This is a genomic window from Streptomyces sp. NPDC055189 (assembly GCF_053606765.1).
Window position 1 is genome coordinate 1 of sequence record NZ_JBSGSG010000018.1, and the last position, 94,069, is coordinate 94,069.

At 70.3% G+C, this 94,069-nt stretch carries 84 protein-coding genes and 4 pseudogenes; 55 read left to right on the forward strand and 33 right to left on the reverse strand.

Annotation, left to right across the window (positions count from 1 at the left end; all coding sequences use genetic code 11):
- Positions 1-74: 74 nt before the first annotated feature.
- Positions 75-947 carry an RNA polymerase sigma factor SigF gene (locus tag ACWFR3_RS16055; RefSeq protein ID WP_453735173.1) on the reverse strand — a complete coding sequence of 291 codons (873 nt, stop codon included), beginning with the start codon at positions 945-947 and terminating at the stop codon, positions 75-77.
- A 308-nt stretch (positions 948-1,255) separates the two neighbouring features.
- Between ACWFR3_RS16055 and ACWFR3_RS16060 the strand changes: the two genes are divergently transcribed.
- Positions 1,256-2,422, forward strand: coding sequence for a PP2C family protein-serine/threonine phosphatase (locus ACWFR3_RS16060; protein WP_453735174.1), 1,167 nt, complete (start codon positions 1,256-1,258; stop codon positions 2,420-2,422).
- A 52-nt stretch (positions 2,423-2,474) separates the two neighbouring features.
- Here ACWFR3_RS16060 and ACWFR3_RS16065 read toward each other — a convergent pair whose 3' ends face one another.
- Positions 2,475-2,972, reverse strand: a complete 498-nt coding sequence (locus ACWFR3_RS16065) for a MarR family winged helix-turn-helix transcriptional regulator (RefSeq protein ID WP_453735175.1) — start codon at positions 2,970-2,972, stop codon at positions 2,475-2,477.
- A gap of 557 nt (positions 2,973-3,529) precedes the next feature.
- On the opposite strand from ACWFR3_RS16065, the gene ACWFR3_RS16070 reads away from it, so the two are divergent.
- A complete protein-coding gene (locus ACWFR3_RS16070; protein ID WP_453735176.1) occupies positions 3,530-3,928 on the forward strand; it encodes a hypothetical protein in 399 nt (132 codons plus the stop codon).
- 1 nt (position 3,929) lies between these two features.
- Here ACWFR3_RS16070 and ACWFR3_RS16075 read toward each other — a convergent pair whose 3' ends face one another.
- The 5 genes from ACWFR3_RS16075 to ACWFR3_RS16095 form a co-directional block, all read right to left on the reverse strand.
- Complete coding sequence (locus ACWFR3_RS16075) at positions 3,930-4,868, reverse strand: dihydrodipicolinate synthase family protein (protein WP_453735177.1); 939 nt, start codon at positions 4,866-4,868, stop codon at positions 3,930-3,932.
- Positions 4,865-5,872, reverse strand: a complete 1,008-nt coding sequence (locus ACWFR3_RS16080) for an oligopeptide/dipeptide ABC transporter ATP-binding protein (RefSeq protein WP_453735178.1) — start codon at positions 5,870-5,872, stop codon at positions 4,865-4,867. The genes ACWFR3_RS16075 and ACWFR3_RS16080 overlap by 4 nt, the downstream gene beginning before the upstream one ends.
- Positions 5,869-7,836 (reverse strand): dipeptide/oligopeptide/nickel ABC transporter permease/ATP-binding protein, encoded by a 1,968-nt coding sequence (locus ACWFR3_RS16085; protein WP_453735179.1) that lies wholly within the window; start codon positions 7,834-7,836, stop codon positions 5,869-5,871. Before ACWFR3_RS16085 ends, ACWFR3_RS16080 begins: the two co-directional genes overlap by 4 nt.
- Before the next feature lies 1 nt (position 7,837).
- On the reverse strand, positions 7,838-8,788 hold the full coding sequence (locus tag ACWFR3_RS16090; protein ID WP_453735180.1) for an ABC transporter permease: 951 nt from the start codon (positions 8,786-8,788) through the stop codon (positions 7,838-7,840).
- Positions 8,789-8,875: 87 nt separating this feature from the next.
- Positions 8,876-10,471, reverse strand: a complete 1,596-nt coding sequence (locus ACWFR3_RS16095) for an ABC transporter substrate-binding protein (protein ID WP_453735181.1) — start codon at positions 10,469-10,471, stop codon at positions 8,876-8,878.
- Between the two features lie 232 nt (positions 10,472-10,703).
- On the opposite strand from ACWFR3_RS16095, the gene ACWFR3_RS16100 reads away from it, so the two are divergent.
- The 4 genes and pseudogenes from ACWFR3_RS16100 to ACWFR3_RS16115 all read left to right on the forward strand — a co-directional run bounded on the left by ACWFR3_RS16100 (position 10,704) and on the right by ACWFR3_RS16115 (position 13,692).
- Positions 10,704-11,435, forward strand: a complete 732-nt coding sequence (locus ACWFR3_RS16100; RefSeq protein ID WP_453735295.1) for a FadR/GntR family transcriptional regulator — start codon at positions 10,704-10,706, stop codon at positions 11,433-11,435.
- A gap of 173 nt (positions 11,436-11,608) precedes the next feature.
- Entirely contained in the window at positions 11,609-11,896 is a 288-nt protein-coding gene (locus ACWFR3_RS16105) for an acetylxylan esterase (RefSeq protein WP_453735182.1), read from the forward strand.
- A pseudogene (locus tag ACWFR3_RS16110) lies at positions 11,794-12,201 on the forward strand (acetylxylan esterase); the annotation flags it as partial. The gene ACWFR3_RS16105 and the pseudogene ACWFR3_RS16110, both read left to right, overlap by 103 nt.
- Before the next feature lie 51 nt (positions 12,202-12,252).
- Positions 12,253-13,692: an exo-alpha-sialidase gene (locus ACWFR3_RS16115; protein ID WP_453735183.1), complete on the forward strand. Its 1,440-nt coding sequence runs from the start codon at positions 12,253-12,255 to the stop codon at positions 13,690-13,692.
- Here the strand turns inward: ACWFR3_RS16115 and ACWFR3_RS16120 are convergent.
- Positions 13,682-14,374 (reverse strand): FadR/GntR family transcriptional regulator, encoded by a 693-nt coding sequence (locus ACWFR3_RS16120; RefSeq protein WP_453735184.1) that lies wholly within the window; start codon positions 14,372-14,374, stop codon positions 13,682-13,684. The two genes, ACWFR3_RS16115 and ACWFR3_RS16120, sit on opposite strands and share 11 nt — an antisense overlap.
- Positions 14,375-14,537: 163 nt before the next feature.
- On the opposite strand from ACWFR3_RS16120, the gene ACWFR3_RS16125 reads away from it, so the two are divergent.
- From ACWFR3_RS16125 to ACWFR3_RS16160, 8 genes are all read left to right on the forward strand, one after another.
- Complete coding sequence (locus ACWFR3_RS16125; protein WP_453735185.1) at positions 14,538-15,497, forward strand: dihydrodipicolinate synthase family protein; 960 nt, start codon at positions 14,538-14,540, stop codon at positions 15,495-15,497.
- Entirely contained in the window at positions 15,494-16,441 is a 948-nt protein-coding gene (locus tag ACWFR3_RS16130; RefSeq protein ID WP_453735186.1) for an ROK family protein, read from the forward strand. The genes ACWFR3_RS16125 and ACWFR3_RS16130 overlap by 4 nt, the downstream gene beginning before the upstream one ends.
- A gap of 41 nt (positions 16,442-16,482) precedes the next feature.
- The gene (locus ACWFR3_RS16135) at positions 16,483-17,181 is read left to right on the forward strand and encodes an N-acetylmannosamine-6-phosphate 2-epimerase (RefSeq protein ID WP_453735187.1); all 699 of its coding nucleotides are present in this window, start codon (positions 16,483-16,485) and stop codon (positions 17,179-17,181) included.
- A 61-nt stretch (positions 17,182-17,242) separates the two neighbouring features.
- A complete protein-coding gene (locus ACWFR3_RS16140; protein WP_453735188.1) occupies positions 17,243-18,736 on the forward strand; it encodes a sialate:H+ symport family MFS transporter in 1,494 nt (497 codons plus the stop codon).
- Between the two features lie 67 nt (positions 18,737-18,803).
- A complete protein-coding gene (locus tag ACWFR3_RS16145; RefSeq protein ID WP_453735189.1) occupies positions 18,804-20,384 on the forward strand; it encodes an MFS transporter in 1,581 nt (526 codons plus the stop codon).
- A gap of 194 nt (positions 20,385-20,578) precedes the next feature.
- Entirely contained in the window at positions 20,579-22,990 is a 2,412-nt protein-coding gene (locus ACWFR3_RS16150; RefSeq protein WP_453735190.1) for a phosphoketolase family protein, read from the forward strand.
- Positions 22,991-23,185: 195 nt separating this feature from the next.
- A complete protein-coding gene (locus ACWFR3_RS16155; protein ID WP_453735191.1) occupies positions 23,186-23,575 on the forward strand; it encodes a hypothetical protein in 390 nt (129 codons plus the stop codon).
- 122 nt (positions 23,576-23,697) lie between these two features.
- Complete coding sequence (locus tag ACWFR3_RS16160; protein ID WP_453735192.1) at positions 23,698-24,357, forward strand: class F sortase; 660 nt, start codon at positions 23,698-23,700, stop codon at positions 24,355-24,357.
- A gap of 107 nt (positions 24,358-24,464) precedes the next feature.
- Here the strand turns inward: ACWFR3_RS16160 and ACWFR3_RS16165 are convergent, their stop codons facing one another.
- Positions 24,465-24,827, reverse strand: coding sequence for a DoxX family protein (locus tag ACWFR3_RS16165; protein ID WP_453735193.1), 363 nt, complete (start codon positions 24,825-24,827; stop codon positions 24,465-24,467).
- Positions 24,824-25,333 carry a cupin domain-containing protein gene (locus tag ACWFR3_RS16170; protein ID WP_453735194.1) on the reverse strand — a complete coding sequence of 170 codons (510 nt, stop codon included), beginning with the start codon at positions 25,331-25,333 and terminating at the stop codon, positions 24,824-24,826. The genes ACWFR3_RS16165 and ACWFR3_RS16170 overlap by 4 nt, the downstream gene beginning before the upstream one ends.
- A gap of 80 nt (positions 25,334-25,413) precedes the next feature.
- Between ACWFR3_RS16170 and ACWFR3_RS16175 the strand changes: the two genes are divergently transcribed.
- The 3 genes from ACWFR3_RS16175 (at position 25,414) to ACWFR3_RS16185 (ending at position 27,396) form a co-directional block, all read left to right on the forward strand.
- Positions 25,414-26,265: a LysR family transcriptional regulator gene (locus ACWFR3_RS16175; protein WP_453735195.1), complete on the forward strand. Its 852-nt coding sequence runs from the start codon at positions 25,414-25,416 to the stop codon at positions 26,263-26,265.
- Positions 26,266-26,347: 82 nt separating this feature from the next.
- Complete coding sequence (locus ACWFR3_RS16180) at positions 26,348-26,965, forward strand: TOPRIM nucleotidyl transferase/hydrolase domain-containing protein (RefSeq protein ID WP_453735196.1); 618 nt, start codon at positions 26,348-26,350, stop codon at positions 26,963-26,965.
- Between the two features lie 104 nt (positions 26,966-27,069).
- Positions 27,070-27,396 (forward strand): STAS domain-containing protein, encoded by a 327-nt coding sequence (locus ACWFR3_RS16185; RefSeq protein WP_453735197.1) that lies wholly within the window; start codon positions 27,070-27,072, stop codon positions 27,394-27,396.
- A 33-nt stretch (positions 27,397-27,429) separates the two neighbouring features.
- On the opposite strand, the gene ACWFR3_RS16190 is transcribed toward ACWFR3_RS16185, so the two are convergent.
- Positions 27,430-28,635, reverse strand: coding sequence for a cytochrome P450 family protein (locus ACWFR3_RS16190; RefSeq protein ID WP_453735198.1), 1,206 nt, complete (start codon positions 28,633-28,635; stop codon positions 27,430-27,432).
- Positions 28,636-28,738: 103 nt separating this feature from the next.
- Here ACWFR3_RS16190 and ACWFR3_RS16195 point away from each other — a divergent pair, with 103 nt between their 5' ends.
- Positions 28,739-28,960: a hypothetical protein gene (locus tag ACWFR3_RS16195; RefSeq protein ID WP_453735199.1), complete on the forward strand. Its 222-nt coding sequence runs from the start codon at positions 28,739-28,741 to the stop codon at positions 28,958-28,960.
- Between the two features lie 56 nt (positions 28,961-29,016).
- On the opposite strand, the gene ACWFR3_RS16200 is transcribed toward ACWFR3_RS16195, so the two are convergent.
- Entirely contained in the window at positions 29,017-30,510 is a 1,494-nt protein-coding gene (locus tag ACWFR3_RS16200; RefSeq protein WP_453735200.1) for an FAD-dependent monooxygenase, read from the reverse strand.
- Between the two features lie 58 nt (positions 30,511-30,568).
- Between ACWFR3_RS16200 and ACWFR3_RS16205 the strand changes: the two genes are divergently transcribed.
- Positions 30,569-31,309: a TetR/AcrR family transcriptional regulator C-terminal domain-containing protein gene (locus tag ACWFR3_RS16205; RefSeq protein ID WP_453735201.1), complete on the forward strand. Its 741-nt coding sequence runs from the start codon at positions 30,569-30,571 to the stop codon at positions 31,307-31,309.
- 53 nt (positions 31,310-31,362) lie between these two features.
- Here the strand turns inward: ACWFR3_RS16205 and ACWFR3_RS16210 are convergent, their stop codons facing one another.
- Both ACWFR3_RS16210 and ACWFR3_RS16215 read right to left on the reverse strand, forming a co-directional pair.
- The gene (locus ACWFR3_RS16210; RefSeq protein ID WP_453735202.1) at positions 31,363-31,605 is read right to left on the reverse strand and encodes a DUF6411 family protein; all 243 of its coding nucleotides are present in this window, start codon (positions 31,603-31,605) and stop codon (positions 31,363-31,365) included.
- Positions 31,606-31,690: 85 nt separating this feature from the next.
- Positions 31,691-32,311, reverse strand: a complete 621-nt coding sequence (locus tag ACWFR3_RS16215) for a hypothetical protein (RefSeq protein ID WP_453735203.1) — start codon at positions 32,309-32,311, stop codon at positions 31,691-31,693.
- Between the two features lie 255 nt (positions 32,312-32,566).
- On the opposite strand from ACWFR3_RS16215, the gene ACWFR3_RS16220 reads away from it, so the two are divergent.
- From ACWFR3_RS16220 to ACWFR3_RS16240, 5 genes are all read left to right on the forward strand, one after another.
- Positions 32,567-33,559 carry a GlxA family transcriptional regulator gene (locus ACWFR3_RS16220; RefSeq protein ID WP_453735204.1) on the forward strand — a complete coding sequence of 331 codons (993 nt, stop codon included), beginning with the start codon at positions 32,567-32,569 and terminating at the stop codon, positions 33,557-33,559.
- Positions 33,560-33,654: 95 nt separating this feature from the next.
- Positions 33,655-34,290 carry a cysteine hydrolase family protein gene (locus tag ACWFR3_RS16225; RefSeq protein ID WP_453735205.1) on the forward strand — a complete coding sequence of 212 codons (636 nt, stop codon included), beginning with the start codon at positions 33,655-33,657 and terminating at the stop codon, positions 34,288-34,290.
- A gap of 142 nt (positions 34,291-34,432) precedes the next feature.
- Positions 34,433-34,510: a 50S ribosomal protein bL37 gene (locus ACWFR3_RS16230; RefSeq protein ID WP_370443954.1), complete on the forward strand. Its 78-nt coding sequence runs from the start codon at positions 34,433-34,435 to the stop codon at positions 34,508-34,510.
- A 188-nt stretch (positions 34,511-34,698) separates the two neighbouring features.
- Positions 34,699-35,109: a VOC family protein gene (locus ACWFR3_RS16235; protein WP_453735206.1), complete on the forward strand. Its 411-nt coding sequence runs from the start codon at positions 34,699-34,701 to the stop codon at positions 35,107-35,109.
- A 170-nt stretch (positions 35,110-35,279) separates the two neighbouring features.
- Positions 35,280-37,673 (forward strand): ATP-binding cassette domain-containing protein, encoded by a 2,394-nt coding sequence (locus ACWFR3_RS16240; RefSeq protein ID WP_453735207.1) that lies wholly within the window; start codon positions 35,280-35,282, stop codon positions 37,671-37,673.
- A gap of 462 nt (positions 37,674-38,135) precedes the next feature.
- Here ACWFR3_RS16240 and ACWFR3_RS16245 read toward each other — a convergent pair whose 3' ends face one another.
- Positions 38,136-38,426: a hypothetical protein gene (locus ACWFR3_RS16245; RefSeq protein ID WP_453735208.1), complete on the reverse strand. Its 291-nt coding sequence runs from the start codon at positions 38,424-38,426 to the stop codon at positions 38,136-38,138.
- Between the two features lie 426 nt (positions 38,427-38,852).
- Between ACWFR3_RS16245 and ACWFR3_RS16250 the strand changes: the two genes are divergently transcribed.
- From ACWFR3_RS16250 to ACWFR3_RS16260, 3 genes are all read left to right on the forward strand, one after another.
- Entirely contained in the window at positions 38,853-40,391 is a 1,539-nt protein-coding gene (locus tag ACWFR3_RS16250) for an alpha/beta hydrolase (RefSeq protein ID WP_453735209.1), read from the forward strand.
- A 298-nt stretch (positions 40,392-40,689) separates the two neighbouring features.
- Positions 40,690-42,168: an esterase gene (locus tag ACWFR3_RS16255; RefSeq protein WP_453735210.1), complete on the forward strand. Its 1,479-nt coding sequence runs from the start codon at positions 40,690-40,692 to the stop codon at positions 42,166-42,168.
- A 143-nt stretch (positions 42,169-42,311) separates the two neighbouring features.
- A complete protein-coding gene (locus tag ACWFR3_RS16260; RefSeq protein WP_453735211.1) occupies positions 42,312-43,121 on the forward strand; it encodes an SDR family NAD(P)-dependent oxidoreductase in 810 nt (269 codons plus the stop codon).
- 21 nt (positions 43,122-43,142) lie between these two features.
- On the opposite strand, the gene ACWFR3_RS16265 is transcribed toward ACWFR3_RS16260, so the two are convergent.
- Entirely contained in the window at positions 43,143-44,159 is a 1,017-nt protein-coding gene (locus ACWFR3_RS16265; RefSeq protein ID WP_453735212.1) for a hypothetical protein, read from the reverse strand.
- A 302-nt stretch (positions 44,160-44,461) separates the two neighbouring features.
- On the opposite strand from ACWFR3_RS16265, the gene ACWFR3_RS16270 reads away from it, so the two are divergent.
- Entirely contained in the window at positions 44,462-45,328 is an 867-nt protein-coding gene (locus ACWFR3_RS16270; protein WP_453735213.1) for an aldo/keto reductase, read from the forward strand.
- Between the two features lie 2 nt (positions 45,329-45,330).
- Here the strand turns inward: ACWFR3_RS16270 and ACWFR3_RS16275 are convergent, their stop codons facing one another.
- Positions 45,331-45,873 carry a GNAT family N-acetyltransferase gene (locus ACWFR3_RS16275; RefSeq protein WP_453735214.1) on the reverse strand — a complete coding sequence of 181 codons (543 nt, stop codon included), beginning with the start codon at positions 45,871-45,873 and terminating at the stop codon, positions 45,331-45,333.
- 71 nt (positions 45,874-45,944) lie between these two features.
- Positions 45,945-47,264, reverse strand: a complete 1,320-nt coding sequence (locus ACWFR3_RS16280; protein WP_453735215.1) for an aminotransferase class I/II-fold pyridoxal phosphate-dependent enzyme — start codon at positions 47,262-47,264, stop codon at positions 45,945-45,947.
- A gap of 153 nt (positions 47,265-47,417) precedes the next feature.
- Here ACWFR3_RS16280 and ACWFR3_RS16285 point away from each other — a divergent pair, with 153 nt between their 5' ends.
- Positions 47,418-48,641: an MFS transporter gene (locus tag ACWFR3_RS16285; protein ID WP_453735216.1), complete on the forward strand. Its 1,224-nt coding sequence runs from the start codon at positions 47,418-47,420 to the stop codon at positions 48,639-48,641.
- Positions 48,642-48,704: 63 nt separating this feature from the next.
- Here ACWFR3_RS16285 and ACWFR3_RS16290 read toward each other — a convergent pair whose 3' ends face one another.
- Entirely contained in the window at positions 48,705-49,772 is a 1,068-nt protein-coding gene (locus tag ACWFR3_RS16290) for a YncE family protein (protein WP_453735217.1), read from the reverse strand.
- Between the two features lie 211 nt (positions 49,773-49,983).
- On the opposite strand from ACWFR3_RS16290, the gene ACWFR3_RS16295 reads away from it, so the two are divergent.
- On the forward strand, positions 49,984-51,486 hold the full coding sequence (locus tag ACWFR3_RS16295) for an alpha/beta hydrolase (protein WP_453735218.1): 1,503 nt from the start codon (positions 49,984-49,986) through the stop codon (positions 51,484-51,486).
- A gap of 55 nt (positions 51,487-51,541) precedes the next feature.
- On the opposite strand, the gene ACWFR3_RS16300 is transcribed toward ACWFR3_RS16295, so the two are convergent.
- Positions 51,542-52,489: an aminoglycoside phosphotransferase family protein gene (locus ACWFR3_RS16300; protein WP_453735219.1), complete on the reverse strand. Its 948-nt coding sequence runs from the start codon at positions 52,487-52,489 to the stop codon at positions 51,542-51,544.
- 72 nt (positions 52,490-52,561) lie between these two features.
- Between ACWFR3_RS16300 and ACWFR3_RS16305 the strand changes: the two genes are divergently transcribed.
- The gene (locus ACWFR3_RS16305) at positions 52,562-53,665 is read left to right on the forward strand and encodes a hypothetical protein (protein WP_453735220.1); all 1,104 of its coding nucleotides are present in this window, start codon (positions 52,562-52,564) and stop codon (positions 53,663-53,665) included.
- A gap of 6 nt (positions 53,666-53,671) precedes the next feature.
- Here ACWFR3_RS16305 and ACWFR3_RS16310 read toward each other — a convergent pair whose 3' ends face one another.
- The 3 genes from ACWFR3_RS16310 to ACWFR3_RS16320 are packed head-to-tail and all read right to left on the reverse strand — an operon-like array spanning position 53,672 to position 56,644.
- Positions 53,672-54,625 (reverse strand): aldo/keto reductase, encoded by a 954-nt coding sequence (locus ACWFR3_RS16310; protein WP_453735221.1) that lies wholly within the window; start codon positions 54,623-54,625, stop codon positions 53,672-53,674.
- Between the two features lie 45 nt (positions 54,626-54,670).
- A complete protein-coding gene (locus ACWFR3_RS16315; protein WP_453735222.1) occupies positions 54,671-55,588 on the reverse strand; it encodes an adenosine kinase in 918 nt (305 codons plus the stop codon).
- Positions 55,589-55,609: 21 nt separating this feature from the next.
- The gene (locus tag ACWFR3_RS16320) at positions 55,610-56,644 is read right to left on the reverse strand and encodes a LacI family DNA-binding transcriptional regulator (protein ID WP_453735223.1); all 1,035 of its coding nucleotides are present in this window, start codon (positions 56,642-56,644) and stop codon (positions 55,610-55,612) included.
- 335 nt (positions 56,645-56,979) lie between these two features.
- Here ACWFR3_RS16320 and ACWFR3_RS16325 point away from each other — a divergent pair, with 335 nt between their 5' ends.
- The 9 genes and pseudogenes from ACWFR3_RS16325 to ACWFR3_RS16365 all read left to right on the forward strand — a co-directional run bounded on the left by ACWFR3_RS16325 (position 56,980) and on the right by ACWFR3_RS16365 (position 70,492).
- On the forward strand, positions 56,980-58,251 hold the full coding sequence (locus ACWFR3_RS16325) for an extracellular solute-binding protein (protein ID WP_453735224.1): 1,272 nt from the start codon (positions 56,980-56,982) through the stop codon (positions 58,249-58,251).
- Entirely contained in the window at positions 58,252-59,262 is a 1,011-nt protein-coding gene (locus tag ACWFR3_RS16330; RefSeq protein ID WP_453735225.1) for a carbohydrate ABC transporter permease, read from the forward strand. It begins immediately after the preceding gene.
- Between the two features lie 5 nt (positions 59,263-59,267).
- Positions 59,268-60,161 (forward strand): sugar ABC transporter permease, encoded by an 894-nt coding sequence (locus ACWFR3_RS16335; protein ID WP_453735296.1) that lies wholly within the window; start codon positions 59,268-59,270, stop codon positions 60,159-60,161.
- Between the two features lie 48 nt (positions 60,162-60,209).
- Complete coding sequence (locus tag ACWFR3_RS16340) at positions 60,210-61,859, forward strand: glycoside hydrolase family 13 protein (protein ID WP_453735226.1); 1,650 nt, start codon at positions 60,210-60,212, stop codon at positions 61,857-61,859.
- On the forward strand, positions 61,847-62,932 hold the full coding sequence (locus ACWFR3_RS16345; RefSeq protein WP_453735227.1) for a LacI family DNA-binding transcriptional regulator: 1,086 nt from the start codon (positions 61,847-61,849) through the stop codon (positions 62,930-62,932). The genes ACWFR3_RS16340 and ACWFR3_RS16345 overlap by 13 nt, the downstream gene beginning before the upstream one ends.
- Positions 62,933-63,357: 425 nt before the next feature.
- Positions 63,358-64,755, forward strand: a pseudogene (locus ACWFR3_RS16350) (alpha-amylase family glycosyl hydrolase); the annotation flags it as partial.
- 158 nt (positions 64,756-64,913) lie between these two features.
- On the forward strand, positions 64,914-67,619 hold the full coding sequence (gene pulA / locus ACWFR3_RS16355) for a pullulanase-type alpha-1,6-glucosidase (protein WP_453735228.1): 2,706 nt from the start codon (positions 64,914-64,916) through the stop codon (positions 67,617-67,619).
- Positions 67,620-67,857: 238 nt separating this feature from the next.
- Positions 67,858-69,780 (forward strand): annotated as a pseudogene (locus ACWFR3_RS16360) (alpha-amylase family glycosyl hydrolase); the annotation flags it as partial.
- Positions 69,781-69,970: 190 nt separating this feature from the next.
- On the forward strand, positions 69,971-70,492 hold the full coding sequence (locus tag ACWFR3_RS16365) for a GNAT family N-acetyltransferase (RefSeq protein WP_453735229.1): 522 nt from the start codon (positions 69,971-69,973) through the stop codon (positions 70,490-70,492).
- A gap of 326 nt (positions 70,493-70,818) precedes the next feature.
- Here ACWFR3_RS16365 and ACWFR3_RS16370 read toward each other — a convergent pair whose 3' ends face one another.
- A complete protein-coding gene (locus ACWFR3_RS16370; RefSeq protein ID WP_453735230.1) occupies positions 70,819-71,742 on the reverse strand; it encodes an MBL fold metallo-hydrolase in 924 nt (307 codons plus the stop codon).
- Between the two features lie 172 nt (positions 71,743-71,914).
- Here ACWFR3_RS16370 and ACWFR3_RS16375 point away from each other — a divergent pair, with 172 nt between their 5' ends.
- The 5 genes and pseudogenes from ACWFR3_RS16375 (at position 71,915) to ACWFR3_RS16395 (ending at position 75,655) form a co-directional block, all read left to right on the forward strand.
- A complete protein-coding gene (locus tag ACWFR3_RS16375; protein WP_453735231.1) occupies positions 71,915-72,142 on the forward strand; it encodes a hypothetical protein in 228 nt (75 codons plus the stop codon).
- Positions 72,129-73,525, forward strand: a pseudogene (locus ACWFR3_RS16380) (amidase). The gene ACWFR3_RS16375 and the pseudogene ACWFR3_RS16380 overlap by 14 nt, the downstream one beginning before the upstream one ends.
- A 74-nt stretch (positions 73,526-73,599) precedes the next feature.
- The gene (locus ACWFR3_RS16385) at positions 73,600-74,160 is read left to right on the forward strand and encodes a TetR/AcrR family transcriptional regulator (protein ID WP_453735232.1); all 561 of its coding nucleotides are present in this window, start codon (positions 73,600-73,602) and stop codon (positions 74,158-74,160) included.
- Positions 74,161-74,357: 197 nt separating this feature from the next.
- Positions 74,358-75,236, forward strand: a complete 879-nt coding sequence (locus ACWFR3_RS16390) for an MEDS domain-containing protein (RefSeq protein ID WP_453735233.1) — start codon at positions 74,358-74,360, stop codon at positions 75,234-75,236.
- Positions 75,236-75,655 carry an ATP-binding protein gene (locus ACWFR3_RS16395; protein ID WP_453735234.1) on the forward strand — a complete coding sequence of 140 codons (420 nt, stop codon included), beginning with the start codon at positions 75,236-75,238 and terminating at the stop codon, positions 75,653-75,655. Before ACWFR3_RS16390 ends, ACWFR3_RS16395 begins: the two co-directional genes overlap by 1 nt.
- Before the next feature lie 25 nt (positions 75,656-75,680).
- Here ACWFR3_RS16395 and ACWFR3_RS16400 read toward each other — a convergent pair whose 3' ends face one another.
- Positions 75,681-76,367 (reverse strand): class I SAM-dependent methyltransferase, encoded by a 687-nt coding sequence (locus tag ACWFR3_RS16400; RefSeq protein ID WP_453735235.1) that lies wholly within the window; start codon positions 76,365-76,367, stop codon positions 75,681-75,683.
- Between the two features lie 83 nt (positions 76,368-76,450).
- Here ACWFR3_RS16400 and ACWFR3_RS16405 point away from each other — a divergent pair, with 83 nt between their 5' ends.
- A complete protein-coding gene (locus ACWFR3_RS16405; RefSeq protein WP_453735236.1) occupies positions 76,451-77,071 on the forward strand; it encodes a helix-turn-helix domain-containing protein in 621 nt (206 codons plus the stop codon).
- A 5-nt stretch (positions 77,072-77,076) separates the two neighbouring features.
- On the opposite strand, the gene ACWFR3_RS16410 is transcribed toward ACWFR3_RS16405, so the two are convergent.
- Complete coding sequence (locus ACWFR3_RS16410; RefSeq protein WP_453735237.1) at positions 77,077-79,134, reverse strand: phosphocholine-specific phospholipase C; 2,058 nt, start codon at positions 79,132-79,134, stop codon at positions 77,077-77,079.
- A 90-nt stretch (positions 79,135-79,224) separates the two neighbouring features.
- Here ACWFR3_RS16410 and ACWFR3_RS16415 point away from each other — a divergent pair, with 90 nt between their 5' ends.
- Complete coding sequence (locus tag ACWFR3_RS16415; RefSeq protein ID WP_453735238.1) at positions 79,225-80,394, forward strand: damage-control phosphatase ARMT1 family protein; 1,170 nt, start codon at positions 79,225-79,227, stop codon at positions 80,392-80,394.
- 314 nt (positions 80,395-80,708) lie between these two features.
- Positions 80,709-82,370 (forward strand): ABC-F family ATP-binding cassette domain-containing protein, encoded by a 1,662-nt coding sequence (locus ACWFR3_RS16420; RefSeq protein ID WP_453735239.1) that lies wholly within the window; start codon positions 80,709-80,711, stop codon positions 82,368-82,370.
- 75 nt (positions 82,371-82,445) lie between these two features.
- Here the strand turns inward: ACWFR3_RS16420 and ACWFR3_RS16425 are convergent, their stop codons facing one another.
- Together ACWFR3_RS16425 and ACWFR3_RS16430 are read right to left on the reverse strand one after the other, a co-directional pair.
- Complete coding sequence (locus ACWFR3_RS16425; RefSeq protein WP_453735240.1) at positions 82,446-83,687, reverse strand: hypothetical protein; 1,242 nt, start codon at positions 83,685-83,687, stop codon at positions 82,446-82,448.
- Between the two features lie 58 nt (positions 83,688-83,745).
- Entirely contained in the window at positions 83,746-84,204 is a 459-nt protein-coding gene (locus tag ACWFR3_RS16430; RefSeq protein ID WP_453735241.1) for an RDD family protein, read from the reverse strand.
- Positions 84,205-84,363: 159 nt separating this feature from the next.
- Between ACWFR3_RS16430 and ACWFR3_RS16435 the strand changes: the two genes are divergently transcribed.
- The gene (locus ACWFR3_RS16435) at positions 84,364-84,528 is read left to right on the forward strand and encodes a hypothetical protein (RefSeq protein ID WP_453735242.1); all 165 of its coding nucleotides are present in this window, start codon (positions 84,364-84,366) and stop codon (positions 84,526-84,528) included.
- A 144-nt stretch (positions 84,529-84,672) separates the two neighbouring features.
- Here ACWFR3_RS16435 and ACWFR3_RS16440 read toward each other — a convergent pair whose 3' ends face one another.
- Both ACWFR3_RS16440 and ACWFR3_RS16445 read right to left on the reverse strand, forming a co-directional pair.
- Positions 84,673-85,203, reverse strand: a complete 531-nt coding sequence (locus ACWFR3_RS16440) for a DoxX family protein (protein WP_453735297.1) — start codon at positions 85,201-85,203, stop codon at positions 84,673-84,675.
- Positions 85,204-85,334: 131 nt separating this feature from the next.
- On the reverse strand, positions 85,335-85,739 hold the full coding sequence (locus ACWFR3_RS16445) for a hypothetical protein (RefSeq protein WP_453735243.1): 405 nt from the start codon (positions 85,737-85,739) through the stop codon (positions 85,335-85,337).
- Positions 85,740-85,830: 91 nt separating this feature from the next.
- Between ACWFR3_RS16445 and ACWFR3_RS16450 the strand changes: the two genes are divergently transcribed.
- Positions 85,831-86,202 (forward strand): hypothetical protein, encoded by a 372-nt coding sequence (locus tag ACWFR3_RS16450; protein ID WP_453735244.1) that lies wholly within the window; start codon positions 85,831-85,833, stop codon positions 86,200-86,202.
- A 19-nt stretch (positions 86,203-86,221) separates the two neighbouring features.
- On the opposite strand, the gene ACWFR3_RS16455 is transcribed toward ACWFR3_RS16450, so the two are convergent.
- The gene (locus ACWFR3_RS16455) at positions 86,222-87,031 is read right to left on the reverse strand and encodes an AraC family transcriptional regulator (protein WP_453735245.1); all 810 of its coding nucleotides are present in this window, start codon (positions 87,029-87,031) and stop codon (positions 86,222-86,224) included.
- Between the two features lie 119 nt (positions 87,032-87,150).
- Between ACWFR3_RS16455 and ACWFR3_RS16460 the strand changes: the two genes are divergently transcribed.
- Complete coding sequence (locus ACWFR3_RS16460; protein ID WP_453735246.1) at positions 87,151-87,522, forward strand: cupin domain-containing protein; 372 nt, start codon at positions 87,151-87,153, stop codon at positions 87,520-87,522.
- A gap of 460 nt (positions 87,523-87,982) precedes the next feature.
- Positions 87,983-89,251, forward strand: a complete 1,269-nt coding sequence (locus ACWFR3_RS16465; protein ID WP_453735247.1) for an aminotransferase — start codon at positions 87,983-87,985, stop codon at positions 89,249-89,251.
- A gap of 319 nt (positions 89,252-89,570) precedes the next feature.
- Here the strand turns inward: ACWFR3_RS16465 and ACWFR3_RS16470 are convergent, their stop codons facing one another.
- Complete coding sequence (locus tag ACWFR3_RS16470; RefSeq protein ID WP_453735248.1) at positions 89,571-90,152, reverse strand: GNAT family N-acetyltransferase; 582 nt, start codon at positions 90,150-90,152, stop codon at positions 89,571-89,573.
- Positions 90,153-90,241: 89 nt separating this feature from the next.
- On the reverse strand, positions 90,242-90,559 hold the full coding sequence (locus tag ACWFR3_RS16475; RefSeq protein WP_453735249.1) for an ArsR/SmtB family transcription factor: 318 nt from the start codon (positions 90,557-90,559) through the stop codon (positions 90,242-90,244).
- Between the two features lie 118 nt (positions 90,560-90,677).
- Here ACWFR3_RS16475 and ACWFR3_RS16480 point away from each other — a divergent pair, with 118 nt between their 5' ends.
- The 3 genes from ACWFR3_RS16480 (at position 90,678) to ACWFR3_RS16490 (ending at position 93,908) form a co-directional block, all read left to right on the forward strand.
- Positions 90,678-91,010: a putative quinol monooxygenase gene (locus ACWFR3_RS16480; protein ID WP_453735250.1), complete on the forward strand. Its 333-nt coding sequence runs from the start codon at positions 90,678-90,680 to the stop codon at positions 91,008-91,010.
- A gap of 73 nt (positions 91,011-91,083) precedes the next feature.
- Positions 91,084-92,196 carry a LacI family DNA-binding transcriptional regulator gene (locus ACWFR3_RS16485; protein ID WP_453735251.1) on the forward strand — a complete coding sequence of 371 codons (1,113 nt, stop codon included), beginning with the start codon at positions 91,084-91,086 and terminating at the stop codon, positions 92,194-92,196.
- Between the two features lie 101 nt (positions 92,197-92,297).
- A complete protein-coding gene (locus ACWFR3_RS16490) occupies positions 92,298-93,908 on the forward strand; it encodes an FAD-dependent oxidoreductase (protein ID WP_453735252.1) in 1,611 nt (536 codons plus the stop codon).
- Positions 93,909-94,069 lie beyond the last annotated feature (161 nt).

Sequence of the window (94,069 nt, forward strand, 5' to 3'; positions counted from 1 at the left end):
GGGTGGTGGCCCCGCGCTCGCCGCGCCGGGGAGGCCCCTTCGCGCGATGGCCGCGCGGGCGGGGGAAGCCGGCGTCAGGCCAGCATGCCGCTGCGCAGCTTGGTGAGGGTGCCGGTGAGAAGACGCGAGATATGCATCTGTGAGACGCCGAGTTCGGCGCCGATCTGCGACTGCGTCATCTCCTGGCCGAAGCGCAGCTCCAGGATGCGGCGCTCCCGGTCGTCGAGTTCCTCGAGGAGCGGTGCCAGGGTGTGCAGGTTCTCCATCGTCTCCATGGCCGGGTCGGGTCCCCCCATCACGTCGGCCAGGGTGCGCGTCGGCGTGGCCGCGCTGTCACCACCGTCGGTGGGCGACTCCAGAGAACCGGCGGTGTAACCGTTCGAGGCGACGAGACCGTCTATGACCTCTTCCTCGGTGATGGACAAGTAAGCGGCCAGCTCCTTGACGGTCGGCTCGTGGTCCAGGCGGCCGGCGAGCTCCTCCTTGGCCCTGGCGAGTTCCACGCGCAACTCCTGCAGCCTGCGCGGGACATGTACGGCCCAGGTGGTGTCCCGGAAGAACCGCTTGATCTCGCCGACGATGTACGGGACGGCAAAGGTGGCGAACTCGACCTCGCGGCTGAGGTCGAACCGGTCGATGGCCTTGATGAGGCCGATCGTGCCTACCTGAATGATCTCTTCCATGTCGCCGTTGCCCCGGTTGCGGAAGCGGCGGGCCGCGAACTGCACCAGGGTGAGGTTCATCTCGATAAGGGTGTTGCGTGCGTACTGGTATTCGTGCGTGCCTTCTTCCAAGGTCTGCAGCTTGTCGAAGAACATCTTCGACAGGGCCCGGGCATCCTTGGGCGCCACCTTGTCCGTGTCCTCGATCCAAGGCAGCGCTCCTTCGACGGCGGACGTCTCGTCCGTCTGTGCGGTGCCGGAAACCTGTTCAGAGATCAGTGTCATGTCTCTACCTCCCCTGGTGGTCAAACGCTTCCTCGTACGGCCCCTGCCCCCGCATATGGGAGGCATGTGCGTTGACCCAAATTTTCTTGCTGCGGGGAAATAGTTGTCTCAGTGCATCGTACGATGTGGGAGGTTGCCCGGCTTCAGCCAGGCATTCGCCCAGACCTGACAGCTCCAGCCGCCGGTGTGACTACTCGGGCGCCCCGTGTTGGACTGAGTGCAGGCCCCCTACGCCGCAGACAGGCCGACCGGGGGGTGCTGTCGGCCGGGCTCCAACTTCGGTGTCGCTTAACGAGAAGCAGGATCACGTGGACAGATTCGCTGCCGTCGAGCGGGCGCTGCGCAACGCAGCACCCCATTTGCTGCTCGATGTCGTGACGGGGGCGTTGCGGGAGCAGTACGGGGTCGAGCAGGTTGAACTGCGGCTCGCCGACTACGGCTTGACCACCCTTCAGAGGGTAGAGGACGTACCGTTCACCACCGAACCGGTGTCGCTCCACGACAGTCCGCAGAGCAGGGCCTTCGGAGCCCAGGAGCCCTACGTCGAGCCCAAGGTCGTGCAGGGCACGGCAACCGTGCACATGCCGGTGACCGTCCGGGGTGACCGGATGGGTGTTCTCACCGTCAGCCTCCCCGAGGAGCACTGCGGCCAGGGGCACCTCGCGGAGATGCAGCGCATCTGCGAGGCGCTGGGCCACGAGATCATGGTCGCCGAACGCGACACCGACCTGTACCTCCTCGCGCGCCGGGCCACCCGCCTCACACTCGCCGCCGAGATGCAGTGGCAATTGCTGCCGGGGCACGCGGTGTCGCGTCCCGAGTTCGCGCTGGGCGCCCATCTGGAGCCCGCGTACGCGATCTACGGCGACAACTTCGACTGGTCGGTCTCGGCGCACCACCTCACGCTCACCGTGACCAACGGCATGGGCCAGGGGATGGAAGCGGCGCTGCTCACCAACCTCGTCGTGAACGCGCTGCGCAACGCCCGCCGCGCAGGTCTCGATCTCGCCGGCCAGGCGAGCCTGGCCGACCAGGCCGTCTACGCGCAGTACCGCGGTGAGCTGCACGCCTCGGTCCTGCTGCTGCGCTTCGATCTCGCCACCGGCGAGGTGGAGGCCGTCGACGCCGGGTCCCCCCGCATGTGGAGGCTCCGCGGGCGGTCGGTCGAGTCCGTCGACTTCGACGCACAGCTTCCCCTCGGGATGTTCGAGGAGACGGCCTACGTCGCGGAGCGGCTTCGCCTGGAACCGGGCGACCGCATTCTCGTGGGCAGCGACGGGGTCTTCGACAGCGTCTCGCGGACGGGGGAGCGGTACGGGGAGCGGGCCCTTGCCCGGTCCATGTCCGCGCATCGCCTGTTGCCGGCCTCGCAGGTGCCGCAGGCGGTGCTGCGCGATCTCGGGGATTACCGGGGGGCGCTGCCGCTGGAGGACGACGCCCTGGTGGTCTGCCTGGACTGGTTCGGACGGGTGTGACGCGTGGGGGCGGGGCGGTGAAGGTCGGCCCGGGCGCCCGGCGGCGGCCCGGCTAGCCTACTGAGCGCCAGGTTCTGGCTTCTTTGCCGTCCTGCCCCGGCGCGGACGCTACGTCCCGAAAGGCTCTGAGTCCTTCGAGCAGCGCGCGGCGCGCCTTGGGCGGCATGGCGTCGATGGTGGCCATGAGTATGCCCTCGCGTCGTTTGCGCAGGTCGGTGAGGTAGGCCCGGCCGAGGCTGGTCAGGCGGAGCTCCAGCTCCCGTCTGCTGACCGGGCTGGGCGTGCGTTCGATCAGCCCCGTGGCCTGCAGCCGGTCGCACAGGCGGCTCACCGAAGGCGGGGCCGACTTCAGGGCCTCGGAGAGCATCCGCAGGTTGATGCCCTCGTCGCGGTCCAGTGCGTACAGCACGCGCAGCTGGGACGGAGACACGGGCCCGGTCGGCACGGCCTCACGCCCCTGCTCCCACATGACCTCGAGCAGTTCGATGAACTCGGAACCCGCATGAGCCGCATCCCGGGACCTGCGATCGGGTTCGGGACTCAGCCCCATATCGATGACACTCCGATCGACGTCGTCTCTCTCGTACATCTTGCCACCGGGGCACGGTCCACACACCGAGACCTGGTCGGCTGACAAGGAAACGCGGGTCGCGGAGAGCGAAGAGCGTGCTTGCGACGTGTGGCAGCCCCGAGAATGCGCGGCGACCCCGTCGGTCTTCCTCCGTTGACGGGGCACGGTGCGACGAGAGCGCTGAAGGTGCACGCAACACCGGATCGCATCTCGGCGCCGACGGTTGTGCCAGGAAGCATAGTGGAAACCGGCCCGGTCTTCGCCGACCGGTCGGGGATTCGAGAGAGCCGGGAGCCCTCGGCGAGCGGGTCAGGGCGGCACGCTCGCCGCCGCACGCCGCGATCATGCCCCGCCGACGCGGGGCGCCCGGCATCAACAACGCGTAAAGACTGCCGGGATACGGCAGTGCGCCGGGACCGGCCCGCGGACCAGGATGGTCATGGCAGGAACGGGGGGCGAGGTTCCGGTGCCGGATCGCGCGAGCGGGCTCCGGCACCGGAACCCGAGCCGCACGGGGGGGCGAAGGGGGTGGCGGGATGGGGGAGTTTCTCCACTCCGTGGCGGGATTCCCGGCCATCCTCTTCAGCGCCGCCCTCCCCGTGGTCCTGGGCTTCTGGCTGCTTGTCGCACTCGGCGGCGCCGATGCCGACAGCTTCGACGCGGACGCGGACGCCGGGGCCGTGGGCCTCAGCGGTGTGCCGGTGTCGGTGGCTGCGTCCCTGCTGACGGTGGTGGGCTGGTTCACCAGCCTGACCGGTTCGATCCTGATCGGGCGCGCCGCCCCGGCCGGACTGGTGCACGCCGCCGCGGACGTCGCTCTCCTCTTCCTCTCCCTCCTGCTCGCCTGGTGCGTGACCCGCTACCTGGTACGTCCGCTGGCCAGGCTGTTTCCCGAAGGGACGCCCCGGACCGCGCCCCGCGAGGACCCCAACTGATCTAGGACAGTCCCGCACGCTCCAGGCAGCCGGCGATCGCCGCTGTCTCGGCCGTGTCCAGCGCCCGCATCGGAGGGCTCATCACCTGCGTGGTGATGATGCCGCGCAGCATCAGGGCCGTCTTGAACGCGCCGAGCCCGGCGGCCGTCGCGGACGTCGTACCGGGCCGGGCGGCGCGGACGATGTCGAAGAGGGCGACCAGACGGTCCTGCTCTGCCTTGGCCGCCGCCCAGTCGCCGCGCACGGCTGCCTCGTGGAGGCGTACATATCCGTGCGGGTCGACATTGGCCAGGCCGGGGACCGAGCCGTCGGCGCCCGCCAGCATCATCGCGGCGACGACCAGCTCGTGGCCCGTGAGCACGGAGAACTCCGGCAACTCGGCCGCGCCCAGCGCCAGTCGGCGGAACGAGCCGTCGTCGCCGCTGGAGTCCTTCACCCCGGCGAGCACGCCGTCCGCGGCCAGCGGGAGCAGCAGCTCCGGGTCCAGCTTGCTGTGGACGCAGACAGGGACGTCGTACGCCAGGAGCGGCAGGTCGACCGCGGCGCCGATGTCCCGGAAGTGCCGCTCGATCTCCGTGGTGTGGGTGCGGGTGTAGAAGGGGGCGGTGGCCACGATCGCGTCGGCGCCCAGACCGGCCGCGGCGCGGGCCCGCTCGATCGCCCGGTTGGTGGTGGTCTCGATCGCTCCGACCAGTACGGGTACCTGGCCCGCGGACGCTGCCGTGATCACCTTGATGACCTCGTCCTGCTGTCCGGGCGTCAGATACGCGGTCTCCCCCGAGCTGCCGAGGGCGAACAGGCCGCTGACGCCGCCGTCGAGGAGGTGGTCGACGACCCGCTCCAGGGAGGGGCGGTCGATCTCGCCGTCCGCGCCGAGCGGGGTGACGACGGGCGGGATGACACCGGAGTGGCGCGGGACGCGGGCGGTGGCGGCGGTCATGCGGTGCTCCTTGCGGACGGTACGGGGGCCGGATCACCGGCGAGGTTGAGGGGCGTCCGGGGGTGGACGCAGTGCCAGCGGTGGCCGTCCGTGCCGGTGCTCCGGGCGGGGAAGGCGGTGGTGCAGGCGTCGTCGGCCTTCCAGCACCGGGTGCTGAAGGGGCAGCCGGGCGGTGGGTTGGTGGCCGAGGGGACCGGACCCGCCAGCACGATGCGTTTGGTCGCCTCTAGCAGGCTGGGGGTCGCCGAGAGCAGTGCCTCGGTGTACGGGTGGGCGGGGGAGCCCGCCACCTCGGCGGCCGGGCCCTCCTCGACGACGCGGCCCAGATACAGCACGGCGATGCGGTCGGCGAGATAGCGCACGGTCTGGATGTCGTGCGAGATGAACACCATGGCGAGGCCGAGGCGTTCGCGCAGGTCGACCAGGAGGTTGAGGACCTGGGCGCGGACGGACACATCGAGCGCGGAGGTCGGTTCGTCGGCGACGATCAGCTCCGGTTCGAGGGCGAGCGCGCGGGCGATGGCCACGCGCTGGCGCTGGCCGCCGGAGAGCTGGCCGGGCAGGGCGGCGAGCGTGTGGCCGGGCAGCCCTACCAGTTCGACGAGTTCCCTGACGCGTGCCTCGCGCTCGGTGCGGGTGCCGCGCCGGTGCACGTCCAGCGGGTCGCGCAGGATCTGGCGAACGGTGAGCCGGGGGTTGAGCGCGGTGGCCGGGTCCTGGAAGACGACGCCGACCGCCGAGCCGAAGTCGTCGCGCCGCTGGGCGGGCGACATCTCCCACAGGTCGCGGCCGTGGAAGCGGACCTCGCCCTCGGTGGGCTTCTGCAGCCCGGTCAGGACGCGGGCGAGCGTGGACTTGCCGCAGCCCGATTCGCCGACCAGGCCGACGATCTCGCCGCGCCCGATCTCCAGGGTGGCGTCGGTGAGCGCGTGCACGGCATCGCGCCGGAAGACGCCTCCGCTGCGTGCCTTGTGACGTACGTGGACGCCGTCGAGCCTGATCACAGGGCGCTCCCTTCCAACTGGTCGGCCTTCGCCGGGTGGTGGCAGGCGAAGCCGTGGTCGTTCGCGGTGCCGCGGGCGGTGAGTGCGGGCGCGGTGGTGCGGCAGAGCGCGTCGGCGGCGGCGCAGCGCGAGGCGAACCGGCAGCCCGCGCCGAAGCCCTGCGGTGCGGGGACGACGCCGCGGATCTGGTGCAGCCGGTCGGCGCCGGCCTCCAGGGAGACCACCGAGCCGAGCAGGCCGCGGCTGTAGTGGTGGGTGGGATCGGTCAGTACGGAGCGGGTGCCGCCGATCTCGGCGAGGCGGCCCGCGTACATCACGGCGACGCGGTGCGAGAGGTCGCCGACGAGGGCGAGATCGTGTGAGACGAGGACCATCGCGAAGCCCAGTTCGTCGCGCAGCCGGACGAGGAGCTCGACGACCTGGGCCTGGACGGTGACGTCGAGCGCGGTGGTCGGCTCGTCCGCGATGAGCAGGCGGGGGTCGCGGGAGAGGGCCATGGCGATGAGGACGCGCTGGCGCTGGCCGCCGGAGAGCTCGTGGGGATAGCTGCGCAGCGTGCGTTCGGGCGAGAGCCCGACAAGGCTCAGGAGCTCGGCCGGAGTCTTCGTACCGCCGCGTGAGGTCAGTTGCTTCAGCTGGGTGCCGACGAGCACGGACGGGTTGAGGGAGGAGAGGGCGTCCTGGTAGACCATCGCGATCTCCGGGCCCATCAGGGCGCGGCGCTCCTTGGGCGTAAGCGTGAGCAGGTCCCGGCCGCGGTAGCGGATCTCGCCGCTGACCTCGGCGTTGCGGGCGAGCAGGCCCATGACGGCGAGGCTGGTGATGGACTTGCCGCAGCCGGACTCGCCCACCAGGCCCAGGGTCTCGCCCTCGTGGACGGTGAAGTTCAGCGCGTCGACGACGGGGATCTGCCCGTAGCGGTCGGGGAAGCGGATCGCGAGGTCGCGTACGACGAGGAGTTCGGCGGCGTCACCCGGTACCGGCGTGATGGTCGGCTCGGTGGCGTGGATACGGCGGGCGAGCTTGGCCAGGGCGGCGTCGATGTCCACGGGGGAGGGGGCCTCGACGGGCTCGGGCGCGTCGCCCGGGGTCGGTTCGACATCGGCCCGTGCCTTCTTCGGCGCGGCGGAGGCGTCGGTGAGGCCCTCGGAGAGGATGTTGAGGGCAAGGACGGTGATCAGCAGGGCGAGGCCGGGGAAGAAGGTGGCCCACCAGCCGCCCGCGAGGAGGATCTGGCGTCCGTAGGCCAGGACGCTGCCCCAGCTGGGGTCGGGGTCCTGCACACCGGCGCCGATGAAGGACAGGCTGGCCTCGAAGATGATCGCCTCGGCGACCATGACGGTGGCGAACACCATGACCGGGGCCATGCAGTTGACGGCGACATGGCGAAGGACGATGTAGCCGCGCCGGGCGCCGATGACCTTCTCGGCCGCCACGTAGTCCTCGCCGTACTGCGCAAGGACGTTGGCGCGCACCACGCGGGCGAGGGAGGGGGTGTAGACGAAGGCGATGGTGAAGATGATCACCGGGACGCTGGTGCCGAAGACCGCCACGAGCACGGCGGCCAGGGCGATCGGCGGGAAGGACATCACGACGTCGAGGGTGCGCATGACGGATTCGTCGCCGAGCTTGCGCGAGGTGGCGGCGAGCGACCCGAGCAGCGCGCCGACGACCAGGGCGACGGCGGTCGCGCCGAGCCCGATGACCAGCGAGTAGCGCGAGCCGTGCACGACGCGGGCGAAGACGTCGCGGCCTGCCCGGTCGGTGCCGAACCAGTGGGCGCCGCCGGGGGATTGCACCGGAGTGCCGGTGGCCAGCGGGTCCTGGGTGAGCAGCGGGGCGAATACGGCCGCGAGGACGACGGCGATCAGTACGCCGAGGGCCACGCGAGAGGTGACGGGCAGGGCGCGGAAGGCGATGCCCGGTCGGGAGAGCTTCTTGGCGAGGGTGCCGGTGGCGAACATGTCACACCGTCCTGATGCGCGGGTTGACCAGCAGATAGAGCAGGTCGACGATGACGTTGACCACCAGGAACGCGATGGCGATGGTCAGTACGGTGCCCTGGACCAGGGCGACATCGCCGCCGGTGACACCTTCGAGGATGAGCTTGCCCATGCCGGGCAGGTCGAAGATCGCTTCGATGACGACGGCGCCGCTGAGCAGGTAGCCGACCTTCACCCCGAGCACGGTGAGCGGGGTGACCAGGGCGTTGCGCAGGACCGAGCGAACCACCAGGAGGACGGGCAGGCCGTTGCCGCGCGCGGTGCGGACGTAGTCCCGGTCGAGTTCGGCGACCATCGAGGTCCGCACGAGGCGGGCGAGCGAGGCGGCGACGGGCACCGCGAGCGAGAACGCGGGCAGCGCCATGCTGGTGAGCCAGCCCCCGAACGAGTCGGCGGGGTTGGTGTATCCGCCGGTCGGGAAGAGCCGGACGTTCAGCGCGAACTGCTGGATGAGCAGCACCCCGAGCCAGAACGAGGGGATGGCCACGCCCGCCATGGAGAACACCCGGAAGAGCTGGTCGGGCCAGCGGTCGCGGTACATCGCGCCCAGGACGCCGGAGACGACGGCCAGGACGACGGCGAGCAGCAGACCGAGGAAGGTCAGCTGGAGGGTGAGCGGGAAGGCGGTGCTGATCCGGTCGGCGACGGGCTGGCTCGGCGGGACCGTCACTCCGAGGTCGAAGTGCAGCAGTTGGCCCAGGAAGTCGAAGTACCGCACGGGCAGCGGATCGTTGAGGCCGTTGGCCTCGGCGAAGGCCGCGCGGGCCTCGGGACTCGCGCTCTCGCCGAGCGCGTTGAAGGCCGGGTCGGCCGGCGAGAACTGCAGCACCACGAAGACCAGCAGCGCGATGCCCAGGATCATCACCGGCATCATCGCGACGCGACGCAGCGCGAGCCGGAGAAAAGCAACCATCGTTCGGGTTCCTTGCGGTCGGGCGGACGGGGCCGGGGCGCCTGCCGAGGGGCCCCGGCCCGCTGAACACGGGCGGGGCGGCGAGCGTCAGGCGCGGGCGACGTCCAGGAAGGACAGACCGGTGGTGGGCAGCGGCTCGAAGCCCGGCAGTGACTTGTCCGTCCAGGCCGTGGGTAGCTTGCGGTGCAGGATCGGGTAGAGCGCGGCCTCGTCGGCGACCAGGTCGGTGACCTCGCCCCACAGCTCCTTGCGCTGCTGTTCGTCGGCGGCCCTTGCGGCCCTGTCCAGGGTCTGCCTGACCTTCTTGTACGCGGGGGACTTGGCCCAGCCGTAGCGCTTCTCGGGCCAGAACCCGTAGTAGAACCAGCGCAGCAGGAGGTCGGCGTCGTTGCCGAAGACGGACGGGTCGCCGGGGGCGACGAGCACGTCGAAGTCACCCTTGTCGATCTTCGCGTACTGGGCGGGCGACTGGGCGATGCTCAGGGTGACCTTGACGCCGGCCGCCTCCCAGCTCTCCTTGAGCAGCGGGGCGATGTCCTTGACCCAGCCGGTGTCGGTGGTCAGGACGGTGAAGGAGAGGTTCTTGACCCCGGCCGCGGCCAGCAGCTTCTTCGCCTTGGCCGTGTCGTGGGTGTACACGGTGGCGGCCCGGTGATAGTCGGGGTGGGTGGCGGGCACGTACCCGGTGGCCGGTTCCGCGTTGCCGACCATCGCGGTCGAGATGATCTTCTTGGTGTCCAGGGCGTAGTGCAGCGCCTGGCGCACCCGCTTGTCGGCGAACCGTTCGTCGGCGGTGTTGAACATCAGGAAGAGCAGGCCGAAGGACTGCACGGACTGGATCTTCGCGGAGCCCGCGAGGCGCTTGACGTCGATGTAGGGGACGTCCTCGATCGCCTGGACGCGGCCGGACTCCATGGCGCTGACGCGCGCCGAGGGGTCGGACATGAGTCGCCAGATCATCTTCTTGGCCTTGGCGGGGTGTTCGCCGTTGTACTTGTCGTACGCCTCGAAGACGATCTTGTCCTCGCGCACCGCCTCCACGAACTTGTACGGCCCCGAACCGACCGGCTTGGCGTCGAATGCCTTGGGGTCCGGCTCGACGATCTTCTTCGGGACGATCCGGACCACCGCGATACGGGAGGCAAAGAGCGCGAAGGGGTGCTTGAGCTTGAACTCGACCGTATCGGCGTCCACCGCCTTCACCGTGTCGATGAAGGGCACGAACTGCGCCATCAGCGAGGCGTTCTTCGGATCCAGGATGCGTTCGAAGCTGAACACCACGTCGTCGGCGGTGACCGCGGATCCGTCGTGGAAGGTCGCGCCCTTGCGGAGCGTGGCCCGGTAGGTGGTGGCGTTGATCTTCTTCGGCATCTCGGTGGCGAGGGCGGGCCGGGCCTCCAGTGTGGCCGGGTCGAGGTCCACCAGGCCCTCGAAGATGTGCATGTTGGCGGCGTACGGCGTCGCGCCCGAGGTGATCATGGGGTCGAAGCCGGTCGACAGGGGGTAGGAGAGGCCGGCCTCGATGAGGCCGCTGCCGCCGCCCTTGTCCGCCCCGCCGTCGGTGTTCGACGAGGGCCCGCCGCAGGCGGAGATGCTCGTCGTGATGGCCGCCGCGGTGCCGATGGCGGTGGTGTAGCGCAGGAAGGTGCGGCGCTCGAATCCGGCTGATCTCAGCTCGGGCACGGGGTCCTCCAGGGACGTCGGCAAAGCTCGATGAAGCTTGATGAAGGGGAACGCGGGGCGGGGAAGCAGCCGAGGGGAACGCAGGATCGCGGGGGACCGTGCAACCTCAGGCATCAGACGTCAGATGTCTGATGCCTTGATAGCGTGGGAACGTAGCTTGACAATCGAAAGGGGTCAAGAGGTGGGGAGTTCACCCATGTCCGGTGCGAAGCCCGTGCCCGGTGCGCAGTCGGTGTCCGGCGCGAAGCCCGGGCGGCAGCTGCTCCGGCAGGAAGTCGTCGAGGGCATCAAGCGCTACATCCTCGAGGAGCGGCTCCGCCCCGGGGACCCGCTGCCCACCGAGCCGGCTCTGTGCGAGGCGCTGGGCGCCAGCCGCTCCAGCGTCCGCGAGGCCGTCAAGATCCTCAACGCCCTTGACATCGTCGAGGTCCGTCACGGCCACGGCACCTACGTCGGCAGGCTGAGCCTGTCGGCCCTGGTGGAGAGCCTGACCTTCCGCGGTCTGCTCTCGCCGGGCGACGACTTCCAGGTCCTCGCCGACCTCGTCGACGTACGCGAACTCGTCGAGCGCGGGATGGCCGACCGCATCGTCACGGCGCTGGACCCCGGTCAACTCGACACGCTGCAAGGTCTCGTGGCCGACATGCGCGAGCAGGGAGCGGGGGAGGGGCGCGGTTTCGTGGAGGCGGACCGGGCCTTCCACGCGCTGCTCGTGGAGCCGCTCGGCAATGAGCTCGTCGAGCAGCTCTCGATGGCCTTCTGGGACGTGTACGCGATCGTCGCGCCGCATCTGGACGGGTTCACGCACGCCGACGAGACCGAGACCATCGCCGCGCACCAGAGCATCGTGGATGCCGCGCGGGCCGGTGACGTCGCCGGTTTCATGAAGTCGCTCGGCGAGCACTACGCGCCGGTGCGGCGCCGGATCTCCGAGGCTCGCGCGCGGGACGCCGCACAGGCCTGACCTGGCAACTCGTCCTCCTGGAGGCTCTGCCGTGGCAAGTGTCCGGCAGAGCGGAGCCCTTGACGACCCCTGAGAGCGCTGCCTAGGGTCCCGTCAGCCGCCAGGACATCAGACGTCTTCTGTCTGGTGGTCCGGCGTTCAGCATCCCGGTCCCACCCCAGGAGGGCACCTCCATGCCGCTGACGGACCTCTCACTGGCGGACTGCCGCGCCTACCGGCCCGAACTGGCGGAGCCACCCGACTTCGACGCCTTCTGGTCGCGCACCCTGAACGAGGTGTCCGCAGGTGGAGCGAGCCCGCCGGAGTTCACCCCCGTCGACACCGGGCTCACCCAGATCCGTACGTACGAGGCGACCGTGGGCTCGCGGGTGTGCTGCCCGACGTGCCCTTCCTCTGCAACGTCCGGCGGGGTGCGGAGATCGCGGCCGTGCCGCCGTACACGGAGATCGCCGAGTACCTGAGGCTCCACCGCGACCGCGCCGAGATGGTGTTCGCGACCCTCTCGTACTTCGACGCCGCACTGTTCGCCGCCCGCGCCACCGCTCCCGCGCTGTTCTCCATCGCGCTGATGGACGAGGTCTGCCCGCCCTCCACCTGCTTCACCGCTTACAACCGCTACGCGGGCCCCAAGGACGCGCGGATCTACGCGTTCAACGGGCACGAGGGCGGCGGCGCTTACCAGCAGCGGGAGCAGCTCGCCCGGGTGCGCTCCCTCCACCCCGATGCGCGGGGCGGTCACCACCGTGTGGTCGCCGCCCCGCACTAAAGATGATCAAGCCCCCTCCGGCCAAGCCCCCTCCGAGAAGAGAGATCGTCCATGCAGCGAAGAGTCCCCCTCGCCCTGCTGTCCGCCGCAGCGCTCCTCGTCACCGTGACCAGCACCGCGCACGGCGCCCCCGCCGCCTCCGGTGAGCTGACCTCCCAGGACCTGACCACCAACGGAGTGGGCTCGCCCTACTACCGCATCCCCGCCCTGACCACCTCGGTCAAGGGCACGCTGCTCGCGGCCTACGACGCCAGGCCCACCCTGGGCGACCTGCCGGGCAACCTCGGCATCGTGCTGCGCCGCAGCACCGACGGCGGTGCCACGTGGAAGGCGCAACAGGTGGTGCGCAAGGACGCCGCGCCCAAGGGGCACGGCGATCCGAGTCTGCTCGTCGACCGCACGACCGGCCGGATCTTCGTGTTCTACGCCTCCTCGGTGAACCAGGGCTTCGCGGGATCGGGCACCGGTAACGACGAGAGCGACCCGGACATCCTCCAGGCCGACTACAGCTACTCGGACGACGACGGGGTGACCTGGACCCACCGCCGCATCACCAAGCAGATCAAGAACCCCGCGTGGGCCGGCATGTTCGCGGCATCGGGCGAGGGCATCCAGCTGCGGCACGGCCCGCACAAGGGCCGGCTCATCCAGCAGTACGCCGTCCGCATCAACGGCGCCAACTATGCGGCCAGTGCCTACAGCGACGACCACGGGGCCACCTGGAAGATGGGCAATCCGGTGGGCCCCGGCGGGGACGAGAACAAGACCGTCGAGCTGTCCGACGGCACGGTCATGCTCAACAACCGTTCCAAGCCGTACCGGACGATCGCGTACTCGTCCGACGGCGGGGTCAACTACACCCCGTTCAAGCAGGACACCGAGCTCACCGACCCCGCGAACAACGCCTCGATCATGCGGTACAACCCCGGGGCGCCGGCCTCGAATCCGCAGTCCTCGTGGCTGCTCTTCAGCAACACCGAGGACGCGACCACGCGGCGCAACCTCACCGTCAAGATGTCCTGCGACAACGGCGAGACCTGGCCGATCAGGAAGGTCGTCGACCCCGGCAGCGCGGCCTACTCGACGCTGACGAAGCTGCCGGACGGGCGTATCGGACTGCTCTACGAGCGCGGCGACTACGCACACATCACGTACGCGTCCTTCGGCCTGGACTGGCTGGGCGGCACCTGCGCCGACATCACGATCGCCCCGCCCACTGCCCTGAAGGCGGACGCGAGCGCGGAGGTCGAGGTCCGGGTGGTCAACCGGATGGACAAGCGGCGCGCTCAGGGCACCGTCGATCTCGCCGTGCCCGGCGGGTGGACGACGCGCCAGGTCACCGTGCCCGCGCTCGATCCGGGCGAGGGGGCCACCGTCAGGGTCCCGGTCACCGTGGCGCCGGACGCCTCGGGCAGCGCCAAGCTCACCGCCACCTACCAGACCGGCGGCAAGCGGGCCTCGGGCAGTGCGACGGTGGCGATCACTTCGTAGCCGGTTCCAGGCGGGTGCGGATGCCGTCGAAGTGGGTCCGCATGGCGCGCACCGCGCGTTCGCCGTCGCCCGCCGCGACCGCGTCGACGATCTCGCGGTGCTGGGCGCAGGTGACTGACGGGTCCTGGTGGCCGTCGTCGAGGTCTTCGCGTACGCGGTCCATGGCGGCCCAGAACGCGTCGAGAACCTCGCTGAGCAGATGGCTGTCGAGCGAGGCGTAGAGCGCGAGGTGGAAGGCGCGGTCGGTGGAGCGCGCGACGCGGCCCTCGCGTGACTCGGTCTCCATCTCGCCGACGAGGGCGCGCAGGACGGCGAGGTCCTCGGCCGGTATCCCGGCCGAGACCGCGCCGACCAGGCCCGCCTCCAGCGCCTCGCGCACCTTCATCAGCTCCAGGAGCCCCGGCTCGCCCAGGCGGTGCCGGACGGCGGCCCGGAAGGCCAGACCCTCGGCGAAGGGCGAAAGGGACAGCGAGCCGACGAAGGTGCCGTAGCCCCGCCGGATCTCGACGACGTTGACGGCCTGCAGCGCCTTGAGCGCCTCGCGCACCGACACCCGGCCGACCCCGAAGAGCTCGGTCAGCTCGGTCTCCGTGGGCAGCGGGTCACCGGGGGCCAGCCTGCGCTCCAGGATCAACTCCTTCAGCTGGCGCTCGGTGTCCTGGGCCGTGGTCGGGCGAGCCACAACATCCTCCTGAGGTGCGATTGCCCCTTGACCGGTGGCGGGAGCATCTGTTTAAGGTGAGGCAAGACGTAGGACATCTTACGTCCCATGTTCCGGTCCACGCCATCGCGGTCATCGCTGCGAGCGGCGGACCGATGTCTTCACCTGAGCTGGAGCCCTCACCATGTCTCTGTCCGCACCGCTGCGCGGCGTCGTCCCGCCGGTCTGCACCCCCCTCGACACCCGCGGAGAGGTCGACACCACGTCCCTCGCCCGGCTCGTCGACCACCTCGTCGACGGGGGAGTGCACGGCCTGTTCGCCCTCGGCTCCACCAGCGAGGTCGCCTACCTCACCGACGAGCAGCGGGCCACGGTCCTGGAGACCGTGGTCAACGCCGCCGACGGCCGGGTCCCGGTGCTCGCAGGAGTGATCGACACGACGACCGCACGCGTCGTCGAGCACGCCAGGGCCGCCGCCCTACTCGGCGCGGACGGCCTCGTCGCGACCGCGCCCTTCTACACCCGCACCCACGAGAAGGAGATCGCCGGGCACTTCCGCCGCCTGCGCGCGAGCGTGGACCTGCCGCTGTTCGCCTACGACATCCCGGTGGCCGTGCACAGCAAGCTCTCGACCGGCCTCGTGCGCGCCCTGGCCGAGGACGGCACCCTTGCCGGACTCAAGGACAGCAGCGGCGACGAGGGCGGACTGCGCCGCCTGATCGTCGAACTGGGCGGACGCGAGGGCCGCGCGCAGGGCCCCGCCCCGCTGTTCAGCGTGCTCACCGGATCCGAACTGACCGTGGACGCCGTCCTCCTGGCCGGTGTCGACGGCGTCGTGCCGGGCATCGGCAACGTCGACCCGGCCGGATACGTGCGCCTCTACGAAGCCGCGCGGGCCGGTGACTGGGCGCTCGCCGCCAAGGAGCAGGAGCAGCTCGTCGAGCTGTTCGGCATGGTCGACGTGGGGCCGGAAGCGGACATGGGCCGCAGCTCCTCCGCGCTCGGCTCCTTCAAGGCCGCCCTCCAGCTGCTCGGCATCATCGAGTGCGGGGACACCGCCTTCCCGCAGATCCAGCTGTCCGCCGAGTCGGTCGCCCTGGTCGCACAGCGGCTGCGCGCCGCCGGTCTGCCGCCGGTCCGATGAGCTCCGGCTCTTCCGCAGGGGCCGCGCTCATAGGCCTCGACCTCGGCGGCACGAAGATCGCCGCGGCGCTGGTAGGCGCGGACGGCAGCGTCCTGGCCCGGCACACCCGGCCCACGCCGGCCGCCGCCGGTGCCGATGCCGTGCTCGACGCGCTGGCCGCGGCCGCCGCCGAGGTCGATCCGGACCGCGGCGCCACGGCGCTCGGCATCGCCGCCGCCGGAGTCATCGACCCCCGCACGGGCCGGGTCACCAGCGCCACCGACTCGATCAAGGGCTGGGCGGGCACGGCCCTTGCCGCCGGGCTCGCGGACCGGACCGGACTGCCGGTGGCCTGCGACAACGACGTACGGGCCACGGCAGGTCCGGAGCTCGCGGCGCTGGACGCGGAGCACGGTTCGCTGCTGTTCGCCGCGATCGGCACCGGAGTCGGAGGCGCCGTCGCCGTCGACGGGCGCATGCTGCACGGCGCCGCGGGCATCGCGGGACACCTCGGCCATGTGCCGAGCCCGCAGGCGGCCGGTCTTCCCTGCACCTGCGGCGCCACCGGACACCTCGAAGTCATCGCGTCGGGGCCCGCGATCACCGCCCACTACCAGCGGCTCACGGCCACCTCCGCGGACCGTCTGGAGACCGTCGCCGCGCGGGCAGCGCAGGGCGACACGGACGCCGTCCACGCGATCACCACCGGCGCCGTCGCCGCCGGACAGGCGCTCGGCGGACTCGCCAACACGCTGGGCCCCGACCGGGTCGTCGTCTCAGGCGGCGTCCCCCGCCTCGGCGCCCTGTACACGGACGCCCTCGCCGCCGCCTTCGCCGCGGAACTGATGCCGCCCCTGCGCGGCCTGACCCCGCGGGCCCCGCTGTTCGGCGCCGACGCGGCGGTGCTCGGCGCCGCCGCCCTCACCGCGAGCCTGCCCCTCCACCACCCCGGAGCCCTCCGATGACCACACGAGGAGCCTCCGCCGACCACGCAAGGAGCCCTGCGATGACCACGCAGCAGACCTGGACCGCGCCCGAACTGGCCGCCGCGCTCCGGGGCAGCCTGATCGTCTCCTGCCAGGCACCGCCCGGTGACCCGATGCGGGAGACCGGCACCCTCGTACGGCTCGCACGGTCGGGGGCGGCCGGGGGCGGCGCCGCCATCCGCGCCAATGAACCCGACGTCGTCGCCGCGATCGCCGACGCCGTCGACCTGCCGGTCATCGGCCTGTGGAAGGACGGCGACACCGGCGTCTACATCACCCCGACCGTCGCGCACGCCCTGGCGATCGCACGGGCCGGAGCGGCCGTCGTCGCCGCCGATGCCACTGACCGGCCGCGCCCCGACGGCTCCACGTTCGCCGAGCTCGTCACCGCGGTCCACGCGGCCGGCGCGCTCGTCATGGCTGACGTCTCCACGCTCGACGAAGGCATCACCGCGGCCGCACAGGGCGCCGACTTCGTCTCCACCACCCTGTCCGGATACGTACCCGGAACGCCGGAGCAGACCGGCCCCGACCTCACCCTTGTCGCCGACCTCGCCGCCGCGATCGATGTCCCGGTCGTCGCCGAAGGCCGCATCAACACCCCCGAGGACGCCGCCGAGGCCCTGGCCCGAGGCGCCCACAGCATCGTCGTCGGAACCGCCATCACCGCACCCACGGCCCTGACCGCCCGCTTCGTCGCGGGCCTCACAAAGCACTGACCTGTCCCTCTAGGCGACCGGCCGCTCAAGGACGAGCACCGCCCCGCATCATGGAGTCACCGTGCAGACCTCATCACCCGCCAAGCCCCGCTGGTACCGCGAGATCAGCGGCAGCCAGTGGAAGTCGTTCTTCGCCGCCTGGATCGGATACGTCCTCGACGGCTTCGACTTCGTCCTGATCACGCTGGTCCTCACCGAGATCAGTGACGAGTTCGGCCTCAGCACCGTGCAGGCGGCCAGCCTCATCTCCGGCGCGTTCATCACCCGCTGGCTGGGCGGCGCGGTCCTGGGAGCGCTCGGCGACCGCTACGGCCGCAAGGCGTCCATGGTGCTGAGCATCCTGCTCTACTCCCTGGGCACGTTCGCCTGCGGATTCGCCTGGAACTACCACAGCCTCTTCGCCGCGCGGCTCGCCATCGGCATGGGCATGGCCGGTGAGTACAGCGCGAGCGCCACGTACGTCATGGAGAGCTGGCCCGCGAAGCTGCGCAGCCGGGCCAGCGGCTTCCTGATCTCCGGCTTCTCGGTCGGCTCGGTGCTCGCCGCGCAGGTCTACAACTGGGTGGTGCCCTCGCTCGGCTGGCGGTGGATGTTCTACCTCGGTCTGATCCCGATCGCCGTCGCGCTGTGGATGCGGCGCGCGCTGCCCGAAGCGGCGGAGTGGAGCGAGTCGGTCGCCGAGAAGGGCGCCAAGCCCAACCCCTTCCGTCCGCTCTTCGCGACCCGTGGCAGGGCCACCGCCAACGTGGTCCTGACCGTGGTCGCCACGCTCTCCCTCTTCCTGGTCTTCACGCCGGGCGGCGCGGGCATGGTCCCCGTGCTTTCCGTGGTCGCAGGGCTTTCCCTGGCCGCCTTCGCCGTCCAGCTCGGCGGCAAGCGCGGCTGGGCGCTGTACCTCTCGATGATCGTCACGCTGTTCTTCGCGTTCCTCTACTCCTGGCCCATCCAGGCGCTGCTGCCCACGTATCTCAAGACCGATCTGGGCTACAGCACCGACCAGGTCACCGACGTCCTGTACTTCGCGGGCTTCGGCACCATGGTGGGCTGCTGGACCGCGGGTTTCCTGGGCGACCGGATCGGTGCGAAGAAGGCGTACGCGCTGACGCTCCTGGCCTCCCTCGCCTTCGTCTACCCGGTGTTCGCCGTGCACGACAACCTGCTGCTGCTCGGCGTCCTGCTGTTCCTGCTCCAGGCGACCAGCTTCGGCATCTCCGGTCTGCTCCCGCGCTACATCGGCGGCCACTTCCCCACCGAGAGCCGGGGCGCGGCGCTCGGCTTCACCTACAACGTGGGCGCGCTGGGCGGCGCCGTCGCACCGGTCCTTGGGGCGCACCTCGCCTCCGGCATGGATCTGGGGCAGGCCCTTGCCGTGCTGACGTTCGCGGGCACGGTGATCGTGGTGCTCCTTGTGGGCTTCGACGTCCCGGCCCGGCTCAACCGGCTCATGGACCCGGACGGGGCGAGGGACCACCTGGCGGACGAGGCGGCCCAGCTGTCCCAGCCGTCCCAGCCGTCCCAGAAGGCGGAGACGCTGGGCGACACTGCCCGTACCTGACACCGGCGCCCGCATCTCGGCCATTTCCCGGCGGCGGGAGCACGCGATGCGTGGTGTTCTGGTTCTTATGAGCAGTCCCGAGGAGCAGACGGACCGGAGCGGGGCAGATCCGAGCGGGGCGGACCGGAGCGGTGCGAGCCGTGGTGTTCCCGCGGCGGATCCCCACTCCGGTCGCCGCTGGTGGGCCCTGGCCGTGATCGCGCTCGCCCAGCTCATGGTGGTCCTGGACGCGACCATCGTGAACATCGCCCTGCCCTCCGCGCAGCGCGAACTGGGCCTCACCAACGGCAACCGGCAGTGGGTCATCACCGCCTACACGCTGGCCTTCGGCGGTCTGCTGCTCCTCGGCGGCCGCATCGCCGACCTGATCGGCCGCAAGCGCACCTTCATCATCGGGCTCGTCGGCTTCGCCGCGGCCTCGGCGCTCGGCGGCGCCGCCACCGGACCCGCCATGCTCTTCGCGTCCCGCGCCCTGCAGGGCGTCTTCGCCGCGGTCCTTGCTCCCTCCGCGCTTTCGCTGCTGACCACCACCTTCACCGACGGCAAGGAGCGCGCCAAGGCGTTCGGGATCTACGGCGCCATCGCCGGCGCGGGCGGTGCGCTCGGTCTGCTGCTCGGCGGCATCCTGACGGAGTACCTGGACTGGCGCTGGTGCCTGTACGTCAACGTCCCCATCGCCGTGCTCGCCGTCTTCGGCGCGATCTCCCTGCTCGAGGACCGCGTGGGCCACAAGGAAGCCCGCCTGGACGTTCCCGGCGTGATCCTGGGATGCGGAGGGCTCATCGCCGTCGTGTACGGGCTGAGCGAGGCGGAATCCCGCGGCTGGACCTCCGTGATGGTCCTCGGCCTGCTGATCGGCGGCGTCGTGCTGCTTGCCGTGTTCGCGTGGTGGCAGACACGGACGACGCGCCCCCTGCTGCCGCTGCACATCGTGAAGGACCGCAACCGCGGCGGCTCGATGCTGACCATGGGACTCGCCACGATCGGCATGTTCGGCGTTTTCCTCTTCATGACGTACTACCTGCAGAGCATTCTCGGCTATTCACCGGTGAAGACCGGCTTCGCCTTCTTCCCCATGTCGCTGGCCATCATCATCGGTTCGACCCAGATCTCGGCCCGGCTGCTGCATCACGTCCCGCCGCGTCTGCTCATGGGGCCGGGACTGCTGCTCGCGGCGGCGGGTCTGTTCACGCTGACGTTCCTCGGCACGGAATCCAGCTACGCCGGGCACATCCTGCCCGGCCTGCTGATGCTGGGTCTCGGCCTCGGCCTCACGTTCATGCCGGTGATGGCGACCGCCACCGCCGGGGTGGCCCCCAAGGACGCGGGCGTCACGTCGGCGACGGTCAACACCGCCCAGCAGGTGGGCGGTTCCATCGGTACGGCGCTGCTCAACACCATCGCGACGACGAGCACCGCCACGTATCTCTCGTCGCACCTGGCGGGACCTGCCCGCACCGGACAGCTCACGCCGGAGCGCAAGGCCCAGATCGTCGACTCCGGTGTGGTGCACGGGTTCACCGTGGCCATCGGCTGGGCGGCCCTCATTATGCTCGCGGCCTCCGCGGTCGCCTTCCTGCTGGTCAACGCCCCCGCGCCGCGCCACCGCCAGGAGGATGCGGGGACGCCCGAGGTGACCGCGGTCTGAAGTTCCTCGTGGTTCTGAAGCCGTCTTCCTGGTTCGCCGGGCTCCTGGCGGGAACCCGGCGACGCGAACCATGCGTCCGGCCGATCCGGGAGGCGGGTGCTCCGGCGCGCCACTACGTTGAACGTGACCCCTCACTCGTCCGCCGAGGCCCCGCGCCTGCGCCGGGCCGGCCGTCCCCCTCTTAAGGAGCAGCCATGGGCGACCCCGCGGTGACCCCGGCCGCAGCCGCCGAACCGCCCTCCGATGCCGAGCTCCAGGAGCTCGAACGGTATTGGCGGGCGGCCAACTACCTCTCGGTGGGGCAGATCTACCTGATGGACAACGCCCTGCTGCGGCGGCCCCTGGAGGTCGAGGACATCAAGCCGCGGCTCCTCGGCCACTTCGGCACCTCGCCGGGACTGAACCTGGTGCACGCCCACCTCAACCGCGTCATCAAGGCGCGGAACCTGGACACCGTCTGTATCTGGGGCCCCGGCCACGGCGGGCCCGCGGTCCTGGCCAACTCCTGGCTGGACGGCACGTACACCGAGACCTACCCCGACGTCACCCGCGACGGCGAGGGAATGGCCCGGCTGTTCCGCCAGTTCTCGTTCCCCGGCGGAGTGCCCAGCCATGTCGCCCCCGAGACACCCGGCTCCATCCACGAGGGCGGCGAGCTCGGTTACTCCCTCTCGCACGCCTACGGCGCCGCGTTCGACAACCCGGACCTGCTCTCGGTGTGCGTCATCGGCGACGGAGAGTCCGAGACCGGTCCGCTGGCCGCCTCCTGGCACTCCAACACCTTCCTGGACCCGGTGCACGACGGCGCGGTCCTTCCCGTCCTGCACCTGAACGGCTACAAGATCGCCAACCCGACGATCCCGGCGAGACTGCCAGGGAGCCAGCTCGACGAGCTGATGCGCGGATACGGATACGAGCCCGTGTACGTCACCGGCGACGACCCCATGACGGTCCACCGGGACTTCGCCGCCGCCCTCGACCGCTGCCTCGACGACATCGCCGCGATCCAGCGCACCGCCAGGGCCGAGGGGGACGCCGAGCGCGACAAGGACGTTCCCGCACCGCGCTGGCCCATGATCGTGCTCCGCACCCCGAAGGGCTGGACCGGCCCCAAGACGGTGGACGGCAAGCCGGTGGAGGGCACCTGGCGGGCCCACCAAGTACCCCTCGCCAACGTCCGCGAGAGCGCCGAGCACCGCCGCCAGCTGGAGGAGTGGCTGCGCTCCTACCGGCCCGACGAACTCTTCGACGACCAGGGACGCCCGGTCGCCGGGCTCGTCGACACCGCCCCGCGGGGCACCCTGCGCCTGGGCGCCAACCCGCACGCCAACGGCGGGCTGCTCCTTCGCTCGCTGCCCCTGCGGCCGCTGGAGGAGTTCGCGGTCGGCGTGGACAAGCCCGGCGGCAGCGTCAACGAGCCGACCCGGGTGCTCGGCGGCTACCTGCGCCAGGTGATGGCCGACACCGCCGAACGCCGCGACTTCCGGCTCGTCGGCCCGGACGAGACCGCCTCCAACCGGCTCGACGCGGTCTACGGAGCGACCGGCAAGGCCTGGCAGGAGGAGATCCACGACGTGGACGAACACCTCTCCCGGCACGGGCGGGTGATGGAGATCCTCTCCGAGCACACCTGCCAGGGCTGGCTGGAGGGCTATCTCCTTACGGGACGCCACGGGCTCTTCTCCTGCTACGAGGCGTTCGTGCACATCGTCGACTCCATGGTCAACCAGCACATCAAGTGGCTGCGCACCACCCGCGACCTGCCCTGGCGCGCGCCGATCGCCTCACTGAACTACCTGCTGACCAGCCATGTGTGGCGGCAGGACCACAACGGCTTCTCGCACCAGGACCCCGGATTCATCGGCCACGTCCTCAACAAGAGCCCCGAGGCAGTACGGGTCTACCTGCCGCCGGACACCAACACGCTGCTCTCCACCGCCGAGCACTGCCTCACCTCACGCGACTACGTCAATGTGATCGTGGCCGGCAAACAGCCCGGCTTCGACTGGCTGAGCCTGGACGAAGCGCGGGAGCACTGCGCGCGGGGCGCGGGAGTGTGGACCTGGGCCGGCAACGAGACGCGCGAGCGGGAGCCGGACGTCGTACTGGCCTGCGCCGGGGACGTGCCCACCCTGGAGGTCCTCGCCGCCGCCCTGCTGCTGCGCACCTACCTGCCGGAGCTTTCGGTGCGCGTGGTCAACGTGGTGGACGTGGCGCGGCTGATGCCGGAGGGGGAGCACCCGCACGGCATGCCCGACGCGGAGTTCGACGCACTGTTCACCCGCGACAAGCCGGTCATCTTCGGATTCCACGGCTACCCCTGGCTGGTGCACCGCCTGGCCTACCGGCGCGCGGTCCACCCGCACATCCATGTCCGCGGATACAAGGAACGCGGCACGACCACCACCCCGTTCGACATGGTGGTCGCCAACGACCTGGACCGCTTCCGCCTTGTCATGGACGTCATCGACCGGGTGCCGGGCCTCGGTGTGCGCGCGGTCGAGGTGCGCCAGCAGATGGAGGACAAGCGGCTGCGCCACCACGCCTACGTACGCACCCACGGCGTCGACCTGCCGGAGGTACGGGACTGGTCCTGGCAGGACTGATCCCGTGACGGCCCCGGCCCGCCCCCCCCGGCCAGACGGGTGGGCCCATGTGGGCCGCACGGGGGACTTGCGGCGTGCCGCCGGTAGCGACACGCCGCAGGACGGGAGTGCTGTTGGTAGGGCGCGGTCGACGCCGGCAACACATTCCGGGGCACGAGAGCTTCGGGGGGCCGTGTCCGTACTGGAGGTACAGACATGCGTTCCATCCGAGTGCTGACCGGCCTTGCCGTTGCGGGCGCCGCGCTGGCGATCACCGCCCCCAACGCGCAGGCCGTGACGCCGGGTTGCCAGAAGGCCCTGGACGACGCGGAGATCACGCAGAAGAACGCCGACACGGTCGCGGCCGACCCGAACGCCACCGCGGAGGAGAAGAAGGCCGCGGAGGACGAGGCGAATATGGCCGCCTCCACCGCACAGCGGATCTGCGACTCCACGGACCCGGCCGTCAGGGGCGGCGTGCACGCCGGTTCGGGTGGATCCCAGGGCAGCTCCAACCCGGTCGAACTGGCCGCCGGGGCCGCGGTCCTGGCCGCCGGAGCGGGCGCCGTGTACTGGCACCGCCGCAAGTCCGCCGGGCAGCGCTGACCTTCCGCCGCCGGTCCGGCTGAGCTGCTTCAGCCGGTCGACCGGCCCCGCCGGGCCGAGCCCGGACTCGCCCGGCGGGACCGCAGGACCTCCCTCTCCACCCGGCCAAGGACGGCAGCACCATGAGCTACCCCCACGCATCGCCGGCCCGATCCACGTGGCGCCGCACCGGGGCCTGGGGTGCGCTCATAGCCCTCGCGGCCGGTGCGTGGTTCTGGACGGCCGACGACGAGAAAGCCGACGAGCCGCCCAGGCCCTCCGCCGCTCAGGCCAAGGCCCCCGACTCCGGCGCCGGTGAAGGCGCCGCGCCTGCGGCGGTCTCGCTGTCCGAGTCGCTCCCCGTCCGCGTGCAGATCCCCGCCCTCGACGTGGACGCCGCACTCGTCGACCTGGCGAGGACCGAGGACGGCGGACTCAGCGCACCACCACCCGACGACGCCGACCTCGCCGGCTGGGACGCCGCAGGCACACCGCCCGGCAGCACCGGCACCGCCGTGATCGCCGGACACGTCGACACCCGCGAGGGACCGGCCGTGTTCTACGGACTCGGTGCCCTGAAGAAGGGCGCCGAGGTGAAGGTGATCCGGGAGGACGGCCGCACCGCGGAGTTCACCGTCGACGGCGTGGAGGAGTACGAGAAGGACGACTTCCCCAGCGACAAGGTCTACGCGCCGCGGACACGCCCCGAACTGCGCCTGATCACCTGCAGCGGCACCTACGACAAGACCGACGGCTACTCCGGCAACGTCGTCGTCTACGCACACCTGACCGGGCGCCGGTGAGCTTTCCGGGCCCGTAGAGTCTCACCCCTGTTGTCGACGACACAGGAGGAACACGTCGAGGCAGCCGCGGGCTCGACCACCACCTGTTCTGGCGCAAGTGACGCTGCTCAAAGCCATGTTGTCGCCGGCCAGAGGCTCACACCCGCAGCGAGAAGGAGCGTGATGTTCAGGGCGATCCGACGGTCGCCGAGGCGAAGGTGGACCCTGGTCGCGCCGATCTGCAGGACCACGAACCCGACGGCCGCGACCAGGGCCAGCCAGGGCGCGATGCCGGTCAGCGGCGGGAGGACAAGACCGATCGCCCCGAGCACTTCGATCAGCCCGATGGCCCTGACGGCGGGCATCGGCGTGCTGTCCACCCAGGCCATCATCGGCCGCAACCGCTCACGGCTCCGCACCAGCTTCACCCCACCCCCGTAGAGATAGAACAGCGAGAGCAGGCCCGCAAGGATCCAGTAGGCGATGGTCATGACGTCCGTCCACCGGCGAAGTCGGCGACGGGCTCGGTGGCGTATCGGCTCATCACGCGGATGTCCGCCCCGGGAACCAACGCCCGGCCGTCGGCCATCATCGCCCGCAGGTCCCGGAAGTACTGCACGTACAAGTCCGGCGTGAAGATGCTGAGCATGACGGCCGGACGGTCGGTCACGTTGGCGAAGGTGTGCGGTGCGCCGGGCGGGATCATCACCAGCGTCCCGGCGGTCGCGTCGTGGTCTCTCTCGCCGACCGTGAACCGCACCGTGCCGGAGATGACGTAGAAACCTTCGTCGTGCTGAGCGTGCCGGTGCTGCCGCGGTCCGGGCGTGTGCGGCGCGAGGACCGACTCGGCGAGCCCGAGGCGGTGCTCGGTGTGGGTGCCGTCCTCCAGGACGCGCAGCCGCGTGGTGCCCAGAACGATCGTCTCGCCGTCGCCAGGACCGACCACCGATACGGCGGGGTGGGCGATCGGCTCACTCGTCATTGGTTCGTCACTCATGCTCCGATCCCACCGCCGGCGCACCGCAACCGTCCAAGACCTGTTCCGCGACCCCGATACCGAACGGGTATCGTCGCAGCATGGAGCTACGTACGGTGCGTTATTTCGTGGCGGTGGCCGAGGAGCTGCACTTCGGGCGTGCGGCGGCCCGTCTGCACATGAGCCAGCCGCCGCTGAGCCGGGCGATCAGACAGCTGGAGACCGAGACCGGCGCCGCGCTGTTCGACCGGTCGCCCACCGGTGTCACACTCACCGCCGTGGGCGCGGTACTGCTCGACGAGGCGCGCGCCCTGCTCGACCAGGCAGAGCGGATGCGCGAACGCGTGGCCGCCGCAGCCGGCGCCGCGACCCTCACCGTCGGCATCCTGGGGGACAGCGCCGATCCGGGCGCGACCCGCCTGGCCGGCGCCTACCGCCAAAAGCACCCGGGGGTCGAGGTCCGCATCCGCGAGACCGACCTGACCGACCCGACCTGCGGGCTGCACGCCGGTCTCGTCGATGTCGCCCTGACCCGGGCGCCGTTCGACGAGACCGGCCTGACCGTGCACGCACTGCGCGCCGACCCGGTGGGCGCACTGCTGCGCACCGACGATCCGCTGGCCCGCCGCGACAACCTGAAGTTGGCCGATCTGGCCGACCGCCGCTGGTTCGTCTTTCCCGACGGCACCGATCCGCTCTGGCAGGCGTACTGGAGCGGCGCAGAACCCCGTCAGGGTCCCGTCGTGCGCGCCGTCGCGGAGTGCAGGCAGGCGGTGCTCTGGAACGGCACCGTCGGCATGACCCTCCTGGACCACGAACCGGGGGATGGGCTCCGGGTGGTGCCGCTGCTCGACATGCCCCCGAGCCGTGTGGTGGTGGCGTCGAAGGAGGGCGACACGAATCCACTGCTCCGCTCGTTCGCCCGGACCGCGATCGCCGCATACCGGGACTGACCTGGCGGGGATGCCGGGCGAGTCGAGAGAGGTCGTCGGATAATTCCGTGCCGTGGCGTCGATGAAAGTGCAGACTCGCTGCATGGCGGACATGCGGGCGTTCCGGGACGCGGTCAATGGCTGGGCGGCAGGCGGCCCCGGTCGACCGGCGAGTGAGCTGGCCGTACGAGTGGGGGTGCGCACGGCGGTGCTGCTGGAAGGCCCCAGTGACCTGGCGGCCGTTGAGGCGCTCGCCGCGCGGCGTGGCCGGGACCTGGCCGCCGAAGGGGTGTGTGTCGTGTCGATGGGCGGGGCGATGAGCATCGCCCGCTACGCCGAACTCCTGGGGCCGCCCGGCCTCGGGCTGCGCCTGGCAGGACTGTGCGACGAGAACGAACGGCGCTTCTACGACCGCGGCCTGGAGCGGGCAAGGGCACCGCGCGATGGCTTCTTCGTGTGCGTGTCGGACCTGGAGGACGAACTCATCCGCGCGCTGGGCACGGCCAGGGTCGAGGAGGCCGTGCGGGCCGAGGGCGACCTGCGGGCCTGGCAGACCTTCCTGCGCCAGCCCGCCCAGCACGGCCGCCCCCGGCAGCAGCAGTTGCGGCGCTTCCTCGGCACCAAGAAGGGCCGCAAGATCCGCTACGGCCATCTCCTCGTCGAGGCCCTCGACCCCTCCGTGACCCCGGCCCCGCTCGACGACCTCCTTGCGAGCCTGTGAACTGCCCCGCCCCCACGTCAACTTCGCCCGAGACCACGTAACCAAGAGGGCCTACGTTTGAGGATTCGGGCTTGGCGGGATTCGATTGAGCGCAAGATACGGTTATGGACCGATTGACCATCCGGGAGAGCGTGTCCGACAACCCGCCGTTTCTCACGCTGGTCCTCTCCGGCGAGCTTGACGTCGTCAATGTGGGCAAGCTGAGTGACACCGTCGTCTACGAGCTGGAGGCGGGTCAGCGGCATCTGCTGATCGACCTCACCGGGGTGACCTGGTGCGACATGGGCAGTCTCTTCACGCTCCTGGGCATGCGGCATGCGGCCGACCACGCCGGCGGCAGCCTCTCGCTCACCGCGGCGAGCGCCTGCGTCCATGAGGCGCTGGGACTTGCCCGGTTGGCTGAGCTCTTGCCGTGCGTCGAACGACGTTAGCCGTTCGACGCCGATGAGCGAGCGGGGCGGTGCCTACCAGCGCACCGGCACCTCTCGCAGGCTCCGCATCAGGCTGGTGCGCCACTGCGGCGTGCCGTCACCGTCGAAGGCCAGGTCGGGGAAGCGGTCCAGCAGGATGCGCAGGGCCAGGGTCGCCTCCAGTCGGGCCAGCGGGGCGCCCAGGCAGTGGTGCAGGCCGTGCCCGAAGGCGAGATGGGCGCGGGTCACGGCCGGATCCCGGCGGATGTCGAACCGCTCGGGGTCGGGGAAGCGCGCGGGGTCGCGGTTCGCGGCGGCGATGGAGAGCACGACACGCGCGCCCGCCGGTATGCGGACGCCGCCGAGGTCGAGCGGTTCTGCGGCGTAGCGGTACGTGCCCGCCGGCGCGGGTGACTCGAAGCGCAGCGTCTCCTCCACTGCGCCCTGCAGCAGTTCGGGGTCGGCGCGGAGGGCGGCGAGCTGCTCGGGGTGGCGGAGCAGCAGATGGACGGCGCTGGCGATGAGGTTGACGGTCGTCTCGTGCCCTGCGACGAGCAACAGGAAGGCCATACCGAGGAGTTCCTCCGGGGCGAGCCGGTCGCCGCCGTCCCCGTCGTGGGTGCGGACCAGGGCATGCAGCAAGTCGCTCTCCGCCGCGTCCGGCAGCTGCCGCTTCTCCTCGGCGAGGCCCGCGAGGTAGACGGCCATTTCCTGCGAGGCGCGGGCGGACTGCTCCGGGTCGTCCAGGGAGACGACCTTCGTGGACCACTCCCGGAAGGAGGGCCGGTCCGCTTCCGGCACGCCGAGCAGCTCGCAGATGATGGTGAGCGGCAGCGGATAGGCGTACGCGGTCACCAGGTCGGCGCGGCCGTCGGCGGCCACGGCGTCCAGGAGCGCGTCGGCGGCCTCCTGGATGCGGGGCCGCAGCGCCTGGACGCGGCGGGACGTGAACTCGCGGGCCACAAGCGTCCGCAGGCGGGTGTGGTCGGGCGGATCGACCTGGAGCATGTTGCTGCCCACGGCGTACAGCCCGTCGTCCTCGAAGTCGGCGGAGTGCCGCACGTCGTTGCGCAGCCGCGGGTCCGCGAACGCGGCGCGTACTTCCTCGTGCCCGACCACCAGCCATGACTCGTCTCCGGTGGGGAAGCGGGCGTGGTGGACGGACCCGCGGGAGCGCAGGGCCGCGAAGGCGGAGTAGGGGTCGGCGGTGAAGTCGTCGGTGAGGTCGGTGAGTTGAACGGTGGCGTGCTGCGTGCGCATGGTCGGCTCCCGAACTGAAGTGGGGATTGCTCCCCGTTTACGCTTCAGGGGTGACCCTAGCATGAAGCGGGGAGGGGTCCCCGGTTAGGTCTCGGAGGGAACTATGGCCAGGCCCGCCGCCCGCGTCGTCGCTTCACCGAGGAGCAGCCGTCGCTCGTGCGGACCGGCCTGCCCCCCCGATGAACAGGTCAGCCTGGACACGCACATCTGGATCGCGTGGTCGGAACTGGGCTCGCTGTCCGACCCGGTCGAGCCGCCGCAGTTGCCGGCCGTGCTCGGCGCCATGCTGCCGGACGGCCCGTGGCGTGATCGTGCCGGCGCCTGACGGGCGGTCACAGTGCCTCCGGGGGACGGCTGCTGGACCGCACACGCCGGGCTTCTTCAGGAGGTCTGAGCGCCGGCCCACGCCGCCAGTGCGGGGGCGGCGTCCGCCGGGGCGTCGGTCCCGCCCGCCCAGGCGACATGTCCGTCCGGACGGATCAGGATCGCAGCCACGTCCTTGAGGCCCGGGTGCTCCGGCCAGTCCTGCACCGGGACCACGCGCACGTGCTCGGCCAATCCCCGGGCCGCTGACGCCAACTCCGTCTCCCCGCGGGTGAGCAGTGCGAAACGGCCGTCCGTCAGCAAGCCGCTGACATGGCTCACCGCGCCGCCCGTGCGCACCTCGACGTCCGGCATCCGGTGACCTGTCAGGGGGTGTTCGCCCGCCGGGGCCGCGTACGCGGTCGCCAGCGCCGAGACCCGCCCCGCCAGTCTGCGGTTCACCTCGGGGATCTCCAGCAGTTCGTCCATCAGTGAACGCAGGGAGAGGCCGGGTCCCGAATGGCTTTCCAGGAGGGGGAGTTCGCCGAGGAGCAGCTGCACCTCGGTGTCCCGGGCGACAGCGTGGCCAACCGGCCTGCGCTCCGCGTCGTAGGTGTCGAGAAGCTCGTCGCCGGCCCACCCCTTCACCGCCCCGGCGAGCTTCCAGCCCAGGTTCATCGCGTCCTGCAGCCCGGTGTTGAGACCCTGCCCCGCCGACGGGAAGTGGATGTGCGCGGCATCGCCGGCCAGGAAGACGCGTCCGGCCCTGTAGTGGGCGGCCACGCGCGTCGCGTTCCCGAAGCGGGACATCCAGACGGGCTTGTCGACGCCCAGGTCATTGCCGCACAGCCGCACCAGCGCGTCGCGGAACTCGTCGAGGGTCACCGGCTCCCGCGAGGAGACCCGCATCCGCTCGGGGTCGATGTACGCGAGGCGGGTCACGCCGCCCTCCAGGAGCGCCACCAGAATTCCCTGCGAGCGTGCCGCGGCGAGTGTCTCCGCGTCCGCCGGCAGGTGCGGGAAGTCTCCCAGGACGCCGGTCAGGGTCTCCTCGCTGCCCGGAAACGGAATCCCGGCGACCGACCGCACGCGGCTGCGCGCTCCGTCGCATCCGACCAGGTAGGCGCAGTGCACGGTTCGCTCGGTTCCCTGTGCGTCGCGAACCCGGACGAGGACGCCGTCGCCCTGTTCCTGTGCGGTGACCAGTTCGCTGCCTCGCTCGACGGTGACCCCCAATTCGAGGGCCCGTTCCTCCAGGAGTTCCTCCGTGCGGGCCTGCGCCAGGAACAACGTATGTGCCTGACGTGTGTCCAGGGCGGTGAAATCGAGCTGCGTCGCCAGGGCGGCGAAGTGCCAGCCCGGAGTGGTGCGCCCGGCGGCGAGGAACCGTGGGGCCAGGCCGCGCAGCTCCAGGATCTCCAGGCTGCGCGGGTGCAGGGTCAGGGCGCGGGAGTTCTGCTGGCGCTCCAGCCTCGGCTCGACCACGCGCACCTGCACGCCCGCCAGGGCGAGCTCGCAGGCGAGCAGCAGCCCCGTGGGCCCGGCTCCCGCAACGACTACATCTGTATCCATGCCGACCTCCATTTAGTGAACAACGTTCACGTGAACGATGTTCACTATACTCAGGCGCATGATGAATGAGTCAAGAACTCCGCAGCGCGGCCGCCCCGCACGCCTGGACCGCGCCGCCGTGACCGCAGCCGCGCTCGACCTTCTTGACGCCGTCGGAGTGGAAGACCTCACGATGAGGCGCCTGGCGGAACGGGTCGGCGTGCAAGCCGGCGCCCTCTACCGCCACTTCGCCACCAAGCACGACCTGCTCACGGCGATGGCCGAGCACATGCTCAAGGGCATCGGGGCGGAGATGGGGGCGGACGGCGGGGCGGAAGCTGCGACGGGCGCAGAAGGATCAGCGGAGGAAGAAGGATCAGCGGAGGAAGCGGAAACCGTCGATGATCTGGCCCGCGCGCTTCGCGGCGCACTGCTGGCCAGGCGGGACGGGGCGCGTGTCTACGCAGGAACGCACCCGGTGGGACCCAACACGCTGGCCTACGGAGACCGCCTGGTCGCGGCCCTCATGCGCACCGGCCTCGACGTCCAGGACGCCGGTGGCGCATTCCTGGCGGTGGTGAACTACACCGTCGGGCACACACTTGAGGAGCAGGCCTCCATGCCCTCGGCGGACGGAATGGCCGAGGGCGTGCAGGCGCTGGGCCTTGCTGTCCGCGAGGGCGGCTACGCGCACCTCGCCTCGGTCCTGCCCGCGCTCACCGAACCGGACTTCGAGCAGCACTTCGCCCTGGGGCTCCAGCTGCTGATGGACGGCGTACGTACACGCGCGGGCGAGGAAGGCCGTCCGGTCACGCCGTGATGGCGGTGCGCGGTGATATCAGCGCGCCGTGATGCCGGTGCGGGGTGCGGCGCTCAGAAGGGCATGCGGCCGCGGGTGCGCCGACCGGCCGCGCCGCTGCGGCTCACGGCCTTGGAGCTGCTGCGGAAAGGCTTGCTGAAGATCCGGCCCAGGACGCCGGGAGCCTTGCCGCCGGCGCGCGAACCGGCACCCAGCGTGCGCTGGGTGCCGCGCTCGGGGTGCCGAGAAAGACGAGGCACGAAGAAGGCGAGGACGGCCAGGACGACGCAGACACCGACGATGCCGACAATGATCACGAGGGGCTCCCTGGGTCGAGGCGTGTCTGCCGGGTGCCCTGCCGGACGAGGTGTATGCGCCGGGCCCCGGTCGCCCGGCGGTGGATCACTTGGTGATGGCTCCGGTGAACTCCGGGAAGTCCAGGTTGGAGGCGTCGCTGCTGCGCTGCACCGTGACGACGACCTTCTTGCCGTACTTCGTCTCCAGGACGTTGTCGTTGGTCTTCGTCGCGGACACCCCGGCAGCCAGGCGCCCTTCGAGCGGTGATGCCCCCTTCTCGAACGCGGTCTGCGCGGCCTCGCCGCCATTCGTGGCGCCCTCGACGATGAGGGACAGGTCGTCGAGGGCGACGGCGGACTTGCCGGAGTTCGTCAGCTTCAGTTTCACGCGGAAGTCGGTGTTGCCGGGCTTGGCGGACTCCATCAGCTCGGAGTCGTAGTCCGTGAACACCTTCGCCTCGGCGACGGACACCTTGAGGCCGTCAGGCCACGTGTAGGACCCGCCGAACTTCAGGCCTGTCGCCTTCTTCTCGGTCCCGTCCGCGTCGCTGTCGGCGCCCTCGTCGGAACAGTGCTTCATCCAGTCGGACTGACTGATGTCGCTGTCGCCGCAGTCGACTTCCTTCGACGCCGAGCCCTTCGAGCCGCCCGACGACTTCGCGTCGGTCTTGTCGCCGTCGTTGCCGCTGTCGCTGCCACCGCACGCGGTCAACGCGGCAAGAAGCATGGCGGCCAGGGCCGTAGTTGTGGCCGTAGTAGCGCGAACGCGCATATGTCCCCCCAAGGTTGAGCCAGGCGGATCACGATAGGCCACATGCGGTTGAAACACGGAGGGGGTGATCAGGTTGTGATGGATCGGGGCCAGGTGGACGCCGATGAGGCGCAGCCGCTCGCCGAGCTGTCGGGTGCCGGCCGCCCGCATGTCCGGATGTGACAGGGAATCGTCATTGCGGCCATCGGCGGCGGCGTCAAGGATGGGTGCATGCCCACTCCGCACCGTGTCGTCATCGCGGTCTTCCCCGATGTCGACCTCCTGGACGTCACCGGCCCGGCCGAGGTCTTCGCGCTGGCCAACCGGGAGACCGCGGGCCGCGCCGGCTACCAGGTCCGCCTCGCCGGGCCGCTCGCCGGTGAGGTCCGTACGTCGGCGGGGGTGCGCCTGATCGCAGACCTGGGCTTCGACGAGGTCGGCGGACAGGTGGACACCCTGCTGGTGCCCGGCGCGGTCGACATGACCGACGAGGGCCCCATCGCCCGTATCGACTCCGACGTCGTGGAGTGGGTGAAGGCCACCGCCCCGCAGGCGCGCCGAGTGGCGTCGGTGTGCGTGGGCGCGCACGTGCTGGCCGCGGCAGGACTCCTCGACGGGAAGACGGCGACCACCCACTGGTCGACCGCCGCCCAGCTTGCGGCCGAGCACCCGGCCGTCACGGTCGACCCGGACCCCATCTTCGTACGCACCGACCGGGGCCGGCTGTGGACCGGGGCCGGGATCAGCGCCTGCCTCGATCTCGCCCTGGCGCTCGTGGCCGAGGACCAGGGCGAGGACGCGGCTCTCGCGGTGGCGCGGCACCTGGTGATGTACCTCAAACGCCAGGGCGGTCAGAGCCAGTTCTCGGTGCCGCTGAGCCGTCCCGCGTCCGCCCGCCGCGACATCGACGAACTGCGGCTGTGGATCGCCGAGCACCTCGACGACGACCTGTCGGCGGCGGCCCTTGCGGCGCGGATGTGCCTGAGCGAGCGGCACTTCGCCAGGGTGTTCAAACAGGAGACCGGCACCAGCCCGGCCGACTACGTGGAAGCCGCCCGCGTAGAGGTGGCGCGCCGCCTCCTCGAGACCACCGACAGTCCGCTGGACCAGGTCGCGACCGCTGCCGGGCTCGGTTCGGTCGAGACGCTGCACCGGGCCTTCAACCGGCAGCTCGCCACCACCCCGGCGGCCTACCGCCGCCGCTTCCGCATCCAGACCCCCTGACTCCTTCTCCTCCGCCAACACCACACCTCTGGGCATGCAGGCGAGCCCTGCGGCTGCGCCATGCCGTAATGCACCACGAACACGAAAGGCACCCCATGAACACGCGCACGCACACGGACCAGCCCTCCACGACCCTGCGAGACGTGATCGGCCTGGACAACCAGCTGCCCCGGCTGAGCGAATCCGCCCTGATCATGATCGACTTCCAGAACACCTACCGCACCGGCGTCATGGCCCTGGACGGCGCCGAGACGGCACTCGCGGCGGGCGCCCGTCTCCTGGAGCGTGCCCGCGCCGCGGGCACGCCGGTCATCCACGTACTCAACGACGGCGGCGAGAACACCCCCTACGACATCCGCGCCCACATCGGGGCCATCAGCGACGAGGTCGCCCCGGCGGACGGCGAGGCGGTCGTGGTCAAGCAGTTCCCCAACTCCTTCCATGCAACCGACCTGGAAAAGACGCTGGACGGGCTGGGTTTCGCCCCGGGCAGCGGGAAGGATCTGGTCCTTGCCGGCTTTATGACACACATGTGCGTCAACTACACGACGCAGGGTGCCTTCAATCTGGGCTACCGCCCCACAGTCGTCGCCGAAGCCACCGCCACCCGTGCCCTCACCGCCCCTGACGGCACCGTCGTGACCGCCGCCGCGCTTCAGACCGCCGCTCTGACCAGCATCATCGACCTGTTCGGCACCGTCGTCCCCACCGTCGGGGCGCTGCCCGCCTGAGCCCGGGCCGGGGGTGCGGGATGCCACGGGTGGTCTCTTGAGTGACGTAGGACACGTCATTACGGGGCTTTGTTCTGGGTAAGCGCGGCATGATCGCCTGGGCTAGTGCCCGGGAAGCAACACCGGAACCACGGAGGTATCCATGTCCTCGAAGCGACGTCGCAAGAAGAAGGCCCGCCGCAAGAACGGCGCGAACCACGGCAGCCGCCCCCAGTCCTGAGGACGGGCGTGGCACTCGGGGGCGGCACCATGCGGTGCCGCCCCCGAGGCGTTCCACCGGCACCCGCAGGCGGTCACGCCACCCCCGGCCTCGGCTGTCTCGGTGCCGAGACCTGTGCCGAGACCAGTGCCGAGACCGGTCAGGAATCGAGAAGCGCCGGCCCCATGGCCGGATCTAGCGTGATGGCCATGGACGTCACCCTTTACGCGAGCTTCCTGCCGCACAGCGACCCTGACGCCTCCCTGGCCTTCTACCGCGACACCCTCGGCTTCGAGGTCCGCGCCGACGTCGGATACGACGGGATGCGCTGGATCACCGTCGGTCCCGCCGACCGGCCCGGCCTGTCCCTCGTCCTGCAGCCGCCCGCTGCCGACCCCGGCATCACCGACGCCGAGCGCACCACCATCACCGAGATGATGGCCAAGGGCACCTACGCCGGGATCCTGCTTGCCACCGCCGACCTCGACGGCACCTTCGCGCGGCTGCAGGCCAAGGACGCCGAGATCGTGCAGAAGCCGACCGAGCAGCCGTACGGCGTGCGCGACTGTGCCGTCCGCGACCCCGCGGGCAACCTGCTCCGGATCCGGGAACTCCGCTGAGCCGGCCCCGGTGCTGGCCGCGGCTCGCCGCCACGGATGTCGGCTGAGCGTTGCCGTAGTCATGCTGAACGAAGTAAAACCTGACGTACTGCTCGATGATGATCAGATCGGGCCAGGCGATAACGACGGAGACCGCGCACACGGCTCCGCCCGACAGATGGAGAGGCACCATGAGCCCGGCCAACAGGAAGACCACGCAGTCGCCTGCGCTCCACGCCGCCGACAGCCACGACCTGATCCGCGTGCACGGCGCGCGCGTGAACAATCTCAAGGACGTCAGCATCGAGATCCCCAAGCGCCGTCTGACGGTGTTCACCGGCGTCTCAGGTTCGGGCAAGAGCTCGCTGGTGTTCAGCACGATCGCCGCGGAGTCCCAGCGGATGATCAACGAGACCTACAGCGCCTTCGTGCAGGGCTTCATGCCGACGCTGGCACGGCCCGAGGTCGACGTACTCGACGGTCTGACGACCGCGATCATCGTCGACCAGCAGCGGATGGGGGCCGACCCCCGCTCCACGGTCGGCACCGCCACCGATGCCAACGCGATGCTGCGCATCCTGTTCAGCCGGCTCGGCAAGCCGCACATCGGCCCGCCCAGCGCGTACTCCTTCAACACCGCGTCGGTCAGGGCGAGCGGCGCGATCACCGTAGAGCGCGGCAACAAGACGAAGGCGACGAAGGCGACCTTCAACCGAACCGGCGGCATGTGTACCCGCTGCGAGGGCCGGGGCTCGGTCTCCGACATCGATCTCACCCAGCTCTACGACGACTCGAAGTCGCTCGCCGAGGGCGCGTTCACCATCCCCGGCTGGAAGTCGGACAGCCAGTGGACCGTGCAGGTCTACGCCCAGTCCGGTTTCGTCGACCCCGACAAGCCGATCCGCCGGTACACCAAGAAGGAACTGCAGAGCTTCCTCTACGGGGAGCCGGTCAAGGTCAAGGTGAACGGCGTCAACCTCACCTACGAGGGACTGATCCCCAAGATCCAGAAGTCGTTCCTGTCGAAGGACAAGGAGGCGATGCAGCCGCACATCCGGGCGTTCGTGGAGCGGGCGGTCACCTTCACCACCTGCCCCGAGTGCGACGGCACCAGGCTCAGCGAAGGAGCCCGGAACTCCAAGATCAAGCGGCTCAGCATCGCCGACGCCTGCGCGATGGAGATCCGTGACCTCGCCGAGTGGGTGCGCGGCCTCAAGGAGCCGTCGGTGGCACCGCTGCTCACCGCGCTGCAGCAGACCCTCGACTCCTTCGTGGAGATCGGCCTCGGCTACCTCTCGCTGGAGCGTCCCGCGGGCACGCTGTCGGGCGGCGAGGCGCAGCGCGTCAAGATGATCCGCCACCTCGGCTCCTCGCTCACCGACGTCACGTACGTCTTCGACGAGCCCACCATCGGTCTGCACCCCCACGACATCGAGCGGATGAACAACCTGCTGCTGCGACTGCGGGACAAGGGCAACACGGTCCTCGTCGTCGAGCACAAGCCCGAGGCCATCGCGATCGCCGATCACGTCGTCGACCTGGGCCCCGGCGCCGGTACGGCGGGCGGCACCGTCTGCTTCGAGGGCAGCGTCGACGGGCTGCGGGCCGGCGACACCGTCACCGGGCGCCACCTCGACGACCGGGCCTCGCTCAAGGAGGAGGTGCGCAAGTCCACCGGCACGCTGGAGATCCGCGGAGCCACCCGCCACAACCTGCGGGGTGTCGACGTCGACGTCCCTCTCGGAGTGCTCTGTGTCGTCACCGGCGTCGCGGGCTCCGGCAAGAGCTCACTGATCCACGGCTCCGTCCCCGCGTCCGAGGGTGTCATCGCGGTCGACCAGGCGCCGATCAAGGGTTCGCGGCGCAGCAACCCGGCGACGTACACGGGACTGCTCGACCCGATCCGCAAGGCGTTCGCCAAGGCCAATGACGTGAAGCCCGCGCTGTTCAGCGCCAACTCCGAGGGCGCCTGCCCCAATTGCAACGGCGCCGGTGTCATCTACAGCGACCTGGGGATGATGGCCGGGGTCGAGAGCACCTGCGAGGACTGCGAGGGCAAGCGTTTCCAGCCCTCGGTCCTCGAATACACCTTCGGGGGCCGCGACATCAGCGAGGTGCTCGCGATGTCCGTGGCCGAGGCCACGGAGTTCTTCGGCTCGGGAGAGGCGCACACGCCGGCCGCGCACAAGATCCTCGACCGGCTCTCGGACGTCGGGCTCGGCTACATCAGCCTCGGCCAGCCGCTCACCACGCTGTCCGGCGGCGAGCGGCAGCGGCTCAAGCTGGCCACCCACATGGGAGACAAGGGCGGCGTCTACGTACTGGACGAGCCGACCACCGGCCTGCACCTGGCCGACGTCGAGCAGTTGCTGGCGCTTCTCGACCGGCTCGTCGACGCCGGGAAGTCGGTCATCGTCATCGAGCACCACCAGGCCGTCATGGCGCACGCCGACTGGATCATCGACCTTGGTCCCGGTGCCGGTCACGACGGCGGCAAGATCGTCTTCGAGGGCACTCCGGCCGACCTCGTCGCGGACCGCTCCACTCTCACCGGCGAGCACCTCTCGGCGTACGTCGGCGGCTGAGCGAGGGCCTGCGGGCACGGGGCGGATACCAGGACCGCCGCCCGGATTCTCTCGTTTGGGTACGAAATCGCAGATTGCACCCAGGCGATGCGCGGAGTCAGTAACCTGCATTTGCTGGGCCATAAAGCCCGTGGCATGCGCATGCCACGGGCTTCATGGCGTAAAGCGGCGTTGCCGCGACCGGAGAGGATCGTTGTACTGGGCATGAGCGATGCGGGGAGCGGGGTTCCTTCACCGCGGCCGCCCCGTGCCGAAACAAGGACCGGTGGCGGGGGCGCTCCTTCGCAATCCCCCATCTATGACGCGCTGGTGCGCGAGTGGCTCGACCAGGACCGGGAGGTGCCGCGTGCGCCCGCCCCGCGCTCGCGCTGGGAGCGTGTCGATCCGCAGGACCTGTTCCACAGGGGCTGACCGGCTGTCGCGCCCGCCGCGCGGGGGAGCGCGGTGAGCGTTCCCGTCGCGTCACGTGAGCGGGGTCGCGGGCTGGGCATGGGTGCTGAGCCAGCGGCAGATCGCGAGAGCGACCGTGTCGTCGAGCGTGCTCAGCGCGTCGATGGCCCTGGTGTCGTCGGGGTGGGGCGGGATGCCGGCCGTGGTGAGCGTGGCGTAGAGACTCAGACGGTGCCGGTCACGGGGCGCAAGGAGTGGCGGGGGCGCCATGTCCAGGCGCTGCGTCGGGTCCGGCGGGGGCAGCATGAAGTCCGTCTCCGCGTCCCGGTCGACGGTCGGCAGAATCGTGGCAGGTGGAGTCATGGCGGCTTCCTCACGACGGGCGGGCGGTGCCTGTGTCGGACAGGAGGCGGTCGGGCGGTCCGCTGGTTGCACCGGAGCCGCCAAGCCACCCGAACGCGCTAATCGCCGGGCGTCGCGGGCCATGCCAACTGCCCGTGCGGGCGGGTTGAGTTGCCGGAGGACCCGCACGGAGCAGGGGGGAACTGCGTAACGGCGCCGACGAGTTCCCGGCCGCCGCTCCACGCGACCCGGGACCTGACCGAGGTGACGCGGACCCTGACTCCGCTCGGGGTCCCGCCCGGCGTCCGCTCCTCCCAGCGGAGTAGAAACAAACGCCGCAAGTGCCACGTGAGTTGGAGGAACTCGGGCTTCCGGGATGAGTCGCGCGGCCCTGCGACGGGACAAGATCGATCATGTCCCGCGATGTCCATCGGAAGGACCCTCCGCATGCAGAGACGACCGCTCGTACCGCTGCTCGCAGTGAGCCTGCTGGCAGCTCTGGCCCCCGGTCTGGCCGCTGCGGCCCCGGCCGCCGCGACTCCCTCGGCCCGCTCGGCGGCCCCCGCCTCCGCCGACGCCCTGCGCCCCTACACCCGGCAGAAGCCGGCCTGGAAGCGGTGCGACGCCGACAAGCCCGCCGCCTTCCAGTGCGCGACCCTCAAGGTTCCGCTGGACTACCGCAAGCCCGGCGGCAAGACGACCGACGTGGCGATATCCCGGCTCAGGACCAGCGACCCCGGCAAGCGCCACGGCGTACTGCTCTCCAATCCCGGCGGCCCCGGCGGGCCCGGTCTTGATTTACCGCTCGTACTGGACGAGTTGCTGCCCCGGCAGGTGAAGGAACGCTACGACCTGATCGGGTTCGACCCGCGCGGGATCGGCCGCAGCACACCCGTGGACTGCGGTCTCGGCCCCGACGAGAACACGCTGCTGCGTCCGCTGCGGACCTTCGAGAAGAACGTAGCCTGGGCCAAGGGCGTGGCCGACAAGTGCCGTACGAAGGCGGGCGGCACCATCGCGCACATCACCACCCGCAACACGGCACGCGACATGGATGTCCTGCGGGCGGTCCTGGGCGAGCGGAAGATCTCCTACCTCGGAGTCTCGTACGGCACCGCGCTCGGCGCCGTCTACATGCAGTTGTTCCCCCACCGCACCGACCGGTTCATCCTCGACAGTGCCATCGACCCGGAGCTGATGTGGCGCGAGATGTTCCGCGTCTGGGGCCCGGAGGGCGAGCGGGCGTTCAAGCGGTGGACGAAGTGGACCGCCGCCCGCGACACGACCTACCGACTGGGCGACACACCAGCCGCGGTGAGCAAGAGTTTCTGGGACGTGATCGCCAGGGCCGACCGTGACCCCCTCGTCGTCGACGGGGTCCCGCTCGACGGGGCCGGGGTGCGCGACCTGGTGCGCCCGGAGTTCGTCACCGTGCGTACCGCGGCCGAGCGGGTGGTGAAGCTGAAGGAGGCCGCCGGCGGCGGAGGCAGTGTGCAGAGCCCCGGGCCCTTCGAGCCCGAGCCGGAGGAGGACGTCTCGGCGACCATGGCCGTGGTGTGCGGCGATGTCTCCTGGCCGCGCGACCCCGGCACCTACCTCAAGGACTCGATCCGCGACGCGGCGAAGTACCCGCTGTACGGCGACTTCGCCGCGAGTGTCACTCCCTGCGCCTTCTGGGACAAGCCCGTCGAGCCCGTCACCGTGGTGAACAACAAGGTCCCGGCGCTGATCGTGCAGAACGAGTGGGACTCGCAGACCCCTCTGTCCACCGCACGGGCCATGCACCGGCAGCTGAAGGGCTCGCGCATGGTCACGGTCGACGAGGGAGAGGGCCACGGCGTCTACGGCACCAACCCCTGTGCGGACTCCGCGACCAACTCCTACCTGGCCACCGGCAGCCTCCCGGCCGCCGACGTGACGTGCCACGCGAACCCCGGCCGGCGGAAGGCCACCTCTCCGCTCCCGGCTCCGGGCCTCCTGCGATGACCGCCCGCACCGCGTCCTGACGGCTGACCGGAGCGGACGGCGACGATCGCCGTCCGCTCCGGTGCAACCAGAGCCGCACAGGGGCCGCACACACTGCCCCGTACCCACGGAGCGAGCTGCTCCATAGCCCCAACTGGCGGCAGAACGCGGTCAGTCGGCGGGATGAATATCCGGAGAAACCAAGGGCGCGTACAACCCTTGTGCCCCATCCGGTGTCGAACAGGGCGCCGGACAAGGAACGGGCCCTTTCCGGACACCCTCGCGCTTGCCCGGCCACTTTCCTTTACAGGAGCCGCTCGTGCGCAAGAACCGTTCGGCCGCCCTCGCCGCGGCCTCATTCCTCCTTCTGTCCGGAGCGGGCATCGTCGCCGCCCCTTCCGCTTTCGCCGGTACCCCCGGGGGTACGCACGCCGACGACCGCAACAGTGACTTCAACGGCGACGGATACGAAGACGTGCTGGTCGGAGCCCCCGGGGCGACGGTCAGCGGACAGAAGGGCGCCGGTCTCGTCACGGCGCAGTACGGCTCGTCCAGAGGCATGAACACCACCTCCGTCGCCCGGTTCAGCCAGTCGACGGCCGGTGTCGCGGGCGCCGCGGAGGCGGCTGACGGCTTCGGGAAGGCCGTCGCCACCGGTGACCTGGACGGCGACGGCTACGACGACGCGATCGTCGGCATCCCCGGCGAGGACATCGGTGACACGGTCGACGCGGGTGGTGTGGCGATCCTGTGGGGCTCCAAGCAGGGCCTCAGCGGCGACAACAGCGACTGGCTCGAGACCCAGGAGCCCACCAAGGGCGAGCAGTTCGGCCTCAGCCTCGCCGCCGCGCACCTCACCGGCGAGACGCCGGGCGACATCCTCGCCGTACTGGACCGTGACGACCTGGAACTCTTCGCCTACGACGCCGCACCGCAGGCCGACGGACAGGTGCCGCTGCGGCGGCAGGCGACCGAGCGGCTTTCCGCGGCGGCCGAGGAGCGCGACATCACACCCAAGTCGCTCACCACCGGCGACTACGACGAAAACGGCTACGCCGACCTCGTCGTGTCCGGCGTGACCGTGGGCGACGAGCCGGGACACGGCTGGTCCGCGTACTTCTCGGGCAACGCCGACGGACTCAAGTACGAGCACGATCTGCGCGGCGGGCCCGTGGCCGCGTCGGGCGACATCGACCACGACGGCTACGACGACCTGGTGACCGGCGAGCCCAACTCCCCCGACGACGGCGGCGAAACGCTGACCGGCGGCCTGGTGGGCGTCCGGTACGGCGGCGCGGACGGCCTCAAGGACGAAGCCAAGTGGTGGACGCAGGACAGCGTCGACGTGCCCGGTGTCGCCGAGCGCGGTGACGGCTGGGGCGCCGATCTGTCCGTGGCCGACACGAACGGCGACGGGTACGCGGACGTCGCGATCGGCGCACCGGGCGAGGACATCGGCACGGTCGCCGACGCGGGAGCGGTCTGGGTGCTGCGCGGCTCGCAGGCCGGGATGACGGGGGTCGGCGCCAAGTCCTTCGACCAGGACTCCGCGGACATCCCCGGCGTCCCCGAGAAGGGCGACAAGTGGGGCGCCCAGGTGCGCCTGACGGACCCCAACCGCGACGGCCGGTTCGGTCTCCTGGCCGCAGCGCCGGGCGAGAACGCCGGTGACGGTGTGGTGTGGGTCCTCTCGGCAGGAGCGAGCGGCGTCACCGCGGCGGGGTCCTGGACGTACGGCGCGGAGTCGCTCGGCGCGCCGGGCAAGGGCGCGGCGTTCGGCGCGGCGATCGACGAGTAGGTCCGCTGAAGGCCCTTCGGTGGGTCTTCCGGCAGGCCCTCGAACGCAGTCGTGAGCGGCCCATATGTGCCTACATGTGTCTACGTGCGCCTACGTATGATCACGGCCATGTGCTCACGACTGCGTTCGGAGGCTGAACAGGCATGACAGAGAGCCGAGTTGTGATCGTCACCGGCGGCGGCACGGGCATCGGCGCCGCCACGGCCCGGCAGCTGCGCGCGGCCGGGCACCGTGTCGTCGTCTCCGGGCGGCGCCCCGAGCCGCTGCGGCGCGTCGCCGAGGAGACGGGGGCGCTGGCCCACCCCGCCGACGCGGGGAATCCCGAGGAGGTCGCCGGGCTCGTCGATGCGGCCACGGAGGCCTACGGCCGCATCGACGGGCTCGTGCTCAACGCGGGCGTCGGGCGCAGCGGAGCGGTCGGCGACCTCTCTGACGAGGACTGGGACGCCGTGCTGCGCACCAACCTCACGGGGCCCTTCCTGCTGCTGCGGGCCGCGCTTCCCCACCTCCTGGAGACGCGCGGCTCGGTGGTCGCGGTCGCCTCGGTCGCCGCACTGCGCAACGGCGTGGCGAACGCCGCGTACGCCACGTCCAAGGCGGCGCTCCTCCAGCTGTGCCGCTCCCTGGCCGTCGACTACGGCAAGGCCGGGCTCCGTGCCAACACCGTGTGCCCCAGCTGGGTGCGGACCGAGATGGCCGACCGGCGGATGAACCGGTTCGCCGAGGAGGCCGGGCTCGGGGACGGCGGTGCCGACGCGGCGTACGAGGAAGCGACGCGGCTCGTCCCTGCGGGCCGGCCGGGAGAGCCTGCGGAGGTCGCCGAGGCGATCACCTGGCTGCTCTCGCCCGCCGCGTCGTTCGTCAACGGTGCGACGCTGACCGTAGACGGCGGGGTGACGGCGGTGGACCCCGGAACGTCCGCGTTCGACTTCAGCATCGCACCGCGCGCCTAGGCGTCGGGGCGGACCTGTGGGTCAGCCGAAGCGTTCCACGCGGAGCTGGGCGGGTGGGTAGGGCGAGAAGGAGGTCGTGCCCACCGACCAGTGGCCGCCGTCCGTGCCGGGGATGGGGGCGATGGCCTCGGGCAGGTAGGTCGAGGGTGTCTCCGGTCCGCGTTCGCTGACCCAGGCCGTGCCGTTCCAGCGCAGATAGTGGGCGCGCTTCTGGTCCCAGAAGTCCCAGCCGGCGATCCGGTCGGGCCGCCCCGCGGCATCGGCCGTGATGCCGGTCAACGAGCCGACGGTGAAGGGGGATTGGGCGTCGGTCCACTCGGTGCCGTTCCAGTGTTGCAGCGTGACGCCGGGCGGTTTGCCGGGCGGCCCGCCCACGCCGTACGCGAATCCGGTGAGCCAGATATCGTCGTGTGCGACCGGGAGCAGACCGGTCACCGAGGCGCGGATGCCGAGATTGCGGGGCACCACCGTCCAGGCGCCGTCCCAGCGGGCGATGATGTCGCCGAAGACCCACACCTCGCCGCCGGGGGTCACGCGGACGCCTGAGGGAGTGGGCGCGGCCTCGTCCGGCAGCGGCCGGGACCAGCGCCATCCCTTGCCGTTGCCGTGCATCAGACCGGCGCGGTCGGCGTGCCGCCCCGACACCCAGAACCGGCCGCCGGGAGCGGACGCCACCCCGGTCAGCCGTGTCCCCGGCTCGCCCCGGCCGGGGAAGTCGGCCTCGTGCCAGGTCGTGCCGTTCCACCGGAGGAGCTGGTCGTGCCCCGCGGTGTTCGTGCCGATGGCCCAGGCCGCGCCGCCCGTACCGGCGGCGACCGCCCGCAGGCCCCCGCTGTATGCCAGGTGGGAGACGTCGGCCAGTGACCAGGCCGAGCCGTTCCAGCTGAGGGCGAGGGGAGTGCCGATGGTGCTTCCGTTGCGCCCCTGTTCGCCCACCGCCCAGGCACGGTCGGGACCTGCGGTGGCGACCGCGATCAGGTGGGCGGCCGGCTGCCCGTCGGGGGCGGCGACCTGCTGCCAGGCCGCGGCGGCGGACACGGGTCCGCCGGTGGCGGCGGATCCGGGCCGGGCGGTGGCGGCGCCGACTAACGGTACGGGCAGGGCCAACCCGGCCCCGGTGAAGGCCAGTCCACGGGCAAAGGAGCGTCTTCGCATGAAGGGGTCCCTTCTTGAGGTCTTCCTTGCGGTCTTCGTTGCGGTCTTGAGGTCTTGCTCGCGTTCCTTTCCCGGGAACCCTGAACCGGGCAGGCGGAGCCGTCAATGCACGCGGGTGCGCAATTCGTGGCAGGCTCTGGATCCGCCGTTGACGCGGCGCGCGGAGCTAGGGGTGGACGCGACACATGACATCGAGCACTTTCCGTATCGGCGGCGAAATCGAGGTGCGTCGGATCGGGTTCGGGGCGATGCGCCTGCCGACCGAGGCCGGGGCGCCCAGGGAGGCCTCCATCGCGGTGGCCCGGCGCGCCGTCGAGCTTGGCATCACGCTGATCGACACGGCGTACATGTACGGATGGGGTGCTAACGAGGAACTCCTCGTCGAAGCGCTGTACCCCTATCCGGACGACCTGCTCATCGCGACCAAGGTCGCCATCGAGCAGTCGGCCCCCGGCGAAGAGGCGTCGGTCAACGGACGTCCGGAGTTCCTGCGTGCGCAGGTCGAGCAGGCGCTGCGCAGGCTTCGTGTCGAGCGGATCGGACTGCTCCAGATGCACCGCCTCGATCCGAAGGTGCCGCTCGCCGATCAGCTCGGCACGCTGCGGGAGTTCCAACTCGACGGCAGGATCGGCCATATCGGTCTCTCCGAGGTCACCGTCGACGAGCTCGACGAGGCGCGCCAAATCGTCGACGTGGCGAGCGTGCAGAACCGCTACAGCCTGCTCGACCGCGAGCATGAGGCCGTGCTCGACGCCTGCGAGGCGGCAGGGATCGCCTTTCTGCCCTGGCGGCCGGTCCACCCGGCGGCTTCCACCGCGACGGCCTCCTCCGAAACGGCCTCCGCCGCGACGGCCGAGATCGCGGCCGTCGCGGCCGAACTCGACGCCACCGCGGCGCAGGTCGCCCTGGCCTGGCTGCTCGACCGTTCCCCGGTCGTGCTGCCGATCCCGGGCACCGCATCGCTCGACCACCTGGCGGAGAACGTCGCCGCGGCGGGCCTGCGGCTGAGCGACGAGCAGCGCGGGCGTCTGGACCGGATCGCGGAGGCCTGACCTCAGTCCGACTCCGGGCGGTCGATCCGCAGGAGGTAGTGGGCGCGGTCGTCGACGGGGTTGTCGGGTTCGAGCGACACCTCGGCGACCCGCCGCAGGCCCGCCTTCTCCAGGACCCGCCAGGAAGCCTGATTGCCCACGTGTACGGGGACCAGGATGGCGGCGGCATCGGGATAGTCGGCCCAGGTGGCCCGGACGATCGCCCGGATCATGCGCGTGCCGAGCCCCCGGCCCACCCGTAGGGGGTCCCCGATCAGGTAGTCGATGGTCACGGCGCCCTGCGGGACATCCACTTGGTCGGCCAACTCCTCCCCGTACTCGGGGTAGTCGGCGAAGCGCGAGCGCTGGACGAGGCCGAACGGTTCGCCGTCGAGCAGCATGAGCAGGTCCTCCGACGGCTCCTCGCCGCGGGCGGCCCGGCCAAAGTCACGCGCCACCGCCTCGGGTGAGGTCTCGTGATTCCACCAGCGTGCGACGTGCGGTTGCTCCAGCCAGGTCCGGAGCAGCGGAAAGTCCGGTTCGGCGAGTCGCCGCCAGCTGATCATCGGGCACCTCGGGGAGTTGAACTCGGGGGCGGCGCATGAGAGATGGTGAGTCCATTGTCCTGGCCTCGGACTCAACCCCCGTACGTAGCCTCGGACTCACCGAGCGCCGCCGCGAAGTCCGCGGCGAACCGTGCCGCTTCCGACACCTCCAGCGTGGCCGTGGTGACCCGCACGGCCGTGGGTGTGGCGATACGGAAGCGGGAGCCCGCGGCCACCCACCACCCGCGCGAGCGCAGCCCGTTGACCACCGCGGACTCGTCGCGCACCGGCACCCATACGTTCATCCCGCTCGCTCCGTGCGCCGCGATGCCGAGCCGCGCGAGCTCGCCGGTCAGCGCCTCGCGCCGCTCGGTGTAGGTCCGCTCGGCCTGCCCCACCAGCGCTCGCGCCGCGGGATCGGTCATCGTGCGTTCCAGTGTCTCCTGCAGTACGTGACTGACCCACCCCGAAGTGAGCAGCATCCGCCCCTCGTGCCGGGCCAGCGTGGTGGCGTCGCACGCCAGTGCCGCCCATCGCAGGTCGACGCTCAGGTGCTTGGACACGGTCCGCACCTGGGCCCAGCGTGCGAGCCCGCCTGCCGCCAGCGAGGACGAGGGTGCCCCCGCGATCTCGGCATTGTGGTCGTCCTCGATGACAAGCACTTCCGGAAAGCCGCCGAGGACGTCGAGCAGGGCGTCCCGCCGGGCCTCCGAGAAGCTGCCGCCCACCGGGTTCTGCGCCCGCGGGCTGCACACCACGGCCCGGGCCCCGGCCCGCAGCGCACCACGCAGCGCCTCCGGCCTGATCCCCTCGTCGTCCACCGTCACCGGCACCATGCGCAGACCCAACGCCGGTACCAGGTCCAGCAGATGGTGGAAGCCTGGGTCCTCGACGGCCACCGCGTCGCCCGGCCTCAGCTCCGTGGACAGCAGCCGCGCCATGCAGTCAAGGGCGCCGTGCGAGAAGGTCACCCGGCTGTCCGGCACCCCGTCCCGCGCGAACCACTGCCGTGCCAGTTCCTCAAGGGCCGCACGGCGCGGCGAACCGCGGTGCGAACCGCTGACCGGGTCCACCTGGCCGGGCGGAAGCAGCACCGGAAGCAGCGCCGGATCCGGGTGCCCGCCTGCCAGATCGCACACCCCCGGCGGCACCCTGGGCGGCCGGCGCGCTCCGACCGCCGGGGCCCGGGCCACCACCGTCCCGCCCCGGCCGCGCGTCACGACGATTCCGCGCCGCCGGAGTTCTTTGTAGGCCGTCGCGACCGTGCCCGCGCTGACCCCGAGTTCATCGGCGAGGCGTCGCACCGGAGGCAGCGCGTCGCCCGGTCCCAAGCCGCCCTCGGCCACGCCCTGTTCGACCGAGGACGTAATGCCCTTGGCGGTCGTACCGCTGATCGCATATTGTGCTGCCACGTAATCAAGTATGTATCAATACAAAATCAAGAGTCAAGCGGGACAAGCGGGACGCCGGGAAGTCACATCACGGAGCAAGGGGGAGTGGTGAGCCTCAGTCGCAGGCGGACCGCACTGTACGCACGGATACCAGGGGGCCTCGACGGCCGGCGCATGCTCTGGATCGCCCTGATCAACAAGGTGGGCACCGGACTGTGGATGGGGGCGGCGGCCCTCTACTTCACCCTGGTCACCGGACTCTCCGTCGCCGAGGTCGGCATCCTCATGGGTGTCTCGGGGGCCGTCGGTATCGCGGGCGCGCCGCTCGCGGGCCATCTCGCCGACCGGTTCCCCGTCACCCGCGTCATCATCGGCTCCCAACTCCTGCAGGCCATCGCCCTGTTGGCGCTGCTCACGACGGACAACTTCTCCCTGCTCCTGCTCTACTCGGCCGTCAACAGCCTCGGCGATCGCGGCGCCAACGTCCTCACCAAGCTGTACGCCGCCCGCATCGCGGGCCCGGACCGCACCAAGTACCAGGCCGTGCAGCGCTCCGTCTCCAATGCGGGCTGGGCCATCGGCGGCCTGGCCGGCGCGCTCGCCCTCGCCGTCGGCAGCACTTACGCCTACCAGTCGCTGCTCGTCGGCAACGCGGTCAGCTTCCTCGTCGCCTCGATCCTCACCCTGCGCTGTTCGGAACCGCCCTCTCCCTCCCGGGTGGTCACCGACTCCACGGCCGCCGCCCTCCCGGCGCAGCCCTCCAACCCGTGGCGCGACCGGCCCTACCTGCTGTTCACCGCCACCGAGGCGGCGCTCTTCCTCGACGACGCGGTCCTCCAGGTCGGCATCCCCCTGTGGATCGTCCACGCGACCGACGCCCCGCACGGCCTCGCGCCGCTGCTCATGGTCCTCAACTGCGTGCTCGTCGTCTGCTGCCAGGTCCCGCTGTCCCGCTTCGGCAGCACACCGGACGGCGCCCGCAGGCTCCTCGTCCCCCTCGCCGCCTGCTTCGTCGTCGGCTGCGCCGCCATGACCGCCTCGGTGGCCGGCGGCACCTGGCTGGCCGTCACCGCCCTGGTGGTCGCGGCGATCGCCTTCACCTTCGCGGAGATCCTGCATGCCATCGCGTCCTGGGAACTCTCCATCGCGCTGGCCCCCGACGACGCCCAGGGCGCCTACCTCGGCGTGCACGGCCTGTCCTCGTCCGCTCAGCGCAGCGGGGGGCCGCTCCTGGTCACGGCCGTCATCACCGCGGGCGCCTTCGCGTGGCCGCTGCTCGGCGCGGGCGTGATCGTGACGGTCGCGGCGCAGAGCCGTCTCGTGCGGGGGCGGCTGCGGCCCGCGACGACGTATCGCCCGCCACGGTTGCGTGGCGGGCGATACGCGGGGAGGCGTTGAGTGCCTGCGGCCTCAGGTGGCCTCAGGTGTTTTCAGGTGTCCTTAGCGGTCAGCGGTCAGCGGTCAGCGGCCGATGCGGATGCGGTGCGCCTGGTCCTGGCCCTCGGGGCCGGTGCCGGACTTGTCGACCACGTACGCCGTGCCGTCCTTCACCTGGACATGGTTGGGGTTGGCGCCGGTGGCCAGGGTCTCGACGACGGCGCCCTTGGCTGGGTCGACGACCGTGACGGTGCCGGGCGTCCGGTTGGCGACCAGGACGCTGCCCGTACGCCGGTCGGCGGCGACGGACAGGGCGCCCGCGCCGGTCGGCACGGACTTGGTCACGGTGCCCTCTTTGAGGTCGACGACCGAGAGGCCGCCGGCGGCCTGGTCGGCGGTGTACGCGGTGCGGCCGTCCTTGGAGAGCGCGATGGAGATGGGGCCGTCACCGGTGGGGATCAGGCGAGGGCTCTCGCTTTTGCGGGTGATCTCGATGATGCGGTCGCCGTTGAGGTCGGCGGCGTAGGCGGCGCCGGTCCGTGCGTTCACGGCGAGGCCGGTCGGGCTCGACCCCTCGACCGTGACGCGCTTCTTCTCCTTGAGGGTGCGGGTGTCGAAGGCGACCACGGTGCCGTCGCCGAAGCTGCTGGCCCACGCCGTGTTGTGCTTGGCGTCCACGACGATCTCACGGGCGTGGTTCACGCCGGGCAGCGAGACCAGGTGCTTGCCGGTGCGCTGGTCGTAGACGGCGACGGAGTTGTCGCGGGTGTTCGTCGTCCAGACGGTGTTGTGTTCGTCGTCGACGGCGACTCCGTAGACGGCCTCGACGGCGCCGGTCTCGGCGTTGGTGACTGGAGGCGTGTAACTGGCCTTCACCTTCAGCGTGCGCGGGTCGACCTTCAGCAGGCTGGAGGTGGTGACCGGGGGCCGGCCCACCGCGGAGGTGGCCCACAGCACGTTGTTCCGCTCGGAGTACGCGGACTGGTAGAGCCCCTTCACGAGCGGCGCGGACTCGACGGTCGAGCCGGAGCCTTTGCCGGTGCTCTGGCCGGGCTGCGCGGACGCGGTTCCGGTCAGGGCCAGCGCACTGCCCGCGGCGAGGGCCACGGCAACTGCGGCGGTACGGCGGATGCGGCAGGTGAGTGAGGTCATGCTGCGTCAATCTCCTTGACTGAGGCGCCTCCAGGAGAGGCGATCACTCGCTAACTTAGCTTAGCCTAACCTAAGTCTCACACCTTTAATTGTGTGGCGCCCGCCACATCCGACTCTATGACCCCTAGGGGGAAGGAGGGGGCAAACCCCCTCTCCCAAAGGCCAGTTGGCCGGATGTGGCCGCCGGAGAAGATCGGCGAAGCTCCTGTCCATGACGAAGACCAAGCGCAACGCAGCCCTGCTCGCCGCCTCCGCGGCCGTCCTCAGCCTCACCGCACCGGTGGCCGCCACGGCCTCGACTCCCGCCGCCCCCGACGCTGCTGCGACCGCCGAACCCCTCGACTGGAAACCATGCGAGGGCAGCGGCCTCGACCCCCGCCAGGAGTGCGCGACCGTCGAGGTCCCGATGGACTACGCCGACCCTCGGGGCAAGCAGATCGGCATCGCCGTCTCCCGCATCCCCGGCGAGAACCCCGGGGCGCGCCGCGGCGCCCTGCTCCTGATCCCCGGCGGACCCGGCGGCTCCGGCATCAACAACCCCTCGGGCAAGGGCCAGAAGCTGCCGCAAGCGGTCCGCGACGCCTACGATCTGATCGGCTTCGACCCCCGTGGCCTCGGCCGCTCGTCGCCGGTCAGCTGCGGCTTCGAACACGCCGACCTCGCCACGTCCGCACTGCGCCCCTGGCCGGCCGCCGACGGTTCCATCACGGGGAACATGGCCACCGCACAGCGGACGTCGGACGCGTGCGCACGCAACGGCGGCGAGCTCATCCGCCACATCAACACCGCCAACCAGGCACGCGACCTCGACCGCATCCGGGCGGCTCTCGGCGAGCGGAAGATCTCGGCGTGGGGTGTCTCCTACGGAACGTACGTCGGCGCGGTCTACAGCCAGCTGTTCCCGCACCGTACCGACCGTGTCGTCCTGGACAGCAACGACGACCCCGACCCCACACGGGTCTCGCGCGCCTGGATCGCCGGACACGAGCAGGGAGTCGAGGACACCTTCCCGGAATTCGCCAAGTGGGCCTCCGAGCCCGGCAATCCGGACCGCCTGGCCAAGACGGCCGCAGAGGTGCGCCCCCTGTTCCTCGAACTCGCCGCCGGGCTCGACCGCGAGCCGATCCCGTGGCCCGGCGCAAACCCGGAGGAACTGAACGGCAACGTCCTGCGCCAGACCCTCCTGAACACGCTCCACGACCCCGACGGCTTCCCCGGCCTGGCGAAGCTGATCCAGGCCGCGCGGCAGGGCACGGTCCCGCCCGCGCCGCAGGCACCCCCGGAGCCGGCGCTGCAGAACGCCGTCGCGGTGGGCTCCGCGGCCCTCTGCAACGACATCGCATGGCCCGAGTCGACGGACGCGTACGAGAAGGCGGTCACCGAGAGCCGCACCAAGTACCCCCTGACCGCGGGCATGCCGAGGAACGCGATGCTGTGTGCCGCCTGGCCGTTCCGGCCCAAGGAGGCGCCCGTACGGATCACCGACGACGGCCCGTCCAACATCCTCCTCGTCCAGAACGAGCGCGACCCGGCCACCCCTCTCGCCGGAGCCCGCAAACTCCGCGCGGCCCTGGGCAAGCGGGCCACGATGGTGACGGTGAACTCGACCGGCCACGACGCCTACCTCGCCAACGGCAACGCGTGCGGCGACCGGACCGTCTCCCACTACCTGGCGACGGGCGAGAGGCCCGGGCGGGACACGTACTGCGGCTGATCCGGGACACCGAGCGGGGCGCGTGGCCGTCCGGCCGTCGCACATCGCCGCCCCTTCAGACCAGCAACTCCGCACTGTCGAGAAACGGCCGCCCCAGCCTCTCCGCGCCGAAGCCGAGCACATAGAGCCCGGTGGACACCCGCTCGAGGAAGCCCCACTCCCAGATCGCCCGCTGATCCACCCCGGTCCGATCCGCGAGCAGCGCGCAGTACGCGCGGATGAGCCCGCGGGCCGCGACTGCGTCCCTGCCCCTCAACTCCGCGCACCAGTCACGGAGTACGACACCCAGGTCGTACGCGGGATCGGAGAGGAACCCGTCGGGATCCACGAAGACGAAGCCCGCCTCGGCCCCGGCCCGCGGTGTGGTGACTTGCAGCGCGTTGCCGGGATGGGGGTCGCCGTGCACGACGACGCAACGCCCGGGGTCGAACGCGGCGGCGCGACGCTCGGCGAACGCCAGCGCTTGACTGACGACCCGCTCCGAGCAGGGCCGATCGAGGCTCTCCCACAACCCCCCGACCATCTCACCCAGGGCACGGGCCTTCTCCTGCACCGGATCGACGGTCAGCCCCGGAGCACGCGGCACCCGCCAGGCACTCCGGAGCATGGCGCACAGCGTCTCGATCTGCTGGCGCGGCGCGAGACCGAGCCGGTCCAGGGACGGCCCGAGGGCTTCCTGGAGCATGGCGTGCCGCTCGACATCGCAGGCAAGCAGTCGCGCGTAGCCCTGGCCCTCCGCCAGTCGAAGGGTTTGCACCTGACCCGCGAAGTCCGCTGAAGGGAGCGAGAGTTTGAGCACCGCGTCCCGACCGTCACGGGTCCGCGCCCGCGCCACATAGGAGGAACTCCCGCCGGACAAAGGCGGCCCGACATCAATGGACCACCGCCGCTCCAGATCCCCGACAAGCCCGGAAACCCCCGCAAGCCACCGCTCCCCGAGGACACCAAGACTCCGGGCCTTCTGACGTACGAGGGGCTGCACTTCGACGGGCGGCTTGGTCACGGCGTCGATTATGACGCCGGGGAGAGAGCAGATGGCACCCGGCGTGATCAACACCCCTCTACGCTGGCTTACATGGGCGGGATAGATGTGGCCAACGGAGTCGTCGGCGCCGTACTGGGGATGCTGTTCGCGGTGCTGTTCCAGCAGCCGTTGCAGAACGGCCTGTACCGGCTGCGCACACGCTCCACGCGCGCGGTACGCACCCTGCGCCGGCGGGAGGAGTCCAGCCCCGCCTGGCGGACCTTCTCCCTGGGGCCGCTGCACACCTCGGCGCTCATCGTGGAAGGGGACGGCGAGACATCAGTCCCCGCCGAAGCCGTCTACATCCAGGTGCTCGACGAGGAGATCGAGTTGCCGTCCGACATGCTCGCCTGGCGGGCCGAGATCGAGGAGCAGAGCGAGCGGTTACGGGCCGAAGGCCGCACACCGCTGTGGAACGGTCCTCGCTATGCCGTCGAGTCCTTCGACGTCTCACGGACCGCGCTCGACGAGCAGCCGGAAGTCCACCTGCGGCTGCGCCCGACGGACTACTACACCTTCCTGGCCGCACAGCAACTGGACCGCCGGCTGGCCGACGGGTCGACACCCCGCTCCCGCCATCTCGACCCGGACGATCCGCTGCGGTCCCCGGCGTTCCTGCAGTGCAGTTTCGCGGTCAACGTCGCGGTGGTGACCGCCGACGACATGCTGGTCGTCAGCCGGCGCAGCGACCGGGTCCGGATGGCGCCGGGAGTGTGGAACTCCTCCGTCAACGAGGGCATGTCCCGGCACATCGACTCATCCGGCAGGAGCGCCCCGGACCTGCACGCGGTGGCCCGGCGCGGCATGCGCGAAGAACTGTCCATCGAACCGCACGAGTACTCCCTCGAACTTCTCGCCTTCGTCCTGGACATCGACAAGCGCCACTGGAGCGCCCACTACTACGCCCGGCTGAAGGAGCTGACCCGCGAGGGCCTGCAGGCGCGCATGAGCAGGGGAGTGGCGGACCGGTGGGAGCACCAGACCATCGACTACGTGCCGTTCCGTCCCGCGACCGTGATCAAGTACGTACTGCGCGCCGACCGTATCCACCGATGGGCTCCGCTCGCCCCGGCGCTCTTCCATCTCGCCCTGGTGCACGTCTACAGCCGTACGCCGGTCGAGCGGGTGGCGGCGCAGATCGTCCGGCGGCTGTAGGAGCGCCTAGGGCAGCGGGCCGCCGCGGGCCGTGGTCCACAGGTCGTACCACTCCTCGTGGGTCAGCTCGGGCTCGCGGTGTGCGGCGTCGCGGCAGGCGGCGATGCGGTCGGGGCGGCTGGTGCCGATGACCGGGGCGATCCGGGCCGGGTGTCGTTGGAGCCACCAGAGCAGGATGGTTTCCGGTGTCGTCTGCTTGCGGGTGGCCAGGTCGGTGACGAGGCGCGCGGTCGGTGAGTCGCCGCCGTCGGTGTAGCGGCCACGGGCGAGTGATCCCCAGGCCTGCAGCTGGATGCCCCGGGCGGTGCAGTATTCGAGGGTGCCGTGCGGGAAGCCGGTCTCGGCCGCGGCCGGTGTGTTCACCAGGACGCCGGCTTCCACCCAGTCGCGGCGCTCCAGGCTCATCTCCAGCTGGTTGGCGACCAGCGGTACGTCGAGGTGCGCCTGCAGGTGCGCGATCTGCGCGGCACTCATGTTCGACACGCCGAACCGCCGGACCAGGCCCTGTCCGTGCAGCGATGCCAGAGCCTTCGCGATCTCCTCGGGGCCTGTCAGCGGATCGGGCCGGTGCAGGAGCAGTACGTCGATCACGTCGGTGCGCAGCCGGGTGAGGCTCTCCTCGACGCGCTGGACGATGCCGGGCCCGCGCAGGTCGTAGAGACCGGGCCGGTCGCCGTCGGCCAGGCGGATGCCGCACTTGGTCTGCAGGACGATGCGCCCGCGCAAGTCCGGTGTCCTGGCGAGGACTTCGCCGAAGACCGCTTCGGCCTTGCCGTGGCGGTAGATGTCGGCGTGGTCGAACACCGTGATGCCGGCTTCCAGGGCTGCTTCCACGGCCGCTTCGGCGGCCGTGATGTCTGTGACGGTGTAGGGAGAGGTGTCCCAGGAGCCGCCCAGCCCCATGCATCCGTACAGCACACGGCTGGTGCTTACCTCATGTGCGCCGGTGTGCGATGCCATGTCTTCTCCTCCGTGTCCGGCCGTGCTGAACCCCGCCATCCTCGCTCAGTCCCGCGGCGGTGCGGCGGCCATGGCGAGGAGTCGGTCCCTGGTGATGACGTCCGTGCGGGTGGAGGGGACGGTGCAGGCGTACGCGCCGGCGATCGCGCCGTAGCGGGCGCACACCAGGGGGGACTCGCCGGTCAGCAGGCCGAAGAGATAGCCGGAGGCGAAGGCGTCACCGGCGCCGTTGGAGTCCACCACCGGTGCGGGGGGCGTGACGGTCGGCACGTGGGACAGTTCGTCCCCGACGAGGAGGTGGGCCCCCTCGGCTCCGGCCGTCGCGATGACCGCGCGGGCCCGCCCTCGCGCGGCGATCTGCCGCATGGTCCTCTCCGGGTCCTTGAGGGCGGTGGTCGAGAGGAAGACGAGGTCGGCTTCGTAGGCGAAGGCCTCGTGGTAGGTCTCGACGCCGTCCCAGTTGTGCAGGTCGGTCGAGACGGTCACCCCCTTCGCGCGGAGTGCGGGCAGGGCGAAGGCGCAGGGATAGGTGATCGAGACATGGGCGTGGCGGCTCACCTCGGCGAGCGCCTCCACCGTCGCCGTGGGCAGCCGGTCGGCTTCCAGGGAACGGCTGTTGTCGTACAGCGAGAGGCGCCGCCCGTCGGGGCCGACGAGGTTCACCGCGCGCTTGGTGCCGCCGCGCTGGGGCACTTCGGTGAAGGGGATGCCCCGCTCGCGGTGCAGCGCGCGGACCAGGTCGCCCTCGTGGTCGTCGCCGATCAGGTCGATGTGATGGGTGCGCAGACCCAGGGCCTGTACGCCCATCGCCACGAAGTCACCGGTCTGCCCGGCGCGCATGTCGATGCCGGGCACCATGTAGCTGTCGGCGTAGGGGAGCGGAAGCTCGGGGACGTACACGATCGAGTCCACGCCCGCCCCGCCGAGCACCAGGACGTCGATTTCGGTTCCGGCAGTGGGCACAGACACTCCTCGGGCTCCGGGTCAGGCCGAACGCTGCTCCGGGCGGCCGGAGGCGGTCGAGTCGCGGACCACCAGTTCCGGCATGAAGAGGAATTCGCTGTGCGGGGCCGGGGTTCCGCCGATCTCCTCGAGGAGGGTGCGGACCGAGGCCTGGCCCATCGCCTGGACCGGCTGGCGGATGGTGGTCAGCGGGGGATCGGTGAAAGCGATGAGCGGGGAGTCGTCGTAGCCGACCACGGAGATGTCCCGCGGGACCTGCAAGTCCCTTTCACGGGCGGCCCGGACGGCGCCGAGCGCCATCATGTCGCTGGCGCACACGATCGCGGTGCAGCCCCGGCCGATCAGCGTGCCCGCAGCGGCCTGGCCGCCCTCCAGGGTGTAGAGGGAGTGCTCGATGAGCTGCTCGGAGTCCGCGGGCGACATCCCCAGGCGCTCGCGCATGCCGAGCTGGAAGCCCTCGATCTTGCGCAGCACGGGCACGAAGCGCTTGGGACCGACCGCGAGCCCGATGCGGGTGTGGCCGAGGGAGGCCAGGTGCGTGACGGCGAGGCGGGCCGCTGCCCGGTCGTCGGTGGAGACGAAGGGGGCCTGCACCTTCGGGGAGAAGCCGTTGACCAGGACGAAGGGCACGCCCTTGCCGCGCAGCACTTCGTAGCGCTCCATGTCGGCGGTGGTGTCGGCGTGCAGCCCTGAGACGAAGATGATCCCGGAGACGCCGCGGTCCACCAGCATCTCGGTGAGCTCGTCCTCGGTGGAGCCGCCGGGCGTCTGGGTGGCCAGGACCGGGGTGTAGCCCTGGCGCGTCAGGGCCTGGGCGATGACCTGGGCGAGGGCGGGGAAGATCGGGTTGTCCAGCTCGGGCGTGATCAGGCCGATCAGCCCTGCGCTGCTGCGCTGGCGCAGTCGCGTGGGTCGTTCGAAGCCGAGCATGTCCAGGGCGGCGAGGACGGATTCGCGGGTGGCCGCGGCGACGCCTGGCTTGCCGTTGAGCACACGGCTGACGGTGGCTTCGCTCACCCCCGCCTGCGCTGCGATGTCGACGAGCCGTGCGGTCATGCAGGGACTGTACCGGTGATCTGCCGGATTGCACACCGGTTGCGAAAGCTTGCAGAAAGAGCCGGTTCTGCAAGCTTCTTGCGAGGGCTGCGGGCGAGGGCAGGGGAGCGCGCCCCCCACATCAGGGGCCTGTCAAGCGCAGCAAGGGCAACCGTAAGGACACACGGCGGTAACGATCAGCAGACCTTGCAGAAATATCTCGCAAGGTCTTTCGGGCGCTTTTCAATCCTGTTACGTTCCCTGGCAACCCGGTGCCGCGTCGGTGCGGCTCGCAGGAGGCAGCTCTGTCGGGGGCTTCGCCTCCCCCTGTTCCGGGATCAGTTGAAGGAGTGCACATGCGGCGTGGCATAGCGGCCACCGCAATGGTCGGGGCCCTGGTTTTGACAGCGGCAGCGTGCGGTGGCGATGACGGTGACAGCGGCAAGAACAGCTCGGGCAAGCTGTCCGGCACCGTCACCTTCTGGGACACCTCGAACGACGCGGAGAAGGGGACCTACGAGAAGCTCGCCAAGGGCTTCGAGAAGCTCCACCCCGACGTCAAGGTCAACTACGTGAGCGTCGCGTTCGGCGAGGCCAACGCCAAGTTCAAGAACGCCGCGGGCGGCAACTCCGGCGCCCCCGACGTGATGCGCACCGAGGTCGCCTGGGTCGCGGACTTCGCCAACCTGGGCTACCTCGCCCCGCTGGAGGGCACCGCCGCGCTCGACAAGGCGGACGACTACCTCCCGCAGGCCGCGGCAAGCACGAAGTTCAAGGGCAAGACCTACGCCGCCCCGCAGACCATCGACACCCTGGCGCTCTTCTACAACAAGAAGATGCTCAAGGAGGCCGGCGTCGAGGCGCCCAAGACCTTCGACGAGGTGAAGAGCGCCGCGAAGAAGATCAAGTCGAAGTCCGGCAAGACCGGCCTCTACCTGCGCGGCGACGATCCGTACTACTACCTCCCCTACCTCTACGGCGAGGGCGGCGACCTCCTCGACACCAAGAGCAAGAAGGTCACCGTCGACGACCCCCAGGGCGCCGCGGCCTTCAAGGTCATGAAGGACCTGGTCGACTCCAAGGCGGCCACCACCGACGCCAGCGACGGCTACAACAACCAGCTGAACGCCTTCAAGGACGGCGACGTCGCGATGGCTCTCGACGGCCCCTGGTCGATCGAAGGCGCCCTGCAGGGCAAGGAGTTCAAGGGCGACAAGGGCAACCTCGGCATCGCCCCGGTCCCCGGCGGCAGCGACCGGCAGGCCTCCCCGCAGGGCGGCTGGAACCTCGCGGCCTACGCGGGCTCCAAGAACCTCGACGCGAGCTACGAGTTCATCAAGTACATGAGCTCGGCCAAGGTGCAGCAGCAGACCACCGAGAAGCTGAGCCTGCTGCCCACCCGCACCTCCGTCTACGACGTGCAGTCCGTCAAGGACAACCAGATGGTGCAGTTCTTCAAGCCGGCCGTGGACAAGTCCGTGGAGCGGCCCTGGATCCCCGAGGCCAACGCCCTGTTCGAGCCGATCCGGCTGCAGATGGGCAAGGTGCTCAGCGGCAAGACCTCGCCCGACAACGGGGCGAAGGGTGTCGGCGACGCCTACCGCAAGCTGCTGAAGGACTACAAGTAAATGGCTGTTGACAGCAGCCAGTCTCTGGCCAAGGCCGCGGACGCCCACAGCGTCCGCGGCCGCGGCCCGCGGACCGGCAAGACCCCCGGACGGCTGCGCAGGTCGCTGTCCACCCACTGGTACGCCTGGAGCATGGTCGCCCCCGTGGTGGCCGTGATCGGCGTGATCATCGGCTACCCGCTGGTGCGGGGCCTGTACCTGTCGACGACCGACGCCAACGAGGCGAACGTCGAGCGCACCATCGGTGTCAACCACATCCCGGCGACCTACGAGTCCGTCGGCCTGGACAACTACACCGCGATCTTCTCCGACACCGTCTTCTGGGACCGGCTCACCTGGACGATCATCTGGACCGTCTCCTGTGTCGCGATCTCCTTCACGCTCGGCCTGGTCCTGGCGAACATGCTCAACCGCAAGCTGGCGGGGCGCTCCCTCTACCGGATGGCGCTGATCCTGCCCTGGGCGGTACCGGCCTTCGTCTCCGTGTTCACCTGGCGCCTGCTGTTCAACGAGAAGAACGGCATCCTCAACAAGATCCTCGCCGGCGGCGGCATCGACGCGATCCCGTGGCTCAACGACCCCACCTGGGCCAAGTTCTCGGTCATCACGGTCAACGTCTGGCTGGGCGTCCCCTTCATGCTGGTCGCCATGCTCGGCGGACTCCAGTCCATCCCCGGCGAGCTCTACGAGGCCGCGGAGATGGACGGCGCGAACGCCTGGCAGCGCTTCAGGCACATCACCCTGCCGGGCCTGCGCTCCGTCAGCAGCACCGTGATCCTGATCAGCGGCATCTGGACCTTCAACATGTTCCCGGTGATCTTCCTGCTCACCCGGGGCGGTCCGGGCGACTCCACCGAGATCCTGGTGACGTACGCCTACCGGCTCTCGTTCGTCGTCAGCCCGCGCGACTTCGCGGGATCCGCGGCCTGGGGCGTCGTCATTCTGCTGCTCCTTTCGCTCTTCGCGGTCGTCTACCGCCGCGCGCTCCGCAAGCAGGGAGAAGTGTGGTGACCACCATGACCGACGAGAAGACCTCGTCCCAGAGTCCGCCGAAGTCCCCGACCCGGCCCAAGAAGGTCCGCGAGCGCGGCGAGCGCGGGCCGCTGGCCTCGGTCGCCCTCCACGTGGGCCTGCTGGTCGCCTCCGCCACCGCGGTCCTCCCGCCGCTGTGGCTGCTCGTCACCTCGTTCAAGCCGACGAGCGAGGCGTTCTCCACCGACCTGGTCAAGGACTTCACGCTCCGCAACTACGACCACGTCGTCAACGACACCGAGTTCCTGAGCTGGCTCGCCAACTCCCTGCTCGTCGTGGGCCTGACCACGGTCATCGGCGTCTTCATCTCCGCGACCACCGGCTATGCCGTCAGCCGCTTCAAGTTCCCCGGCATGCGGCCGCTGATGTGGCTCCTGCTGATCACCCAGATGTTCCCCGTCGCGGTGCTCATCGTGCCGCTGTACAACCTCCTGGCCAGCCTGGGCCTGCTCAACCAGCCCATCGGCCTGGTCGTCACGTATCTGACGATCGCCGTGCCGTTCTGCGCCTGGATGATGAAGGGGTACTTCGACACCATCCCCGTGGAGATCGACGAAGCGGGGCGCGTGGACGGGCTCAACCCGTTCGGCACCTTCTGGCGGCTCATCGTGCCGCTCGCCAAGCCCGGTCTCGCCGTCACCGGCTTCTACAGCTTCATCACCGGCTGGGCCGAGGTCGCCTACGCCTCCGCCTTCATGACCGGCGAGGAGAACCTCACCCTGGCGGGCGGCCTGCAGACCTTCGTCAACCAGTACACCAGCGACTGGGGCTCGCTGACGGCCGCCGCCGTGATCGTCGCGGTGCCCGCAGCGGTGATCTTCGGCTTCGTCCAGCGCCACCTCGTCGGTGGACTCACCGCCGGCGCGACGAAGTCCTGACACGGCACATACCCCCCTCGCACTCGACCTCTCGATCTCAGGGAAGACATGACCCAGCATCTCGCTGCCCCTGCAGCCCCCGCCTCCGGCACCCACACGGACTGGTGGCGTGGCGCGGTGATCTACCAGGTCTACCCGCGCAGCTTCGCCGACGGCAACGGTGACGGCATGGGTGACCTGGACGGCATCCGAGCCCGCCTTCCCTACCTCAGGGACCTGGGCGTCGACGCCGTCTGGCTCAGCCCCTTCTACTCCTCGCCGCAGGCCGACGCCGGCTACGACGTCGCCGACTACCGCGCGATCGACCCGATGTTCGGCAGCCTCCTGGACGCCGACGCCCTGCTGCGCGACGCCCACGACCTGGGCCTGCGCATCATCGTCGACCTGGTGCCCAACCACTCCTCCGACCGGCACGACTGGTTCCAGCGCGCCCTGCGCGAGGGCCCCGGCTCACCCCTGCGCGAGCGCTACCACTTCAAGGCCGGCAAGGGCGAGAACGGCGAACTGCCGCCCAACGACTGGGAGTCCGTCTTCGGCGGCCCTGCCTGGACCCGGGTCGAGGACGGCGAGTGGTACCTCCACCTCTTCGCCCCCGAGCAGCCCGACTTCAACTGGGAACACCCCGCCGTCCACGACGAGTTCCGCTCGATCCTGCGCTTCTGGCTCGACATGGGCGTCGACGGCTTCCGCGTCGACGTCGCCCATGGCCTGGTCAAGGCCGAGGGCCTGCCCGACATCGGCACGCACGACCAGCTCAAGCTCCTGGGCAACGATGTCATGCCGTTCTTCGATCAGGACGGTGTGCACGAGATCTACCGCAGCTGGCGCAAGGTCCTCACCGAGTACGCGGGCGAGAAGATCCTCGTCGCCGAGGCATGGACCCCCACCGTCGAGCGCGCTGCCGCCTACGTCCGCCCGGACGAGATGCACCAGGCCTTCAACTTCCAGTACCTGGGCACCCACTGGGACGCGGCCGAACTGCGCGAGGTCATCGACGTGTCGCTGGCCGCGATGCGCCCCGTCGGCGCCCCGGCCACCTGGGTGCTCTCCAACCACGACGTCACCCGCCACGCCACGCGGTTCGCCAACCCGCCCGGCCTCGGCACCCAGCTGCGCACCGCCGGCGACCGCGAGCTCGGCCTGCGCCGCGCCCGCGCCGCGACGCTGCTGATGCTGGCGCTGCCCGGCTCCGCGTACGTCTACCAGGGCGAGGAGCTCGGCCTGCCCGACGTCACCGACCTGCCCGACGAGGTGCGCCAGGACCCCTCGTTCCACCGCGCGAGCGGTCAGGACGGCTTCCGCGACGGCTGCCGGGTGCCGATCCCGTGGACCACCGAGGGCTCCAGTCACGGATTCGGCGCGGGCGGCAGCTGGCTGCCGCAGCCCGAGGGCTGGGGCGGGCTCAGCGTCGAGGCCCAGACCGGAGACCCCGACTCGACCCTGGAGCTCTACCGCAGCGCACTCGCCGTGCGCCGGGAGCAGCCGGGGCTCGGTGCGGGCGACTCGCTGGAGTGGCTGGAGGCTCCCGAGGGGGTTCTCGCCTTCGGCCGTGAGGGCTTCGTGTGCACGGCCAACACCACGGGTGCGGCGGTGCGCATCCCGGTCCCGGGCCGGATGCTGCTTGCCAACGCCGAGGTGGAGACGGTGGACGGCAAGGTCGAGCTGCCCGCCGACACCACCGTGTGGTGGGCGGTGTGACCCTTTCCCTGCCGCGGTCCGCCGACCGGGGCGAGGGGGGAGACCGGCCGGACCGGGGCGCCCCGCGCCTCGCTGACATCGCGGCCCAGGCCGGTGTCAGCGAGGCCACCGCGAGCCGGGTGCTCAACGGCAAGCCGGGTGTTGCCACCGGCACCCGGCGCCGGGTGCTCGCCGCTCTGGACGTCCTCGGCTACGAACGGCCGATCCGGATCAAGCGGCACAGCGCCGGTCTGGTCGGCCTGGTCATCCCCGAGCTCAGCAACCCGATTTTTCCCGCCTTCGCGCAGGTCGTCGAGCAGGTCCTGTCCGGGCACGGTTATACGCCGATGCTGTGCACCCAGATGCCGGACGGGGCCAGCGAGGACGAGCTGGTCGAGCAGCTGGAGGAGCGCCGGGTCAGCGGCATCGTCTTTCTCTCGGGGCTGCATGCCGACACCACGGCCGATCCCGCCCGCTATCTCGAACTGCACGCCCGCGGTGTGCCGTTCGTCCTGATCAACGGCTACAACGAGCACATCCCGGTGTCCTTCGTCTCGCCCGACGACCGTGCGGCGGCGCGGATGGCGGTGCGCCACCTCGTCGACCTGGGTCACCGGCGGATCGGTCTGGCCATCGGGCCCACCCGCTACGTCCCCTCGCTGCGCAAGGCGGAGGGGTTCACCGCGGCGCTGCACGCGCTGCTCGGCGTGGGACAGGAAGAGGCCGAACAGCTCGTGCAGCGCACGCTGTTCACGGTCGAAGGCGGGCACGCGGCGGCCAGCGCCCTGCTCGACCAGGGGTGTACGGCGATGGTGTGCGGCAGCGACATGATGGCGCTCGGCGCCGTACGGGCGGTGCGCGAGCGCGGCCTGTCGGTGCCCGGCGACGTCTCGGTGGTCGGCTTCGACGACTCGCCCCTGATCGCGTTCACGGACCCGCCGCTGACCACGGTGCGCCAGCCGGTGCAGGCCATGGCGAGCGCCGCGGTGGGCGCGCTCCTCGAGGAGCTGCACGGAAACCCCGTACAGCACACGGAGTTCGTCTTCCAGCCGGAGCTTGTGGTGCGCGGTTCCACGGCGCAGCCGCCGCGCTGAGACATGCCCGTCCGGACCCCGCGCCGGGACTGCCCGCGCAGGCGCCGGATGGGGAGAGAGGCGCCCGGTGCCGGCCCTGTTCGGGGCAGCGGGGTCTTGATGTGGCTCCGGGGCCTCTCCGTCCATGCTCCGGTCCGCACGGCCGGGCGCGTGGGGCCCGTTGTCCGGGTCCCCCGGCCGTCCGGACCGGAGTTGTGGTTGAACGTAACACCGTCGCAATGTCTTGCGAAAGGTTTTGCGGCGCATGAACTCCCGGATCCCGCATCTGGCGCGAGAGTGTGCGCGGAGGGTTGACCGGGGTTCCCGGGGGTCGTACGGTCTCGACCGAAATCGGCGTTGAAATGTTTCTGCAACATCCTTCAACGACCTGACGGGCACGGCGCGTTGCCATTCAAGGTCACACCTCACTCGTGCAGGAGGCCCACATGGCTGGCCGAAAGACCAGAGTCCGCAGACCCGTCGCCGCCGCCCTCGCCCTGGTGGCGGGCGCCGCGGGCGGCATCGTCGCCGGAGCCCCGCAGGCGCAGGCGGCCCCGCCCGGCGCCAAGGACGTCACCGCCGTGCTCTTCGAGTGGAAGTTCAGCTCGGTGGCCAAGGCGTGCACGCAGCAGCTGGGCCCCGACGGCTACGGCTACGTCCAGGTCTCCCCGCCCCAGGAGCGCATCCAGGGCGAGGCATGGTGGACCGCCTACCAGCCCGTCAGCTACAAGATAGGCAGCCGGCTCGGCGACCGGACCGCGTTCAAGAACATGGTCGACACCTGCCACAAGGCCGGGGTGAAGGTCGTCGCCGACGCGGTCATCAACCACATGACCAACGCCTCCGGCACCGGCTCGGCCGGCTCCACGTTCACCAAGTACGACTACCCGGGCACCTACTCGGGCTTCGACATGGACAACTGCCGCTCGAACATCAGCAACTACCAGGACCGCTGGAACGTCCAGAACTGCGAACTGGGCGGCCTCGCCGACCTCGACACCGGCGAGGAGTACGTGCGGGGGAGGATCGCCGCCTACCTCAACGACCTGCTGTCCCTGGGTGTCGACGGCTTCCGGGTCGACGCGGCCAAGCACATCCCCGTGGACGACCTGAAGAACATCAAGTCCCGGCTGACCAACCCCGGCGCCTACTTCAAGCAGGAGACGATCTACGGCTCGGGTGAAGCGGTCTCCCCGAGCGAGTACATCGCCACCGGCGACCCCCAGGAGTTCCGCTACGGCTGGGACCTCAAGCGCGTCTTCAACGACGAGAAGCTCGCCTACCTGAAGAACTACGGCGAGGGCTGGGGCTACCTGCCCGGCAACTCGGCCGCCGTCTTCGTCGCCAACCACGACACCGAACGGCACGGGCAGACCCTCAGCTACAAGGACGGCGCGAACTACACCCTCGCCCACGTCTTCATGCTGGCCCTGCCCTACGGCGCCCCGGACGTGCAGTCCGGCTACGAGTTCAGCAACATCGACGCCGGACCGCCCAACGGCGGTCAGGTGAACGCCTGCTACAGCGACGGCTGGAAGTGCCAGCACGCCTGGCCCGAGATCAGGAGCATGGTCAAGTTCCGCAACACCGCGCGCGGGACGGCCATGACCAACTGGTGGGACAACGGCAACGACGCCATCGCGTTCGGCCGCGGCGACAAGGCCTATGTGGTCATCAACCACGAGGGCTCCACGGTCGACCGGACCTTCCAGACGTCCCTGGCCGCGGGCAGTTACTGCGACGTCCAGAGCGGCAGGAGCGTCACCGTCAACGGCTCGGGCCAGTTCACGGCTTCCGTCGCCCCGAACACCGCGCTCGCGCTGCACGCGGGTGCCAGGAGCTGCTGAGCGCAGACCCGCCCTGCCTGACCGGCCGCCCGGCATCCGCTTCCCCGCCGCCGGGCGGCCCACCCGACCCGGGGCTCCGCCCCGGACCCCGCTCCTCCATCGCCGGAGGGGCTGAATGATTTCGTACCTCCGCACTTCACAAGGAGAAGCTCCCCTTGACCGGCTCCCCCCGCCGCACCCTCGTCACCGCGGCCCTGGCCCTGCTCGCCGCGGTCGCACCCCTGACGCCCTCGGCCATCGCGGCACCTCAAGCACCGGCCGCGGCCGACGCGCCCGCCGACCTCGATCTGTCCAAGTCGGCGGCGCAATGGATCGACAAGAACACCCTCGCCTGGGACGTCCGGGGCGACGCCGCATCGCAGGAGCTGGTGTACGCCCGCGACGGACAGCTGACCGTCAAGGACGGCGAACTCGCCGGCGAGGGACGGCGCATCCGCCTCGCCCCGGCGGCGGGCGGCCTCACCGACGCCCAGCGCAAGAAGTACCCGCACCTGAAGGACTACGCGGCCTTCACCGTCGACCCGCGCGACCGCGACCAGGTCCGCACCGCCCTCACCGGCCAGCTCGTCGCCGCCCGCAGCAGCGCCGACGGCACCCTCCTTGCCGCCACCGGCGTGCAGACGCAGGGCATACTCGACGACATTTACGGCGCCAGGGCCACCAAGGCCGCCCTCGGCCCGCAGTTCCGCGGCGGCCGTCCCACCCTGGCCGTGTGGGCGCCCACCGCCCAGTCCGTCAGCCTCGAACTCGACGGCAAGCGTGTCGCGATGCGGCGCGACGACGCCAGCGGCGTGTGGTCCGTCAGCGGCGACCGCAGCTGGTCGGGCAAGCAGTACCGGTACGTCGTGAAGGTGTGGGCGCCCAGCGTCCAGAAGGTCGTCACCAACAAGGTCACCGACCCCTACTCCACGGCGCTCACCGCAGACTCCGAGCGCAGTCTCGCCGTCGACCTCGACGACCCGAAGCTCGCGCCCAAGGGCTGGGAGCAGCTGAAGAAGCCGAAGGCGACACCGCTGCGCGACGCGCAGATCCAGGAACTGCACATCCGCGACTTCTCCGTCGAGGACCGCACGGCCAAGCACCCCGGCCAGTACCTTGCCTTCACCGACACGGCCTCCGACGGCATGAAGCACCTGCGCAAGCTCGCCGGGTCCGGCACCTCCTACGTGCACCTGCTGCCCGCCTTCGACATCGGCACCATCCCGGAGCGCGCCGCCGACCAGGCCAAGCCCGACTGCGACCTGACGGCACCCGCACCGGACTCCGAAGAACAGCAGGCCTGCGTCACCAAGACCGCGGCCAAGGACGCCTACAACTGGGGCTACGACCCGCTGCACTACACCGTGCCCGAGGGCAGCTACGCGAGCGACCCCGCCGGGACCCGCCGCACGGTCGAGTTCCGGAAGATGGTCCAGGGTCTCAACGGCTCCGGACTGCGCACCGTGATGGACGTGGTCTACAACCACACCGTCGCCAGCGGCCAGGCCGACAAGTCCGTCCTCGACAAGATCGTGCCGGGCTACTACCAGCGGCTCCTTGCCGACGGCACGGTGGCCACCTCCACCTGCTGCGCCAACACCGCCCCCGAGAACGCCATGATGGGCAAACTCGTGGTCGACTCCCTGGTCACCTGGGCCAAGGAGTACAAGGTCGACGGCTTCCGCTTCGACTTGATGGGTCACCACCCCAAGGCCAACATCCTCGCCGTCCGCAAGGCCCTGGACGCGCTGACCCCCAAGAAGGACGGCGTCGACGGGAAGAACATCGTCCTTTACGGCGAGGGCTGGAACTTCGGCGAGATCGCCGATGACGCGCGCTTCGTCCAGGCCACACAGAAGAACATGGCCGGCACGGGCATCGCCACCTTCTCCGACCGAGGCCGCGACGCGGTGCGCGGCGGCGGCCCCTTCGACGAAGACCCCGGGGTCCAGGGCTTCGCCAGCGGCCTGTTCACCGACCCCAACGCGTCCAAGGCCAACGGCACCCCGGCTGAGCAGAAGGCCCGGCTCCTGCACTACCAGGACCTGATCAAGGTGGCCCTGACCGGCAACCTCGCCGACTACACGTTCACCGACTCCGCCGGGAAGCGGGTCAAGGGCTCCGAGGTCGACTACAACGGCGCACCGGCCGGATTCGCCGCCGCCCCCGGCGACGCCCTCTCCTACGCCGACGCCCACGACAACGAAGCGCTCTACGACGCGCTCGCCTTCAAGCTGCCCGCGGACACCACGGCCGCCGAGCGCTCCCGCATGCAGGTGCTCGCCATGGCGACCGCCACCCTGGCCCAGGGCCCGTCCCTCTCCCAGGCCGGCAGCGACCTGCTGCGCTCCAAGTCCCTTGACCGCAACTCCTACGACAGCGGCGACTGGTTCAACGCCCTGCACTGGAACTGCCGTGACGGCAACGGCTTCGGCCGCGGTCTGCCCCCGGCCGCCGACAACAAGGACAAGTGGGCCTACGGAAAGCCTCTGCTGGCGTCCGCGTCGCTGACCCCCGGCTGCGCGGAGATCAACGGAACCTCGGCCGCCTACCAGGACCTGGTGAAGCTGCGCGCGAGCGAGCCCGTGTTCTCCCTGGCCACCGCGGGAAAGGTCCAGTCCCGGCTCTCCTTCCCGCTTTCGGGCACCGCGGCCGAGACCCCCGGCGTCATCACCATGGAGACCGGGGACCTGGTCGTCGTCTTCAACGCGACCCCGGAGGCACAGAAGCAGAGCGTCGCGGCCCTGAAGGACACCGCGTACAGGCTGCACCCCGTCCAGGCGAAGGGCGGCGACCCGGTGGTCAAGTCGTCCTCGTACGAGCGGAGTTCAGGCACCTTCAACGTCCCCGCACGGAGCGTCGCCGTCTTCGAGCGAGGCTGAACGACGGGCCTGACCGGCCCTGAGACCCGCCCGGGCTGATGGCGCGTCGGCCCTCCCGCGTACCCCACTACGTACAGGAGGATCCATGACGCATCTGCATGCCGCCCGCAAACCAAGAGCGCTTCTGGCCGCTGCCCTGGCCGCACTGTTCCTGACGCTGCTACCCGGTGTCGACGGCGCGGACAGGGCGGCGGGGGATGCCCGGAGCGTGGCCGCCGAGGCCGAGTCCGCGAGCATGCTCGGCGGGGACCCGCGCGCCGACTCGATCTACTTCGCGATGACCGCGCGCTTCAGCGACGGCGACACGTCCAACAACCGCGGCGGCAACCAGCACACGTCGTCCGGGAACGCGGCCAACGACGACCCCATGACCCGCGGCGACTTCAAGGGACTCGCAGAGAAGCTGGACTACATCAAGGGTCTCGGCTTCTCGGCGATCTGGATCACGCCGGTGGTCATGAACCGGTCGGACTACGACTACCACGGCTACCACGGATACGACTTCTACGAGATCGACCCGCGCCTGGAGTCCGAGGGCGTCTCCTACCAGCAGCTCATCGACCGGGCGCACGCCAAGGGCATGAAGATCTACCAGGACGTCGTCTACAACCACAGCTCGCGCTGGGGCGCCAAGGGCCTGTTCACCCCGACCGCGTTCGGCGTGCAGGACGAGGAGTGGGGCGACTACTACGACGACAAGGTCGAGGGCAAGGAGTACGACCCGCTCGACGAGGACGCGCAGGGCAACCCCTACAACGGTGATCGCTGGTCCACCGCGGAACCGGCGGGCAACACCTGCAAGGACTGGGGCAAGCAGTCCGGCACCGGATCGGACGGCCGGAAGATCTACAACTGCCAGTGGCCGAGCCCCACGTCGGGCATGTTCCCCAAGGACAAATACCACCAGTGCTGGATCGGCAACTGGGAGGGCGAGGACTCACGCAGTTGCTGGCTCCACGACGACCTGGCGGACTTCAACACCGAGAACGCCGACGTGCAGCAGTACCTGATCGACGCCTACAACAAGTACATCGACATGGGCGTGGACGGCTTCCGCGTCGACACCGCCGTGCACATCCCGCGCACCACCTGGAACCGGCGCTTCCTGCCCGCCCTGCACGACAAGCTGGTGGCGAAGTACGGCGCGGACAAGGCCGACGACTTCTATGTGTTCGGCGAGGTCGCTGCCTTCGTCAACGACAAATGGAACCGCGGCTCGGTCAACCACTCCGCGCAGTTCTACACGTGGAAGGAGCGCAAGGAGTACGCCGCCGACGATGCGGCGGCAGCCCTGGAGATGTACCAGTACGAGCAGGCGCAGGGCACCGGCAACCAGCCCACCAGCAACAACGCCTTCCTGGACGGAAACACCTACCACGCGCCCGACCGCACGAAGTTCTCCGGCATGAACATCATCGACATGCGGATGCACATGAACTTCGGTGATGCCCCGAACGCGTACAACAACGGCAAGGACTCCGACGACTCCGTCAACGACGCCACGTACAACGCGGTGTATGTCGACAGCCACGACTACGGACCGAACAAGTCCTCCACCCGTTATGCGGGCGGCACCGATGCCTGGGCCGAGAACATGGCCCTGATGTGGACCTTCCGCGGCATCCCGACCCTCTACTACGGCTCGGAGATCGAGTTCCAGAAGGGCAAGCAGATCGACTGCGGACCCAAGTGCCCGCTGGCCACCACGGGACGCGCCTACTACGGCGACCATCTCGAAGGCAGCGTCACCGCAACGGAGTTCGGCACGGTCGACAGCGCGAGCGGCGAGGTCGCCAAGACCCTGGACCAGCCCCTGGTCAAGCATGTGCAGCGGCTCAACCGGATCCGCAGGGCCGTGCCCGCGCTCCAGTCGGGCCAGTACTCGACCGAGGGCATCAACGGACAGATGGCCTACAAGCGCCGCTACACCTCGGGCTCCGTCGACAGCTTCGCCCTCGTCACCGTCTCCGGTGCGGCGAGCTACAGCGGCATCCCCAACGGCACCTACACCGACGCCGTCACCGGCGACAAGAAGACCGTGACCGACGGCAAGCTCTCCGTCGCCGCTCCGGGCAAGGGCAACCTGCGGGCCTACGTGCTCGACCTGCCGGGCACCCCGGCTCCGGGCAAGGTCGGCGCGGACGGTCCGTACCTGAAGTAGCACTTCTTAAATGTGTTGCCCGGCCTGCGGGGCGGTTGTTACCGTCCCGCAGGCGCGAGGGACGCGCTGTCACCGGACCGGGAGGTTGATGAATATGGCTGCCGCAGGCCTTCATCAGCATGCCCTCGTCCGGGCCGCGCGATAGCCGAGCGCGGATCCGGTCGTCACATCGAACGACCAGGAGAGACACATGTCTTCCTCTGCTTCATCCACACCCGCATCTGCACCCGCACCTGCGCACGCCGACGTGATCACCGAGCGTCTCGTCCTGCGGTCCTGGACCCCGGGCGAGGCCACCGCGGTCCTCGGCGACGACAGGTCCGCCGACTGGGCGGTCGACTTCCCCGCCGAAGGCGACCGTGTGGTCGCGGGCCTCTTCGAGCAGTTCCCCGACTGGCTCGGTGCCTACGGCCACCGTCTGGTCGTCGAGCGCGAGAGCGGCTCGGTGGTGGGCTCGATCGGCCTGTTCTGGCCGCCCAGCGAGGGCGTCCTGGAGATCGGGTACGGCATCGTGGCCTCGCGCCGCGGCCGTGGCTACGCCTCCGAGGCCACCAGGGCCCTGGTGGAGTTCGCCCTGACCGCACCGGACGTCCACACGGTGTCCGCCGGCGTGGAACTGTCGAACCCTTCCTCGGTCCGAGTCCTTGAGAAGGCGGGCTTCCACCGGCAGTCCACCGAGGGGAACGTGGCCAGGTTCACCACCGAGAGATGAGGTCTGACCACCGGCTCAGCTGATTCCCGGTTGATGGCCCGGGGGCCCTGGAGGCGATGCCTTCAGGGCCTCTGCCACTGTCAGGTGGCGCGTCCCACGCCACGTTCACGAACCCGACCAGGACACCGTCGCAGTCGCGGGCCCCCACCCAGCCCAGGCTGTGTTCCTTGACTCTGTCCCACCAGCCGGCGACGGCAGCACCGCCGTGCGACCGGACCAGGTCGGCCAGCTCCTCGTCTGTGATGGGGTCGCGCCATGCACAAGAGATCGCTCCGCTCATCGCGTCAGCGTCACCGACCGGCCCCCGCGGGACAACTCTTTAACGCTCACGAAGCCCGCTCCTGGCCGGCCGGGACGAGCCGGTAGGTGTCGCCGTCAGGGATCACGTGGCCTGCGGTGGGCGGCGGGAAGTGGCTGCCGAGGAGCAGGGTCCGGGTGCCGGAGAGGGCGCCGAGGAGTTGATGACGGGTCCTGGCCGCGGCTGCGGGGTCGATGTCCACGCAGCTGCCCAGGTCGGGACGGACCAGCTGGACGGGGTGGTGGATGCAGTCGCCGGTGATGAGCGCGCTCTCGCCGCGGCTGTTCAGTTCCACCGCCACCTGGCCCGGTGTGTGGCCCGGAGTGGGGAGCAGACGGACGCCGGGGGCGATGTCGGCCCCATCGAGGGGTACGTCGACGAGGTCGAGCAGCCCTGCGTCCTTGATGGGGTGCACGGAGTCCCGGAACATCTGGCGGCGTGCCTCGTCCATGTCGGTGTTGGCCCAGTAGTCCCACTCGGTGCGGGTCGTCAGGTAGCGGGCGTTGGGGAAGGTGGGCACCCAACTGCCGCCCTGGGCGCGGGTGTTCCAGCCGACGTGGTCGGTGTGCAGGTGGGTGAGGACGACGAGGTCCACCGTCTCGGGCGCGAAGCCGGCCTCCGCCAGGCGGCTCAAGTAGTCGGTGTCCAGGTTGTCCCATGCGGGATTGGCCCGCTGTTTGCCGTTGCCGATGCCGGTGTCCACGAGCACGCGCAGTCCGTTGACCTCGACCGCGAAGCTGTGGCTCGCCAGCCGCAGGACATGTTGTCCGTCCGCGAAGTCGGGTTGCAGCCAGGGGGATCGGGCCACGACCTGCGGGGTGGCTCCGGGCAGCAGCCAGGGGCCCGTCTGAGGGGGCAGGTGCACCTCGTCGATACGGCGGACAGTGAGGTCTCCGACGGTCCAGGCCGGGCTCTCGGGGGTGCTGGCGGCGTCGTGCGTGGTGGTGGGCATGCGGGGCTCCTCCAAGTGGTGCGTCGATCGAGGTGCTCGATCTAAAAGCAACGGGTTTGCGTTAAGTCGAACGTAGGGCCTATCGTCCTGCTAACGCAAACCGTTAGCTTTTGAGCGTTGCAGGGCGGGCCGCCGCCCCCACGGCGCAATGGGCCGAGTCGAGAGGGCACGTATGGACACCGCCGAACTCACCCCGCAGGAGGCCGCGCGCGGGGCTCTCCGGGCGGGCCTGCCGCTGGAGAACGACCGTCACGAGGCGGTGGCGGCAACCGCCAACCACATCCACTCCGTCATCGCCACACTGCGGGAGCTGGACTTCCGGGACACGCCGCCCGCGATGACCTACACGCCGTGCACGGCAGGCACGACGGAACAGGAGGCCCTCGATGCAGCCGTATGAGCTGTCGCTCGCCGACGCCGCCCGCGCACTGGCCGCGGGTGAGCTGTCGCCGGTCGAACTGACCGATTCAGTCCTTGAGCGCATCGGCGCGGTCGAAGAGCGCCTCCAGGCCTACGTCACCGTCGCCGCCGATTCCGCGCGGAAAGCGGCGGCCGAAGCCGAACGCGAGATCGCACAGGGCCGGTTGCGCGGCCCGCTGCACGGAATACCCATGGGCTGATCGACGCCGAGGGCATGCCCACCACGGCGAGCTCCCGGGTCAGGGCGGACCATGTCGCCGAAGGCGACAGCGCCGTCGCCGCGCGTCTGTCCGCGGCCGGTGCGGTGCTGCTCGGCAAGACCCACACCCACGAGTTCGCCTACGGATTGACCACCCCTCAGACGCACAACGCCTGGAACCACAGCCGGGTCGCGGGCGGGTCGAGCGGAGGCTCGGCCGTCGCCGTCGCGGCGGGAGAGGCCACGTTCGCGCTGGGGACCGACACCGGCGGTTCGATCCGTGTCCCCGCGGCGCTGAACGGCGTGGTCGGCCTCAAGCCGACGTACGACCTGGTCTCCCGGCGCGGTGTGACGTCCCTGTCCTGGTCCCTGGACCACGTCGGCCCCGTCACCCGCACGGTGCAGGACGCCGCACTCGTCCTCGCGTCGCTGGAGGGGCGCGTCCGGCACGCACCAAGTGGCGCCGTCGCCGCGGAGCCCGGCGACCTGACGGGCCTGCGGGTGGGCGTGCCGCGCAACTACTACTTCGAGCGCATCAGCCCGGAGGTCGAGGAAAGCGTGCGCCGGGCCATCGGGCAGCTCAGGGAACTGGGAGCCGAACTCGTCGAGGTCGAGATCCCGATGACGCGTTACATCCAGGCCGTCCAGTGGGGCCTGATGGTCCCCGAAGCAACCGCGTACCACGAGGGGACGCTCCGCTCGACACCCGATCTGTACGCCGCGGACGTCCGTATCCTGCTGGAGGCGGGCGAGTTCGTGACCGCCGGTGACTACCTCCGGGCCCAACGTGCCAGGACGATGATGCGCGACGCCTGGGCGCGGATGCTCGGCCAGGTAGACGTGATCGCCGCCCCGGCGGTGCCGATGACGGCGGTCAAGTCCGGTCAGGACGGCGTGGAGTGGGCGGACGGCACGATGGAGGCCGTCTCCGACAGCTACGTCCGCCTCTCCGCACCGGCCAACATCACGGGCGTGCCGGCACTGACGCTGCCCGTCGGCCAGGATCGCGCGGGCATGCCGATCGGCATGCAGCTGATGGGACGCCCCCTGGACGAAGCGACCGTCCTGCGGGTCGGGCGCGCCTACGAGGTCGCCGGGGCAGGAACGGGAGCGGGAGCCCAGTCCGGATCGGCAGTGGGGCAGCTCGCTCCGATCGCGGCCTGAGGGTGCCCCTCCCGAGAGGTGCCCCTCCCGCCACCTAGAAGCAACGAATTTGCGTTAAGGAGTATGGTGGGGCCATGAGTCCCAAGCCCATGGTTCGGCCCGGAGGGCGCAGCGCCCGTGTCCAGGAGTCGGTCCACACGGCAGTCCGTGAGCTGCAGGCCGAGCTGGGACGCGAGGCGCTGACCGTTCCTCTCGTCGCGGCGCGCGCGGGGGTGACCCCCTCGACCGTCTACCGCCGGTGGGGGGACTTGCAGGAGCTCTTGTCCGACGTCGCCGTGGAGCACCTGCGCCCCGAAGCGCTGCCTGCCGATCTCGGCAGCCTCCGGGCGGACCTCGACGCCTGGGCGGAGCAGTTCCTGGACGAGATGGCCTCCCCGCCGGGGCGCGCGTACATCAGGGACGCTCTCCTCGGGGACCCGGACGGCAGCAACGCCGGGCAGTGCTCCGCCTACGCGGCCGACCAGATCGGCATCGTCCTGGCCCGCGCGGAGGGGCGGGGTGAAACCGTCCCCGACGTGGAACGGGTCATCGACCAGGTGGTGGCGCCGATGATGTACCGCATCCTCTTCCGCCCCAGCCGGCTGGACGCCGCCTACGCGCGCACACTCGTGGAGCACGCCCTCACGGACTCCTGAATCCGGTGGCGCGCGAGCCTGCTTGCCGAACGGATCCAGCGCGGAACGGGGCATCTTCACGCACTCCCGATCATTGAGAGGGGCCGTGAGGTCAGTCAACGGTCACTATCCGTGGGGGCGGGCGACCGTGAGGTACAGACCGTTAACGTTTGCCCCGCACTTGTTCCTGTCGGGCCTCTCGGCTCCGGAGGTGAGAGATGGCGGTAGCCGACTCGGCGTCGGTCGGTACGATCCCGGTTCAGCACCTCCGTGCGGGTGACCATGCCTTCGTCAGTTACGCCGACGACGACGCGGGACGCGACGTAGTCTCCGCCTTCGCGTGGGCGGGGCTCGTGAAGCGCGAGAAGGTGATGGTCTTCGCCGCTCCGCACATGCGGGACGAACAGGTGTGGAACCGCCTTGACGCGCCGGGAGCCCTGCTGGGGGCCGCCCGCAGGAGCGGGCAGCTGGTGCTCAGCAGCATGCGCGCCCTCATCCAGCCGCAGCAAGCGTTCACCCCGCACCGGCAGTGGGAGCGCATCGAGCAGGAGACCGACAAGGCCGTGGACGAGGGCTACAGCGGGCTGCGCACCTATATCGACATGCACTGGGTGGGGCACTTGGGCGCCGATGTCAAGGTGATGATGCACCGTGAGTCCCACGCCCAGCATCTGTTCACCGACCGCCCGTACACCGAGATCTGCGCCTACGACAGCCGCTGGTTCGACCCGGATGTCCTGACCGCGATGCACGAGGCGCACCCCTGCCGCCTGCTGCCCCACCTGGGTGCTCTGCACGTGGAATACGCGGACGGCATGCTGCAGGTGGCCGGTGAGGCGGACCTCGCCACCCGGGAGCAGTTCATCGGCGCACTGCGCCACGCACTCAGGCGCAGCGAGGACTCCCGGTCGCTGACGGTGGATCTCTCCGGCCTCGTCTTCCTCGGCGCCGCCTGCGCGGTGGATCTGCTGCGGCTGGTTCTCGACCATCCGCACCGCCCGGTCAGAGTCGACTGTCCACCGACACCGGCCCGCATACTCCGCCGAGCGGGGGCGAACCAAGTGCCCCACCTGGTGATCAATGAGGTGGGTCGCTGATGTCGACAGCCTCAGGGGCCCGTGAGGTCCTTCCCGTCACCCTGCTGGAATCACGCTTCAACCAGGACGACCTGCCAAGGCTGCGGATGCTCGTCGAACAGTACGCGGACCACCAAGGACTGACCGAGCCACGGCGCAGCGAATTCATCGTGGCCCTGGACGCCGTGGCGGTCAACGCGGTCGAGCACGCGGGCGGTGGCGGCAAGCTGATCCTGCAGCGCAGCAACAGCCATCTGAACTGTCACATCCATGACCTGGGCCCCGGCTTCAGCGCCGACGTCATCCCCGCACAGGCGCCCGGACTCGACTGTGCCGAGAGCGGCCGGGGGCTGTGGCTCGCCGACCTGTTCACCGACGATCTCCGTATCTCGGCGGGTCCCGGCGGAGCCATGGTGACCCTGACCGTGCGACTGCCCTGAGGGCCGGGGTGTCCCGGCCGGGCGGTCAGCCCTGTGGGGTGCGGCGTCGCAGCTTGACGGTGTAGTTGGTCCGCGTGGAGGGCGCTCCGTCGGGGCCTGTCAGGGAGTGCTCATGGGTGTCGCAGACCAGTACGTCCCACTGCCCGTCCTGCAGGTCGAGGGAGGCCAGGACCTTCTGCGGGCTGGGAAAGTCCACGCCGGGACGCGATTCGGTCTCCCAGGCGGGAAAGCCCATGTGGCCGACGATCAGGAGTGTGCCGCCCCGCGCGACGGCCGCCGCGGCGTTCCGCAGGATCTGTTCGCGCGGCATCTCGTGCATGGAGTGCAGGAACTGGGCGCACACCAGGTCGTAGCTGCCGGCCGGGAGCGACGTGCCGAGATCGTGGTGCTGCCAGTCGATGCGGTCGGCGACCCGTGCCTGGTCCGCGTGCCCGGCCGCACGGCCCAGGGCGACACGGGAGATGTCGGTGGCGGTGACGCGCCAGCCCTGGCGCGCGAGCCAGATCGCGTCGCCGCCCTCGCCGCAGCCCAGATCCAGGGCGCTGCCCGGCGCCAGACCCTCGGTCTCGCGGACGAGTGCGGCATTGGGTTCGCCGCTCCACAGGCGGTCGCTCTGGTCGTAGCGCTCGTCCCAGAACGCTTCGGCTGTTCCGGCGGCGGGGGCGTTGTGGGTGCCGGATACGTTCCGGGCGCCGGTGGTCTGCTCGCTCATGAGGGCTCCTTCTGCTCTGCGGCAACCCTGCGCGCACCCACGGCGGCTTGACAAAGATATTTGCCGCATCGGCAAATGGAGGGATGAGCGACGACACCGACCTCACGGACGTGCTGACCGCCGTCGGCCCCCGGCTGCGCGCGCTGCGGAAGGCGCGGGGCGCCACCCTGGCCCGGCTGAGCGAGGAGACGGGGATCTCCCTGAGCACGCTCTCGCGCCTTGAGGCCGGCGGGCGCGAGCCGACCCTGAAGCTCCTGCTGCCGCTGGCCAAGGCGTACGGGGTGCCGCTCGACGAACTGGTCGGCGCGCCTCAGACGGGCGACCCGCGCATCCACCCCCGGCCCTTCCTGCGCCACGGCAACACCTGGGTCCCGCTGACCCGCTATCTCGGCGGAATGCACGCCTACAAGCAGGTCATGCCGGTCGCCAAGAGCGGCGCCCGGCAGGACACGCGCCCCGAGCAGGGCATGCACGAGGGCTATGAGTGGCTCTACGTCCTCTCCGGCCGCCTGCTGCTCGCCCTGGGCGACCACGATCTCGTCCTCACCGCGGGCGAAGCCGCCGAGTTCGACACCCGCACCCCGCACGGCTTCGCCAACGCCGGTGACATCCCCGTGGAATTCCTCGCCCTGTTCGGGGCCCAGGGCGAGCGCATGCACGTACGGGTCAGGCCGGGCGGTGACGAGGCGGGCGGCGGGGCGTAGCGGGGTCAGGCGGTGCGCAGTGCGGGGTCGCTGGTGCCGGGCTCGCCCGTCTCCACATGTCCGGCGAGCCTGCGCCGGTAGCCGGTGTCGCTGTCGGACCGTACGCGCAGGTCGTACCAGCGCTTGCTGTGGCCGAGGTCGACCCAGCGGGTCTGCCGGTCACCGGCCTTGACGGTGACCTTGCTGCTCGTGCCGCCGTAGGCGTTGGTGACGGTGAGCCGGCAGGCGGTGTCGGCGGGGTTGGTGAAGGTGAGTTCGAGGCGCCCGGTGTCCTGGTCGTGGTGGCCGGTGACCTCCGGGCTCACGGTCGCGGCGGTGCCCTCGTAGGTGCGCAGGTAGCCGCCCGGGCCGTGCACGCTCAGGTCGTACGTCCCCTCGGAAGGGCCGGTGCTCCAGGTGTCGGAGAGCTTCTTGCCGGCCGCGGCGGTGTAGGTCCAGGGTCCGTCGGTGCGGTTGCCGGAGGTGACGAGGAAGCAGGCGCCGGTCTCGTCACCCGGCGTGAAGGTGAGCTTGACGGTGCCGTCGGCCGGTTTGACGGCCGCGGTGACCAGGGGCGTGTAGGGGAGGGGCCGGGTGGGCCGTGCGCCCTTCTCCTGCACGGGCAGGGCGGGGGCGGCCGGCGGCGAGGGGGTGTAGCTGTCGTGCCGCTCCTGGTCCGGCGGCTCGTAGGCGTCGGTGTTCGGCAGGTCCGCGCGCTCGGTGTGCTTGAGGCTGAAGTCGAAGGCGGAGGTGAGGTCGCCGCAGATGGCGCGGCGCCAGGGGGAGATGTGTGGTTCGCGCACGCCGAAGCGGCGTTCCATGAACTGGATGACGGAGGTGTGGTCGAAGACCTCGGAGCAGACGTAGCCGCCGGTGGACCACGGGGAGACGACGAGGGTGGGAACCCGCATGCCGAGACCGTACGGGCCCGCGCTGTATTCGTCGTCGCCGGGGAAGACGTCCAGGTCGCTGTCGACGGTGGACGCGCCCCATGAGGAGTCGGCCGGCGGGTAGGGCGGCGGCACGTGGTCGAAGTAGCCGTCGTTCTCGTCGTACGTGATGAACAGGGCGGTCTTGCTCCACACCTCGGGGTCGGACGTCAGCGCGTCCAGGACCTGGGAGATGTACCAAGCGCCGTAATTCGCGGGCCAGTTGGGGTGCTCGGAAAAGGCTTCCGGGGCGGCGATCCAGGAAATCTCCGGGAGTTTCCCGGCCTTGACGTCGGCGCGCAGGTCATCGAGGAGATGGCCGCCCTTCTTGACCCTCGTCCCCTTGCGCGCTCTTTCGTAGAGGGGGTCACCGGGCTTGGAGTCGCGGAACTTGTTGAAGAACATCAGCGAGTTGTCGCCGTAGTTTCCGCGGTAGGCGTCCTCCAGGACGCCCCACAGTCCCTTCTCGGTGAGTCCGTCGCCGATGTCCTGATAGATCTTCCACGACACCCCGGCCTTCTCCAGGCGTTCGGGATAGGTGGTCCAGTCGTAACCGGCTTCTTCGTTGCCCAGGACCGGTCCGCCGCCCTTGCCGTCATTTCCCGTATGCCCGGAGTAGAGGTAATAGCGGTTGGGGTCGGTCGCGCCCATGATGGACGAGTGGTAGGAGTCGCAGACCGTGAAGGCGTCCGCCAGGGCGTAGTGGAACGGTATGTCGTCCCTGGTCAGGTGTGCCATGGTCCCGGACGTCTTGGCGGCTATCCAGTCGTCGTACTTGCCCTTGTTCCAGGCCTGATGGCCGGTTTCCCAGTCATGGCTCAACCCGGCGATGAACTGCATTCCCAGATCGTCCGCGTCCGGGTGGTAGGGCAGGACTTCCTTGCCGCCACCGGACTGATGCCATACGGATTTTCCGCTCTCCAGCATGAGAGGGCGGGGGTCACCGAATCCCCGGACGCCGCCCAGTGTGCCGAAGTAGTGGTCGAAGGAGCGGTTCTCCTGCATGAGCACCACGATGTGCTCGACGTCGTCGATCGATCCCGTCCGGGTGGAGGCGGGGATGTCGAGGGCGCGCATGATGCTGGCGGACAGAGCCGCGACGCCAACGGTGCCACCCGCTGCCTGGAGGAAGCGCCGACGGTTGAATGCGGGCATGAAGACGTACCTCTGAAATGTGGGGGATAGAGGACCGGTCACCCTAGGCAGGACCGCCCTTGAGCCGTCAAATGGTGAGAGTCTTCAGTCATGGCAGAAGAAGTCGACGCCCCCGTCATCCTGAGCAACGCACCCGGCTCCTTCTCCCGGAGCGTGCTCGCCGAGCGGCATCCGGCGCTCATCAAGAAGGTGCGGGACGCCTTCCCCTACGATCCGCGCCGGCACCGCGCCCTCGACGCCCTGCTGACACAGGCCACGGAGGGCGTGATCGAACCCCCGGACCCCGACGCGCACGACCACGAACTGTGGGAGGCATGGGGCCGCGAATACGTCGGCCTGTCCTGGTTCGACGTGCCCTTCCTGTGGTCCGAGAGCTACTTCTACCGCCAACTCCTGGCAGCCGTCGGGTACTTCGAGCCCGGCCCCTGGCAGGGGATCGATCCGTTCCGCCCGTTCAAGCAGGCGGAACTCCGCACGGAGGAGGCCGCAGAGGAACTGGCCGCGCTGGACGGTCTTGCCCGGCGGCCCTTCGACGAGCAGCGTCAGGCGCTCCTCCTTGGCTCACTGTGGGGCAACCGCGCGGACCTGGGGTTCGCCGTGGGCGGCGGCGCGACCGGGGCCGCCGAATCCCGCCTCGTCGCCGACGACTCCGCACTGCTGTGGTCACTGCTGCCCGAGGGCGGCGCGACCACGCTGTGCCTGGTCGCCGACAACGCCGGACGAGAACTCCTGCCCGACCTCATCCTCGTCGACCACCTCCTGCACCATCAGCGCGCCGAGCGGGTCGTGCTGCACGTCAAGCCCTATCCGTACTACGTCTCGGACGCCATGACCGCCGACGTGATCGACTGCCTGCGCCACCTGCACGGCGCGAGCGGCTGCGCGGCAGAGGTGGGTGAGCGCTTGTGGGCGGCCATGGGCGACGGCCGGCTCACCGTCCGCAGCCACCCCTTCTCCTGCGCCCCGCTGCCGTACGCGGACATGCCCGACGACCTGCGCCAGGAGTTCGCCGATGCTGATGTCACCGTCATGAAGGGCGACCTGAACTACCGGCGCCTGGTCGGCGACCGGCTGTGGCCCGCCACCACGCCGTACGAGGAGCGCACCGCGTACTTCCCGGGCCCGGTGGCCGCGCTGCGGACGCTGAAGTCCGACGTGATCGTCGGTCTCGACGCGCGGACCGAGGCGGCGCTTGACGCCGAACACGGCCGGGGCTGGCGCACGAGCGGCACCCTCGCCCTGATTCAGGCACGGCGGTGACCTGCAGCGATGACGTAAAGCTTTGCCTTTCGCTCTCTTGGTGGTTATCGTTTCCAGCGTCCTGTTGTCTCCGATAGAGGTGGACGTTGCGCATCTGAGGTTCGCGATCATCGCGCCGTACGGCCCTCGCCGTACGCCCGTCACGCCGCAGCCGGCCCCGCCGGTGCCGCCCGTGACCCCGCGTGGATGCGACCTCGGTGCATGAGCCGTCCCCCGATCTCCAGGACCGCCGCACCTCTCTCTTTCCCGGCCGGTCGCCGCGTGGTGCTCGCATACGACGCCCCCTGCCCGCGCCTGCGACTGCGAGAACCTTCATGTCTGTACCCACCACCCCCAGCGCGTCCCTGACCTGCTCCGCCCTGTCGTTCCAGTGGCCGGACGGCACAAGCGTCTTCGACGGACTTTCCCTCAGCATCGGCCGGGGCCGCACCGGGCTCGTCGGCACCAACGGCACGGGCAAGTCCACCCTGTTGCGCCTCCTGGCCGGTCAACTGCGGCCCTCCAAGGGGTCGGTGACCGTCGGCGGCAGCCTCGCCTACCTGCCGCAGAACATCACCCTCGACACCACCCTGCGCGTCGACCAGGCCCTGGGCATCGCCGAGCGGCGCGACGCGCTGCGCGCCATCGAAGCGGGGGACGTGCGCGAGCAGCACTTCGAGACGGTCGGCGACGACTGGGACGTCGAGGAAAGAGCCCTGGCCATGCTGGGTTCGCTCGGACTCGGCGGCGTCGAACTCGACCGCACCGTGGGCCAGATGTCCGGCGGCGAGACCGTACTGCTGCGCCTGGCCGCGCTGCTCCTGGAGCGCCCCGACGTCCTCCTGCTCGACGAGCCGACCAACAACCTCGATCTGTTCGCGCGCCGCCGGCTCTACGAGGCCGTCGACTCCTGGCGCTCCGGAGTCCTGGTCGTGGTCAGCCACGACCTCGACCTGCTCGAGCGCGTGGACCGCATCGCCGAGCTGCGCGCCGGGTCGGTGAGCTGGTACGGCGGCGGCTGGTCCGCCTACGAGGAAGCCCTGGCCACCGAACAAGAAGCGGCCGGACGGATGCTGCGGGCCGCCGAAGCCGACGTACGCCGCCAGAAGCGCGAACTGGAGGAGACCCAGATCAAGGTGGCCCGCCGCGCACGGCACAGCAAGAAGATGGACGCCCAGCGGCGCGCCCCGCGCATCGTCGCGGGCGAGAAGAAGCGATCCGCGCAGGAGTCGGGGGACAAACTCCGCGGCCTGCACGAGGAGCGGCTCAGCGAGGCGCGCGAGCGGCGTGAGGAGGCCGCGGACGCGATCCGCAACGACGCCGAGATCCGCGTCAGCCTCCCGCACACCGCCGTGCCCGCGGGCCGCACGGTACTGACGCTCAGTGAACTGCGCCCGCAGTACGGCCAGTTGAAGGAAGGCAGCCTGCACGTACAAGGACCCGAACGGATCGCCCTGGTCGGACGCAACGGCGCCGGCAAGACGACGCTGCTGCGCACCCTCACCGGCGAGCTGGCTCCGCTGTCCGGCGAGGTCAAGACGTCCGTGCCACTGCGGTTCCTGCCGCAGCGCCTGGACGTCCTCGACGACACGCTGAGCGTCGCGGCGAACGTCTCGCGCCTGGCACCCGGGCTCACCGACAACCACATCCGCTCCCAGCTCGCGCGCTTCCTGTTCAAGGGGGCACGCGCCGAACAGCCGGCCGGCACACTCTCCGGCGGCGAGCGCTTCCGCGCCGCGCTCGCGGCGATGATGCTGGCCGCACCGGCCCCTCAGCTGCTGCTGCTCGACGAACCGACCAACAACCTCGACCTGGCCAGCGTGCGCCAACTGACCGGCGCACTGGAGTCGTACGAGGGCGCGCTCCTGATCGCCAGCCACGACCTGACCTTCCTGGAGTCGGTCGGCATCACCCGCTGGGTGCTCGTCGGGGAAGAGCTCCAGGAGACCACCGCGGAAGAGGTCCGCGACCTGCTGGCGGCGCCGCAGGCGAACTGAGCGGCGCCGGAAGGAACATGGGAGGGGTCGCGGGTGCTCGACGGGCGGTCGCTTCCGAGGGGCACGGTGTGCCGGTCAGTCGGGGAGCCCCACACGGACCACCGCCGTGCTCCACTCCTCGGGGTCTCTGTCGGCGCCGCCGGGTTCGCCCTCCACCGCCGCGTACAGCGCGTCGTCGGAGCCTGCGATGGCCTGCACCCCCGCGATCACGGACGACAGTTCGCCGTCGGCCACGCGATGGACGAGCTTGCCGCCGGAGGACTCCTCAAGGAGCTTCTTCTGCGTGGCCGATGAGGCGCCCTCCCAGCGATAGGCGCTGTCCAGGCTCGGCTCGTAGGCCTCACGCCCGTCGGAGTAGTAGACCTCGTCGCGCCCCGCAAGGAGGGTCAGATCGCCGTGCGGATCGACGGTCGAACGCGGGATCTCCGCGTCGAGAGCTCTGCCGGTGCTCTCGAAGGGATCCTTGTCCTCGGCGATCTTGCCGGGAGCGGAGGCCGCGACCAGGGGGCTCAGGGTGCCGTCGTCCTTGATACGGACGATGCCCGCCCCGGTCCTCCAGTACAGGCCGTCCTTGCCGGGGGCGAGCCACCCCGAGTTGAAGACGTCGGTGACCAGTACGTCCTTGGCCTTGGTGCCGGGCGCCGGGTCAATGCCGTTCTTCACCGCGGGGTTGGACCGCTTGTAGGACTCGCGGCCCTCGGGCGGGCGCCCCGCCACGAGCTCGACCGAGTCACCCTCGACCTGGTGGACGTAGGAGGCAATGTCGCCCCAGACCACCTGGTCGCCGAAGTAGACGGAGCCGTCGTCGGTGACGGCCACGCCCGTGATCTGGCCCGTGCAGAACTTGCTGATCGCCGGCCGCGCGTCGAGCTTCTCGCAGCCGCCCTTGACGACCTTGGTCGCCTTGCCCGCGGGAGTGACCTTCCACAGATCCTCCGCCGCGAGGTAGACGGAACCGTCGGGAGCCACCGCGGCCTGCTCTGCCGTGACGCCGTCCATACCGGTGATGGTCGTGCGCTCGGCGGCGCCGGAGGGCCCCCGCTGCCACATCACCATCCCGTCGTTCTCCTGCGTGAACAGGGAGACGGTCCCGTCGGATGCGGCGGCGAGAGCCGCGTACGAACCCCGGATCGCCAGCTTGTCGTCCTTGGCGTAGATGTCGTCGCCGCCCCCGAGGACGAAGTCGACGTGCGGCGGCCCGCCTTCGTCATCCGATGCCATGTTGTGGACAGCAAATCCGGCTATGGCCACGAGCGCGACACCCGCGCCGACCATGGCCCGGCGCCGCCCGCCGGACCAGGTATCAAAGCCGCGCAAGGTAAGGCCTCTCGTCGCTGAGGGATGTGGTGCTGAAGCAGGTGATGAATGTCAGGCCTCAGGGCCGGATCGTCCGACGACGCACCATACGCAGCCCCACCGCGTCCTGTTGCTCCACATCGCTGTCCGTCGCCAGATGGAGAGGAACAAAGAGGACCATCCAGTAGAAGCCGAACAGCCAGCGGCCGAAGAGCCGGAGAAGACCGGGACGTCGGCCGTCGGAGACGCGGACCACGCGCAGCCCCGTGATCAGCTTTCCGAGGCTGGCCCTGGCCGCCAGCGTGAGCAGGACATGGTTGACGCAAGAAACTCCGGCGGCCACGCCGAGCGCGAGGCCCCACACCGTGGGTGACTGCGGCCGCAGTTCGACCACCCCGTCGCTCACCTTCACCCCGGCCGCAACCCCGGCGGCGAGACCGCACGCCAGAGCGATGAGCGCGTCGATGACAGCCGCGGTGACCCTGCGCGCCTGCGAGGGGGCCATATCACGGACGGGGGTGTGCTGCTGATTGACCACGGCGCTACTTTCCGGCCTCTTGCTCGTCCACTGTCCACTGTCCACTGTCCGACGGGCCGGTCTCGGCGACGCCATGGCTGCACGCTACTGTCCGCAGCCTGCCGACTGCCTCGGGGGTACCCGCCTGCGGATACGGTGACGGCGAAAAGAGGGGGCGGTATGGGGGATTGGGACGACGACACGGACTATCACCGGGCTGTGGGCTGCACCTGGGGCATGGTTGCGATCACCGCAGGCTGTTCGCTGGCGGTGCTGGGTCTCATTGTCGCCGCAACCCTTGGCCTGGGCTTCTTCCTGGACATCGCAGAAGCTCTCGGCCAGTAACCACGAGCCACGTAACTTGCGCCGGACAGCGCGCCCGCGACCGGCTCCCGGCCGGGACGGGCCCGAGGGTGATCTCCGTAGGGTGATCACCCGTTGAGCGGACCCGGCCCGGCGCGAGACGCGGGGCTGTGCGGCTCGGTGCCGTCAGTCGTGCAGGGCCACCAGGACGACGGCGGCCGAGACGGCGCCGAGTGCCACGGCGGCGACGCCGTGGGAGAGCCGGTGGGTGCGCGGGACGGGCAGGAAGTGGTCAACGGCGAGCCTGCCGGGGCCGGCAAGCGCCAGGCTCACGCCTGCTGTGAGCAGGACCAGGTCGTACTCGATGCCGGAGGGGTTGAAGAAGCCGCTGCCCCACTTCATGGAGATGGCATTGAGCATGATCCCGACGATCCCCGCCCCGGCGAGCGGGGTGAACAGGCCGATGGCCAGGCCCAGGCCGCCGAACGTCTCGGTCAGGCCGGCGACGGTGGCCATGGTCTTCGGGGCGGAGTAGCCGTCGCTCGCGAAGAATCCCGCGGTGCCGTCGAGGCCGGCGCCGTTGAACCAGCCGAAGAGCTTCTGGGTGCCGTGCACGGCCATGGTCAGGCCGACCGCGCAGCGCAGCAGCAGGAGCCCGATGTCGATGCCGGACCGCGAGGAGGCGAGCGGGGAGCCGGGGCCGCCCGGAGCGGTCATGTGTGTGCCGGCGGAACTGGTGGAAGCGGAAAAGGGCATGCTGATCTCTCCTGTTGGCTGATGCCATCGCTGAAGGTGATGCGGTGCTGCCGACCGGTCGGGTCGGTGGGGTGCGGGTGGAGAGATCCCGTCTACGTTCTGATGACCCGGGTTCTGTAGAGGTCTACGGACGTCGCGTCCGGGGGAGAGGCTCCGGGCAGCACGGGGGCGTCGTGCCGGGGTTCGTACGACACGGGCGCCGCGTCGAAGGCGGGCGCGCTGGTCCGCTCCGGAGCGGGCAACGCCTCGCGGGGGGTCGTGCTCTCGCCCTCGTGACAGCCGCGGCCTCCGTCGCGCACCCGGTCGGAGCCGCTGTCCCGGCTGTCCGCGTACGGGCCGAAGGCGACGGCGGTCGCGCCGCGGTCCTCGGTGACCGAGGCGACGGCCGTGCCCGACGGCCCGTCGATGCCGAGCAGGGCAACGAGAAAGAGAAAGGCCATGGCAAGCAGGGCCGTGCACACCGCACTGCCCTGGGTTCGCATCTCCCGTGTGGCCATCTCCGACTGATGGTAGGCCAGTGTGGGCGGTGAGCACAGGAGGGGCGGCAGTTGACGGACTGGCGCGTGCGCAATGCTGGATGCTGGGCACATGCTGCTGCCGTCCCAAGAGAACATCGAGCTGATCGAGGTCGTCCGCCTCACCGACTCCGTGGCGAACATGGCGGCCGCCGATCTGGTGGGCGAAGACGTCGCGCTGTGGACGGCCGATGAGGTTGGCCAGGCGCTGGCTCTGATGTCCTCGATCCCCGACGACGAACTGCACCGCTGCTTCTTCCCGGGCTGGGGGATCAGGGCCCATAGTTCCACGGGGCTGCTGTACCGCATAGCCTTCTGCTTCCGGTGCCACGGAGCCCGGCTGTGGGGCCCGGGTGTTCCCGCCGAGCAGGAAGGACTCCAGGGCTTCGCCTCGCAGAGCCCTGCCGCCCTCGAACTGCTCCGGCGCTTCCGGGCGGCGAGTTGAGGCCAAGGCCTGCGGGAGGTCAGCCCCCGACCCGCCCATAGCGTCCGGGCGTGGTGCCCACATGGCGTGTGAAGTGCCGGTTCAGATGGGCCTGGTCGTGAAACCCCACGGCGGTCGCGACCTCGGCGGGGCGCCGGCCTTCGAGCAGGAGATGTCGTGCGCGCTCGATGCGCCTGCCGGTGAGGTAGGTGTGCGGCGGGAGGCCGTAGGTCTGCCTGAAGCAGCGGATCAGGTGGGTGGGGTGTGCGTGCAGTGCGGCGGCGGCCTGGTGCAGCGAGAGACCGGCCGAGGTCCGCGAGTCAAGGAGTTCACGCAGCCTGACCGCGAGACGGTTGGCCTCGCGGCCCGGTGTGCGGGGCCGCAGCGCGTCGAGGTGGACGTGGAGCCGCTCACGGACGAAGGACAGGCGAGACTCGGCTTCGAACTCGTCTCCCGGGTGGCCGAGGGAAGCGTGCAGTTGGTGTATCCGGTGGCGCAGCAAGGCGTCGTCGAGAATCGGCCCGTCCACCGCGCTGCCGACCAGGCGCAGGGGAAGCACGGAGTCATCGAGGTAGAGCACGCGCTTCCGGAAGCCCGCAGCGGTGACGGTCCGTCCGTCGTGCGGTACGCCCGGCGGCAGCAGAAGCACATGGGCGGTGCCGGTCGCGTCGTGGCGGCGGCGGTCGAGTGCGAAGTCGACCGCTCCGTCGTCGAGGATCATCAGGTCCCATGTGTCATGGGTGTGCGCCGGGTACGCGTGGTCGGTGAAGTGCGCGTGGAAGACCTCCGCGATGCCCGGCACCGAGGGGCGCCAGGCGGTGACGGACGTACGGGGGCGCTCTTCCTGCATGCCAGGAACGTACAAGACCGGCGGGCTCCGCGAGCGGCAGGCTCATGGCATCAGCCGGACAGCAAGGGCCCGGGAAGGCAGGAGGGCTTCGGGCTGCCGGCCATGAGGAAGGATGCCGCATGTCGAAGAAGTCCGTTCCCGTCAACATCGCCGGGAGACTCGCGGAGTTCAGCGAGTTGTGGTCGCAGAAGACGGTGGCCGTCCTCAACGACTACGAGGTCAAGCTGGCCAAGCTGCACGGGGAGTTCGTCTGGCACAGCCACGAGGACACCGACGAACTGTTCCTGGTGATCAGCGGGCGGCTGACCATTCAGCTCAGGGACGGCGACGTGGTCCTGGCTCCCGGCGAGCTGTTCGTCGTCCCCCGCGGGGTCGAACACTGCCCGGTGGCGCACGAGGAGACCGCCATCCTGCTCTTCGAGCCCGCGGGGACGATGAACACGGGTGACGCCGGAGGGCCGATGACCAAGGCGACCGAGCTCGTCTCGTAGGGACGCGCCGCCGGACGGCGGGCTCCGCGTGATGCTGTCCACATGCTGGACCGCCCCTCCCCGGACGCACTGCGGCTACTCACCCCGATATGAGTAGCCGCCCCCACGCGGAGTCCGCCGAGCGCCGCCTGGCCTTCGGCCACGCCGGCCCTCGGGGATCTGCGCGATCGTCTGCGGCGTCAGCTACCTGTTTGGAATGCGGGGCGACGGGGCAGCCGACCGACGCCGGGCGCGGGCCGGGATCGCGCTCGGCGCGGTGGCCGTCCTTGTGCCGCTGGGCTTGATCCTCTGGGTGGTCTCCGCCCTCGGAGCGTGATGGGCCCGGCGTGACGAGCGCCACCTGCCGGGACATGGGCAGGTCATCGCTTTGTATCCTCGGCAGGCAGTGCCGATGCCCTGGTCGCCGGCCGAGGCTGCCCACCGGCCCCGGCAGCGCCGACAACGTAAGGACAGACACATCATGACCACCGAGCTGAGCCCCGACTCCCTGACCGGGCTCCTTGAGCGGGCCCGCCAGGACTACCAGGACCTCGCAGGACGCGGGCTCTCGCTCGACCTCACGCGCGGCAAGCCGGCGCCGGAGCAGCTGGACCTCTCCGAGGAGCTGCTGAGCCTGCCGGGCGGTCGGCACACCTCCGCCGACGGCACGGACGTACGCAATTACGGCGGCCTGCAGGGTCTGGTGGAGCTGCGCGAGATCTTCGCGGACGTCCTCCAGGTGCCGGCCGAGCAGCTCCTCGCGCTCGGCAACTCCAGCCTCGAGCTGATGCACGACTGCATCGTGCACGCCCTGCTGAGCGTGGTGCCGGGTGGCGAGTCCCGCTGGGTGGACCAGGAGCGGATCGCCTTCCTGTGCCCCACTCCGGGATACGACCGGCATTTCGGTCTCTGTCAGCGGTTCGGCATCGACATGATCCCGGTGCCGATGACGGCCGGGGGCCCGGACATGGACGCCGTGGAGCGGCTCGTCGCCGAGAACCCGAAGATCAAGGGCATCTGGTGCGTCCCGAAGTACAGCAACCCCGACGGTGTCTCCTACAGCGATGAGACCGTGGCCCGCCTTGCCTCGATGCAGACCGCCGCTCCCGATTTCCGTATCTTCTGGGACAACGCGTACGCCGCCCACCACCTCACCGACGAGCCCGTCGAGATCGCCGACCTCCTCGCCGCCTGCGCGGACGCGGGGAACGCGGACCGCGTCTTCGTCTTCGGCTCCACCTCGAAGATCACCGCGGCGGGCGCGGGCGTCGCCTTCTTCGGCTCTTCGCCCGCGAACCTGAAGTGGCTGCTCGCCAACAACGCCAAGCGGTCGATCGGCCCCGACAAGATCAACCAGCTGCGGCACGTGATGTTCCTGCGGGACGCCGAGGGTGTGCGGGCCCACATGGAGCGCCAGCGCGCCCTGCTCCAGCCGAAGTTCGAGGCGGTGGCCCGGATCCTGGAGGCGGAGCTCGGCGGCACCGGTCTCGCCCGGTGGACCGACCCCAAGGGCGGCTACTTCGTCACTCTCGAAGTGACCGAGGGCTGCGCCAAGGAGGTCGTACGCCGTGCCGCCGAGGCGGGCATCGTGCTGACCCCGGCCGGCGCGACCCACCCGTACGGCGACGACCCGCGCGACGCCACCATCCGTATCGCGCCCAGCTACCCGAGTCTCACCGAACTCGAGCAGGCCATGCAGGGTCTCACCACCTGCGTGCGGCTGGTGGGCTACGAGCAGAGCGCCGCCTAGGTCCGACGCCCCGGTACCGGGGTGACAGGGGGAGGGGCGCTGCCCGCCGCGATCACCGATCGCCGGCGCGGGCGGCGCCCCTCCTCCGTTCATGCGTGGTTCCTGCTCAGAGCAGCATGACGGAATCGCGATGAGGCTTGCTGAACGAGGACGCCTCATCGCGGCTCACAGCAACGACCTGACCAGTCGTCACATGCCCTCCCGCCAGTTGTCGTTGTGCGGCCGGTCGATCTCAAGGGCTGCGCAACGGGGGTTGTGAGGAAGGGATGCGGTGAGGTGAGGGGACCGCATGGGTGATCGAGACGTGACGCGCCCGGGGTCAGCCGGCGGAGCCGGACCGATCCCCGGGTTCGGCGAGCACCATCTCGCGCTCCACCTTCGAGGGATCGCCCTTCATGGGGGCGGTTTTACCCGAGCGCACGAAGCCGTACCGTCGGTAGAAGCCCTCGGCCCGCGCATTGTCCTCGTGGACGTACAGGCGCACCCGTGCCACCTCCGCCACCGACCACGCCCATTCGACGGCCGCTTCGAAGAGCGCGTCGATCGCGCCGCTTCCGCGGTGCTCGGGGCGGACGAAGACGCCGACGAGATGTGCCTGGCGCTCCTGTACGGTTCCGCCGAACACGTCGTCGCTGCCCGCGTCCTCGACGAGCACGGTTACCGTGCCGCTCCAGGCCCCGGCCCGGTCCTCGGTCACGAATTGGCGCACCCGCGTTCCGCCGGACGCCCCCTCGGCCCGCTCCTGCCAGAAGGAGTCCGGCTGCGCGGCGGCCTGCTCGTACGTGTCGAGAAAGGCGATCGGGGCTGCCGGATCCTGCAGCGCCATGAGCCGCAGGTTCTTCACCTCGGGCCACTCGTGGGCACGTATCGGGCGGGCGGCGGGGCGGGGAAGCTGGTTCATGCTGCCGCACCCTACGGGACCGATGTTGCGGGGCGCTGCGGTATTTTCCCAGGTCCCCGCGGTGCGATGCGGCGCGATCCGCATACGCCTCACTCCTCCGGTTCGGCCGCCACAATCTCCAGGAGTCCGGGAAAACGCTGCTCCAGATCCGCCCGGCGCAACGTGGCCATCCGGCTGTTGCCGCGGGAGACCTGCTGGATGAGACCGGCCTCGCGCAGTGCGCGGAAGTGGTGTGTGACGGTCGCCTTGGAGACCGGCAGTGCGAAGGAGCTGCATGTGCGCGCGGTGCCGTCGGCCGCGGCAGCCAGCTCGCGCACCACGCGGCGGCGCAGCGGATCCGCCAGTGCGGCGAGCACCGGTCCGAGTTGTATCTCCCCGACGGTCGGGTGGCCCTCGTCATCGGGCATGTCGGACGCCTCCCTGTAGGTATGGCTTGCATCGTACCTCTCTGATCGCTACCGTCCCGATCCATAGGTATGAGTTTCGTCGTACCTATGGATCCGTCATCGCGAGGAGCAGACCTTCATGTCCCAGCCGTTCACACTCGTCGGCACCGCACGCCCCAAGCCCGAGCGCGCCGCCGAACTGCAAGAGCTCCTGCTCTCGTTCGTCGAGCCGACGCGGCGCGAATCCGGCTGCCTGGAGTATCACTTCCACGAGGACCAGGACGAGCCCGGCGTCTTCGTCTTCTACGAGGCCTGGCGCTCCAGGGCCGATCTCGACGCCCACCTCGCCCTCCCGCACATGCGCGCATTCTGGGAGCGGCGGATGGAGTACCTGGAGTCCGACCTCGACATCCGTTTTCTGACCATGCACAGTCCCTACCCGCCCGCCGAGAAAGTTCGTCCCAACTCTTGACCGGTACTCCCGGGCCCCGCACAGTACTCGTTAATGCGCATAACTAATACGCATTAACGACGGAGGGGCAGCGGTGGACGAACCCAAGAAGCGCGCCGGACGAGGCCGGGCGCCCGCCTCGGCAGGGCGCACCGGGCGGCCGCGTCAGGCCGAGGTCGCCCGGCTCGCGGGGGTGTCGCAGGCCACGGTCTCGCTGGTGCTCGCGGGCAAGAAGCAGGGCGTCGCCATCTCGGACGAGACCCGGCAGAAGGTGCTCGACGCGGCCGCCGGCCTCGGCTATGTACCCGACCCGGCCGCCCGGCGCCTCGCGGCGGCGCGCAATGGCCTCCTTGGAGTGTTCAGCTTTACGGCGACCTTCCCCACGGACGTGCAGCACTCGTACTACCCGTTCCTGGTGGGCGTGGAGCAGGAAGCCGCCGCGCAGGGCTACGACCTGGTGCTCTTCACCGGGTCGAGCAGAGGCGGTGCGGGGGCCGGCGGGCCGCACGCGCTCAACAGGGCGCGGCTCGCCGACGGCTGTCTCTTCCTGGGCCGTCACGCACCGGTGGACGAACTGCGCAGGCTCGTCGACGACGGGTTCCCCGTGGTCCACCTCGGCCGCAGGGACGAACCGGAGGGTCTTGCCTGGGTCGGCGCCGACTACGTGAGCGCCAGCCGCGAAGTCGTCCGGCAACTCGCCGCCCTCGGGCACCGTCGCATCGTCCTCGTACGCGAAGACGACGACGCGCCCGCCTCCACCGACCGTGAACAAGGTTTCCTGGAGGGACTGAAGGCCGCGGGGCTGCCCGGCGGGGACGACGCCGTGTTCCGCCGCGCCGATCCGGAGCGCGCGCTCGGCCCGGAGCGGCTGCGGCAGTGGGCCGCGGAGGGCGTCACCGCGTTCGTGGCCGAGGAGACCGACAGCGGCGCGGCCTGGCGGGCACTGAGCACGGCTGCCCGCGAGGCCGGCCTGGACTGCCCCGGCGACATCTCCCTCGCCGTCCTCGGCAGCCCGCCGCCCGACCTCGCGGACGCGCCGCTCCCCACGGGATTCGACATCCCCCGCGCGCAGTTGGGCGCGGCGGCCGTACGCCTGCTCGCCACCCTCGTCGCGGGCGAGGACGCCGCCGCCCCGCTGGTGGCCTGCACCTTCCGGCCCGGCGCCAGCACGGGACCGCCGCCGAAGAAGCTTCCGGACGGCGCATGACGGCGGTGGTGAGCAGCCGCGCCCCGCCACGCGCCGGACTCCCGCGGCACGACCACGTACGGCAACACAGCAGCACACAGCAGCACTGCACTAGGAGAACCGTGATCCCTGAACCGGACATCCTCATCGTCGGCGGCGGCCTGGGCGGCGTGGCCGCCGCGCTCGCCGCCTGCCGGGCCGGCCGGACCGTCGTCCTCACCGAGGAGACGGACTGGATCGGTGGGCAGCTCACCTCCCAGGCCGTTCCGCCGGACGAGCACCCCTGGGTGGAGCAGTTCGGCACGACCGCCTCGTACCGCAAGCTGCGCGAGTCGATCAGGGACTACTACCGCCAGTGGTATCCGCTCCGGTCGGAGGCCTCGTCCCTGACCAACCTCAATCCGGGCGCCGGGCGGGTCAGCAAGCTCTGCCACGAGCCCCGCGTCGCCCTGGCCGTCATGGAAGGCATGCTCGCGCCGCATCTCGCGTCGGGGCGGCTGACGCTCCTGACCGAGCACCGGTCCGTTGCCGCCAAGTCGGACAACGATGTCATCACCTCGGTGACCCTGGAGAACCTGCGCGACGGCGAGCGCACCACGCTCCACGCCCGGTACGTCATCGACGCCACCGAGACCGGTGAGCTCCTCGAACTCGGCGGCGTCGAGCACGCCATCGGCGCCGAGTCGCGCGCCGAGTTCGGCGAGCCGCACGCACCCGAGGAAGCACAGCCCCTCAACCAGCAGGGCATCACCGTCTGCTTCGCGCTCTCCCACCACCAGGGCGAGAACCACGTCATCGAGCGCCCCGTCGACTACGACTTCTGGCGCTCCTACCAGCCCGACTTCTGGCCGGGCCAGCTCCTCGGCTTCCTCGCACCGGACCCGCGTTCGCTCGAAGCCGTCCCGCGTACGTTCGTGCCGAACCCGGAGATCGACCCGCTCGCCGTCAACGCCGACCAGAGCGCCGACGCGGGCGACAAGGAACTGTGGGGCTTCCGCCGCATCCTCGCCCGCAAGCTGCACCGTCCGGGCGCCTTCGACTCCGACATCACGCTGGTCAACTGGCCGCTCAACGACTACTGGTTGAAGCCGCTTATCGGAGGCGGCGAGGAGACCTCGGCGCAGGCGCTCGCGGAGGCGCGCCAGCTCTCGCTCTCGGTCCTGTACTGGCTCCAGACCGAGGCACCCCGCGAGGACGGCGGCACCGGATTCCCCGGTCTGCGCCTTCGCCCCGACATCACCGGCACGGCGGACGGTCTGGCCAAGGCCCCCTATGTGCGGGAGTCGCGGCGCATCAAGGCGGTCACCACCGTCACCGAGCAGGACGTCGCCATCGACGTCGTCGGCCCCTACGGGCGGACCGCCTACCGGGACTCGGTGGGCGTCGGCAACTACCGCATCGACCTGCACCCCTCCACCGGCGGCGACAACTACATCGACATCGGCTCCGTGCCGTTCGAGATACCGCTCGGCGCCCTGGTGCCCCGCCGGGTCCGCAATCTCCTGCCCGCGGGCAAGAACATCGGCACCACCCACATCACCAACGGCTGCTACCGCCTCCACCCCGTGGAGTGGAACATCGGCGAGGTCGCCGGCGCCCTGGCCGCGCACTGCGTGTCCGAAGGCGTCGAACCTCACCAGGTCCAGGCCGAGGACAAGCGGTTCGACGAATTCGCCCGGCTGCTCGACCGAGACGGAGTGCAGCGCCACTGGCCCGACGTACGCGGCTACTGAGAACCGACGGTTCTCAAAAGTGCCGGGTGGGACAGCTCCACCTGTGCCCCCCCGCCCCCCCCCCCCCCCCCAAAACCCCCCAAGGAGGGTGGGGTTTAAAAAAAAGTCCGGGGCCCACAAAAATTTCGTGGTTAAAAAGGGGGTGGGGGGGTGGATTAAAA

Coding starts and splice junctions, on each gene's coding strand:
- ACWFR3_RS16230 (WP_370443954.1), top strand. CDS start 34,433: ATGTCCTCGAAGCGACGTCGCAAGAAGAAGGCCCGCCGCAAGAACGGC.
- ACWFR3_RS16435 (WP_453735242.1), top strand. CDS start 84,364: ATGGGGGATTGGGACGACGACACGGACTATCACCGGGCTGTGGGCTGC.
- ACWFR3_RS16175 (WP_453735195.1), top strand. CDS start 25,414: ATGGAGCTACGTACGGTGCGTTATTTCGTGGCGGTGGCCGAGGAGCTG.
- ACWFR3_RS16075 (WP_453735177.1), bottom strand. CDS start 4,868: ATGACCGCCGCCACCGCCCGCGTCCCGCGCCACTCCGGTGTCATCCCG.
- ACWFR3_RS16385 (WP_453735232.1), top strand. CDS start 73,600: ATGAGTCCCAAGCCCATGGTTCGGCCCGGAGGGCGCAGCGCCCGTGTC.
- ACWFR3_RS16270 (WP_453735213.1), top strand. CDS start 44,462: ATGACATCGAGCACTTTCCGTATCGGCGGCGAAATCGAGGTGCGTCGG.
- ACWFR3_RS16070 (WP_453735176.1), top strand. CDS start 3,530: ATGGGGGAGTTTCTCCACTCCGTGGCGGGATTCCCGGCCATCCTCTTC.
- ACWFR3_RS16335 (WP_453735296.1), top strand. CDS start 59,268: ATGACCGACGAGAAGACCTCGTCCCAGAGTCCGCCGAAGTCCCCGACC.
- ACWFR3_RS16285 (WP_453735216.1), top strand. CDS start 47,418: ATGCTCTGGATCGCCCTGATCAACAAGGTGGGCACCGGACTGTGGATG.
- ACWFR3_RS16205 (WP_453735201.1), top strand. CDS start 30,569: ATGATGAATGAGTCAAGAACTCCGCAGCGCGGCCGCCCCGCACGCCTG.
- ACWFR3_RS16325 (WP_453735224.1), top strand. CDS start 56,980: ATGCGGCGTGGCATAGCGGCCACCGCAATGGTCGGGGCCCTGGTTTTG.
- ACWFR3_RS16465 (WP_453735247.1), top strand. CDS start 87,983: ATGACCACCGAGCTGAGCCCCGACTCCCTGACCGGGCTCCTTGAGCGG.
- ACWFR3_RS16090 (WP_453735180.1), bottom strand. CDS start 8,788: ATGGTTGCTTTTCTCCGGCTCGCGCTGCGTCGCGTCGCGATGATGCCG.
- ACWFR3_RS16460 (WP_453735246.1), top strand. CDS start 87,151: ATGTCGAAGAAGTCCGTTCCCGTCAACATCGCCGGGAGACTCGCGGAG.
- ACWFR3_RS16220 (WP_453735204.1), top strand. CDS start 32,567: ATGCCCACTCCGCACCGTGTCGTCATCGCGGTCTTCCCCGATGTCGAC.
- ACWFR3_RS16160 (WP_453735192.1), top strand. CDS start 23,698: ATGAGCTACCCCCACGCATCGCCGGCCCGATCCACGTGGCGCCGCACC.
- ACWFR3_RS16450 (WP_453735244.1), top strand. CDS start 85,831: ATGCTGCTGCCGTCCCAAGAGAACATCGAGCTGATCGAGGTCGTCCGC.
- ACWFR3_RS16225 (WP_453735205.1), top strand. CDS start 33,655: ATGAACACGCGCACGCACACGGACCAGCCCTCCACGACCCTGCGAGAC.
- ACWFR3_RS16150 (WP_453735190.1), top strand. CDS start 20,579: ATGGGCGACCCCGCGGTGACCCCGGCCGCAGCCGCCGAACCGCCCTCC.
- ACWFR3_RS16250 (WP_453735209.1), top strand. CDS start 38,853: ATGCAGAGACGACCGCTCGTACCGCTGCTCGCAGTGAGCCTGCTGGCA.
- ACWFR3_RS16445 (WP_453735243.1), bottom strand. CDS start 85,739: ATGGCCACACGGGAGATGCGAACCCAGGGCAGTGCGGTGTGCACGGCC.
- ACWFR3_RS16085 (WP_453735179.1), bottom strand. CDS start 7,836: ATGTTCGCCACCGGCACCCTCGCCAAGAAGCTCTCCCGACCGGGCATC.
- ACWFR3_RS16295 (WP_453735218.1), top strand. CDS start 49,984: ATGACGAAGACCAAGCGCAACGCAGCCCTGCTCGCCGCCTCCGCGGCC.
- ACWFR3_RS16405 (WP_453735236.1), top strand. CDS start 76,451: ATGAGCGACGACACCGACCTCACGGACGTGCTGACCGCCGTCGGCCCC.
- ACWFR3_RS16290 (WP_453735217.1), bottom strand. CDS start 49,772: ATGACCTCACTCACCTGCCGCATCCGCCGTACCGCCGCAGTTGCCGTG.
- ACWFR3_RS16105 (WP_453735182.1), top strand. CDS start 11,609: ATGCCGCTGACGGACCTCTCACTGGCGGACTGCCGCGCCTACCGGCCC.
- ACWFR3_RS16440 (WP_453735297.1), bottom strand. CDS start 85,203: ATGACCGCTCCGGGCGGCCCCGGCTCCCCGCTCGCCTCCTCGCGGTCC.
- ACWFR3_RS16455 (WP_453735245.1), bottom strand. CDS start 87,031: ATGCAGGAAGAGCGCCCCCGTACGTCCGTCACCGCCTGGCGCCCCTCG.
- ACWFR3_RS16155 (WP_453735191.1), top strand. CDS start 23,186: ATGCGTTCCATCCGAGTGCTGACCGGCCTTGCCGTTGCGGGCGCCGCG.
- ACWFR3_RS16410 (WP_453735237.1), bottom strand. CDS start 79,134: ATGCCCGCATTCAACCGTCGGCGCTTCCTCCAGGCAGCGGGTGGCACC.
- ACWFR3_RS16245 (WP_453735208.1), bottom strand. CDS start 38,426: ATGACTCCACCTGCCACGATTCTGCCGACCGTCGACCGGGACGCGGAG.
- ACWFR3_RS16365 (WP_453735229.1), top strand. CDS start 69,971: ATGTCTTCCTCTGCTTCATCCACACCCGCATCTGCACCCGCACCTGCG.
- ACWFR3_RS16320 (WP_453735223.1), bottom strand. CDS start 56,644: ATGACCGCACGGCTCGTCGACATCGCAGCGCAGGCGGGGGTGAGCGAA.
- ACWFR3_RS16195 (WP_453735199.1), top strand. CDS start 28,739: ATGGCCAGGCCCGCCGCCCGCGTCGTCGCTTCACCGAGGAGCAGCCGT.
- ACWFR3_RS16400 (WP_453735235.1), bottom strand. CDS start 76,367: ATGAGCGAGCAGACCACCGGCGCCCGGAACGTATCCGGCACCCACAAC.
- ACWFR3_RS16390 (WP_453735233.1), top strand. CDS start 74,358: ATGGCGGTAGCCGACTCGGCGTCGGTCGGTACGATCCCGGTTCAGCAC.
- ACWFR3_RS16475 (WP_453735249.1), bottom strand. CDS start 90,559: ATGCCCGATGACGAGGGCCACCCGACCGTCGGGGAGATACAACTCGGA.
- ACWFR3_RS16375 (WP_453735231.1), top strand. CDS start 71,915: ATGGACACCGCCGAACTCACCCCGCAGGAGGCCGCGCGCGGGGCTCTC.
- ACWFR3_RS16235 (WP_453735206.1), top strand. CDS start 34,699: ATGGACGTCACCCTTTACGCGAGCTTCCTGCCGCACAGCGACCCTGAC.
- ACWFR3_RS16135 (WP_453735187.1), top strand. CDS start 16,483: ATGACCACGCAGCAGACCTGGACCGCGCCCGAACTGGCCGCCGCGCTC.
- ACWFR3_RS16065 (WP_453735175.1), bottom strand. CDS start 2,972: ATGGGGCTGAGTCCCGAACCCGATCGCAGGTCCCGGGATGCGGCTCAT.
- ACWFR3_RS16275 (WP_453735214.1), bottom strand. CDS start 45,873: ATGATCAGCTGGCGGCGACTCGCCGAACCGGACTTTCCGCTGCTCCGG.
- ACWFR3_RS16415 (WP_453735238.1), top strand. CDS start 79,225: ATGGCAGAAGAAGTCGACGCCCCCGTCATCCTGAGCAACGCACCCGGC.
- ACWFR3_RS16305 (WP_453735220.1), top strand. CDS start 52,562: ATGGGCGGGATAGATGTGGCCAACGGAGTCGTCGGCGCCGTACTGGGG.
- ACWFR3_RS16420 (WP_453735239.1), top strand. CDS start 80,709: ATGTCTGTACCCACCACCCCCAGCGCGTCCCTGACCTGCTCCGCCCTG.
- ACWFR3_RS16370 (WP_453735230.1), bottom strand. CDS start 71,742: ATGCCCACCACCACGCACGACGCCGCCAGCACCCCCGAGAGCCCGGCC.
- ACWFR3_RS16170 (WP_453735194.1), bottom strand. CDS start 25,333: ATGAGTGACGAACCAATGACGAGTGAGCCGATCGCCCACCCCGCCGTA.
- ACWFR3_RS16055 (WP_453735173.1), bottom strand. CDS start 947: ATGACACTGATCTCTGAACAGGTTTCCGGCACCGCACAGACGGACGAG.
- ACWFR3_RS16185 (WP_453735197.1), top strand. CDS start 27,070: ATGGACCGATTGACCATCCGGGAGAGCGTGTCCGACAACCCGCCGTTT.
- ACWFR3_RS16470 (WP_453735248.1), bottom strand. CDS start 90,152: ATGAACCAGCTTCCCCGCCCCGCCGCCCGCCCGATACGTGCCCACGAG.
- ACWFR3_RS16115 (WP_453735183.1), top strand. CDS start 12,253: ATGCAGCGAAGAGTCCCCCTCGCCCTGCTGTCCGCCGCAGCGCTCCTC.
- ACWFR3_RS16125 (WP_453735185.1), top strand. CDS start 14,538: ATGTCTCTGTCCGCACCGCTGCGCGGCGTCGTCCCGCCGGTCTGCACC.
- ACWFR3_RS16200 (WP_453735200.1), bottom strand. CDS start 30,510: ATGGATACAGATGTAGTCGTTGCGGGAGCCGGGCCCACGGGGCTGCTG.
- ACWFR3_RS16165 (WP_453735193.1), bottom strand. CDS start 24,827: ATGACCATCGCCTACTGGATCCTTGCGGGCCTGCTCTCGCTGTTCTAT.
- ACWFR3_RS16130 (WP_453735186.1), top strand. CDS start 15,494: ATGAGCTCCGGCTCTTCCGCAGGGGCCGCGCTCATAGGCCTCGACCTC.
- ACWFR3_RS16215 (WP_453735203.1), bottom strand. CDS start 32,311: ATGCTTCTTGCCGCGTTGACCGCGTGCGGTGGCAGCGACAGCGGCAAC.
- ACWFR3_RS16240 (WP_453735207.1), top strand. CDS start 35,280: ATGAGCCCGGCCAACAGGAAGACCACGCAGTCGCCTGCGCTCCACGCC.
- ACWFR3_RS16340 (WP_453735226.1), top strand. CDS start 60,210: ATGACCCAGCATCTCGCTGCCCCTGCAGCCCCCGCCTCCGGCACCCAC.
- ACWFR3_RS16180 (WP_453735196.1), top strand. CDS start 26,348: ATGGCGGACATGCGGGCGTTCCGGGACGCGGTCAATGGCTGGGCGGCA.
- ACWFR3_RS16480 (WP_453735250.1), top strand. CDS start 90,678: ATGTCCCAGCCGTTCACACTCGTCGGCACCGCACGCCCCAAGCCCGAG.
- ACWFR3_RS16395 (WP_453735234.1), top strand. CDS start 75,236: ATGTCGACAGCCTCAGGGGCCCGTGAGGTCCTTCCCGTCACCCTGCTG.
- ACWFR3_RS16310 (WP_453735221.1), bottom strand. CDS start 54,625: ATGGCATCGCACACCGGCGCACATGAGGTAAGCACCAGCCGTGTGCTG.
- ACWFR3_RS16145 (WP_453735189.1), top strand. CDS start 18,804: ATGAGCAGTCCCGAGGAGCAGACGGACCGGAGCGGGGCAGATCCGAGC.
- ACWFR3_RS16260 (WP_453735211.1), top strand. CDS start 42,312: ATGACAGAGAGCCGAGTTGTGATCGTCACCGGCGGCGGCACGGGCATC.
- ACWFR3_RS16330 (WP_453735225.1), top strand. CDS start 58,252: ATGGCTGTTGACAGCAGCCAGTCTCTGGCCAAGGCCGCGGACGCCCAC.
- ACWFR3_RS16190 (WP_453735198.1), bottom strand. CDS start 28,635: ATGCGCACGCAGCACGCCACCGTTCAACTCACCGACCTCACCGACGAC.